This window comes from Vibrio sp. AH4, from assembly GCF_030710545.1.
GTDB lineage: Bacteria > Pseudomonadota > Gammaproteobacteria > Enterobacterales > Vibrionaceae > Vibrio > Vibrio metoecus.
This window is the reverse complement of the sequence record NZ_JALAIV010000001.1, coordinates 1227672-1343014: the sequence shown is the minus strand read 5'-3', so window position 1 is coordinate 1343014 and position 115343 is coordinate 1227672. Positions and strand designations below refer to the sequence as shown.

The window sequence follows — 115343 nt, the reverse complement described above, 5'->3', positions numbered from 1 at the left end:
TTACAATGAAGGAAGGGAAATTCATGTCATTACCTAAAATAATCAAAATGGGTGCTATTGCAGCCGCTGTTATCGGCTCAGGTATCGCCAGCGCACAAGATTTCATTACGATCGGTACCGGCTCGGTGACGGGTGTTTATTATCCAACGGGCGGCGCTATCTGTAAGTTGGTAAACAAAGACCGTAAAGATCACAATATTCGCTGTTCAGTTGAATCCACTGGCGGCTCTATCTACAACGTCAACACCATTCGTTCTGGTGAATTGGACTTTGGGATCGTACAGTCAGATTGGCAATACCACGGTTATAACGGTACCAGCGAATTTGCAGAGCAAGGCCCATACAAAAAGCTGCGTGCGGTGTTCTCACTCCACACCGAGCCATTCAACATAATCGCGCGTGCAGATTCAGGTATTGAAAATGTGAAAGACCTTGCAGGTAAGCGCGTGAACATCGGCAACCCAGGTTCTGGTGATCGTGCGACCATGCAAGTGGTAATGGATGCCTTCGGTTGGACCAACGACAGCTTCAAGCTAGCGTCGGAGCTCAAAGGTTCTGAGCGTTCTCAAGCTCTGTGTGACAACAAGATTGACGCCTTCATCTACATGGTGGGTCATCCAAATGGAGCGATCAAAGAAGCAACGACTTCTTGCGCGGCCAAACTGGTTCCCGCGACTGGCCCTGAGATCGAAAAAATTGTAGCCAACAACCCTTACTATGCTTACAGCGTCGTACCTGCAGGCATGTACAGCGGTACCGACCAAGATGTGAAAAGCTTCGGGGTGGCCGCAACGCTAGTGACTTCTGAAGATGTCTCTGAAGCGGTGGTATACAACGTCACCAAAGCAGTCTTTGAAAACTTTGATACTTTCACGCGTCTTCATCCTGCATTTGCCAACCTGAAAAAAGAGGACATGGTCACGGCAGGTAACTCAATCCCTCTCCACCCTGGTGCTGTGAAGTACTACAAAGAAGTGGGTTTGATGAAGTAAGTTTTTGTTTAAAAATCATCTCACACAGTAAAACACAAGAGGAGGCTATCGCCTCCTCATTAGTATCACGTGCTCTTTTGGTGATGCTATTTTCAGGTACAACACTCTCCGTACCGATGATAAGTCTATGGAACATCAATAATAAGGATAAGGTACATGACGCAGACAACAACACCGTCGCCCGATGTGCAAGAGATGGTGGCACAGGCGGATACCGGAGCCAGAAACCCGAAAGGTCTTCCGGGACGTATACTTTGGTTCGTGCCGCTCTGTTGGTCACTGTTCCAGCTTTGGTACGCCTCGCCGCTACCCTTTATTTTCGATTTTGGCGTACTGAACGACACGCAAGCACGCTCGATTCACTTATCTTTCGCCGTTTTCCTCGCTTTTACGGCTTACCCTGCAATGAAAGGCTCACCGCGCGATCGCATTCCCTTAATGGATTGGGTTTTAGCCCTAGCTGGCAGCTTTGCGGCAGCTTACATCTACCTGTTTTATGCAGAGCTCGCTAGCCGTTCAGGAGCCCCTACCCAAATGGATGTGATCATGTCCGTCATGGGGATGGTTCTACTTTTGGAAGCCACACGCCGCGCATTAGGTCCACCGCTGATGATGGTGGCCGCTTTATTTTTACTTTACACCTTTGCTGGCCCATACATGCCTGATGTGATTGCCCATAAAGGGGCAAGCCTGAACAAAGCCATGTCGCATCTATGGCTCACCACTGAAGGGGTGTTTGGGGTTGCACTTGGGGTATCAACCTCGTTTGTTTTCCTATTTGTGCTTTTTGGTGCGATGTTAGAACGTGCAGGAGCCGGAGCTTACTTCATTAAAGTTGCGTTCTCGATGCTTGGACACATGCGTGGGGGTCCTGCCAAAGCGGCGGTGGTGGCGTCTGGCCTTTCAGGGTTGGTATCCGGATCTTCGATTGCCAACGTTGTCACCACCGGTACCTTTACTATTCCACTCATGAAACGGGTTGGTTTCCCAGGCACCAAAGCCGGAGCCGTAGAAGTAGCCGCTTCCACCAACGGTCAGCTGACTCCGCCGATTATGGGCGCAGCCGCGTTCTTGATGGTGGAATATGTCGGCATTTCCTATGTCGAAGTCATCAAAGCGGCCATTCTGCCGGCGCTGATTTCCTATATCGCTTTGATCTACATTGTGCACCTTGAAGCTTGTAAAGCTGGGATGAGTGGTCTTCCCCGTCGTAACCAATCGACACTCGCTCAAAAGCTCCTCTCTTTTACCGCCACAATACTTGGCTTATGCGTGATCAGCGCACTGGTTTATTACGGTGTCGGCTGGACCAAAGAAGCCTTTGGCGCAGCGGCGACACCGCTACTGACGGCTATCTTGTTAGTGGCTTACGTTGGGCTTGTAAAAATTTCCGCGCCGTATGCGAAAGACGGATTAGGAATTGATGACGATTTACAATTCGTCCCTGATGTCGCTCCCACGCTGAAATCCGGCTTGCATTATTTACTGCCGATTGTGGTTTTGGTGTGGTGTTTAACGGTTGAGCGCTTCTCTCCTGGGCTCTCTGCATTTTGGGCAACGCTCTTTATGGTGTTCATTCTGCTCACCCAACGCCCACTAATGGCTTTATTTAACCGTACGGGTTCACTCAGTGATGCCACCAAACAAGGGATAACGGATCTTTTTGAAAGCTTGGTTTCTGGCGCACGTAACATGATCGGCATCGGGGTGGCAACCGCTGCGGCAGGTACGGTTGTGGGCGTGGTAACTCTCACAGGAATCGGTCTGGTGATGACTGACTTTGTCGAGTTTATCTCCGGCGGCAGCGTCATCATGATGCTGATTTTTACTGCGGTGATCAGCTTGATCCTCGGTATGGGTTTACCGACGACCGCCAACTACATTGTAGTTTCCACCTTGATGGCACCAGTCATCGTGACTTTAGGTGCTGAACATGGCTTGATCATCCCTCTCATCGCGGTGCATCTGTTCGTGTTCTACTTCGGTATTTTGGCTGATGATACGCCACCAGTGGGTCTCGCCGCTTTTGCGGCCGCGGCCATCGCCAAATCCGATCCCATTCGCACCGGTATTCAGGGCTTTGCTTACGACATACGGACGGCAATCCTGCCATTCATGTTTGTGTTTAACACCCAGCTCTTGTTGATGGGAATCGATACTTGGTGGCACTTAATGCTCACCATTCTCTCCTCGATTACCGCCATGTTGCTGTTTTCCGCAGCGACACAGGGATGGTGGCTAACCAAAACCAAATGGTGGGAAATCATCGCGCTACTGGTGCTAACCTTTACCTTCTTCCGCCCTGGTTTTTGGTGGGACATGGTCTACCCAGCTCAAGTGATGTATGCCGGTACCAAGTTAGAGCAGATTGTGGAGCAAACGCCTGTAGGCCAACCGATCCAAATGATTGTGGCTGGTGAGAACCTTAAAGGCGAATACACCTCCAAAACCGTACAGTTACCGTTTGAAGACCGCGCTGTCGGTGCTCAAGCGCGAATCGCGTCTATGGGCTTAACCCTGCTCAATGAGAAAAACCGCATGTTGGTCGAAATGGTGGAATTCGGTAGCCCAGCCGAAGCGGCAGGTATCGACTTTGATTGGGAAATTCGCTCGGTGGTGGTCGATAGCGATCGACCAATGAAAGAGTGGGTATTCCTACCGGCGATTTTGCTCACTCTGCTACTGGCTTGGAACCAAAAAAGACGGATAAAAAAGGCATAACAAGGTGCTGCGTCAATATGCCTGACATCGTTCAGGCATATACTTAACGCGTCAATGAATCATCGCCAACCCATCTTCAAGACTCATAGTGAGAAGATGGGCATAACCCTAGAGAGCGTCATGTATAAACATATTCTTGTTCCGGTTGATTTGAATGAACAAGGCTTTGCTGACAAAGCGGTCCAGCTTGCTGTCTGGCATGCCAAACATTCCAACGCCGAAATTCACTTGCTGAACGTGTTGCCAGGTATTCACATGTCCATGGTAGCGACCTATTTTCCGAAAGATGCTGCAGCACAAATGAAAAACGATGTGCGAGCTCAGCTTAAAGCATTTGCCGATCAACATATTGATGAAGAGATTGTTTACAAGCTGCACATTGCTGAAGGCAAACCTTACACCACGATTCTTGATTACGCCGAGCGTTTAGGCGCCGATCTTATCGTCATGCCAAGCCACAAACGCTCGCGCATTGATAAAGTCATGCTCGGCTCTGTGGCGAGCAAAGTGGTAGAAAACTCTCCGATCAATGTTTTGGTTGTGAAGCCTCAAGGCTAATTACCCACAATGCTTAATGTCATATCTCTATAAAGGCGCTTCATAGCGCCTTTTTTATTCACTAATTCCTATCGCATTGATTGGTTTTTCCCACTTGATGAATTGAGAATTATTATCAATAATGATTCCATCAAACAAGATCAGGTGGACTGAATCATGAAAAAGACATTAAGTTTTGCAGCAATACACTTTACCATCGCATTTACGGTAGCGTATGTCCTGACAGGTGATGTTCTTCTCGGCAGCCTGATTGCGATGCTCGAACCGATGGTGAATACCGTTGCGTTTTACTTCCATGAAAAAGCATGGGCCAACTCATCAACATTGCGCCGCTTTGCAGGCGATACCCGAATCAAAACCGCTAGCTTCGCGACCATCCACTTTAGCGTAGCGTTTAGTGTGGCTTACCTGCTGACGGGCAGTTGGTTCGTGGGGGGAGTGATGGCGATGATCGAACCGAGCATCAATACCTGTGCCTACTACTTCCATGAGAAAATATGGCAAAGCAAGCACTCAAGCCATTTCGGTTGTGCTCACTAATGTATGAAAATATTGATTGAAACGCCTTCTTAATGAAGGCGTTTTGCATTTCGATACGCAGGAAACTACAGAGGAAAATGGCTAACGCAGTGTGCTTCACTCAAACCGAGTTGGAAACGCTTAATTTGCCCATCTAATTGCACGGTGATGATATAGAGATCCTCCGCTCGTGGGCGGCGTACATCATAAATTTTAGGTGCATCAACTTGAAACAGCACGCTGGCGTGATCACTGCGCACGTCAATCGGCACTTGATACGTCCGACCATCAAATTTCACCGCAGCAGAAACCAGTCCCGGAGAATAAGTGGTGAAAAACAGGTTTACCAACAACTCACAGCCACTGTGGTGCCAAACTTGCTCGGTTGAAACATGGTTCAGGCGCAGATGGCGAATGCATTGCAGGTAAGGCGCTTTCCAGACCCCGATTCGCTGATCATAATTGGGCGTATCTTGCTGGCCTAAAAAACAGAGCTCAGTTGCCTCTTCATCCAGCAACCAATCCTCATCCGCTTCCAAAAACAAAATTTCAAATCGGTTACGCCCTGGTTTTAACAAGGGGCGGATGTCTTTACGATAAATCGCTTGTGAGCCATCACAGTCAAACAACGCGCCCCCATTCAGGCGTACTTCGGCATGGTAATCAATGCCTTCCAACACCAAATCAATCGCCGCAAAGCTCAGCAGGTCTTCATCCACTTCAATATCATGCATTAAATGCCACTCTTGCTCAGCGATTTCCGCTTCACTCAGTGTTTTGGGTAACACCGCACTTAATGGTGCTGGAAAAGTAATGTCATCTTGGGGGATAGAGAGATCCGTCAGCGGTGAAAGCTGCCAAAGACCGGCGAGTGAGAGCTGCATAGCGTTCCAATTCCTGTTGGTTTGCGCGCATTATACCTGAAGTGAACGCGATTGCAGCGTTGATGTAACACAGCAGCTACGGCTTACAATCCATTCATATAGGCAAAAAAATACCAGCCCTGCGGCTGGTATCATCGACTCAAGAATTACTGATCGTCGTCTTCATCCTCATCTTCGTCAGGGTACAAGGCATCTTCGCCTTCGTAGTAAGTACCCCAACCATCGTAGATGATGTCGAATTTTTCGGCCAGATTGACCAGTTTTTCTACTTGTTCATCAATCAGTTTGGCATCCAAAGCCGATTGCATGGTGGCATCAAAGCACAGCAGCTTATTACCATCTTCATCTTCGGTTTCTTCAGCTTCAAGCACTTCAAAGCCCATTTTGAATGCTTCTACTGCAGCTTTTTCCAGCTTTTCGAATTCTTCTGCAAACAGATGGTGCTCGATCTCATACAAGGCATCTGGATCACTGCCATCTTCGAGCAGGGCTTGAATGATGTCGCGAGTCTCTTCCTTTTGGATCTCGATTAATTCTTCTACAGATAGATAATCATCTTGGTGAGACATAATGTGCTCCAGATAGTCAATAGGATCGGAAATTTGTGCGGCGCACTATCGCATGGATTGAAAGGAATTTCTAGCCACAAAACGATCTGAGAAGATCTTTCGCTTGGCTTCAGATCCATCCCTTACACCTTATTTTTAACATTTTTTTAGCAACTCACCAATTCAGCATAATCTGTGTTCAATAAGCCTGTGAAAACGGATCCCCAAATTGCCTGTTTATGGCGCGATAATGCATAGCTAAAAAATCGCCAAAATAGGAAAAAATTTCATCCTCAACTTCAATAACGCATAGATTGTGAATAAATAGTTAAAATTTAAACTTATAACGCATAAAAGCACCCAGTTATGCTGCGCATAGCTAAGCAATTTAAGGGAGCATCCTCCCAACTCGCAAAATCAGAATACAAAATTATAAAGCCAACCAATAACGATAAAATATATCGTAAATTTATTATATACAGCCTTTTATAACAAATGGTCGACTTGCAACTTAATAAAAAGCTGTTCATAACTATATCCAGCGGCTTGGGGTTACAGGTAAGCGGGATGCTGCCTAGAAACGACAACGTGAGCGTAAGCTAAGCCTGCTGCCGCATGTGAAAGGAAGAGAGAGGAAGCTCAATGAACCGTTTGTACGTAGGATCTGAAGTGGGGCAACTGCGCCGTGTACTGTTAAATCGTCCCGAGCGAGCGTTGACTCATTTAACGCCTTCAAACTGCCATGAGCTTTTGTTTGATGATGTTCTAGCCGTGGAAGCGGCAGGCGTTGAGCACGATGCCTTTGCCAATACCTTGCGCACTCAAGATGTGGAAGTGTTACTGCTGCATGATTTACTCGAAGAGACGCTCGCCATTCCCGAAGCCAGACAATGGCTACTGGAAACGCAAATTGGGGATTTTCGCTACGGCCCGACCTTTGCCCACGATCTACGCCATTATTTGAACGCATTGGACGATCACCACTTAGCCACCGTGTTATTGGGCGGATTGGCTTATTCTGAGCTACAAATAGAATCCGATTCTATGCTGCCGAAAATGCGTCAGCCCCTCGATTTTGTGATTGAGCCACTGCCCAATCACCTATTCACTCGCGATACCTCCTGCTGGGTGTATGGGGGCGTGTCACTCAATCCGATGATGAAAGCCGCTCGTCAGCGCGAAACCAACCATTTGCGGGCCATTTACCGCTGGCACCCGACTTTTGCTCAGCAGCCCTTTATTCACTATTTTGGTCTGGATGATCTGCACTACGACAATGCCAACATTGAAGGTGGCGATGTGCTGGTGATTGGTAAAGGCGCGGTATTGATTGGAATGTCTGAACGCACCTCTCCCCAAGGCGTAGAAAATTTAGCGGCCGCCTTGTTCAAACATGGTGAAGCTCGCGAAGTGATTGCGGTCAGCCTGCCAAAACATCGATCCTGCATGCATTTGGATACGGTGATGACCCATATGGATGTCGATACCTTCTCCGTCTATCCCGAAGTAATGCGCAAAGATCTCGCGACTTGGCGACTCACCCCCAAAGGCGATGGCAGTGAAATGCGCGTGGAGCAAGTACCCAGCTATATCCACGCGATTGAATCGGCGCTGGGGCTGGATTATCTCAAAATCATTACTACGGGCGGCAACAGCTATGAAGCGGAACGCGAACAATGGAATGATGCCAACAATGTCCTGACCGTCAAACCGGGCGTGGTGATTGGCTACGAACGTAACGTCTATACCAATGAGAAGTACGATAAAGCAGGCATTAAGGTACTGACCATTCCCGGCAATGAGTTAGGGCGTGGCCGTGGTGGCGCACGTTGTATGAGTTGCCCGATTGAGCGTGACGGAATTTAAACGTCAGTTAGGCGTGCCAAGCACGCCTAAACACTTCAGTTGAGTGCCAGTTCTACATCCGACTCCGCCAACGTCGAGCAAGCCAACACATAGCCTTGCTCAATCTCCTCTTCGCTCAGCGTTTCTTGGCTTAAACGACGGACACGACCATCCAACACACGGCATTTACATGAACCACAAATACCGCTGCGACAAGCCGCAATGATCGGCAGTTTTCCGGTTTCTAACGCTTCTAACAGCACTTTTTCACTCGGCGCATCCACCTCTACCCCAAAAGCAGGCACGCGAATTTTCACCTGCTGGCGAACAGTGGGAGCGACATCCTCCTCGTTAAGTGACGTCATTTCAGGCGAAAAACTCTCTTGATGAAAATGCGCCATATTAAAGCCAAGCGCTTGTAAATAACCACTCACATCCTGCATAAACCCTGCTGGCCCACACAGATACACGCTTCTTTCCAACACATCCGGAACCTGTTCAATCAAAGTTTCCTGAGTTAAACGACCTTGTGCAAAGCCACTCTCGCCCGCGTCTTTGAGTAACAGCTTCAAGTGGAAATTCGAATGCTGCGCCGCTAACTGCTGCAACTCTTGCCAATAGATGGTTTGTTCTGGATTGCGTGCGATGTGCAGAAAATCGATCTCTCTTGCATCGTTCTGTTTACCGCACTGTTCGGTTAACCAAACTTTGGCCATCGCCATGACTGGCGTGATGCCACACCCTGCGCTGATCAGTAATACACGGGATTTGGGTGCACAATCGGTGCTATTGAAGCGGCCTTGGGGTTTCATGGCCGTCACGGTATCCCCCAACTGCAACTCATCCACCACATGTTGAGACACCAACCCCTGCGCGACTCGCTTGACCGTAAAACGTAAATACGGCTGCTGAGCCTGCGAGCAGATGGAGTAAGAGCGATACACTGTCTGCCCATTAATGGAAAAACCTAAGTTCGCGAACTGCCCCGGCTTAAAGTTGAAGTGGCGCTCACGATGCGGATCCGCCAACTCAAAGCTCACACAATCTGGGGTTTCTTGCCATTTACGCACACAAACCAAGGTTTCATTGTCTCGTTCTGCCCATGCAGACATGTTACTTCTCCTCATCGGCATCAGCCCCACATTGTGGGGCTGAGTGGCCACTTATGCCGCCAGAATGGTGCGCAGATCGTCTTCCGCCGTAGTAATACTGCGTAGATCAAACTGCTGTTGCAGGATCGCCATTAGATTTGGCGTGAGGAAAGCGGGTGCAGTAGGACCGGTGTAGATACCTTTTACACCCAGCGCAAGTAGGGTAAGCAGGATCACGATCGCTTTTTGCTCAAACCACGAGAGCACCAGAGTCAGCGGTAGATCGTTCACTCCACACTCGAAGGTTTCCGCAAGCGCAAGCGCCAGTTGAATGGCAGAATACGCATCATTGCACTGACCCACATCGAGCAAACGTGGAATACCGTTGATCGCGCCGAACTCATTTTTGTTGAAGCGGAACTTACCGCAAGCCAAGGTCAGAATCACACTGTCTTCCGGCGCTTGCGCAGTAAAATCTTGATAGTAGTTGCGCTCTGCTTTATCACCGTCACAACCACCGACCAAGAAGAAGTGCTTGATGTTGCCTAATTTGACTTGCTCAACCACCGCAGGCGCTGCTGCTATTAAGGCATTGCGTCCAAAACCTACGGTGATCAGATGCTCAATCTCATCATGCTTAAAACCTTCATGTGCCAGTGCGCATTCAATCACGGTTGAGAAATCGTCACCTTCGATATGCGCCACACCCGGCCAACCGACAATGCTACGAGTAAACAGGCGATCTGCATATTGCCCAACATTAGGGTTAAGCAGGCAGTTCGAGGTCATCACGATCGCGCCGGGGAAGTTCGCGAATTCTTTCTGCTGGTTTTGCCAAGCACTGCCGTAATTACCCACCAAGTGTGGGTATTTTTTCAGTTCTGGATAAGCATGCGCTGGCAGCATTTCGCCATTGGTGTAGACGTTGATCCCCATGCCTTGAGTCTGTTGCAGGATTTTCTCTAAATCATGCAGATCATGGCCAGACACCAGAATGCATTTGCCTTTGACGGGTTTGACGTTCACCGTAGTCGGCTCTGGATGACCAAAGGTTTCGGTTTCGCCTTTATCTAAGATCTCCATGATGCGGTAGTTCATCAGGCCAATTTGCATCGCCGTATCCAACAGCGCACTCAGCTCCACTGGATCGGTACCCAACCATGCCATGATTTGATGGTACTGTGCATACAGCTCAGCATCCGTTTGTCCTAACACACGCGCATGTTCCAGATAGGCCGCCGCTCCTTTCAAGCCATACAAACAGAGCAGACGCAAACCAATCACATCTTCATGCAAACTCTCTTTGCCACGGTTTACCGCAGCCGCAGGAGCAAATGCCAAGATGGCGGCTTTATCGGTCGGCAGAGAAAATTGCGCCGCCGGTGACAACGCAGGAAGCTCAAAACCGGTTAATACCGCAGCCGCACGGACTTGTTGCTCTAACTGCTGTTTATAGCTTTCCGCTTGCTGCGCCAGTTCAACAATCCGTTCTGGATCAAAGTTAACGTTGGTGAGCGTGGCAAAAAAGGCTTTCGGTGCCCATTGGTCAATTTCAGGAATGGCGACACCACAAGCACGACCTAGATTGGCCCAAAAAGAGACACCTTGCAGCGCGTAAACCAACACATCTTGTAAGTCCGACACCTCTGCGGTTTTACCGCACATCCCTTGGGCATAGGCGCACCCTTTCGCGATTGGGGTTTGAATGGTTTGCTCACATTGAATACAGAACATTATGCTTCTCCAGTTTCATTTATAAGCTGTGATAGCTTAGATTTACTGAAGACATCGCATATTACGTGCCAAATTATATTTATTTGTTTTTCAATGCATTTAACACAAAAAACACAACTTTTTTGTGTCAATTAGACCAAGCAATAAAAACAATATCACTCGATAAAGTCATATTGACACTTTCGATTATTCACGTTGAAAACCGTTTTTTATCGAGATAAAAACGAGACGAATAAAAGACGAGATAAAAAAAGCCGCAGCGATGTCGGCTGCGGCATACTTTTTCGGTAATGTTGTTGGAGCTGAATTACTCAGTGCCACCCACGGTCAGAGCATCCAACTTCAGAGTAGGCTGGCCAACGCCAACAGGCACGCTTTGTCCCGCTTTACCACACACGCCAACACCGCGATCCAGCGCCAGATCGTTACCGACCATAGAGACCTGCTGCATAGCTTCAATACCAGAACCAATCAAGGTAGCACCTTTGATTGGACGAGTGATTTTGCCGTTTTCAATCAAGTAAGCTTCTGAAGCTGAGAACACAAACTTACCAGAGGTTATATCCACCTGACCGCCACCAAAGTTCGGGGCGTAGATGCCTTTTTTCACCGAAGCGATGATCTCTTCTGGTGTGTGCTCACCCGGCAGCATGTAAGTATTGGTCATACGCGGCATCGGCAGATGAGCGTAAGATTCACGGCGACCGTTACCCGTCGGTGCCACGCCCATTAAACGCGCATTGAGTTTGTCTTGGATGTAGCCTTTCAAAATGCCTTTTTCGATCAGCACGTTGTATTGGCCGCTCACCCCTTCATCATCCACGTTGAGTGAGCCTCGCAGATCTTTCAGTGTGCCGTCATCGACAATCGTACACAGATCGGAAGTGACTTTTTTGCCCACTTTACCTGCAAAAACAGACGAACCTTTACGGTTGAAGTCACCTTCCAGTCCATGACCGACCGCTTCATGCAGCAGCACACCCGGCCAACCAGAGCCTAATACCACAGGCATAGTACCCGCTGGAGCCGCGACCGCTTCAAGGTTAACGAGTGCTTGACGAATCGCTTCATCAGCGAAAGAAAACGCGATTTTTTGTCCGGCTTCTTCTTGTAAGAAGTAGTCGTAACCAAAGCGGCCACCACCACCCGCGCTACCGCGCTCACGGCGATCACCTTTTTGCGCCAACACACTGATCGAAAGGCGTACCAGAGGGCGAACATCTCCGGCGTAAGTGCCATCGGTAGCCGCCACTAAAATTTGCTCATGTACACCACTGATGCTGACTGACACTTCAGTGATAAGTGGCTCTTTGGTACGAATGTACGCATCCAGCTGTTTCAGCAGTTCGGTTTTTTGCTGTTTTTCCCAACTTTCCAGTGGGTTATTTGCGCCATAAAACTGTGGATGCTGTGCACGTTTGAAGGCTTGTACCGTCAGGCTTTGGCCTTGTTGAGCAATCCCACGCGCCGCGATGGCACTTTGCTTTAAGCCTTCTAACTGAATTTGGTCGGAATAAGCAAAACCGGTTTTTTCACCACTGACCGCACGAACACCGACCCCACAATCAATATTGAATGAGCCATCTTTAATGATGCTGTCTTCCAGCACCAGAGATTCATGCCAACTGGACTGGAAATAAATATCCGCATAATCAATCTGGCGAGTCGCAATACTGGACAGGGTATCGGCAATATCTTGTTCGCTCAGTCCGGCAGGCGCTAGCAGTGCCGCTTCAATGTGGTTCATCGTCATCAGTGTGTGTTCTCTATTAATTGATGGGTAAAACGCGTGTGCTGTTCAATCGGCATCGCGCGTCTCACAGAATCGAGTGTGGTGAGGTCAAACTCTACCACTTTACTTTGTACTGTTGGGCCTAAATTCGCGATCACTTCGCCCCACGGGCTAATCACCATCGAATGCCCCCACGTTTCGCGTCCGCAAGGATGGTGTCCGGTCTGGCCGACCGCAATCACCCAACATTGAGTTTCAATGGCTCGGGCTCGCAGTAGCACTTCCCAATGCGCTTGGCCCGTCACCGCGGTAAAGGCCGCTGGAACCAACAAAATCTGTGCGCCTTGGCGACGTAATTCTGCGTATAAGTGCGGGAAGCGCACATCGTAGCAAATCGACAAGCCAAGCTCACCAAACGGCGTTTCCGCCACCACCACTTGTTGACCTGGGGTAAAGGTTTCCGACTCGCGATAACGCTGGTGACCATCGGCAACATCCACATCGAACATGTGCAGTTTATCGTAAACCGCCACTCGTTCACCTTGTGCATTCCACAACAGGCTGCTGGTGGTTACGCCATTCGCATGGCGGATCGGCATACTGCCGATGAGCAGCCACACACCATGTTGTTTGGCGAGGTTCGACAACGCATACTGAACCGGCCCGTTATCCAAGGGTTCCGCTTGCTGATGGTATTGTTCACGATTGCCCAGCAGCAGTGCATTTTCCGGTGTCACAATCCATTGTGCTCCTTGCTGAGCGAGCAGCGCCACCTGCTCTTGCAAGTAAGCCAGATTGGCACTTACCTCTGACCCAGAGGTCATTTGGATCAGTCCAACTCGTTGCATTTTCTTCCCTATTCTGCCAATTTGCGCAGTTTTTCCGGCAACTTAAATTCACCTTTGCTCCGCGAAAGCTCTTTCACCGTTGGTGAATCGAGCGGTCCTTTAACTTCATAGTTGACCTGAGTGAAAACTTCCACCACAGGAGAAATCACGGTCGTAATCGCCAACACATACAGCGCCGTTTGTGGTGTTACCGCAAAGGCGGTCAAGACTGGGATTCCCGAGGTAATATCTGGCACGAAATTCACTTCGGCATCCACAGTACGGGTATTGAGATCGGCCAAACCTTTGATGGTCATATCACCGGCCACCGCATCCATTTTGATGTTGTTGGTGACGAAAACCCCTTGCGAAATTTCACCACTGCCCGTGATTGAATCAAACGCCATCCCTTTATCAAACACATCACTGAAATCAAGTTTCATTTTACGGATGATCGAATCGAGGCTAAACAAGCCTAGCAGCCGCGCCGCGCCGCTGACATCGGAAATGACCCCTTTGCCAAGTTTAGTGTCGACCTTACCTTGCAGCGTATTGACCTGCATTGACCACGGTGCACCATCCCATTGTGTATTGGCCGTAATCTCAAAGGGAGCGCGTTGAATGCCAGAGTTAATCCCAAAGCGTGCCATCAGATCGCTGTTGTTATCGCCTTTCATGTCCAAATTCATTTGGGTATGACTCTGTGTATCGGTCAGCGTCCAGGTACCATTCACGTGCAGTTGGTTGGTCCCACTGGTGAAATCGATACTCTTCCACAGCAACGTATCGCCTTGGCGCTGAAAATCGACATTCGCTTGGCCGATTTTGTAACCCTGCAACCAGAAGTCTTTGATGGTCAAGGTCAGATTGGGCATCCATTGATGGAACTGGCGATCAAAATCGGAAATCAACGGCAACTTCTTGCGATCAATATCCACCAGCAACGCTTCTTCTCCAACCGATTCCAACTGAGGTAAAAACAGATGCAAACGGTCCAGCGCAATACTCAAATCATAAGGCTCAATATAGTTCGCTTGGCCTTTGATTTCTTGGCTATCGACACTGAGTAACCAGCCTAAATCCTTACGTCGCGCATTTAAATCCACGTCATTCCATTCTAAACCCGCGAATGTTAGCTCTTTCACTCCTACGTCAATGCGCTCCGGCATGGGTATGGTTGGGGTGTTTAAACTGGCTAATTTAGATTTCCCCGCTTTCGGCGCGGGCTTTTCACTGGCAATACTCAACCATTCATCAAGATTAAATGCTTGACTGCGCAACTGTACATGGTGCCCAACCACGGGACTGATTTTGAAACTCCCTTGCCCAAGCACCAGATTGGTTGCTTTCAGCGTAGGCACTTTCGGGGTTAAATCTATCTCGGCTTGGTATTTCGCTTGCGGCAGTTGCAATCGAGCCGAAACCATTTCTTGATTGCCTGAGGCTTGCAGCAACGCTTGACCTTTCACCTTGAGCGCTTTTTTGAGTGGGAAAGGATAGCGGCTTTCTAAAGCTCGGAGATCCGCTTTGCCATCCAACTGATAAGTAAAACCCACATCGTTGAGCTGAATATCAACCCTAGCCTGCCAAGGGGCATGGCCTTTCACACGGCTAAGCCAACGCTCACCGACGAAAGGAATCAGCGGTTTGACTTCCCAATCCCCGATAACGTCAATGCTGACTGCGTAGCCTCGTTTGGCATCTTCACCTTTAAAATCAATCGAAACCGGTTGTTTGAGCAAGCGGGCATCTAAGCCAGCAGCACTGACCCGATCATTATCAAATTCAATTTTCCCAGAAACGGATTTCAGGCTCATCGGGGGAGTATCAATATCCACCGAGTTGTTATTCAATTCAGCAAAGCCCCACGCACGCGGTTCTTGCCCGCTGTGAAACGGAATATTGAGCTGAAACTCTGAGCGCACCGGGCCTTTAACTTGAATGGTGGTAAGCGCAGCGCCCACAGAATCGACTAAAGGCGTCGCCATCATGTAGTTGCGGATTGCATTACCTTGCTTGGCACTGGCAACGGCTTCAATTTCGATGTGGCCGAATTCCGCCAATTCAGGAATGCGGCCTGTGATCCGCTCACCGGTGACATCCATCAAGGTCGCCGAGTGCGAGTCCAGATACATGGCATCATTTTCGAACAAGAGATCCAGTTGCAGATTGGTGATCGGTGGCCATGCCGTATCAAAGGCAAATTTGGCCTCTTTTAAGCCAACCCACGCTTGAAAAACACCGTTGTGCATCCGATAAGGAAACTGATCCAACGCGCCATACCACACCAGTTTGGCGGTATTAACTTGACCCGCTTGAATAGCGGTCGAGAGGTAATCGGTCAGCTCTTGCCCCAAAGCCAATGTTGGTAAATAGCGCCACGTTTCCCCCGCGTTAAACAGATCCGCCTCGGTGTAGAAAGAGAGAAATGGGCTGGCATTATTGGGAAAATCAAGACGAAACGCGCCAAGTGCTTGCAAATCGGGCGTCGCCACCGTGACTTTATCCGCCCAGAGTGACCATCCCTGCTCACCTTGCTGCCACACCATATCCACTTCGCCTTGGCGAATATTGAGTGGCGCTTGGAATACTTGACCATATGGCAGCACATCATCGACCAAGGTGGCATGAATGCGAGCTTGGTTGAGTGAACCTTGGATTTGTGCTTGCAGTGCATTCACCTGTGGCAGTAATTCCCACTGTGCAATGCCACCATCAATGAGTGAGGCCGAATAGTGTAGCGATTCCAGCGTGGCACCTTTAGCAATGCGCACATCTTCTAGCATTCCTTTGGGTTGTAATATCTCTAGCCAGTGGTTGAGTGTTTGAGACTCAGGAATCAGCTTCGTCAGTGGTAATAAGCTCTCAATATTCAGTTGGGAGAGATTAAGCCGCCATTGGTCGGGCTGCCAATCCATCGCCACATCCATCAGCGGCCAAAGTGCATCATCACTGCGTAATCGCAGTGAGTGGGCATTCACTTGCCAACCAAGTTTGGTCGGTTTTAATTCAACAATCCCTGATTCTAGCAACAGCTCATGACGCTGCTCAGCGTTTTGCCACACCAGCTCCGAAGGCTTAAGTTCGACATAACCATCAACCGGTTGATTATGCTCAAGCGTCGCCCAACCATTAAAGCTCAATTGGCCTTTTTGAATCCCAGTTTGGTCTTTCAGATAACGGGTTAACCAAGGCAACACGCGAACCTTGTCGGCACTCACATAGAAATCGCCCGAAACATCACGCAGCGAACCATGGTCGGTAAAGTTGGCACTCACTAACAAAGAGTTGATATTGGTTCCTGCAATGCTCACCACCCCTTCCGTAAAATGACGCGGTCCACGGTTTTGCCAACGTAATTTGTCGATATCGAGCTGACGCAGATCACCGGCAAAGGTGCGGTAGAGAATGGCAGAATTTTTTAAGCTGAAGTCATCCAGCTGACGCAAAAGCAAATCGTCCAGTTGCTTTACCACTCGTCCTTGGCGAGATTGCCGAGGGTTAGGGTTTTGCTCCAGAGCCAACCAATCAATCGCTCTGAGATCCAGCACCATGCCATTTACCGTTAAGTCTGCGATGACAGGCTGTCGCTGCCAAAGTGACTGCAATAAATCAAATTCAATCTCGATGCTAGCGGCATTGAGCTGAATGTCATTGCTGTCTGGCCAGTGGGCTTGCAGGGTTTGTAGAGAAAGAGAGGGATGGGTGTTGCGCCAGTAACCCTGTACATCAGCAATCGCCACTTGTACCGACGAATTTTGGTTCAGCCAATCCTGAATCTCCGCCTGAAAACGGTTCATCTGAGGCAGCAAAATACGCAGACCAGTGACGGCTAAAGCCAGCACTATCAACAGGCTGACCAGCAGCCACATAAGGATCCGCCCGAGGCGGGTTACTGTCGAAATCACCCGATGCCCTATTTACATCATGACTACATCAAACTGTTCTTGGTTGTAGAGTGGCTCCGCTTGAATGCGCACCTCTTTGCCAATGAACACTTCCAACTCGGCTAATGCGTGTGACTCTTCGCCTTGCAAAGTGTCTGCCACGGCAGGAGAGGCGTAGACCACAAATTTGTCTGCATCATACGCACGGTTAACACGAGTGATTTCACGGAGAATTTCAAAACAGACGGACTCCACTGTTTTGACACTGCCGCGACCTTCACAGGTTGGACAAGTCGAACAGAGCACATGTTCAATACTTTCACGGGTTCTTTTACGCGTCATCTCTACCAGACCGAGCTGAGTAAAACCGTTGATATTGGTTTTCACCCGATCTTTCATCAGCGCCGTTTCTAAAGAGGTTAGCACTCGCTTACGATGTTCATCCGAAGCCATATCGATAAAGTCGATGATAATGATGCCGCCCAGATTGCGTAGACGCAGCTGACGAGCAATGGCCTGAGTCGCTTCGATGTTGGTATTGAAAATGGTTTCTTCGAGATTACGACGGCCAACAAACGCCCCCGTATTGATGTCTATCGTGGTCATAGCTTCGGTTTGATCGATGATCAAATACCCACCCGATTTCAGTTCCACTTTACGCTCCAAAGAGCGCTGAATTTCGTTCTCCGTATCGTACATATCGAAAATCGGTTTATCACCGTGGTACAAATCGAGCTTAGCGGTGAGTTCAGGCACATATTCAGAGGTGAATTCTTTTAGGTTTTCGTACTCTTGTCTTGAGTCGACCAGAATTTTGGTCAGCTCGGTGCCAACAAAATCACGCAAAATTCGTTGTGCTAAACCCAATTCGCCATACAGCATGGAGCGATTTTTGTATTTGCTGCGCCGTTCGATGACTTTTGACCATAAACGCTTAAGAAAGGCGGCATCTTGAGTGAGTTCTTTCTCGTTTGCGCCTTCCGCCGCGGTACGAATAATGAATCCACCATGCTCATCACAATAGTGTGACACCACTTTTTTTAGTCGCTCACGTTCGGCTTCACTTTCAATGCGTTGTGATACACCGACATGGCTCGCTCCCGGCATAAACACCAGATAGCGAGAGGGCAGCGTGATATCCGTGGTTAGGCGCGCACCTTTGGTACCCAGCGGATCTTTCACCACCTGCACCACAATATCTTGTCCTTGGCGCACCAGCTCGGAGATATCACGAACTTGGAATTGCTGCTTCTCACTTTCCGCAACACATTCTGTGTGCGGCACAATATCAGAGGCATGTAAGAAGGCGGCTTTGTCGAGCCCAATATCCACAAACGCCGCTTGCATCCCCGGTAATACCCGGCTCACTTTGCCTTTGTAAATATTGCCAACAATGCCGCGTTTGGCTTCACGTTCAATGTGGATTTCTTGAAGGATTCCCCCTTCAATCATTGCCACCCGAGTTTCACTCGGGGTGACGTTTAACAGCAACTCTGCACTCATGAGCGCACCTCAATGATTAAAATGATTAGAATTTGTGCAGAAGCTGGTCAGTCTCGTAGAGTGGCAATCCCACTACCGCGTGGTAGCTGCCTTCAATCCTCGTAACAAATCGTCCACCCAATCCCTGAATGCCGTAACTGCCAGCTTTATCGCAGGGCTCACCACTTTGCCAATACGCTTCTATTTCTTGTTCTGACAAAGTTTTAAACCACACCTCTGTGGTCACCACCACAGAGTGCGTAATGCCACCTTGAGTCACGCTCACGGCGGTCATCACTTGGTGTTGATGCCCAGAGAGTTTAAGCAACATGCCTTTGGCATCTGCAAAATCACGTGGCTTTTCCAACACCTCTTGATCTTTGACCACAATGGTATCGGAGCCGATGACGATAGCACCGGACTCCACCAACGCTGCACCTGCTAACGCTTTATCGCGAGACAGACGCTCAACATATTGCGCGGGCGACTCTGTCGCCCCACGCGTTTCTTCGACATTCGGTACCACAACGTCAAATTGATAGCCCATTTGCGCTAACAATTCACGACGTCTTGGCGACCCCGAAGCCAGAACTAATTTTGATATCGTCATTTCACATGCCAATGGCGGCGAACTCGGCGCAGTAATAAAAACATCCACGGCCAAAGTATACAGGCAATCACGCCACTCCAGAGTGATAAAGGATTGAATGTCACGTTCTGAATGAGGTACTCACCACAGAAGATCAGGACTTCTAATGTCATCGACAGTAAGCCGATCACAATCGCCTGTTGCCATAGCGCCATATTACGCAACACCAAGAAGTTCATCGCGACAATGTAGATGACAATCGACATCATCATGCCGCGGATCCCCAAAGTGGAACCTAACAGCAGATCCCACAGCAATCCCATGACTAAGGCACTGCCTACATTCACCCGATGCGGCAATGCCAGCACCCAGTAGCAACACACCAGCAGTAACCATGGCGGCCGGAAGAGATCTAGCGTTCCCGGCCATGGAATGGTTTGGAGGACTAATGCCAATAAAAAAGAGGCCATAATGACCATACGGCCTTTGATATCACTGCTGATCATTGGCTTCTTCCTCTAAAAGCAACTGCGGATCGGCCTGCATGACTTTCTGTAAACGATCTTCGTTTGGCCAGATCAGTAGCAAATAACGCAAGCGATCAAATTCCACCACAGGATCCGCCTTGATCGAGGCAAACTCACGGCGGGTATCTTTATCGACTTGTGACACAATCGCCACTGGGTAGCCTTCAGGGTAAACGCCGCCTAAGCCAGAAGTCACCAGCATATCGCCGACTTCAATATCGGTACTGGTAGGGATATGTTCAAGTTGGATTTGATCCGTCTGCCCATTCCCCGAAGCGATCACTCGAATATCATTACGAATGTTCTGAACTGGGATCGCCGTATTAGGGTCAATCAGCAGTAAAACTCGGCTATTGTGCGCAGCCACAAAAGTGACCTGACCGACAATGCCTTTTTCGTTGATGATCGGCTGACCTTCATACACACCATCAATCCGGCCTTTATCAATCACCACTTGGTGACGATAAGGCGAGGTATCGACAGCCATCACTTCCGTCACGACCTTTTTCTCATCACGCAAAAAGGAGGAGCCGAGCAATTTACGAAACCGTTGGTTTTCTTCTTTGTACTGTTCAAGCAGTAGCAAATTACTTTTTAGCGTCAACACTTCCCGCTTGAGCAGTTGGTTATTTTCCCGTAACTGCTGGTGGGAGCTGATGCTGTCATAAAAATCGTCAAACAGTACGCGCGGTAGATCCGCTGCGTACTGAATAGGCGCAACCAGACTATTGAGCAGAAAGCGTACATGTGAGAATGCACCTAAACGACTATCAGCCAGCATAAGGCTGGCTGATAGCATAACCGCAAAAAATAGCCGCAGCTGCAGAGAAGGTCCTCGACCAAAGATAGGTTTCATCCAATAACCATCCTAGCGCTGAGCAAAATGCCATGCATGGGGCACGACACTACGGTTTATTCTTCGCTAAACAGATCGCCACCGTGCATGTCGATCATTTCTAGGGCTTTACCACCGCCACGAGCAACACAAGTTAGTGGATCATCGGCGATCACGACTGGGATTCCGGTTTCTTCCATCAGCAAACGATCCAGATCTTTCAGCAGTGCACCACCACCAGTCAACACCATACCGTTTTCAGAGATGTCAGATGCAAGCTCTGGTGGACATTGTTCCAGTGCAACCATCACCGCAGATACGATGCCGGTCAATGGCTCTTGCAGCGCTTCAAGGATCTCGTTTGAGTTGAGAGTGAAACTGCGGGGCACACCTTCCGCTAGGTTACGACCACGTACTTCGATCTCTTGCACGTCATCGCCCGGATAAGCGGAGCCGATTTCGTGTTTGATCTTTTCTGCCGTTGCTTCACCAATCAAGCTGCCGTAGTTACGGCGCACATAATTAATGATGGCTTCATCAAAGCGGTCGCCACCGATACGTACAGACGATGAGTAAACCACGCCATTGAGCGAGATCACCGCCACTTCCGTCGTACCACCACCGATATCAATCACCATTGAACCCGTTGGCTCAGAAACGCGCAGACCGGCACCAATCGCGGCCGCCATTGGCTCATCAATCAAGTAAACTTCGCGTGCACCGGCACCCAAAGCTGACTCACGAATGGCACGGCGTTCAACTTGGGTTGAACCACAAGGCACACACACCAGTACGCGTGGGCTTGGTTTCAACACGCTGTTGTCGTGTACCTGGCGAATAAAATGCTGCAGCATTTTTTCTGTGACATAGAAATCTGCGATCACACCATCTTTCATTGGGCGAATCGCAGAAATGTTACCAGGGGTTCGACCGAGCATCTGTTTTGCGGCATGGCCAACCGCTGCAACGGTTTTACCGCCACGGCCTTTGTCCTGACGAATTGCAACAACAGAAGGCTCATCGAGAACAATGCCCTGTCCTTTGACATAAATAAGTGTGTTGGCGGTACCTAAATCGATCGATAGGTCGTTAGAAAACATGCCACGAAGTTTTTTGAACATATTCTTCGTTCGTCCTGCAAGAAATGAGAAGATGAAAATTGCACTAAATGTACCAATGCCTTGCCATCACAGCAAGGCGTTGATCCATAAACATGGACTGAAACACGCAATTTCTAACAGTTATCTAACGGAATGAGAGAAATCGGGATCCATTGAGTGCTTAGTCATTAATTTGATTCGCGCCACCAGATCACCCGATCACTGCCACGGTACAAACCAAATTGCACTCGACCTTGGGTGGTTTGATCAAAGCTGCCGTCACCATCTTTGTCTTCAGCGAGCCACAGTAAGTTGTGCGCATTGAGATCCAACACCGAGTCAATCACCCCACGAGCACCCGCTCCCGGCGCACTAAAGCGAATCGCACTCTGACCTCGGCTCAACGTAGCACTAGGATGCTCAGCCAATATTTGCGGTGGAACAGGAACGCCTGAAGTCAGCACCGTATAGTCGCTTGATGGCAACGTAAAGCCCGTGATATCCGGTAACCCTGTGCAACTATCGTCTGTGGTGCGTACAAAACCATTCGTTGTGTAATGCTCAATGTAGATCGGCTGATCCAACGGTTGAGTTTCTGGTCCATACACATCTTGAATAACTAATTTGCCCCAATACAGCGGCATGGCCCCATCAATGTGTGAAAACGTATATCCCAAACAAGGGGATGCGGCATTTTGCCGATAACAAACCCCATCCTGATCCGTTAAGTTCGAGGCATTCAACGTCAAATCAAACGCAGCATTAAACACGGCTTTAGGTTGTAACGGTTTTTGATACCACACCTTTTCCCCATTTAAGACAATGCCACTGTTGTTTGATGCCTGTCGGCTGACGGGCGAAGTCTGCTGATTATCGAAACCAAGATTCACACCGTTTGCGCTATCACTGTAAGTACGACCACTCCATTGATTGTTATAACGCCACCAAAAGCCGATGAGATAGTTTTGCGTATCCGCATTATTGGCGGATTTAGGCTGTAAATAGAGTCCCGGACTATTGGAATACTCGAACGGCTGCCCTAGATAACTAAAAGCATTGCCCGTTTTACATGCCGCATCTAAGGACACTGTCATCGGCGATACCGCAAAGTAAGCGGGAATAAAGCGCCCAATGGAACCGGTAGATGAAACGGCAATCGGTAGATTGGCACTCGCTAAATCAAGACCAAGATAATGAGTTGGAGCGACCAAAGAGAAATCGAACACCCCGACTTCACTCACTTTTTGTGCCACTGTCGTCATCGCACCAATCTCATGATCATAACTTTCCGTACCGATATTGCCGGCCACACCCGTTGCTGGTTGCACGAGCGCATGTTGCAGGGTGAGATTTTGCTGCTGGTAGTTGTTAACCGTTAAATTATTAGTGAAGTCATTATCTTCAACCGGTTCGGCGGCAACCGCTTGGATATTCAGATCAAAGTTTTCATCCGCTCTCGCAAAAACATTACAACTCATATCCGCCGCAGAGCATTTGCCATCACTGTTATAAAAGCTTTTCGCACTCAAAACCAATGCTCTTGGAACACGGATAAAACTATCTTGCCCTTCGAGAAGCAGATCTTGCTCATCACCACTGCCCGTGAAACGAGCATGCAGAGCTAAATTACCCACTTCACTATAAGAGATCGGGAAACTCGCCTCACCATTTTGATTAAAGTTCAAACTTATCGAGGTCGCGTTATTTGCAGACTGACCAATTGGTGTTCCATTTACCCCCACAGTGACGGATTGGAATCCACTATTATTGGCCGTCGGATTGAGGTATTCACTCCAAAACGCCACTGATTTTTGGACATTGCCAAAACTTGGTAAGCATTGTTGTGAAGCATTATCTTTGCGCACCGCTTTTAGGGTAGCCGTGACCGTTTGGTTGGCATAAGCATTGGGTACATCGACAATAAAGCCGCTGTCGGCGAAGTCGATGTAGCAGTTACTTTTTGAAAATGAACCCGCAGCCCCTGTTCGACTACATAAATTTTCATTATAAGCCTGTGCTGTCGGGGTTGAGCCCGAAATATCGACAGTGACTCGTCCGGCGGTATTACGGCGCAGCTGTTTGGTACCCACACCGTTAGTCAGTGATGCGTTATACCCACCAACCCAGCCACCATCGGCATTCGGTGTTGAGGCTGGGACTAAATTTGCGCTGACAGGATCAGCAAATAACGAGCTACAACTGGCATCTGCACAGGCTTGAATCACCACATCACTGGCACCACATGTAAGCCCATTGCTTGGTAATATCAGTCGAAAATGGTTAATTTGTTCGCCTACGGGTCTTGAATTAAGCGCGCACACTTGGAAATTATCAATTTCATGATAGTTGGTGTAAGACCCCGTCGAGCCAGTAATGGACATGATTAACTCGTTGGGGACAGATTCCTGTCCCTGAAAGTTCATCACATTCAAAGGGCCAATCAAGTTACTCCAAGCACCAGTGCCAATTTTACGCCTTACTGTCACCATCGAGGTTGACGCTTGTGTTGAGTCAATAATGATCTGATAACGGTGCTGGGGGCTACCATTCGTCCCATCAACTGCTGGGCTCAAGCAAGTACCATTCGGATTCATCGCCGTGCCATTCGCACAGGTTCCGGCTAAATAATTGTATCCAGAATACCCAGCCCCAGAGCCACGCAAAACAACCGACTGACGTCTCGCCCCAGGGCCATTTCCTCCCCCTTCGATCGAGTAATTCCCGTACTCGTCTAAACCAATACCTAGCCAACCGCCTGCAAAACCGGGTTTTTGCTCATTATTCTTATAACCGTAACCCAGCGGCCCCCCAAAAGCCCCCACTTGTGGAGTAACTTGGGCATCAGAGAATACAATCGCAATCCCGTCCGCACCATTTCCCCCATACGCAAAATAATCGAACTCAAGCTCGACGCGGTTTCCTGCAGCAGGAAAGATACGTTGGAATGTCGAAGCCGTCGCTTGATTCACTCTCGCCTCGGTGAGACGTAAACGTTGACTCACAATAGAAGGGGTAAAGGTTCCACTACTTTTAAAGACTCGCCATTGATCGCTAAGGCTAGGTGAAGAAAAGTCGTCTGAAAAACACTGCAAACCAGATTGCTGACAAGAATGCCGGAGTTGAGCAAGCTGTGCGATTTTTGAATTAGATAAGCCAGAACCGTATATCGACAGCTCATCAATATATCCATTAAACGCCCGTGAAGCAGAACTTAAATCCGTTCCTATTTGCAACGGAAGGTTATTGTTCAACAGCACATAATTCGTGTTAGCGGATTTATTCAGTTGGCCGTTAATAAAAATAGCTTGCCGCTCACTGCCGCGATAACGGTCATAACGAATCGCAATATGTGACCACTGATTGCGAGGGATGGATGCCGTGGAGGTGAGCGTTAAAGCCGCTCCGGTATCTCTTTCCCAATACCAATACACGCGACCTTGGCTATCTAAGTGAAATTCATAGTTACCATCTTTAGAAATGATGGTCATGATATCTGAGTTCGGGTAACTCTTGGGGTAAACCCAAACTGAAATCGTAAACGCATCTTTAAAATTCAATGCCGAGTCATTCGGAATATTCACGTACTGCGCTTGGGACTGATTAAAAACACCGTAACCACATGTACCGTTTGAATCGATATCAGCCGGTAAGGCTGGTGTTTGATTGGCCGTATTTGCCCCGTTAACCGCCACACCGTGTAAAGCATTCGCTACCGTATTCTTCACTTCTCCCGTATTACCGGCCCATGCCGACTCATCGAGATGATAGCGCGCCACTAACTTATCGCCTTGACACATACCATTGAAGTCGGCAAGCTCCACCGCCTCAAGATCCACTACGGTGCTTCCTGAATTGGCTAGTCCGCCTCCCGTCGCAATGGCGCCCGTAATAGTGGAATTGGCAGAAATCGTTACCGAACCCGCTACATACAAAATTCCGTTGATATGTAAATTGCCATTCAGCACTAATGATCCAGCAACATAAATAATCAGATTTTCTGCGTCACCAGAGGTATTAAGGTAGGTGTTATCATTGATCGTGAGTGTATTGAAATATAAGCGCGCGGTTTTGCCGGAAGCCACCGAAACTGCGTAGCCTGACAGCGTGCCTGAGTTGTATTGGTAGTCCCCGGGAGCCCAGACGCCACAGTTGCTTCCATTGCAGTTCAGATCTCCCAGGCTCGGCAAATTAGAAGGGGGAACTAGCCCATAAGGAGAGTGATTTTGGCTCGGCGGGTCGGTAAAAATATCGGAACACAAAGGTACGGCAAACGCAGGCATTGAGTAAGCGAACAAGAGTAACAACAACGTGTATAGTTTAATTTTCACTTCTTACTCCTACTTCAACAACGCGTTGTAGTGTCCAGTCTCCTATTTGGCAGCGACCTGACGCTTTTAACTGATAAACCTGTTCACCACTGTCTAACATACCTAAATTATTGCATATAACGCTGGCTTCGCACTGAGATAATCCTTGCCCATCAAAGCCCATATTTTGTTGGGCATTAGTATGGCAACTGCCTTCTGTCGTGGTTTGATAAAAACGGCTCAGTTCAATATTGAGCGCTGAACGTGCTGCCATTTCTGCGCGAGTACCGAGCACCATAGACACCAGATGTTGGCTATTACGCTCTTGATTTCGGTTAGCCACTAGCGCGACAAACCCGACAACAACGATAAGAAAAACCACCAGAATCAAGGCATTGCCCTGCTGCTTACGGCGTATTGTAGACCAAGGCATCATGATCAAACCTTACTGTTTCACCTTGAGCGGCAAAGGTGAGTTCTATTTTAATGAGTCCATTGCGCTGCAACTGGGCAGGCAGCACCGCAAAATTTGCCGCACTTAAATTCTCTGCCATTAACACCCGTTCGTTACCTAAATAAGCAGGAGCCAATAACGTTCGGTTTAACGCATAATTGGCATAACGGTATATGCGGCTGCCTTCCTCATAACAATAGGCGACCGGTGATTGATAAAAATATGCGCGATTAGCTGGGGATTGGCGAGTAAACAAGGTGGATTGCACTAAAGGAACGTCCACCATCTTCAAAGGTTCTGAAAAATCCACTGCACTCGCCACTTCAGCAATTTGCCCAGCCGCCGGTAACAATTCTTCTCGCAGATCTTGTGCTGATAGAGGAGAAATCACCAAACGCTCTCCCGCATTAATTTGTTTATTCACGGGCAATACCCGAAATTGATTAATACTGGTTGTAGGAAAGGATTGATAGATCGCACTATTCACAATCGGCAGAAACTCAATACAGCCGTTGGCAACCATCACACTATTGGGAACGGCTTCACGCAATTCTCGGCTCATACGCTCTGTGATAAATCGACCTTGTTGAATAAGTGCTTCACGCGCAGAGGTATCAGCGTAAATCCCCATCGCTTGCCCCAGAATATTGCCCAAGAACAGACCAACGATGCCGAGTAGAATAATGGTGATCACCATTTCAATCAGGGTAAAACCACGACTCATTAGTAGTTCCCTTTTATGGCAGCAAATGGATAGGCATTACCTTGCGGATCATAAATCACAATCGCAATCCGCTTATAGTGGGTAGCCACTGAAGCCGGCGTTGCGGAAAACTGCCCGCTATTATCCGTCTCATAAAACACTTGGATAGCGACAGAAAAGCGATGATATTCGCTCGAAAGATCATTCCCCAATACATCGGTGACAGAAATGGGAGTCGATGTAATGTAATCATCGACATCGTTGTATTCGGTATTACTCAGTATGCCCTCTTTGCCAAGTGCGGAGGGAGCGGTGCAATCTTGACGACCAGACACAGCAACAATCACGCACTCCGGTAATCCACCGTTAGGCCCTGATTGTTCATCAAACTGCCGACCAAGAATCTCATCCAACACCGCTCGGCCTAACTCTGCGGCTTTAACCGCCATCACTTGTTCTGCCGTTTGTTTGGATCGCGGGTACAGTGCCGTCGTCACGCCAACCAAAGCAATCCCAAGCACCACAATAACGATCACCATTTCAATCAGCGTAAAACCACGTGATAGGTTGGGAGAGTTAACAGGCATAGATATACCCTTCGGTGTTCACACAGACTTGGCGGGCGTCGTTATTCGTCACACTACCGATGCGCACAACACAACCCGTAGCAACACATTGAGTGGCGCGACCTAAACGGTCAAAATCCAGAAAAGATTGGCCACCACTCCCACTCAAAGAGAGGCTGACTCCGCTGGCGGCGGCATCCACCATCGAAGGATCTGAGGTATTACTAGGAAAAGCAGTGAGGCAATTTTCTTGCATAACTTGCGGAGAAACTTGAATGGCGGCTGTGCTCGTCAGTAACCAGCGATTGCAGTAGCCTGTTCGCTGCATTGCACGGCTTTGAGTTAAACGCAATGATGCCAATACTTCACTTTGTGTCGTAATGACCGCAAAAGAAGACGGACCAAGAAAACGGCTTGCCGCATAAGCAGAAACTATCCCTAGTAGGATAATCACCACTACCAGTTCGATAAGGGTAAAACCTTGTGTTTTACCCTGAGACAACTCAATACTGCTTTGCCGCATGGCGAACAAATCTAGCTCAAGCCGTTAGAGAACAAAGGCCAGACAAGCTGGCCTTTAAAATCAGTCACATTCGCTAACTGAGATTGTAGGTTGAGCATTACTCACTGTTGTAAACAGTGAGTATGTTACAGAGCATTTAGTTGCATTAGCACCAGTAACACCATTTTTAAAGCTATATGATATCGACTCAGAACCTGCTGTAGCACTTGATGCAACAACAGACCAATCTGAATTTAATCCTGAAACAGCCAAGCCAATACCATTAGCATTGGCAGCTGGGTAACCCCAAACAAGAGCCACATCATCACTGCCGATTGTTACTTCCTGCCCAGTTGCAAATCCTTCTTTTCCATCTAATGCAGCTCGGCCGTAAACGATACCTGCTGCACCTTGCATTGCTCCTTTTAAGCCTTGCAGTGACGCTTCTCGCGCATCCCCTTGCAGGTTTAAGAAACGTGGAGCAGCCGTCACTGCCAAAATACCGAGAATGACAATCACCACTACCAATTCAATCAGGGTAAAACCGCCTTGTCTTTTCATTATTACTTTCTCTCTTTCAATGTGAATACGCAGAATTACTGCAAGGTAACGGTCACGCGACCAGTTTTGACTTCGTAAACAAACTCATGTTGGCTGCCTTTTTCATTCTGCACATAAGTACAGGTGGCAGCGCCCGCATCCGCTTTCGCCGAATACTTATAATCTGAACTGCTAGCAGCTTGTGTCACCGTGCCGACTTGCGGTGGGTTTTGTAGTAAATTCTCCATCAAATCAATACAAGCTTGATCAGAAAGACTTGAAGGATAAGTCGTGTTATCCGTGTTCAGTCCTAGAGGGTAACCATCGCGATACCCGCTGGTATCTGAGGTCGTTAACCAGAAATCCACACCATCATAGTTGATTGACGGGTACTGATTGGCGGTGGGTCTAGCTTGCGCTTCCCACTGTGCTCGTGCTGAAAGTACCCCAGTGGCAAAACCCCCAGCAACGCCTTCGATGCTGGCTTTTTTCGCTTCATCAGTCACATCGAGAAAACGGGGCAACGCGGCAACCGCAAGTAGCCCAACGACTACGATGACAATCACTAATTCGACCAACGAAAAGCCTTGCTGCATTTTCTTCATATATTTGACTCACTTACCTAACGTATGGCGTGCATTATACGCCGTTTTGGGGCTTTGATGTCGCTAAAGTGTCAGAAAATTCTCACATTAAAAATCTGACATTCACCGCAAAAAAACGGTCTTTCAATTCCACTTCAATCTGAGCTATCTCGCTATACTGATAGTCGCAACGATAACCATTAGCCAAATTGATACTCGTCACTTTAGGCAACCAGTCGAGCACCTTACGATCAGGATAGAGCAAAACTAGCACTTTTTCACAGTCAACTCCTTGATCGACCTTGGGAAAAACCCACCCGTTCTGCATAAAAACCCGATCCTGTTCAAATCGTAGTTGTTCCGGACGCCCTTGCAACACCCATTCTTGCTTGTAAGTGTTGGCGCGCTCTGCCATGCGTTGCTTAGTGACCTCGATGGCGGTCTGCATCGTTTCTCGCGACATGGAACGCCAAACCGAAAAAAGAGCGCTGATCAAAACCAACACTAACAACACCCAAACCGCAAAACGAGCTCGCTCAAAACCGCTTTTCATTAGCGACCTTTAAGGGCATCCATCATGCCCCACATCGGCAAGAAGATACCCAGAGCCAGCACCAATACCATTGCCGCAACAAATACCAACAAAACAGGTTCAATACGTGCAGTGAGCGTTTTTAAATCATAATCCACTTCACGATCATAGAAATCTGAGACCTCTAATAAAAGCTCATCAATTCGCCCCGTCTCTTCCCCTACGCTCACCATTTGAATGACTAAAGGGGTGAAAATTTTTGCATTCACTGCCGTGGTTGAAATGGAGACCCCCGATTCAATCTGGCTTTTCATTTCCAAAATGCGCTGCTCAAGAAACTTATTATCAATCGCCTCCGCAGACAGCGCTAAAGATTGGTTAAGCGGGACACCCGCTGAAAGCATCAGTGAAAACGTCCGAGAAAAACGAGATAACTGAGCACGGTTCACAATGCCGCCAACAATCGGCATACGCAGTCGTAAATGATCCCACTTGATCCGCCCATCAGTGGTGTTTATCCACGCCCGAAAGGCAAAAAACAGGCCCACCATCACCCCGAGCAGCAAGCCCCAGTAATTAACAAAAAAATCGGAAGTGGCGATCAAAATTCGGGTGGGTAATGGCAAGTCGACCCCAAAACGACTGAACATGCTGGTAAATTGTGGGATCACTTTGACGTTGAGAATAAACATCGCCATCACCACAAAGCTAATGACAAAGGTGGGGTAACGCATCGCCGTTTTGATCCGCTTGCGCGTTTCAACTTCTTGTTCGTAATAATTAGCCAGTTGTAATAAGGCCTGATCTAAACGCCCCGTGTTCTCACCAACCTGAATCATGGAAACGAATAATGGGCTAAATACCCCAGGATGCATCTGCATCGAAGCGGAAAGGTTGCGCCCATTGGTTAACTCATTACACACTGACTCTAACGCCGCTTTCAGTTGTTTATTATGACAATTTTGGGTTAAACCACGCATTGAACGCAGCAAAGGAACCCCGGCTTTGGTCAAACTAAACATCTGCCGACAAAATATCACTAAAACCTCTAGGGGAACGGACGGTGTCAGCCAAGCTTGCCAATTGACATTCCAACTACTTTTCGAGGAACCGCCCTGCGCAATAGAGGTCGGCACGATACCTTTATTGAGTAACATATCAGCGGCTAACTCTTCGCTCGCGGCCTCAACCAATCCGGAGGCTTTACTTCCATCCGCATTACGCCCTTGATAATAAAAAGTCGCCATGCTTACTCCTACAGATAAATCGGCTCAACAAGACCGGAAGAGTCTCCTTCACCCAACGACATGACTTCATCAAGGCTCACAACCCCTTGCAACGCCAGCTCCATCGCAGAGGCAAGCAACGGTTTATAATCCGAATTACGACGTGCTGCTTGCGAAAAGGCGACGGCATCATTGGCGCGTAAACAATCCATCATCGGCTGATCCAACTCAAGCATTTCAAATACCCCAATTCGACCGCGATAACCGGTCAAATTGCAGTTTTGGCAACCGCGCCCGCGCATGAAAGTGGCAGAAACTTGGTTTGGGAAACGAGTGACAAGCCACTGTCGGCGTGCTTCATCAACGGCATCATGACTACTGCAATCAGGGCACACTTTACGCACGAGTCGTTGTGCCACCACAGCACGTACCGCACTCGCCACCAGATACCCCGGCGCCCCCATATCGATCAAACGCAGTGCGCTGTCCACGGCATCATTGGTGTGTAAGGTGCTCAGAACTAAGTGGCCAGTTAATGCCGCCCGCAAGCCGATTTCCACCGTTTCCTGATCGCGCATCTCCCCCACCAGAATGATGTCGGGGTCTTGCCGTAAGAAAGTTCGTAGTAAGGTGGAAAAATCGAGATTAATTTTAGGATTCACCTGAACTTGGTTAACCCGAGAAATACGATATTCGACCGGGTCTTCGGCGGTGATGATTTTTTTGCCGGAGGTATTGAGCTCACTCAATGCCCCATACAAGGTGGTGGTTTTTCCCGAGCCTGTTGGACCGGTAACCAAAATCATGCCATGTGGACGCTTAAGTTGCTGACGAAGACGTACTAATAAGTGTGGCGGGATCCCGGATTCTTCTAATTTACGAACGCCTGTGGATTGGTTAAGCAAACGCATCACCACCGATTCGCCATGTTGGATCGGCATCGTTGACATCCGGATATCAACCGACTGGCCTTTGACTCGAATGTTAAATCGACCATCTTGCGGCATCCGTTTTTCCGAAATATCCAGATTCGCCATCAGTTTTAAACGCAGCACTAATGCTGAAGCAATATTCACTTCATGCAGTAAGGTTTCATGCAACACACCATCAATCCGCTGGCGCAAACGCAATACGTTGGCATCGGGTTCGATATGAATATCAGACGCTCCGACCTGAATCGCATCTTCAAACAACGAGTTAATCAGCTTAACTACCGTCACTTCATCACTGTCTGAATCCGTGATCTCAAAGTCGAAGCTGTCGTTGGTTTTGTGTTCGGCATGCAACTGCTCAGCAAACGAGACGATCTCTTTGGTGCGGCGATAGTAGCGATCAAAACCATCCACTAGCTGCTTTTCGGGCGCAATCACAAACTCAAAACCATACTCGGGCAGTTGGTTAAGCAGCGCTTCTTGTGCGAAAAGATCCGCAGGATCGCTCATCGCGATACGCAAAATATCGCCACTGCGTCCAATCACCAAGGCTCGTAAGCGGCGGGCGTGAACTTCAGGCAACAGCGGGACTGCATCGATATCCACATTCGCTCTGCTCAAGTCAATCACCGGTAAACCGAGCTGTTGCGCCAAAAAGTTCAGTAGCTGGTTTTCACTAAGAAAGCCCAGTGAAATCAAGGTATCCCCTAAGCGACGCCCTGTATTTTTCTGGGTATTCAGAGCTTGTTCAAGTTGCGCTTCACTGACGATGCCTTCTTCAACCAACAAATCACCCAGACGCTTACGCAGTTTATTAATTGGCACTTTGTGTCTCCTGTAAACTGGTCAGTAATTGCAGGCGCTGTTGGATAAAGGCTTGGGATTGGCTGGAAAGTCCAACGTTGTTCAAGGCTTGCTGATACGCCTGCTGTGCGGCCGGCCATTGCAGAGCGCGCTCTTGTTGAATGGCCAATCCGAGCCACCAACGGCCGTTATTGGGTTCTTGTTCAGTCAACAACTGATAGCTTTGTAAAGCCATTGCATCTTGCTTCGTTTTTTGTGCCAGTGCTGCACGTAGCGATAAGTATTCGACGGTGGGCTGGTGAGGCAAATAGGCTAATGGCACTAATGCGGCAGCATCTTGTTTTTCTCTAGCCAGTAACTTGGCAAGCGCAAGGCGCAGCACTTCCCCATCCGGATTACGTTCAATCCCCGCCTGCATCAAATCAAACGCTTTTCGCCCATCCCCCTTGCCATAATAAAGTGCCGCCAGTTTTTGTCGGGTTAATTCGTCTTCTGGGGTATAGCGTAGCGCTTCACCATAAGCATTCACAGCAGCTTGGAAATCGTTACTTTCCATGGCTTTTTGTGCTCGTTGTAATGCCTTTTGTGCCAACTGTTCCGGCGTGAGTGCCACCTGTTCCACAATCATCACAGGCTGAGTTGCCGGGAGGACTTCCTCTTCATCGGCTGATAGCGGCGCTTGAACATTTGTCGCTAAGGTCAGCTCAGGCTCCGGTTTAGCTACCGTCAACGTCGTTTCAAGCTGAGCGATCGGTTGCGGTTTGGCTTGCACCTGTGCGATGGGCTCACTTTTGATAGGCGCGGTATATAAGGCAACGGCTTGCTGCGTGGTTTTTTGCGTTGGAGATGGAAGATCCTCCTGCACCACCATAGTGGTTGCCGTTTGAGATACGGCAGGGGCTTGTAAAGAGACTGACCAACCACCAACGGCTAAACTGATACCGAAGCCCAACACCGCCCATAGCCAAGCGGGACGTGCTTTAGAAGGAGCAACCTCAATCCGTTCAATGCTCGATAGACGAGAGTGATTGGGTTTGGCGCTTTTGGCCAATGCTTGATTCACCGCACTCATGGCTTACTCCATCCCCACAATACTGGGGTTTTAAATCTGGGTTTGCAGCTGTCATAGGTATCATGAATCGCGGCAAACAGGTGATGCTGATTAATCAACGGGCTTTGTTCGTGCCAAGCCAGTAACAGAGCCTTATGACATATTTGGTTGATCAAACGCGGGATCCCTTGTGATGCCCGCCATACGGCTTTCTTCAGCGCCGGATTAAACAGGGGATAAGGCGCTTTCGCTTTGTTTAAACGGCTCTCAATGTACACTTCCGTTTCAGCTTGGCTCAGTGGGCGTAAATGCGCATTGAAGGTGATCCGCTGCCGAAACTGGCGTAGATGATGTTGTGCTAACCTTGCATCTAATTCAGGCTGGCCAATCAGAACGATCTGTAACAACTTAGTCTGCTCGGTTTCCAAGTTACCAAATAGTCTCAGCGTTTCTAACGCCTCATCAGAAAGTGCCTGCGCTTCATCCACCAAAGCCACAATTCGTTTACCTTGCTGATGCAGCTCAATCAATCGTGTTTGGATCTGCTCAACAATTCGCACCGCTGAAACCACTTCAAGCTGCAATTCGGCTGCCACCGCCTGCCGTAACTCTTCGCCACTGAGCATGGGATTGGGCAAATAAATCAGTGCCACCTCATCACCGAGGTGAGTGAGCAACATCCGACACACCATGGTCTTCCCCGTCCCCACTTCACCGGTCAGCTTTGTCACTCCCTCTCCCATTTCTATCGCCGCACTTAAGGTTTGAATGGCCTCAAAATGTGGGGCTAACCCCAGAAACAGTTCGGTATCTGGGGTTAAGTGAAAAGGAAGTTGCTCCAGACCAAAGTGCGATAAATACATACATTTACTTGCTTTCTGGGAACCAGTCTTGCAACAAGCTGCGCGAACGCTCCAACTCTTTTTGCCACGTATTCACACCAACCACCGTCGGTTTAAGCAAAATCACTAACTCTGTTTTTTGAGTCTGTTTAGAGGTGTTACGAAACAGATGACCTAGCCCAGGAACATCGCCAAGAAATGGCACTTTGGCAACCCGATCCACCGTGTTGGACTTCATCAAACCACCAATCACCACCACATCACCATCTTTCGCTCGGATCACTGAGTCTGACTCCCGGATCGAACTTCTCGCTAACGGCAGCTCTATTTGCTGGCTGTTGTAGGTGATGCGCTTGGTCTGTTGCTCCACTTCGATAACCGCAGGGTGAACATGCAGTAACACATTACCTTTATCGTCAATTTGCGGGGTCACATCTAATGAAATACCAGAGAAGAAAGGGGTCAGAGTAATGTCGGGGGAGGCTTGCGCGTTATCGCCAGTCCCCACGACACTCGATAAATCCGTTACATAATATTCATCGGTACCGACTTTAATCACCGCTTTCTGGTTATTAGATGCAGTGACGCGTGGGCTTGAGAGCACATTTAAGTCGCCCTGTGTCGACATAAAGCTCAGTACGGCCTCAAAACTGCCGCTAGAAACCACCACATTCGATTGGCCTCCCAATAGCGTCCCTATCGCATCGAGTCCCGGTAAAATAGAGCTGATTGGATTGCCATTGGTGTCTTGAGCGATCGTTCCGGTACCGATCTGGTAATTAGTTCCATTTGCGGAGAAAGCTTTGCTCCAATTAATCCCTTGCTCATAGCCATCACTGAGTGTGACTTCAAGAATTTTGGCTTCTAAAATCACTTGGCGCTGCATACGCTGCTGAGAAATACCTAAAAACTCGGTAACCTGACGAATTTCATCAGGATAAGCGCGTAGGGTCAGCACCCCAGCTTGCGGGTTAGCCACGACCGTTTGGCCACCACTGCTGCCAAGCAACTGAGCCACGGCTTTTTCCAGTTGAGGCCAGAAATCACTTTCGTTGGTCGTTTCAATCTCTGTACCACCGCGAGCATCGCTTCTTTTGGAATTAGAATTGCTCGAAGATCCATCCGAAGAGCTATTACTACTACTGGATGAAGAGCTACTACTTGAATTTGAGTTATTGGTGTCCGTATTGGTGATCGTCCCGGTCGTAATCGCGGTTAAAGAGCGCCCAGTACGCTTAAATTGCAAGTAGTCGACCGGAATCGTTACCGTGCGAAGCCCCGCTGGATACACTTGAATGACTTTGCCTTCTTTAACGATATCAAAGCCATACAAATCACGCACAACGCCAAGTGCTTCATCCAAAGTGACATCCGTAAGGTTAAGTGTAATGCGTCCAGTCACCGCGGGATGAAGCGCGGCGCTGTATTCAGTTCCCTGTACCAAGCTAGTAAAAAAGGCTTTGGCTTCAACCTCTTTGGCTTGAATGCGAAAACGCTGCAAGGTTTTGGGTTCACTGGCGGTAAGCGTGTCCATATCGGGCATCAAATCCGCTTCCACTGACGGCGGTAATTGGTCAATCTGGCGACTGCTCTTCTCGTTAATGGCTTGGTTGAGAGCTTGTTTAGCCTCCACCGGATCACGGTGTCCCATTGAGCATCCCACTAAAGAGGCGACCACTGACGCGAGTACGATTTTACGCATAAGACTTTGTTACCTTATTGTTTTATATCGAGCGCAAAGAGTGCCAACTGCCACTCTTTCCCTGCTCGGGTGAGTTTCACCTGATCGGGATGGATGGCTGTAACATGATAACCATTCACCACATCCCCTTGCGCTACCACGGTTTGTTCGATAATCGCATAACAGCGATTACCCTCCGCACACACAATACTTTGTAGAGCAGGCACAGGGTAAGTTGGTGTTCTTTTTTGCTCGGTTTTTGTTGGACTTTCCCACCCTAAAGGGGCGGTTGGGTCGACATTGGCGTAACTGTGCGTTGCGATGATTAGCGCCAACAGCGCTGCATGTTTAACCACCGATAAACTCCTCTCGACTGCCCAAAGTATAGACTTCTAGGATCACCCGAGCCTGTGGGTAGTTTTCCACTTGATACTGAAAACGGCGCCAATAATATTTCACAGGTAACGCTTCTAAGGTTTGCAAATAGTCACGAATGGCGAAGTAAGATCCCGTGAACTCCATACGTACCGGATGCAAATAATATTCCGATTCCATATTGGTGTCTTTCGAACGCACAATAGGTTCCGCAGGCAAGGATTCTAGCGATACCAATTTCAGTTGTTGACCCTGTCTGAGCACATTTTCCAATAAATTCGGCATCTCTGAAGGTGCCACCATCGCCGTGATCTGCTCTGCCAATTGCAGTGAGATCTCCTGACTGTGTAGCGTCAGCTGTGATAACTCAACATCCAATTCCTGATCTGGGTTTCTTGCGAGCTTTGCTTGCAACGCCATGATTTCGCCTTGCAACAACTGATTACTAGAAGTCAGAGTTTGAACTTGCAATTGGCGCGCTTCACTTTGCTTCAATGCTGGCTCAATCAAGCCCATCCACAATGACAGCACCACCACCACGACACCACAAAGTGCGATCAACCCTTTTTCACGCTGTGAAAGCGCGGAAAACTGTTTTTCCATCGTTTGCCAACGTGATCTCATTTCAGATTCCCTCGCTGGGTATTCAATTCAAAGGTGATCATATCCTGATCATTACGACCAATTTTCAGTTGTTCGAAGCTTCTGCCCATCAAATGCAGTTCTTGTTTAAACTGATTTATCCAGTTTGGAATTGCGGCGGGATCACGAGCTAACCCTTGTACGTTCAGTTGAAGCGCATCTAAGGTAATACTGCTTAAAGAGATATCACTGCGCGCTAACTGCGCCAATGAATTTAAAACACCGGAATACCCAGTTTGCTGCGCGGCATCAAACTGACCAATCGCCTGTTTGGCTTCCTGTTTAGCTACGATTTCTTTTTTCAAACGCTCAATCGCCGCTAATTTTCCAGCTGATGGCAGATGATTGGCCGCTTGCTGACGCAGGCTCGTGGCTTGCGTCGTCAACGTTTGGTTCTCATCCTGCTGCTGTTGCAGTTGTTGATGGCTCACCATATTTTGATAGCCAACGCCAGCATACCCTAGCAACAGCACGGCACTTAACGCTAGCCAGACCAGTAATAGGTTGGTTAATGTGAATTTTTCTTGTTTTGGCTTTAAATGGTCTGGATAAAAGTTGATCGTGTCTTGCGATACATTACGAGCATAACGTGCCAGTTGTTCACCGCAGGAAATGGCCGCTTCCCCATCCAACCCTGAAGCTCGGACACTTAGCCGAGCATTCAACCCTTCAATCAGCGCTTCTCGATCTTCCCCATCACAACACACTTTAAGTTGTTGTAAAGAGCCGCCTTTTAACTGAGCAGAGAGATAATCAATCGATCGCTGTAACTCCAACGCCAAACTATCCAACTGCAGAGCACTCACCGCATTATCCGTCACCGGAGCCGTAATCCCACGCAGTGTTCGCTGAAAGCTGCATTGGCGCTCCACAAAGGCATCTAACTTAAAGCTGCCACCCATACTACGGTGCAGCAATAAGAAATGGCTCAGTTCTCCCCCTGTCAGTCCCCATATCGCTTGCTCTGGAATAATTCGGCCAAGCGTTAACCCCGCCGCTAACGCCATGCTTTGCAGTTCCAAAATGGTGCGCTTGCTGATCACATAGGCTTGAACTTTGCCACTGCCCGGTAGTGGGTGAGCATCTGCTACCACATCGGTCACTTTCTCACTGAGCATATCTTTAAGTAAAAAAGGCAAAGCGGCTGACCACTCTTCACGTGGTACGCTAGGTTGCTCAATTTGATAAGCTTGATAAAGCTGAGAATGGAGTACGAGGTGGATTTGTACATCATGAATCGCGTGTTTTTGCAGCGTTTGTACTAACACGGATTGCCAGTTTTGTTGGTTTAAAGCTTGAGGTGGGATCGGGGGCAGATCGTCTGTCGTAAAGTACAAACTTTCAGGCTGCACAACAACATAGAGCTGCTGAGAGGCAACCTTAGGGGCAAACAATTTTTCTATCCAACTCGTTTTTTTCATGTTCTAACCACGGCTATTTGGTTCTCCATCGATTGCGTTTACCGACGGGTATCAAAGACATACGCTGGGATAGCTTCGTTTGTTCGCGAGGTTGTGGCGGCAGCATTTGTTGTTCATCATCAAACAACCGCCCTTGCACTCCCTTAACACCAAGCATCTGTAAGGTTTGCCACTCTTGTTCGGTCTCAACCCCTACCGCAATCACTTCGGTTTGTGTACCTCCGCACACGCCCACCAAGCTGCGTACAAACAACTGGTTCTCGTGGCGTTGGTCGATTTTTTTAATCAAACTCCGATGAAGTTTAAGATAGTTGATTTTTAAGTCTTTGATATAGTGAGTGCTAACAATTGTTCGTCCCGCCTGCCCGACCACGACTTTGCAGCCCAATCCGGCTAACATACGAATAATTGGGCGCATATAATCCAAATGCTTGATCAAATGCGCTTCGGCGAACTCAAAAGATAATGCACTTCTAAGATAAAAAGGCATCTGCATCAATTCGTTACGAATAAAGCGAGCATACCGTTTATCACTAAACGGGACAACGTGTAAGTTAACCGAGACAGGTTCAATCCGCTCGGCCTGCTTAAGAAAACTGACAACAGAACCAAACACCGCACGATCTAACATCGCTTCATAGCCGACCGTTTCTAATGCCGAACTAAAACGCGACGCTTTCAAAATGCCCTGTTGCGGATCTTGGATTCGTGCAAACAATTCATAATGCACAAATTCTCGCTCACCATTGGCACTAAGAAGATAGCAAGCCTGTCGATACAACAAAATCGCATCCGGACGTAAAGCTTGCTCAAATAGAGTCCGCCAGCGCACGCTGCCACGGTCCTCCTGTAACTGCTTTGGCTTTTGGAAACGACTCCACGCATTCACACCTTGGAGTTGTGCACTTTTTAGTGCGGTTTCCATTTCATCGATAATGCGCCCACGCCGCTCCCCCTCTTGATACATGGTGACACCAATATGGAACCAATTTTCTTCCGAAAGCGGCTCCGGGGGCACAATTCGCTCAAGTAGCTTAATCGCTTGTGTTGCCACTTGCGCCACATCTTTACTGCCCTGATGAGGGATGAACAGCGCAAATACATCATCGTAGTAACGAGAAAGAATGGCGTCTGGATAACGTTGGACGATATTAGAAAGACACTCACCAACTTCGATAATAAACTCGTCCACCAAACGCTTGGGGCTCTCTTCACGCGTGGATTCGAGATCATCCAAACGCAGCATCATAACGCCACCATGAGCACCACTTTCCAACAATGCCGATTCTAGTTTGCTGTCGTACAACACGCGATTTGCAGTACCAGTCAATTGGTCTAAAAAGGTTTGGCTGCGAATAAAGGTGTCAAAACGGCTACGCTCTTGGCGCGCATCCTGCAACTCTTCAATCAGGCGATCCAACGCTTCACTAGCCGTATACGGCCACTCTCTAGGATCGCCTTTCGCATGTTGCTCAACGCGGCCAGCTAAGATCATCCGTCCACGTTCTTCCAGCAATTCCGAGCCTAAAAGCTGCTCTTTCAGCCACTTCAAGCCCCGCAATAAGAAAAAGATGATCAGCAAGACCGCTAACGTGGTCGACCACATGGCTTGCAACGAATAGTTGTAACTGAGGTATGGCGGTATGGCTTTAAAATGCATCACGTAATCAGGATTACGTTTGAGGGGTAAGGCGACTTGATATAAGCGTGCCGATTCAATGGTGTTGGCCGTATCTTTGAAACGGTAGACGGTTCCAGCCTCCGACGAAAGCTGCATTTCAATGATCCCACCGGCCTGTAACATTTTCGGCATCCAACGCTGCATCGAATATGCCGCATCGGGATCTTCCATCTCTTTGTCGACAACGTCGACGATTCCCTGCAGATAATGATTAAGGTATTCCTGCCCAAGACGCTGAAAAGACAACGTACCACCGAGGAACAGAATAAACATGGCACTGATCACCGTCATGGTCACAAACGCAACAAGCCGAGTGCTCAGTTTTAACGTCGGTGTATACCTCATTTGTGCCACGTTCCTTATGTGCGCCGCTATCTATTTCTCAGAGGCGAGAAGTTTACATTAAACAATTGAGATAACTATATAAAAAAGCCGCGGAATCCGCGGCTTTTTTCATCAATAGCTGTTCTAAAAAGGTTAACTAAGACAATTAAAAAACACAACAGGGTCAGTACAGTAAAAAATAACATTAAAAATCAAAAACATAACCAAACTGACCCAGTTTTAAAAATCAACCTTTCTCGTACCGAATGTGTAAAAAAGTCCGCATTTGTTACTCAATTCAGCTCCATTAAAGCATTTTTCAACATTTCTGACAAAGCTGTTTTGCGTGTATCCAAAGCACTGCACTTGTTAATGCCATGCTGCAAGTCATATTCCTTACCGATGATATGTACCATACTTTCGGCTCGTGTTATGGCTGTATAAAGCCAACTTCGATCGAGCAATAAGCTTCGCTCCAGTAGTATGATTACATTCTCAGCTTGCGAGCCTTGCAACTTATGTAGCGTTAGCGCATAAGCTAGCTCTATGTATTCGAATAACTGCCAATCGACCTTTAAAGATCTTTTACTTCCATCCTCGCCAATATCCTCTAGCTCAATAACACAAGCATACTCGTCGGTTGCTTCAGCATTTGTTATCACGCCCAAAGTGCCATTTTGAACGCCATACTTATAACTCGTCAGGGTTATAACTATCGGGTCACCTTCTCTGAACTCATAACTTCCTTTAGTGATCGGCATATTTGTTAAATCAAGTACACGACCATTAGGGTTCACTTCTGCTTGTAACTTGAGGTTAGCATTTCTTACGGTGGCATTCGTCGATGCTACAATCATCGCCCTGTCGTATTTCAAATAAACCGACACAGCGTCCTGAAGTAGGTCATCACTTGATTCATGGAACGTAATATCAGACGTCGTTAAAGAAGATGGCTTATTGCCATTACGTATGTCATTCGAATACGCAGGAATAGAACTGATAGCGCCTTGTCGCTTAACCACATCTAGTTCGACATGATTGATTACCCCGCTCTTAATAACATCATGCAAAATTAACCCTGCATTGATCGGAGGTAACTGATTAGGATCTCCCACGAGTACGACCCTTGACCTGTCGGAGAACAAAGTAACCAAACGCCACATAGTGTAAGCGTCTAGCATCGACGCTTCGTCAATCAGTAAAACACTGTTATCTGGGATACTATCTTGACGTAATAATCGCGCTATCGTCATACAATTAATGCCAATAGACTGCTGAAGGCGTCTAGCTGCTTTTCCTGAAAGCGCTACTGGGTAAATACTAAAACCTAATTTTTGATAGGCATCAACGATAAGCTTCGTGGTTGTCGTTTTACCTGTGCCAGCACCTCCAGTGAGAGCGAAAATATGGCTGACTAATGCTGTCCTTACCGCTCTTGCTTGAGCTTCCTCAAGTTTCCAACCTTCAGGGATAGAAGTAGTGAACGCAACCTCTAGTTCACTTCGCCAAAGGCTTCCCATCTTGCTGAGTTTGCTGAATCGTTTCGCTATTGTTTTTTCAAAAATATAGTTGCCTGAGACGTAGTATTTGTCATCGTGTTTTACAAAACCGATGATGTCGCCAGTTAACTGTTTAGCCCTTTCAATAAGTAACTTGTCGTTATTTAAGTAGGTGCGAATCGTATGTTCTATATCACGCCAAAGTGCAACCGTATGCCCTTTGTCATTCCATAGACGCAAAGATTGTTCAATTATAGCTGCAAGCCTTATTTCATCACTTGGTTCAACTTTGAAGTGCTTTTGTGCGATCTCGTCAACCTTGCTAAATCTCATACCCAAAGAGAACAAGCGGTACGGATTCGTTTTCAAAAATCCAATTGCATCCTTACCTGACAATCTAAAAAGTTGACGTTGAATAGGTTCTTCTACCTCCCACTCAACTAACTGGCTCGCATACTTGAGATTGGTATATTTTCTAAAACCTTGATAAAGCGCATTTACCGTCCCATCACTCCTCAAAACATCCTTGATCGCTTGAAAGTTACTTATTGATTTATCATGTTTATATGGTTCATCTTTTTCGCATTCGAGCATGGTGAAAATGTCACTACGGAATTCAGCCCAGAGTAATTGTGCTTTCACCCTGCCAATACCGACAAACTCTTTCTCAGAGCTTAAAAAGTTAACGAAACCAATACCATTGTCGGGCATCACACACTTAAGTTTGGGTTGCATGAAACGCCACACGTCCACATAACCACCCACACTAACTAGCTGTTGTCGCACACTATAATTATTCTCTTTTAATATCTCCCATTGCTGCCCTACTTGCGGCTTCATATTTAGCTGGTTTTGAGTAGTTAGCAATACGATTCGGTGTGCTCCAGCGTTTTGGTTAACAAACACAGCACCTAACTGAACATTATCAGGATGATATTGATATATCTGGGTAATCCGAACCAAGAAAGTACCGTTACTCATTTCCAAAGCCCCATTTCAATGAGAACTTCTTTAAATTCAGATAGCCTAGCGACTTCGGCGGTAAGTTTTGCATTCTCAGCTTGTAACCGAGCATTGAACCGCTTTAAGTCAAGAACCTTGATGCTATCTGTTATACCCTCGTCCATATTGTCCTGGAACAATCCCCTGACTTCAGCGCTCTGTTCTTCCAGTGGCAGATTCTCTTTCCGTTTTTGATACACCCCCTCTGTTGCAAGCTCTTTCTTAAGCTCATCGAATAGTTCGAAGAGTTTTTTGTTTCTAGATGCTTTGAATGCAGACGAATCAAAACCAAGTTCATCTGCGATCTTTTTGGGACTTAAAGTATCACCATGCCAGTAATCCAGCCAATTCGGAGGGTTCTTGGCCTTCATTTCATCAACCCACGCAATGAAGAGATTTCTATTTCTTTGTCCTTTCTCTTTGCTCAACTGGTCTTCTCCTAGATTTTATTTGCACCAATTCCCAAATTCCGACATTTCAAATTAAAGACGCTATTTAAACAGACTCTCTTGTTCCAAATCTGGTGCCGCATCTAGATATCTGTTGAGCGTTGGCCTAGAAATATTGAAGTGCTTAGCCACATCAGATTTTTGTACTGAGGGATCTTGTAGCATCGATTTCGCTAGCTTAATTTGCTTATCTGTGAGTTTTTGCTTCCTGCCACCTTTTCTGCCTCGCGCTCTTGCAGCTTTAAGTCCAGCCTTGGTTCTTTCCACGATAATATCTCGCTCAAACTCAGCTATAGCTCCAATCACGTTAAACACTAGCTTCCCTGTAGATGTTGTTGTATCAATGTTTTCGGACAATGATTTAAACTGAACTCCGTTGCTCTTAAACATCTCAAGCAAAGTAATAAGATCCTTAAGGCTGCGTCCAAGCCTATCGAGTTTATAAACGACAACTATGTCATCCTGACGCAGGGAATCTAGTAATCTCGTGAGTTCAGGGCGCTCTTTGGTCTTAGCTGAAGCCTTTTCTATAAAGATTTTTTCACAGCCAGATTTGGTTAGTTCATCAATCTGATAATCACAGTTTTGATCTGTAGTGCTTACTCTCGCATATCCAATTATCATGAAACACTTCCATACGTTTATGTTACATAGTTTAGTTTACGAGTTTTGTTACAAAAAATGGAAGGATATTCATTAAAAAAAGATGAGAAAGGAGATGTAACACAAACCTTCGTTTTGTTTACGTTACAATTAGAAAGCGCCGCTCTCAAGAAAAAGGCTCTTCAAAGGGTAATAGAGCGGCACATAATGAATCAGAATGTCGTAAATGACGCAGTAATTCGATCTAGATCACCTTTTAGTGAGCCACTTGGTTTAATTCAATGAACCAAATCGAACTTCCTCAACTAAGCCAGTATCAATAGAGTAAGTCACTTCCACGTTGCCTTCGAATTTATCAAAAGGTGGAACCATTCCTAAAACAGGTAGTTTTCGCGCTTGAACTATTTCAATGGGGTTCCCAAGAATACTACGAACTTCATCAGCATCCATATGACTATTCAATGACTTGGGGAAACTCCCATCAACACTTTTCTTAAAGATAATAACTTCAAGTACCTGAGTATGCTTATTGAAGATCAATTCAGCTTTACTACTATCCGAAACGATATAGAAACTATCTAAGCTTTCATCAACAATTTCAGGCACATTCCCTCCTATAAGTGAAAGAAAGGATGCATCTTTTAATAAAGTTTGATACGTATTCCCCACAAAGTATTCATAAGAGCAATTCATTTAATACCATCCATTTTGTTTATTGAGTCTGTGTATTTCTTGACGAGCCTGCTCAAGTTCATTTTGAGAATATCCCTCAGCCTTGAGACAAGCTTCTATAGCATCAAAGTTATTATCAACAGCTTTTTCTAAGTTTTCTGCGTCCAATTGTTGCTTCTCTGTTCTATTTCTTCCGCCATAAGTTTCGCTGCATTTTTGATGGACTTGAGATGGAATTGCTATACCTACAGATGTTTTCTTTATCTCTGCAATTTGGTTTTTACTCAATTTACGACGATAGAGCATTTCTGTAGCTTTAACCAGTGCCGCAAGAGAAGGAATATGGTCAATATCCATACCATCTTTTTTACTTCTGGGCGCTAGCTCACCATAAGTTCCGACCTCCAATGGTTTTACTTTAGGTTTACTGAAAACTAAATACAGTGGAGATAACCCTGCATCAGCAGGAAAGGTGACAATATATTCAGCTAGCTCTTCTTCTGGGTAGAGAGCCGTGCCAATTTCTTGCTCATGCTCTTCAATTGGACGAACCCAGATGTTATGAACATCCAGTTGGTCATTCTCGGGTAATACGGTATCGGGGGTGAGGACATCAGTTGAACCGTCAGGTGTCCAGGTGATTGTGATGCCGTTATCCAGCTCAGCAATAAAGTGTTGACCTTGCTGCACAGCCTCACGCTTCGCCACGCGATCACCGTATGCGCTTCCTTCGCCCGTTTTAATGCCCACAATTTGCTGCTTGCCATTTTCATCGGTGTACATATTGAAACGGACACGCATCGTAGTGGTATCACTCGTAGCAAACTCAGGATTGCCATCAAGTGTCCCATCCCCAAGCTGAGAAGGCCATAATGCAGTAATCAAACCTCCGCCAACTCTGGCAAAGCTGCGTAGCGCTTCACCTGAAATGCTCCATTTCCCTAACGTAGAGGTGGTATTGGTACTGACAATCCCAAGATTAGAGCCTGCTTCACTCGCATGCAACGCCAAAAATGCCAGCTTGCCATAATCCGTTGCTTTCGATTTCGTAGACAATATTTTTAAGTTAACTACAGGGATGTCTTTTTCGACCAACCTTTCGTTACTAATTGAGACTATTGACGTATCAGCTAAACAGTGTCCTGTATAGCCATAAAATGTATTCAACGGTTGGTTAAATCGCTTAGGAGTCTCTGGTGGTATCTCATAAACGGATTCCTTTTCAATGTGTTGAGGTCGCGGCTTCTGCACATTCAGAGAATCACCTACCGATAAAGACATCGGGTCTGCGTCATATTGCGGATTAAGATCCAACAAAGCTTTCGGGGCTAGTCCATACTGGTTGGCAATCTTCGTCCACGTTTCTCGTGTTCCTGTTTCGGGATCGGTTTGAACAATATGATTAACTGGCTCTGGTTGCTTTTGTTCGGCTGGTTTCGCTGCTTCAGTTCGTTTAATTATGGGGTGTTTGGTCGCCTCAAGTAGCTGAGGGATATCTAACTTTACCCCATGCTCGTTCAACCAATCATCGGTCAAATTATCTAACTCATCACGAGTAATTTGTCTTTCTAGGTAAACGAGATACTGATTTTCGACAACTTTACCGCCAAGCTTCCAAAAGACCAGAATCGCTGTTTGATCTGTGTTGTAACCTCTTTCTGGATCAAGACGCTGATGCCTGCTTAGGGTGGCATAAAAACTCCAACGTTTATCGCCCTGTAAACGGTACTCTTGTACCAACTGGTTGTCGTGGAAGTGATAATAAAAGCCTTCGGTAGGGAACCCCAATCGTTCACCCAACTGCACTGTAGGTGTCACGGGAATAAACCCTTCATTAGCAACTTGTGCGCCGATATTCCTGACTTTGACGGAATGTGTAGGAGAAATTCCCATAGGACGAGAAGCAACTTGAGCGACAAGTCGTTTAGGCTCATCAAATGCTGTCTGTATAGTGTAGCGGGTGCCATGTTCTGTCTTTGTTTCAGTCCATCGCCCTAGCTCCACTTCATTCTCTGTTTTGGTCAAAATAAAGTGGCAATTACCCGCTTTACGTACCGAATCTTGAGAGCACGCAATTTCAAAGCTGTATTCATACTTTAACTTAGGTGGTTCATCTGAGTAATCTGGTCTCGGAGGCTCTGGAATATATGTTGGCATCGGCAACGGAGGATGTAAGCTTTTACTTCGACTGTAGCCAGCGCTACTTCCACTCATTCGAGTTCTAGCAAGCAATGCGTTTTGAGCAGCAGGCTCAAGGTTATCTGTAGCTTGAGAGTTCAAAGCCCACGTTCTGGCTTCGCCCATAGTACCTGACTCAGAGATCAGCATCGGTGTTGAAGGTGAGTCCGTCAGTAAAACAAGGTGTCCTTGCTTTAGCTGCTCCATGAAAGCTTTAAACCCCATTCCTGATGGAATTGCCGTCTTCAACTCGCTTTCATTGAGTTCATTAAAGCCACCTTCAACCTGTCCAAACTCATAAGCCATTAACTCTGTAATACGAACTGTTCTGTAACTCACCAATATCACCTAAGCTCAAGTGCATTATTGCTTTGTGGTTATGTTAACCAAGCAACAATATTTATCGCACTGTTTCATAAGGAAAATAGTTGAACTAGAATCACATTAATCTGTAATAAACGCTATATCGTGTGAAAATAAGCTAACAATTATCAACCTATAGTAATCTCGAAAGTCGTAAACAACGCTATTGGTCGAGATTCCACTCCCCTCACATCCAGGCAAGCAAAGCCCTTAGATGAAAGAGCAGCGAAAGTATCAGTAACATCCTTGATACTGCGCCCACTCATTTCAGCAAGTTCATCAAGACTGTTTGGCTTTTCGCGAGCAATCAAATTCAACAGTTCAACATTTTCGTTAGACAACAGTTGTGAAAGCGCAGCCAGTGACTCAAACAAAAATTTTGGGTGAGGTTCTTCAGACGTCACTTTTCCTTCTGCAATGCGAATCATGCGCTTACGAGCAAGCTCTTCTGATAGAATGCCGATTTTTGCTTTCATATACCAGTGATCATTGAAGATGCTTGATTTCTCATAAAATCAGGATCATGCTACGCTCCATGAAAATAACACTGACTCCCCAACAGAAACTACAACTCGAAGAGATGCACGATTCCACTCGTGATGGTCGAGTACGTGACCGCATCAAAGCGGTCTTACTTGCGTCTGAAGGTTGGAGTCAGGCGATGATTTCTCAAGCTCTTCGCATTCACGAATCGACTGTTGCACGTCACCTCAGCGACTACGTGCTTTCTGAAAAACTCAAGCCTGAAAATGGTGGAAGCCAAAGTAAGCTTTCTGCTACCCAAACCATGCATCTAATCGAGCATTTGACTGAAAAAACTTATTTCCATACCCATCAAATCGTTGCTTACGTCGAGGCTGAATTCGCCGTTCGCTACACAGTTGCAGGCATGAATAAGTGGTTACATCACCACGGTTTTTCATACAAAAAGCCCAAAGGTGTACCGCACAAGCTAAAACCTGAAGAGCAGCAAGCATTTATCGTGTATTACAACGAGGTGCTTAAGTCCAATGATGCGCCAGTGCTTTTCATGGATGCTGTTCATCCGACTCAATCAACAAAGCTCAGCTATGGCTGGATCCGTAAGGGGCAGGATAAGCTTATTGAAACGACAGGTAGTCGTACTCGAGTGAATTTAATCGGTGCTCTACCCCAGAAAGAGATTAGCGACACGATCACCGATACTTATGAGACGATAGATAGCGAGAGTATTGTTCGCTTCTTTTGGAAGCTCAAGAAAGAGTGTTATCCACTAGAGCAAACCGTGCATATTGTGCTTGATGGCGCAGCCTATCATCGGTCAGAAATGGTGAAGAATGCGGCAAAAGTGCTCAATATAGAGCTTCATTACTTGCCACCATACAGTCCAAACTTAAATCCGATAGAGCGGCTTTGGAAATTAATGAATGAGCATGTGAGGAACAATGTCTATTTTCCCTCCAAAGCAGCATTCACCTCTGCTATCAAAAAGTTTTTTGATGTGACGCTAGCAGAAGTTGCAGGCTCACTCGCATCCAGAATTACGGACAATTTTCAGATATTGAAACCTGCATCTTCAAGTTGAACGGGTATATATTGGCATCGTTGCGCTTTACTGCATCAATATATTTTTCAACATACTTCTGAAATTGACTGGTTATATGTTCTTCTTTGCCGATGAGTTTTTTACCAGACTTCTTATTTCGTAAGACAAATACATCATCAGTAACATGGCTATCATCTCTGATTAAGAGTGCCTTTGAGTAATCCAGCCCGATGCCTTTGATGGTTCGATCTTGGCGGTTCACCTCTAAGATATATGAGGTATTGTGCTTGATATATGATCTTACAGGAATGGCGAATGTTAATCCGTTAATGGTGATTTTAACAATGCCATGACCTCTGGTTTTACTGCTATTCCATGTGCCTAACTGACTATCAAAATCCAAATCTTGTTCTACTTTGGGGTTGTCTACATAGAAAGATTGATCTAATTTTTTTAGTTCCATATCCGATCCCATCTACAAAAAAACCCTGACTTGAGTCAGGGTTTTTTTGTAGATAATACAAGGAATTTAGGTTTTTTACGTGGGGATGTTCCTACCGCCACAATCTACACTTATGCTTTAGTACTCGTAGCCACTGCTGTCAAGCACTTTTAAGCCATATCTATCAGAGAGTTACTTTGATCAAATAGTCGTCGTATAACCCAACCAACTGATATGAATACTATACCAATATTTGATGTAGCCCAAGCTTTCTTTCACATCATTGTGATAAATGATTTTTTCTATAGAAACTGCGCCTTTTGCTATACCTAATCTCATAGCTGGCGTTTTTCCATCTTTCTCCTAAGGACAAAGTTGTAAAATAATCTATACAAATCAGCAAGTTTAATATACATGTCGGTCTTATATGGACTGTATCCATACCATACCCTCCTGCTATTAGTGCCACTGGAAAATGGTCGTTCAAACACGCTTACTCTACGTCTAGCCTGCATGAAGAATCTATCAATACCATGCAGGCTGGCATTGGAAACCAATGCTGCCAACCTTATATCATCGGATTTGAGAATAATGGCTGTGCAGCGAAGTTACTGCAAAAAGGGTTCTTGCAGAAATTGACCTGATGCCACCACTTGGTGCAGGGAGTATTAAAGTGTCTGAGAAAGATTTTTTACTCACAAAAAAGCCCCCATATACAACCATAACATACTGTATATATACCCTTCCTACTTAAAGCTGCAGCGGTGTTGGATGCATTCGTTCACCCCAATCACATAGCTTTATCTATGCTCATGGGGATTCACTCATTTGCCGCCCACCTGCAACTTCAAGTTGTTTGGGTATACCATCCTCACTCCTAATAGTCGCCATCTAAATCGAACTGAATAATCACCGACGATCACATCTAGTTCTTTTTTCATTTATTGAGAAGGAGCAATCAACAGAAGTGGTTCTTACACGAAGTTTCTGTTAGACCACGGATCTTTTCTTTTTCGCGCTTCATTGCTGGATACTCCCATTTTTTATTGACGCAATCACTTTTAATAAATCGGCCGTGATTGCTGAACATTTGTCATTCATAAAAAACGTTACTTCATCTCCAAATTTCATCGTTACGATACCGCTTTTATCGACACTTAACAGCGCGAAAGACTGCTTCAAGTCGAGAGTCGTGTTACTTCCATTGGTCGTGGTTTCAGCCATATTTCCCCTCACTGCTAACGAGTATGTTTACAACACGGGCAACCATTGTTACCCCAGATGTTTACTTAATTGTTCTGTTTAACTTTTCAACGACTTCAGTGGCATGTTGAAATATTGCATCCTTTACCAACGCAAACTCCTGTCCAGGGAATCTTTTGTCTATAGAACTCAGTGCGCTACTAAATTGAGCGAGAAAGGCATAGACGATTTCATGGCATTCAGCATTGCTGATACCAAACTGACTCGCTGTCTGCTCTATATGCCGTAAGCAAATCTTGCTGATATGGTATTTGTATCCTCGTGATGCTTGCAGTCCCATTGCTAGTTTTAGCTTGCGCTTATTTAAGCCCCTATTACCGACAGCGGGGTAAGCTGATAGCAAATCGTAGAAAGGTGTTAGTTGATAGTGCCCGCCAGGATCAATATGCACGGAAAAATTCTTGAGATGACCGTCTGTAGCACCAAGAAGGCACTGTAAAATCATGAACTTAAAAAAGTTATGATTGTTCGTCTTGCTTTGCGCAGAGAGACTTAAAACATCAACAATTTTGGAGACACCGAGGTTGTTCTCCGATTGATATTTTTGATGTTCAGGTACACCCAAAATCTGGCAGAAATCTTCTTGGTGTCTACGAGTCACAACTCCATCACCAAAACATCGGTCGAACCGTTTTACTGCAAGGGCTTTAGCTCCTGATTCTGCGGTTATTATCTCAATGTCGGGGACTTTAAAACCAAGTTCCTTCGCTATTTGCGTACAGATGAATTCATTCTCAATGCTGCTACTCATATCTAGCACGGAGTTACTTTGGGTAATCACATCCATCGGATACTTAACTATGTGACTACTGAACGCGGTTCCCTGTGGGACATACCACCTTCCATTTGTTTTCATCAGCGTGGTTTTTCTTTGTGTACCAGATACACATGGCCTGTAGTCACCAAAACATGGAAGAAATGACTTACGCTGGGTAACGAGTTCATTTAATTCACTTGCCGAGATCTCTCGATATTTCCACCCTATATTTGGCGGCTCCCTACTCTCAGTAAATGAAATGCCGCCCGTGCAATCGTGACCAACTTTTGAGAGTAAGGTGAATACATCGTTGGATTGCACTCCCATTGAGTGAGCAAGGCTTAATCGTTCTTCCATTAAATCAGGAAGAATATTATTCATGAAATTCAATATATTAAATGATGAATTTTCTCCCATTCTTAACGGTAGGCTCAACGAGATCGGAAAGGATGAATGATATGCTAACCATTGTTCAGAATATGAAAATGACAAGTTGTTCTTCGATCGTTGAACAAACTGCCCCACGAGCATGTTGTTATTTGTGGCATGTGCGTAAAGTATAGGATTGTGCAAACTAACTCCCACTTTCTTCTAGTTGGGCTGTGTTCTTGTAGAGGTTAATTGCATTTTCTACTGCCAGCATTTCGGCTTTGATATCCAATCTGCGATTGTCATGTTCTGAGATGTATTGTTCTATGCATGGCCTAAGCTCGGAGTATTGCGCACACAACCGATTGAAATGCTTCCATGCCCTTTGATGAAGAGAATTGGACTCTGACAGCTCTGACTGTTTATCTTGCAAAATCGCCAAGAGACTTTCTTTTTTGAGGGAAAGGTAATTGGAATCCTCACTGTAATTATCGTAATCAACAACCTCCCAATCGGTATGGTTGAACATAAACCCTTTGGAAAACTTCTCATCGCCGCGTTTATCGAAGCCGCATGAGAGGATTGCGCCGATAAGCGACATTTCCTTCAATTTTTTTTCGACGTATTCATCTGATAAGTATTCTTTCTCATCACAGTCTATTGGAAAGGACTTTAAGTCATTGGCAGAGAAATGTTCATTGTAATAAATGGCGAGAAATAACTCTTTTCTGATCTTTACCTTCATGTGTTCAAAAAATGGCCTTTATTGATGATTTTGAGGATTATAATCCGTGGAGTTATATGCCGCAACTGTGCAATTGTTCAACAAATTAATTTCATAAATAAAAAACATGAACAAGAAGCTTGCAGCACTGGTGGGCAAACGCATTGCAAAAATGAGGAAATCCAAAGGGTTAACTCAAGATAAACTCGCGTTGTTCGCAGAGATAGATAGAAGTTATGTAGGACGCATTGAGCGCGGTGAAGTCAATATCACGATTGAGAAGTTGTATGAAATTGCGGAGACTTTGGGCTGTGATGCTAAGGAGCTTCTCCCCTAAAACACGGTTAATTTTCATCAACCACGACAAACAATGTACATCTACTAGGCAGCACGCTAGGAGTATGTTGCATATTACGGTAAAATTTCCCCACTAAATATCGCATGGCAAACAAGAACATGGCTAAGAAACCAGCAGAAAAGAAAAACGAAAAATCATTTGAAGAAACACTCTGGGATGCAGCCAACAAACTACGTGGTAGTGTTGAATCATCCGAATACAAACACATCGTTTTAAGCCTGATATTCCTCAAGTTCATCAGCGATACCTTTGAGAAACAGCGTCAAAAGCTAATTGATGCAGGGCTAGAAAAACACATTGATATGGTTCCAGCTTACACCAAGGACAATGTGTTTTATCTACCTGAAGAGAGCCGTTGGAGCTTTATTCAGAAAAACGCTAAACAAGAAGATATTTCCCTAAAGATTGATACCGCTTTAAGTACCATCGAAAAAACCAACAAAGCACTACAAGGCGCATTGCCTGACAATTACTTCTCCCGTCTTGGTTTGGATGTCAGTAAGCTAGCTGCATTGATTGATGTCATTAACAACATCGATACCTTAGCGAATCCACACGAAGATGTGGTGGGTCGAGTCTACGAATATTTCTTGTCTAAATTTGCGATTGCAGAGGGTAAGGGTAAAGGCGAGTTCTACACACCAAAGAGCATCGTTAACCTAATCGCGGAATTGATTGAGCCATACAAAGGTAAAATCTATGACCCTTGTTGTGGTTCGGGCGGTATGTTTGTTCAGTCAATGAAGTTCATTGAGAACCACAAAGGCAACAAGAAAGACATTTCTGTGTATGGTCAAGAGTATACAGGTGCAACCTACAAACTAGCGAAAATGAACCTCGCTATTCGTGGTATCTCAGCCAACCTTGGCGCAGCCGCCAAAGATACCTTTGCCAATGATCAGCACGAAACCCTGAAAGCTGATTTTATTATGGCAAACCCACCATTTAACCAAAAAGATTGGCGAGCTTCCGATGAGCTGGTTGATGATCACCGCTGGGACGGCTACGAAACACCACCAATCAGTAATGCCAACTATGCTTGGATTTTGCATATGGTTTCAAAGTTATCTGAAAATGGCATCGCTGGATTTGTTCTTTCTAATGGAGCACTTTCAGGTGGAGCGACTGAGAGGGCTATAAGAGCAAAATTAGTAGAAAATAACTTGGTAGAAGCCATCATTATATTGCCAGGTAGTATGTTCTACACGACTGATATCAGCGTATCCATATGGATAATTAATAAAAACAAAAGAGCGCATACAGTTGCTCACGAAGATGTGACTAAGAACTACAGAGATCGTGAAGAAGAAGTTCTGTTTATGGATCTACGTCAACGTGGCGAACCGTTTGAGAAGAAGTTCATTCAGTTCTCTGAGCAAGATATTACAGACTTTGCTAATACACTTCACACTTGGCAGCAAGTAGGGGCTGAGAGCGATTACTCTGACATCCCCGAATACTGCTATTCGGCTAAAAAAGCTGAAATTGCCGCCAAGGACTACTCTCTTGTTCCTAGTAAATACATTCATTTTTTCAATAGAGACGAGAACATCGATTTTGATGAAAAAATGACGGAGCTTCAATCTGATATGACTGAGCTTTTAGTTAAGGAATCAGAATCTAAACTTGAGTTGTTAAACGTATTTAAAGAGTTAGGTTATGAAATCAAATTATAAGAAGCTTGGTGACTACATAGTCCAAAAAGGCTTACCTAACAAAGAGTTAAAATATAATAATTTACTGGGCATAAACAACGCTAAGTACTTTGTAAAAGCTAAGACAAACTTAAATGGTATCGACCTGTCCAAATATAGGATTGTGGAGAAAAACCAGTTTGCTTTTAATCGAGCCACGACACGAAATGGAGATAAGATCTCTATAGCGCTTAGGGATGGTGATACGTGTATTGTATCTCCGTCATACCGAATTTTTGAGGTCAAGGATGCGAATAAACTAGATCCTCAGTACTTAATGATGTGGTTTAGACGACCTGAGTTTGACCGTTATGCACGTTTTAAGAGTCACGGCAGCGCTCACGAATTTTTTGATTATGATGAGATGTGTGAAGTTGAGCTACCAGTCCCATCTATCGAAAAGCAGCGTGAAATTGTACGTGAATACAATGTGGTGAATGACCGTATTGTACTTAACGAACAACTAACCAAAAAGCTAGAAGACACCGCTAAAGCTATTTATAAAGAATGGTTTGTGGATTTTTCTCTACCTGATGAATCAATCGTCTTGGCTGAAACAAAAAACCTAGACTTTCCAAAAATACCAGAAGGTTGGGAGATCAAGCGTATTGATGAGTTGGCAAACAAAATAGGTAGCGGTTCAACACCAAGAGGTGGTAAAGGAGCATATAATTCCCAAGGTATTTCTCTTATCCGTAGTATGAATGTACACGACTATCAGTTTGTATTCGAAGACCTTGCATTTATTGATGATGCTCAAGCTAAAAAGTTGGCGAATGTAGAAATTGAATCTAGAGATGTGCTTATCAATATTACGGGGGTTTCTGTTGCACGCTGTTGCGTTGTGCCAGATTCAGTTCTACCCGCCAGAGTAAACCAACACGTGATGATAATTCGACCAAACCTAGAGATGTCCTATTACTTGCAGTGTAGCTTAGCTAGTTCGAACTATAAGTCTAGATTGTTAGGGACCAGTGAAGGTGCTTCTACTCGACAAGCTCTTACGAAGGCAGATATTGAAGAGTTCTTGGTTTTAGTTCCATCTGAAGGTGTGCTTGCCAAGTTTGAGGCTATCGCTGAAGTAATCTTTTCAAATATTGAAGCCCTAGCTCAAACTTCGCAAAAACTGAAAGAGCTTAGATCAATTATTTTAAGTAAATTAGCAACGAGTTGAACGCAATGAAATTCACAGAAGAACGGCTAGAACAAGCCATCATTGAACTGCTAGGGAAAGAAGGCTATCCACATACTCGTGGCGAGTCGATTGAGCGAGCACCTGAAGATGTGCTGATTAAGTCCGATCTTCGTGAATTTCTAGCCAAACGTTACCAAGCGGAAGGTATTACAGCTTATGAGATAGAGCAAATTATCCATAAGCTTGAGTATCTTCCAGCTTCAGATCTCTACGATACCAACAAAGCCATCATGAAGTTTGTCTCTGATGGTTTTTTGCTTAAACGTGAAGATGCAAGCCAGAAAGACTTATACATTCAGCTTATCGACTATGTTGATCTCGATAACAACTGCTACCGAATCGTTAACCAAATGGAGATACAAGGCTATGAGCAGCGTATCCCTGACGGCATTCTGTACATCAATGGTTTACCATTGGTGGTGTTTGAGTTTAAGAGCGCTATTCGTGAAGACGCGACTATCTATGATGCGTATAAGCAGCTAACCACTCGTTATGATCGAGATATCCCTGAACTATTCAAATACAACGCTCTATGCGTGATTAGTGATGGTGTGAATAACAAAATGGGGTCTTACTTTGCCCCATACGAGTTCTATTACTCTTGGCGTAAAATTACGGGTGCAGAGAAGCTAGATAAAGATGGAATCGATTCCCTCTTTACGATGATCAGCGGCTTGTTTAACAAAAAACGACTCACTGATGTGATACGTCACTTTATCTACTTTCCTGATACTACAAGCAAACAAGAAAAGATCGTTTGTCGTTACCCTCAGTATTACGCAGCAACCAAGCTTTTTGCCAATATCAAACAGCATATGAAGTGCTTTGATGAGCACGGTAAGCTAGTGAGTAGTGACCCTCTTCGTGACGGTAAGGGTGGTACGTATTTTGGAGCAACTGGTTGTGGTAAGAGCTACACAATGCTGTTCTTATCTCGCCTACTGATGAAAGATGTCGAATTAGGTAGCCCAACCATTATTCTTATCACTGACCGTACTGATCTGGATGACCAGCTTTCAGGTCAATTCACCAATGCAAAAGGTTATGTAGGTGATCAAAACATCATTAGTGTAGAGAGCCGTGCTGAACTTCGTGAACACTTGAAAGGGCGTAAAAGTGGTGGTGTATTCCTGACTACCATCCATAAATTTACTGAAGATTTGGAGTTGCTGACTGAGCGAACCAACGTCATTTGCATCTCGGATGAAGCGCACCGCAGCCAAACCAATTTAGAACAGAAAATTACCGTTACTGAAGACGGGGTGAAAAAGACTTACGGCTTTGCTAAGTACCTGCACGACTCTTTACCTAACGCTACTTACGTTGGCTTTACAGGTACGCCGATTGACGCAACGTTGGACGTGTTTGGTGCGATTGTGGATCGCTACACAATGACCGAATCGGTCTACGATGAAATAACTGTTCGAATTGTCTATGAAGGTCGAGCGGCAAAAGTTCTGATTGATAGCCGACAGCTCGAAGAGGTCGAAAAATACTATAAAGCCTGTGAAGAAGCTGGAGCAAACGAATATCAAATAGATAAAAGCAAAACGACTATGGCAAGTATGTCTACCATACTGGGCGATCCAGATCGCATTAAGGCCATAGCAAAAGACTTTGTTGAGCATTATGAGAAACGTGTTGAAGAAGGTACGACTCAAAAAGGCAAAGCAATGTTCGTTTGTAGCAGTCGTGAAATCGCTTATCAGTTCTACAAAGAACTGATTGCGCTTCGTCCTGAGTGGGATGAGGTAAAAGTCTGTGAGGACGGTGCGACTTTATCGGAAAATGATAAGAAAAAAGTGAAGCCGATGGAACGAGTCAAGATGATTATGACTCGTGACAAAGATGATGATAAAACGTTGTGGGATAAGCTCGGTAGCAAAGAGTATCGTAAAGAGCTAGATCGTCAGTTCAAAAATGGCAAGTCGAACTTCAAAATCGCGATTGTAGTGGATATGTGGTTAACAGGCTTTGATGTACCGTTCCTCGATACCATCTACATTGATAAGCCATTGCAAAAACACAATCTGATCCAAACCATTTCGAGAGTAAACCGTAAATTCGAAGGTAAAGAGAATGGTCTGGTTGTCGATTACATCGGCATTAAAAAACAGATGAACCTTGCCCTTTCCCAATACACCTCGGGGCAAGAACAGAACTTAGAAGACATCAAACAATCGGTCATTATCGTTAAAGATCACCTGAGTTTGTTGGATGCTCTATTCCATAAATTCGACTCTAAGCCGTACTTTAACGGCACTCCATTAGAGCAGCTACATTGTTTAAATGCCTCGGCTGACTTTGCACTCAGAACCAAGAAGTTTGAAAAGACGTTTATGGATCTGACTAAGCGTCTTAAATCGGCTTATGACATTTGTGTTGGAAGCAGTGAACTGACCCAAGCCCATAAAGACAAAATTCATTACTATCTAGCCGTTCGAACCATAGTATTTAAAATCACCACTGGCGGTGCGCCAGATGTAGAGCAAATGAACCGCAGAGTAAGGGATTTGGTCAAAGATGCTCTGATCAGTGATGGAGTCGAAGAGATCTTTAAGCTGGGTGAGAAAGACGGTAGTGAAATTGATATTTTCGATGATGATTACCTTGCCAAGCTGGAAATGGTGAAACAGCCAAATACGAAACTGCAACTGCTTCAGCAAATGCTTGCCAAAGCGATTGGTGAGTTTAAAAAGACCAACAAAGTGAAAGGTATCGATTTCACTAAGAAAATGAATATGTTGGTTGAAAAGTATAATGAGCGTGACGAAAAGAATGTACTTCGCTCGGAAGTCATCAATGATTTTTCAGATGAAATTATCAATCTTTACAATGAACTACGTGCTGAAATGGCTTCGTTTGGTGAAATGGGGATAGATTTTGAAGAAAAAGCGTTTTACGACATTCTCATTTCACTGGCTCATAAGTACGACTTTACCTACCCAGAAGATAAGCTGCTTGAACTGTCAAAAGAGGTAAAAAAGGTCATTGATGATAAAGCCAAATATACCGATTGGAACAAGCGAGACGATATCAAAGCTGAACTGCATTTCGACTTGATTATCTTGCTTGATGAATGGGGATACCCACCAATCGACCGTGATGAAGTGTACAAAGAGATTTTCGAGCAGGCTGAAAACTTTAAGAGAAACAATCCTAACCGCATCAGTAACGATGAGCGACCATCAGAACCAATTCCGATGCTACTAGGAGATAAAAAACTCTATCGCGCATCTCAAGTTTCTCGACTCGCTAATGCTCAAGAACTAGCCACGATCACATTCAAGGCAGAATTACCCTATGAGAGGGATTTTGGTGAGCTTTTCACTACGGGATATTACAGTGAGCTTAAAGAGTTAGGTATTGTTTCTTCATTGGTGCTAGATACCACAATGACCGCTTTGTCAGAGCTTGAACAAGCTACAAAGGAGCTAGAACTACCTTTGTATGATGGAGAGCGTAGTGGCATTGTCTGGGCGTTACAGTCTGCTAGAGATGGAAGTATATATGATGAGTTTATCGCTTATGCTGTCGAAGTCGCGGGAGACGAGAATTTTCGTACATACATTGAAAGTGCTATTTATGATGCCGCAAAAACTTCATTTTGGGCATCATTCGTTTTGATACCTAACGTCATACGCAAAAAGTACCAAAAACGTTGTGAAGAAAAAAATACTCAGGCAGAGATCGATGAGGCAATCGCCAATAGCCCGAATGTCGTTGATTTTAGGAAACATAGTAAATGGAAGAATAACTCGAATAATTCCATTCATTAACTGGCAATGGTAAAAACTTTATGACTATCCCCAAGCACAATGAAACTTAATGCCTTGGAACTTGATTAAAGATTAAATTGTTTGAGTTGAGTTGGTTGATACAAAAAAGCCTTTGACACTGTCGAAGGCTTTTCTAACTAAATCTGATTATGAGCGACATAGTATCTTCGTTGTAATATGTTTTATTGTGATACTTTATCCAGCTACTATTGGAAGCGTAATCGCTTTGTACGTGACCAGCACTGTAAAAACAAGCAATACGATAGCGAAAACCATAGTCGCTAATAGCTTGAGCCACACTCTCAGTTTTCTTGTATCTAAGCCCTGCTCTAATGTTCCAAGCTCATCCTTTTGGCCTGCTTCAAGCTCATCACCTAGACGCTTGAACAGATCTTTATATTCATTCTCAGTAGCACTTAATGTCGCAAACTGACCTAACAGATTCCAACAGACCACGACAACCAGGAAAAACACCATCAAGCAGTACGAGATATTCTTAAAAAATTGAAGGCTTTCTATCGAGTCTGTTGCTTGCATTTGCGAAGTAGCAAACCATACACCCAATGGAATCGAAAATGTTTTGGTGGCAACTTCATCAAACACTTTATTTACTTTGTCTATGTACTCTGTTGCTTTCTCTCGATACTCTTTACGTACTTTATCAAATGAATAGTTTCGAACATATTGCTCATAACTAACTAATAATTTACTTGTAAATGCATTAAAATTGTTAACTAGATGAGACAATCTCGACTTAGGGTCAAGATCACTTAATAGGTTGTAAAGAGCCTCGCGAACTAAACTGTTCATCGCCTCTTTGTGCTGGTCTTTACCTAGCAACTCATCATAAAAACCAATATCAATATCTGCACTAAGCACGGAGTGATCAACAGACAAAGTTATATCTAGTGGTTGACCACATAAAATAGTATATATGTTGCCTTTGTTTACATGGGCAACATCCTTAATTAAGTTACACACTTTTGAAATATTTAGATAAGTTGTGAACTTAGCATTTTTAGAATCTTTCGTGAGAATTTCGTTGAGGTCGCTGATATAGACTGCTTCAACAGGATTGAGCAGATAATCTGTATAGTTTGTTAAATCAGCCCAAGTAGAGCATATAAAGTAATCTTTGTTTTGAGCTGATTGTTTGCTTAATTCGATCTTAGCTCGATTACACGCATTGTAGTGCTTATCAGTAATCTCATCGTTTACTGTTAAATCAGGCTTTCTAGTATCGTCTTTATAAATACTAAATGAAGCCGAGCACAGCCCGACTTCATTCAACCGCTTAAGCTTGTCAACAATATCTGCGTTAAAGTCTACAAAACCATACACGTCGTTGCCGTCAACAACCACATCGGTCATCAACTCTCTTATCGACTTGTATAGCTTTAACGTCTCAATATTCATAGCTAGTCATTGTCTTTAGCTTCTCGCTGAAGGTCTATAATGCTCTGTTTCAATGTCTCTGGGATATCAGTAAAAATCAACTGTTCATTTTCAAATGTAACGGTTTTACCAAGCAACTCGTTGTCAAAGCTAATTGATACACCTTTACCACGGCCACTTAAGCGAACATAACGTTTCAACTCTGCTGAACTAATCGCTATTTGCTCGCTTAGTTGATGTTCGTCATTACGAGCAATAGCTAAGAAATCGTCAGTTGAATCAGGGAAAACTGCATTAGCGACATGTGTTAGGAGCACTTCTTTACCCGCTTTCTGTTGCTCTTGGATAAAGCTATGAGCACTATCTAATTTTGATTGTGTCTCATCACTACCTAAGCCTAGCTCAGAAGAATAAGTTTTGATCGCTGTTTTTAAAGCACTCGTTTCACGAGTTGCGGCTTGTTTATCACGCTGACACCCAATAAAAGACTCAAAGTAATCGCGCATTTCAACAGAACGACCTGTTTTGAACTTGATATAGCGAGTACTCAAGCCCTCGTCCCAGTCAGTTAAGTTGATAGATGCGCCTAAGTGTAAGCGGTTAAGGTCTATGATTGTAGCTGAACTTAAATCAAGATCTTTACTTGCGTTAATACCGTCAATTCGATTTAGTACGGTAATCGCTAACAATGTGTTCTCACGATACTCATACATGTAAAATGCCAGTATACCACCTTTGACACTTTGGAGCTTAGGCTCACGGATAATATCAGCAAATCGCTCAGCCATGTCCTTGGTAGTTTCAACGAAGGTTTTCTCTTTGTTTTGTAGGCGCTTTAACTGTTGCTCGAAAGCTGGTTCAAGCGTCGAATCACCATCTACGCCAAACTCACCAATATTAAGCGTTGATTGAGAAAACAAGTCAATTAGTTGTTCAGTTAGCTTGCTTCCTAAGCCTTCAATCGAGTTTTCTTCATCACGCAGATTTGTTACTACTGGATCACCATCGTTCTTACGTGTAACTTCATGAAGAATTACGTTCTTTATTGCCATGCTCTAGCCTTCATATAAAAACATTATGCATAGAGTACAGTAACCTAGTATTTTCAATGAAGAATTTTGTTTGATGAAAGCAGCTTAGATCTCAATAATTTAATCAACATAGTGCAACAGATCATATCATCACTTTACATCGGATAACTCTGTCCAAACCTTTTTATGGACTAATTGCAATATTAGTATTTAACTCATAATTCGCTTAGGCTACTCCTTCACAATACAGCGTCTTAAATTTGCGTTTTTTGCTCTGATGAACCGATAGGCTATGATGACTTTCTCAAAATTTTCTTCTTGGTATAACTTTCGATGCTGGACTGTTTTTCAGGTAGAGAATGCAACTCAAACACCATATGGTCAGTATGTAAATGTTTGCTCATAGAAAGTATCATGCTTTTTGTCGGGAAATAATCACAAGCAATTTATTGCCTGTGAGCAAGTTTTTGCCTCATCAATTTTCGCGTTATCATGCGCTTAAAGCATAATATGCGAGGATGTTATAACCATGATCAAATATATCAGTCAGTACAATATGCATTAGATTGAACTGAACACTTTACCTGAAGCTCCCAAACCTAGACTTTCCCCGAAATAAAGATACTTAAAAGAACGTCAAGAGAATCATCGACAATCTGAAGAAACGTGGGCTTATGTCCAAGCAAACGAAGACCGTTATGCGTTACAAAGAGCGGATGTCCTTACTCGCCAAAATGCCTCACAAATGCTTGATGACTCTCTTCGTGACTCACTAAACTCGCAGTGTTCACTTGAAGAAGAAATGGCAAAGAATCATCAACATGTTCTTATTGCTATGGGGGTGTTATTGTGTATCTTGATCATGTCTCCTAAAGCTCTTTTTCGGGGGAAGAAGATAAATGAAGTTTATTCCCCTAGGGCAATGCAATTAGCGAACAAAGTGTGTGTTTATTTTGCATTGGCTGGGATAGCTTTTGCTGCTGGTTGGACATATCACACGTTGGAGCTACTGGAGCAATATAGTTATGTCTACAGCAAAGATTTAACTAAGATAACTCCAACAGGTTTCATCTAATGTATGTTCGAACAAATTGAATAGAACTACTTTAGGCACAAACATAACAAACGCATGAAGTGGGACTATCAACGCGCTGCGTTTCCAGTCCCATTGAGCCGTATTGTTGGCTATGTTTCATCATTTAGTCCAATGATGCTCTCTTAGAAGCCAATACTCACCTGAATGATCAAGCATTGAACTTGATGATTTTTGGGGATGATTTTCAAAAGTGATCACAAATAAGTTATTAAATATTAGAGTTTTTAAGCATAACACGTACTAACTAAATTAAATAACAAAGCCCCCCTCCTCTATGAAGAAGATGATACAAATGTCAGCATAGACTGAATTAGTACATCTTATATAGACTTGGCAGGCAAACCATCATCAATTGTAGAAGCTAACTTATTGAGATCGACGCCATCCATCTTCTGAAGGTTGTATTGCCATCTCGCAAATCTTTCAAGCAACATATCGTTTTGAGAATTAAGCCTTTTATTTTCTGAACTAAGCCTTTCATTCTCTTTTTCAAGTTTTTCTATTTGCTTGATTAATTCTGCAATCGCTACGTCATCATTCCCTAGGTTAGAGATAAGATCACTTAATTTATCAGAACTTTCGAACAACGACTTGGCATCTTGGATAGCTTCTGATTTCTTTTGCCTTAGCTGCTCTTTCTTCAAATCAAAAGCATGCTTAATTTCATCATACTTGGTGAATGTGAAACGTGATGGCGGCTTTTTTAGGCCAAGCTCTAACTGTAATTTCTCAGCTAAAAGCTCATAACTAAGTTTGCCAGTCCACCCATCGATGATAGCCAGTATCGTTTCTTTGTTGTCTGGAACAAAAGCCATTATGTCTCCCTCATATCAGATAGTGCTAAAGCCATAAGATCAAACCCTTGGATAGCGCTTTGTTCATTTATGTTCAGTGAGCGCTTCACAGGAGAGGGTGATAGCTCATCAGGTATTCTAACGTGTGCGCCATCCGCTTTTTTTGGATCTTCAAGAAGAAAAATGAGTGTTTTTATCTTAGATAAGCGAAAGCCCAGAGCTGTAACCCATCTATCCGCTCCAAAAACCTGATCTTCTGCGGCGGCTTTCGCATGCCTCAATTGCTCTTCATATAGCGCTTCAAGAGTTTTTAACTCTTTAAGAGAGTGAGGTATACCTTTAAGGCAAACATGTTCATTACAGACCTCACAGTCACCATTTTTAACACATGGACTCTCGGCATAATTGTGAACACAGAAGCCTAACCCTGTGAACTGAGCAACACCATCCCTATCAACCCCAAGAGCTTTCAGTGAGATGGGAAGTCCAAGGTCATGTAAAACCATTGGCGGTGGCGGCGCTTCGGCAGTGTAAGGTTCTAACAACTGGTTAGCTTGAGCAACAGTCATGACACCAGATCCAATCGTAACATGCCCAATACGCTGAGTTAGACGTGACTTTTGCTTTTCAGTTCGTCCGTCGTAAGCTTTGTTTTGCTTGATATCAGCTCGCCCTGACCATTTGGCGATAAGCCAATCAGCTTCACCTGCTAACTTTAATTTCGTGTTTAACCAGTGACGAAATTGGTGACTATTTAGCTTGAGAGGTGTCCCATCTTCATCTGTGATATCTAGCTCATCAAAAATTGATTCTATGCCTCTGTCAGAGCCGATAGCATCACTCAGAGAGCCATGTCCAAGATGAACCCATGAGAAGGGCTTAACAGCGAATTCCTTGTGAAATTCATGATCTCTGACTAATGTGATGCAATCCCATACTTCCATGTCGCCATACTTTGGGAAATCCCGCGTCTTATATTGTTCATCAATAATAGAACGGAGATCCCTGTAACTAGGAAATCGAATGACGATTCCTGTTGGCTTACCCGTGTATCTATTTACGATCTCATTGTTCGGGAGAACGATGTGTCCTTGACACAAATCCTTTTTCCAATCGTTCACATTGTTCAAGTCGCTAATTAAACGATTTAACCACTTGACGTTGCTACCATACGTCGTCCAAGTGATGTCAGTTCCTCTTTCTGATTTACCTGTTTTAAATCCCATTACTTTCGCGAACTGATTATATGTCAAAGGCTTGTCTTGGGAGCTTTCTGAGTCACTAGCCAACATGAACAGTTCAGGATTGTCGTACGCAAATTTTGCAGCAGATCTGGCTGGAGCAGAAATCTCAACAAGTCTTTCAAAAGCTTGTTTAACAACGTCTTCTAGCAAAGCTGGCACCCACTTTCGCACGGGATCTCCCCCTTTGGCAGGATGCCACATCAAGTACCAACGACCTTTATCACTTCGCTGTAATGAATTGACAGCCAAACCATTCAATTCGATATTTCGGCTGGGCTGGCACATCAACATAACGCAAACACTACTAAAATACTTCTGGCGTGGTGTCTTAGCTTTATGAAAAGCGTCTGCTACCTGCAACATCTGATAATCTGACGGACATTTATCTTCCATTTCCTTGCGACTTTTTTCGTCTAGTTTTATGCTCGCGTCAGATTGACGAGGAAACGGGTTCGACCAATCTTGTAGATCTAGTTTAAATCGTTTTTCTTTGATGAATTTCAATACCTTTTCGAACGAAAGGCCGATATTGCGCTTGCCGCCAGCGCCTAGATCACTACTCCGTATCTTCTGCTCTACGCGATCAATCACATTATTGTTGATGTTCATTATATCAACTGAAGATTTATCATTGTGAGTAGCGTGCTCTTCTAATGCTTGATAGAGGAATACAAGTGATGAAGCCCAAGTAGTTGAATCTTTCTTGTTAAGCGATTGCTGGTAGCGAACATATGCTTTCGCAAAGTCAGAAAAAGGAGGCTGGAAAGGTGTATATTTTGAATGATTCTGACTTGCCCCAAAAACAATCGTCAGCTTTTTTCCTTTTTCAGTCTTCCACGACCACTTATCACATTCCCAGCCATTCTGAATAATGCCTTCAGGGGTTTTGAACTGAGTGTTTTCAAACAGACTCAGATCATTTTTCGCAAAAGCGATAAAATCATCATAATTCTTTTGAAAATCAATTTGATGCTTAGGAGTAAACAGCAAAATATTAGACATTTAAGGCTCCTTCATTTTCTAACTCTTGCTTTCTTGCGTTGCACCTTAGAATGACCGCCTTAATAGCATTGATACTGCGGTTATGTCCTTGCAAAACAAACTCACTAGCTCCCATTTCACGCTTTCGATCTCGTTTCAAAACGACGCTTTTCAGCATTTTTTCATGAGGAGCATTTAACCAAGGTTGAAATTTATTGCATGTGTAGCAATGCACAGAGTCATTAGCACAAAAGCCAAATGTTCCACAGTTTCCTAAAGGGTTGCCTTCGTCATTATTAATTCTGCTTCGAGGATCGTTAGCTCGAATTGCATCTTTTTCACTGTCTATTAACGTGCCAGAAAAAGCTTGAGCTAATGGGGTAAGATCGGTAGCTAGCGCCTCGTCGATTCTATCCGCCATCTCTTCATTAAACTCGGTATACACGGTGACATGTTGAGTATCTTCATGCCCTAACTCCTCAGCTATCGTATGCTCGCTGGCTCCAAGCATAGCCATGTTCGTCGCATGAGTGTAACGAAATCGACGTGGATTAATATGCAAATCTCCATAATCGCCATTCACTTTAATTCGCGTTGTTTTTAAGGGACAAAGCCGAGCTAACCTTCTTACTATTTCTGCAACTGATGGGTTTGCCCCATTAGTCCGTAGGCACAATAAATCAGGCGTTTTCTGTTGTATTTCTTCAAATTCACTAAAGTCTGCGAGATTCGATATCTGTCGCTCATTAATAAAAATGGGGATCTGCTTTTTCTGCTGACTAGTGAGGCTGACGTTGAAATGCTCTTCAACCATTTTTATTGATTGTTTTGCCTGTGCAGTCAGCACCAATATCAGGTCTTCACTAACATCTTTTTTGATTTGGTAAGACCCTCTAAACGTTTCATGACGTTTTTTGGCGTTAGGTATCCGTAAATCAAAGTGTTCAATGCCAGCCTCTGTTCTGATGAGTAGATCCTCATAATACATATGGGTTAATTGGATAGACCGAGCACCTGTGTATTGCAATGCCATGATGAACGCATAGTCATATAATGAAATGAGCTGCTCTGTAAATGCATCTACGTACCACGTAATGAATGCGGATTGCTCTTCCAGTGTATAAGCACCACTGTATGGGCAGCCTAGTGCAACCGCTTTCCCTTTTTTATTTCCTGAAATTTTGAGCGCTGAGAGCAAGCCAACAACTTTCTTATCAACACCGTAGATTTCCTTGTCATGCCAATCAAGCAAAAAAGCACGGATGTATCCGTGCTTGTATTCAGTCTCTTTGGTCAAACTACTTTGAAAATTAATGATATGCTGTTCTGCTATTTTATCAGTTACACCCGTTTCAAATAGCAATCGAGTGAAAGAAAAAATATTGCGTGTATAGTTAGATGAAAATTCAGCAGCGTAGTCCGCCAAAGCAAGTCTGAAACACTCAGAAAACTTAGGAGTAAGACTTAATGGTTCTAAAAGAGCCAAATTCAAACGCACATTGGTATCCAACTGCCAATTATCAGAATAAACGTCAAATTCATAGTTAGCTTTACTTAGTCGCTTGTCTGTCTTTGACTTTATATCTCTATAAGCACTGTTTTTTTTCGTATTAACAGCCATAAACACCTACTTCAGCCTTATGTTTTAAATTTTCATGCATCTTTCTCCGCATCTTATTGGCTTGTTCTATAACTGTTCGTTTCAAGTAAGGTCTGCCAGAGTTTGGATCGGAATGTCCATTCTTCTCAGCTCTAATCTCTAGCTCGCGTGCTTTGGTGATTTTATTGTTATCTGCATATAGCTTGGCTGTTTGGGGTTTCCCTTCGGCTTCTAATCGCTCCACTTCTTCCTCAACCGCTTTTTTTTCTTGGTCAATACTTTTGGATAGCATATGGTTGAAATAATGCCTAAAGCTGTGTGGTGTGATCCCCCAAAAACGTTCAAAATTAACCTTGCGAATACGATTAAAGATATCGTTTATCGTTTGTTTTACCAGCGGTTGACCTGATTCATGGCTTCCACTTTTGGCTTTGTGAGAGACAAATATAAATGGATGTTTTTTTGCCGCCTTTGTCTGAAAACGATAGGTTCTAACGTAGATGTTTAGTAAATCTCTCAGTTCTTTCGAGATTGGAATACTTCTACCAAGCGTCTTCGCTGTAGGCTCATCTAAACGAGGGTCTTCTTTACTATTATGTCTACGTACAACTGATAAGGTGGGGTTGTCAGTGTCAGTACCGATGTCACCAATTCTTAGAGCTGCTAGTTCACTGCGTCTAAATCCCGTTTCATACAAGATTTGAACGATGAGGTAATTTCGAAACCGAATGACAGAGTTACGAAAGGGATTATGTTCAGAGTTGGGTTTAGCCACAGCAACAAAATCTTCAAATACATCATCTGGTATCCCTGATTTATCTGAAGCCATTTGTTTGCTTTTTAAACGATCCTTTGGCATGTCGCTTTTTAGCTGCGTCTTCATTAAATCAAGCGCATCAGATAACTGCGAAGCAGACGGTTTCTTCTTAACTCGCTCTTTACCACAAAAGTGGAGATATTCAGTAATATGAGCCATGCGAGAGATATACTGAGACTTTGTGACGGTGGGCTTATCTTTTGATTTAGAAAGATGAAATTTGCCCATATCGGTAACATTTGTTTTAATCTGATTTTTGAAGACGCTAGCTCGATAGCTACAATGCTCTTTCAGAGCATTGATATCATCAAGGGTTGGAATGGCCCCGTTGTAAATTTCTTCAAGCAGATCTCTGCCATTTATACTTTCCCAAAGTTTTAAGTGTTTGATGGACTTTAGATACTGTTGAATTGAAGATGTTGTTAATTTCTCCCTGAGTTTATTAGTGACAAAGTGCGTTACCCAAAAATCAGGCATGCCGTCATCGTCTAGTAAAAAGACATAACGCTCACCGCTCATAAACTTCTTTATCTCAATCTTCATACCCAACCCAAAAAATCAACATAAAAACTTGTAAGTTAATAATTTACACACTCACCCTAAAAAATAAACACTTTTTTTTCAGCCAATAAAAGAAAAGGCCGCTATTAGCGGCCTTTAGTGTATTTTTCAACATTTTTTATTTTGTCTTTCGTTAGAATGGGATGTCGTCATCAAAATCCATCGGTGGCTCGTTGTATTGCGGCTGAGCATACTGTTGAGGTGCCGATTGTTGCATTGGCTGATGCTGCTTCGCTGGCTGCTGAGGTTGTCCCCAACCACCTTGCTGTGGTGCATTCATACCGCCTTGCTGAGCAGGCATTCCACCTTGTTGAGTGCGGCCACCCAGCATCTGCATGATGCCATTGTAACCTTGTACAACCACTTCAGTTGAATAACGATCTTGACCGCTTTGATCTTGCCACTTACGTGTTTGCAGTTGACCTTCAATATAGACTTGAGAACCTTTACGTAGGTACTCACCCGCCACTTCGGCTAATTTTCCATACAGCGTCACACGGTGCCACTCGGTTTTTTCCTTCTGCTCACCCGTGGTTTTGTCACGCCAAGTTTCGGAGGTCGCGATGGTGATATTCGCTACTGCGCCGCCGCTTGGCATATAACGCACTTCAGGATCTTGGCCTAAGTTACCAATCAAAATTACTTTGTTCACGCCACGGCTTGCCATGTTTTGCTCCGTAATCAAGTCATGTCTATCAATTTCAAGTAGTCGGCAAGGATAACACCGTTTTACCCACTGAACCAATCGAATTCCCAGATTCTCATTGCAGCGTGAGCGATTTCACTCTCCTTGTTTATCCGTTTTTAAGAGCATCTCACCGAAATAACCTGCTGATAAACCTATCGGTTACCTTGCCTATTGAGGTGCTCCGCAAACTGCTTTTATCCCATAGCGCGTAAACGTATTTTTCGCCATATTAGGTGCATTATTTCATATCAATTAGGTATGCAATCCATCATGCAACGAGCCAACTACGCACGCACTATTTACTTACTCACAATTCAACCCGAGACTTTACATCCCAATATTCAGGCGGCGATAACCAAACTCAATCTTCCAGTTCCGATCATTGAACCAGAACGCCTACTGCGCGAATACCAGTCTGATAAACACAAAATTTTACTGCTCGACCATAGTGAAAGTAACGCCATTCGCCAGAAATTAGGCCCTCTAAAACTCACCAGCCCATACTTCGAAACGATTTTATTCAATGTGGAAAAACGCTTAAAAACGGAAGATTTACTCACCTACGGGAATTTAAAAGGCTTGTTCTATGCCAATGAAGAAACCGGTTTTATGGCACATGGATTAGGTGAAATCATTAATGGACAAAACTGGTTACCACGCCATGTAAGTAACCAATTGCTGCATTATTATCGCTATGCGTTTCAAACTCATCAAACACAAGTAACCATTGACCTCACCGCTCGTGAAATCCAAATTTTACGCTGCTTACAAACGGGGGCTTCCAATATGCAAATCGCAGAGAGCTTGTTTATCAGTGAGTTCACAGTGAAATCGCACCTTTATCAGATATTTAAAAAGTTAAATGTAAAAAACAGAGTCAAAGCCATTGCTTGGGTAAATCAGAATTTATTGTGAAAAAACGCAAGATTATCGAGGTATTACTCTGGATATTTCGTGCTGAAAAATGTAGTAACAATGCGACTGCACACACATTTTTTTGGTCGATAACACCAACGTAATGCAGTCGCGAATCAGAAATGGTAGAGTCGGCAAAAATTTCTCCCTAGCACACCATAGAGCAAGATTATGATTAAGAAGTGTCTATTTCCGGCAGCTGGCTACGGAACGCGATTCCTACCAGCAACGAAATCAATGCCTAAAGAGATGATGCCTGTCGTTAACAAGCCACTGATCGAATACGGCGTTGACGAAGCGATTCAAGCGGGTATTACAGGTATGTGTATTGTGACGGGTCGTGGTAAGCACTCGATCATGGATCACTTTGACATGAACTACGAGTTAGAGCATCAGATCCGCGGTACCAACAAAGAAGAGTTATTGGTTGATATTCGTAAAATCATTGAAACCGCTAACTTTACTTTTATTCGCCAACGCGAAATGAAAGGCTTGGGTCACGCGATTTTAACGGGTAAAGAGTTGGTAGGAGATGAACCATTTGCCGTGGTTCTAGCGGATGACTTGTGTGTCAATGAACAGCAAGGTGTATTGGCGCAAATGGTCGCGCTGTACAAACAGTTCCGCTGCTCTATCGTTGCGGTACAAGAAGTTCCTGAAAATGAAACCCACAAATACGGCGTGATTGCGGGTGAGATGATCAAAGATGATCTATTCCGTGTCGATAACATGGTAGAAAAACCAGAGCCAGGTACCGCGCCAAGTAATCTCGCGATTATCGGCCGCTACATCCTGACTCCGGATATTTTCGATCTCATTGAACAAACGGAACCGGGCAAAGGTGGTGAAATTCAAATCACCGACGCTCTACTGAAACAAGCTAAAGCGGGTTGTGTCTTAGCGTACAAATTCAAAGGTAAGCGCTTTGACTGCGGTAGCGTAGAAGGCTATATCGAAGCCACCAACTTCTGCTACGAAAATATGTACAAGAAGAATGACCAAAAAGTGGAACTTGCCAAGCAATCCACTCACAAAGGTCAGTAATTCTTAGCTAAACCGTCCTATTTAAAGCCAGTGGATTCCCCTATCCGTTGGCTTTTTCACTTTCAATAAAGACTGTTTTTTTATCCAGTATTTGCTTGCACTTTGTTCACTCTATGTAATACTTGCTGCACTTCGTTTAGCAAAGAGCAAATCAGATGGACAAAATCGAAGTACGCGGCGCTCGTACCCACAACCTCAAAAATATCAACCTGACCATTCCACGTGACAAGTTAATTGTCATCACTGGGCTTTCTGGTTCAGGTAAGTCATCACTCGCTTTTGATACGTTATATGCAGAAGGCCAACGACGTTATGTCGAATCCCTTTCGGCTTATGCTCGTCAATTCCTTTCTCTGATGGAAAAGCCCGATGTCGACCACATTGAGGGGTTATCACCCGCGATTTCGATTGAGCAAAAATCCACTTCCCATAACCCACGCTCCACCGTGGGTACCATTACCGAAGTGTATGACTATTTGCGTTTGCTCTATGCAAGAGTCGGAGAGCCGCGCTGCCCAGAGCACCAAGTGCCACTCAAAGCACAAACCATAAGCCAAATGGTCGATAAAGTTCTGGAGTTACCTGAAGGTAGCAAAATGATGCTGCTCGCCACCATAGTCAAAGAGCGTAAAGGTGAGCACGTTAAGACACTCGAAAACTTAGCGGCACAAGGATTTATTCGCGCACGGATCGATGGTGAAACCTGCGATCTTACCGATCCGCCCAAGCTTGAACTGCACAAAAAGCACACCATTGAGGTGATTGTCGACCGTTTCAAAGTGCGCAGTGATCTACAGCAACGCTTGGCAGAATCCTTTGAAACGGCCCTAGAACTTTCCGGCGGTATCGTCGTCGTAGCTCCGATGGAGGGAGAAGGTGAAGAGCAGATTTTCTCGGCTAACTTTGCTTGTCCGCATTGTGGTTACAGCATGCGTGAGCTTGAACCACGTCTGTTCTCTTTCAACAACCCAGCCGGTGCTTGCCCGACCTGTGACGGCTTGGGGGTACAGCAGTATTTCGACCCAGACCGCGTGCTGCAAGATGCCAACTTAAGTTTGGCGCAAGGCGCAATTCGAGGTTGGGATCAAAAGAACTTTTACTATTTCCAGATGCTGACTGCGCTGGCGGAACATTATGATTTCGATGTACACACACCATTCAACAAACTGAGCAAGAAAATTCAGGAAATTATCCTGCACGGCTCCGGTCGCTCAGAAATTGAATTTAAGTACATCAATGATCGCGGTGATATCCGCCTCAAAAAGCACCCTTTTGAAGGCATTTTGCATAATCTGGAACGTCGCTATCGCGATACCGAATCCAACTCAGTGCGTGAAGAACTAGCGAAATACATCTCCAACAAACCTTGTGGCAGCTGTGATGGCACACGCTTGAAAGTCGAAGCACGCAATGTATTCATAAATGATACGGCGCTGCCAACCATTGTTGAGCTGAGCATCGCCGATGCGCTGACGTTTTTCCAAGAGCTGAAACTCGATGGTCAACGTGCACAAATTGCCGAAAAGGTGATGAAAGAGATCAATGATCGTCTGCAATTTTTGGTCAACGTGGGCCTCAACTACTTAAACTTATCACGCAGCGCCGAAACTCTCTCTGGTGGCGAAGCACAGCGAATTCGTTTAGCTAGTCAGATCGGAGCTGGCTTAGTGGGGGTCATGTATGTACTCGATGAACCCTCGATCGGCCTCCACCAACGAGACAATGAACGCTTACTGCAAACCCTGACCCACTTACGCAATCTCGGTAATACCGTTTTAGTGGTTGAGCATGATGAAGATGCGATTCGCATGGCGGATCATGTGATCGACATCGGTCCAGGCGCAGGGGTACACGGTGGTATGGTGGTGGCAGAAGGCAATGTCGATGAAATCATTGCTAACCCGAATTCATTGACTGGCCAATACCTCAGTGGCGTGAAAAAAATTGCCGTGCCGACTGAACGAACGCCACGCGATGCAAGCAAAACCGTTGAACTCAAAGGCGCGGTAGGGAACAACCTCAAGAATGTCGACTTATCGATCCCTGTCGGTCTGTTTACTTGTGTAACGGGTGTTTCAGGCTCCGGTAAATCAACTCTAATCAACGACACCTTTTTTAAAATCGCGCATACCGCGCTCAATGGTGCCACGACCGCCACACCTGCGCCTTATCGAGCGATCCAAGGTTTAGAGCACTTTGACAAAGTGATCGATATTGATCAGAGCCCAATAGGGCGCACTCCACGTTCCAACCCTGCCACTTACACGGGCATCTTTACCCCGATCCGGGAACTGTTTGCCGGAACGCAGGAATCACGCTCTCGCGGTTATCAACCGGGGCGCTTTAGTTTCAACGTGCGTGGTGGTCGTTGTGAAGCATGCCAAGGTGATGGTGTGATCAAAGTTGAAATGCACTTTTTACCGGATGTGTATGTCCCTTGTGATGTCTGTAAAGGCAAACGCTATAACCGTGAAACGTTGGAAGTACGCTACAAAGGTCGCACCATTGATGAAGTGCTTGAGATGACGGTAGAAGATGCGCGCGAATTCTTTGACCCTGTCCCTGTGATTGCACGTAAGCTGCAAACACTGATGGATGTTGGGCTTTCTTATGTTCGCCTCGGTCAATCGGCAACTACCCTCTCTGGCGGTGAAGCACAGCGGGTGAAGCTAGCACGCGAGCTTTCCAAACGTGATACTGGAAAAACCTTGTATATTCTGGACGAGCCTACCACAGGGCTACACTTCCACGATATTCAACAACTGCTTACCGTGTTACATCGCCTACGCGATCACGGCAACACGGTCGTAGTGATCGAACATAACTTAGATGTGATCAAAACAGCGGACTGGATTGTCGACCTAGGCCCAGAAGGTGGCCAAGGTGGCGGCCTTATTATTGCAGAAGGGACACCGGAAGATGTGGCGCAGATCGAAGCTTCACACACCGCACGCTTCCTCAAGCCTTTGTTGAATTAGAAAAAAAGGCTAAAGTATCGAAACCAGCGAACTCTGCGCTGGTTTCGTTTTTTTAAGGTGAGCTGCATGGCAACGTTGCTATTAAGTGGAACCCGGTTAGAGCCTCACGCGCCGAGCATTCCTCTCAATAAACCCTTTCTTTTTTCATTGGCAGTGTTGTATCTGCTGGCCATGCATTTCTTCATGCCCAATCCCGGGGGGGCGGGGTTAGCACTCTCCTTTAATAACACCACTTGGATAGCTCTAAGCATCTCACTCGCAGTGGGTCTGTATCAGCTTGCCAACAATCAAGCCCTACGTTACTCAAAGCTCACCATCGGCCTTTGGATCAGTTGTACTTTGCTAACCCTGCCACTGGTGTATGTGAATGCAGATTGGCTCAGTGCCACAAGTCGACTGATTGGCTTATGGGCAGGATTCTGCTTGTTTGTGATGTTGCAACAATTTCGGTTTAGCAATAAACATAAACAACGTTTACTGTGGTTTATTCTGCTGGCTACAGTAATCGAAGCCATCATGGGTCTTATCCAATATTTTTGGTTAGATCTGGGAAACCCGTTTGGGTATGACACCCTAGCCAACCGTCCTTATGGTATTTTTCAACAACCGAATGTCATGGCAAGTTTTCTTGCAACCGGATTAGTGCTTTCTGGTTATTTACTGGCAAGACAACCAGAAAAATATGATTCGCCCTTAAGTAAAATTGGCATTCTTTATCTGACTCCACTACTTACCGCCCCTCTTTTGGTGGTGCTTGCGTCACGCACAGGATGGATAGCCAGCTTACTTAGCATTATTCTCGTTGCGCCATATCTTCGTCGATTTGCATCTCGCCAACGTTTTAGCCTCTGGGTGTTAGCCATTGTGGTTGGTGTCTGTGCCGGAGTTGCAGCGATGTATAGTCAAGAAACCTCTGGGTTTGTGGCGAATAAAGCTGATCTCGAAAGCCCACGCCGCTACACCTTTCCACAAGCGGTTGACATGATCATCGAAAAACCCTTTACCGGTTATGGCTACGGTAAATTTGAAGCGCAATATTTACTTTATACCGCTCGTCAACATCAGTTGAACAACACCTATCCCGCAGGGCTTGCAGCGATGGATCATCCGCATAATGAGATCTTGTACTGGGGGGTTGAGGGCGGTTTGCTGCCCGTGTTGGGAATATTACTTGCCGCTTGCTTCTGCACTTTGCGCATTTATGCCGCCAAACGAGGCACCCGTTTAGCCATGCTGGCGCTGTTCGTTCCTATCACGTTGCATGCTCAATTGGAGTATCCGTTTTACCACTCCGCCATTCACTGGATCACGTTTATTATTTTGATCTACTGGGTCGATCAGCGAGTTGCACGTTATCGTATCGTCCGTTTCAGTGGGCTGAGTAAATCCCTACTACGTATTACTAGCTTGGTATTACCGATTGTGACCATTTTGTATATGGGCACAGCTTTACACACCAATTATGTACTCACTCAGTTTGAAAAATCGAAGCCGAGAGATCCCGAATTACTTAAACAAGTCACCAATCCCTTAGTGTGGCAAGATCGATTCGATTGGGACATCTACAGCACCTACCTAGAACTCGGACTGTATGAACAAAAAGCAGAACTGATCCAACCGTATGTGGATTGGTCATTACAGGTGATTCAACACAAGCCACGTCCAGCCTTCTATACCAACCTGATTTTGGCCTACCAAGGCTTGGGTGATACGAGTCGCGCCCAGCAAATTCGTACTGAAGCGGAATTTCTGTTCCCCAATCAGGATTTCAGCACCATCCAATACCAAGCGCCCGCAAAGGCAACAAGCACCGCATCCGGCGCAGAACAAGCCCCCTCAGCGGCAACACCTTAATCTCAGATCGAATCAGGGTGGCCTAAGCCACCCTGATTTCTATTTCACACCGCTTTGCATTAACGCAGTGACTCTTCCAGTGCCCGCAAACATAACGCAATGTTTTCCGAGCGCGCACCGTAGCCCATTACGCCAATCCGCCATGCTTTGCCAGCTAATACCCCAAGCCCAGCACCAATTTCTAAATTGTATTCATTGAGCAGATGGCTGCGCACTTTCGCTTCATCAATGCCTTCCGGCACATAAATCGCGTTCAACTGCGGCAAACGATACGACTCAGCTACCACAAACTTAAAGCCCAGTTGCTCTAAACCTTGTTTGAGCTTGTCGTGCATCACACGATGGCGCTGCCACGCTTGCTCTAACCCTTCCTGTTGTAAAATCAGCAGAGCTTCGTGCAAAGCATACAAACTATTAACGGGTGCTGTGTGGTGATAACTACGCTTACCCGCTCCACTCCAATAACCCAACACCAAGCTTTGATCCAAGAACCAGCTTTGAATCGGCGTTTTACGTGATTGAATCTTCTCAATTGCACGAGGTGAGAATGTCAAAGGAGCCAAACCCGGCACACAAGAGAGACATTTTTGGCTACCAGAATACACCGCATCAAGCTGCCACTCATCCACCAACAGTGGTACACCACCTAAAGACGTTACGGCATCAACAATCGTCAGCATGCCATGTTGCTTAGCGAGAGCAGCCAAAGCTTGCGCATCACTTAAGGCTCCGGTTGAAGTTTCTGCTTGTACAAAAGCCAGTATTTTCGCATCCGGATGCTCATCTATCGCGGCTTGCACTTTTTCAACGCTGACTGGGCAACCCCATTCATCATCAACCACCACAACGTCTGCCCCACAACGCACAGCGTTATCGCGCATCCGCTCACCAAACACCCCATTGCGGCACACAATCACTTTATCGCCCGGCTCGACGAGGTTAACAAAACAGGCTTCCATACCCGCACTACCCGGCGCAGAAACAGCAATCGTGAATTCGTTTTCAGTTTGGAAGGCATATTTCAACAGCTGTTTCAGCTCATCCATCATACCGATAAACAGAGGATCAAGATGACCAACGGTGGGGCGGCTGAGCGCTTGCAGAACTTGTGGCGGAATATCAGAAGGCCCCGGCCCCATCAAAATCCGATGCGGGGGGATAAAGCTACGAATAGTCATAACGACTCCTTGTTGTGGCGACCAGAACCACTAGCCTAATGCAATTCAGTAGCAGCAACAATTCGACCTATGTCCAGAGTGTTAATCCTTGTCACACTAATGTCATTTTTATTTGCACTTTTAGAACATTTTGTCGTTGACAAGATTTCGCCAACACCGTTCAATGTGTGAGCTATCTAGCAGAAGAGGAGCACTGCCCAGGCAGATGTTTTGTGGAGCCTCAACTCCAAAACAGAACATTCAGGGGGAGTAGTGCCGAGGTGAATTAAAGTTGCGGCTTTGGTTTATCGGTTGAATGGGCTGAATCCCTTCAACTGTCATCAGCTCGAATCTGATGAAGAGCTTCTGAGGGAAATCTTTCTATAGTCACTCCTCTATTTTGCTCTATTAAAAAACACTCTCTTCACAACATTGGACGTTGGGTTACCAACAACTCGTTTTTCAGGAAGTCTGGGAGAATTGCCGTGAGCACATTTAACGTCGCCAAATTTGGTGGTACTAGTGTCGCCAACTTTGAAGCCATGAGCCGTTGTTCGGCCATTATCGAAAACAATCCACAAACACGCTTAGTCGTGAGCAGCGCCTGCTCTGGCGTGACCAATTTATTGGTCGAACTCGCCAATGGCGTTGCATCTGCTGAACGCCGCCAAGCGATTTTGCAACAACTGGCTGATATCCATTATGTGATTATCGACCAGCTCGCGGATCCAACCCGCGTCGAGAAAGAAGTCAAAGCGGTATTGGACTCCGTCGCCAGTGCAGCGGAAGCCGCCTCATTTCAATCGAGCAAGAAACTTACCGACCACTTAGTGGCGTGCGGTGAGCTCATTTCTACTTATATTCTGACGCAACTAATGCGTGAACGTGGCGTCGATGCCGTACGTTTTGATATCCGCGAAGTGCTACGCACTGACGATCATTATGGTCGCGCCGAACCACAACTGGCTGAAATCACTCAGTTGGCCAAAGAAAAACTGGCTCCATTGTGTGAACAGTATGTGGTAGTGACTCAAGGCTTTATCGGTTCTGATGCACAAGGTAATACCACCACTTTAGGTCGTGGTGGCAGTGATTATTCAGCCGCTTTGATTGCCGAAGCAGTACAAGCAAGTGGCTTAGAGATTTGGACTGACGTACCGGGGATCTACAGTACCGATCCACGTATCGCGCCAAAAGCAGCGCCGATTCCTGAGATAAGCTTTAGCGAAGCCTCAGAAATGGCCAATTTTGGTGCCAAGATTTTGCATCCATCCACCTTGCTTCCAGCGGTACGCCATGGCATCCCCGTGTTTGTTGGCTCATCAAAAGAACCGGAAAAAGGCGGCACTTGGATCCGTAAACAAGTCGAAAGCGCGCCACTGTATCGCGCACTTGCTCTACGCTGTAATCAAACCATGGTGACACTGCGTAGCGCGCAGATGTTCCATGCTTACGGTTTCCTCGCCAAAGTGTTCGAAATTCTCGCCAAGCATAAAATTTCGGTCGATCTCATCACTACCTCAGAAATCAGCGTGTCACTGACACTGGATAAAACCGATACCTCAGGCGGTGCACCAGAATTGCCTGAAGCGGTGCGCGCCGAGTTGGAAGAGCTATGTACGGTCGAAGTCGAATACAACCTGTGTTTGATTGCTCTGATCGGCAACAAGATGAAAGAGAGCCGTGGCTACGCGAAGCAAGTGTTCAGTGTATTGGAAGATTACAACCTCCGTATGATTTGCTATGGCGCCAGCGCGCATAATCTCTGTTTCTTGCTGCATGAATCTGTCTCTAAACAAGCAGTGCAGAAGCTGCATAAAGAGCTGTTTGAGCAAGAGTAAAATCAAACTCGCGAGATAAAAACCAGGGGCCACATGACGTGGCCTCTTTGATTGTGGATGGTGGTCTTACGGATTAAGCATCAAGGTTAGGCGCCAGCCATTTTTCGGCTTCTTGCAAACTCCAACCTTTACGCTCAGCGTAGCTGTGCAGCTGATCTTGTTGGATCTGCGCGACCGCAAAATAGCGAGAATCAGGATGCGAGAAATACCAACCGGATACCGAAGCGCCCGGCCACATCGCATAGCTAGTGGTCAGTGACATGCCTATGCTCTCTTCGACATTCAGCATCTGCCACAAAGTCGCTTTCTCGGTATGCTCAGGACACGCGGGATACCCCGGCGCTGGTCGAATGCCCTGATAACGCTCACGGATCAGCTCATCATTAGAGAGATTTTCATCGCTCGCATAACCCCAAATCTCTTTACGCACTTTTTCATGCAGATATTCCGCAAAGGCTTCCGCCAAACGATCAGCCACCGCTTGGATCATGATCGCATTGTAATCATCGCCTTGTGCTTTATAAGCATCGGCCAGCGCTCGCTCACCAATGCCACCAGTTACTGCAAACGCGCCAATCCAATCACGTTTACCGCTCTCTTTCGGAGCAACATAGTCCGACAAACAATAGTTGGCTCCTTTCGGCTTTTCGGTCTGCTGACGCAAGTTGTACAGCACATGCGCTACTTGTGTGCGAGACTCATCACTGTACACCTCAATGTCATCGCCCACGCTCGCGGCAGGGAACAACGCGCACATACCACTGGCTTTCAGCAGCCCTTCTCGTTCCACCTTATCAAGTAAAGCATTAGCATCGTGGAACAAACGTTTGGCTTCTTCACCGACTTCTTCATGCTCCAAAATGGCAGGGTATTTACCCATGAGCGACCAAGTCATAAAGAAAGGCGTCCAGTCGATATAAGGACGCAGCGTGGCTAACACAATGTTTTCAAACAAATGCACACCCGGTTTCGCAGGCATGGGCGGCGTATAACTCGCCCAATCGATCGTGGCTTTATTGGCTCGCGCCTGCTCTAAGGTCACAGGGCGAGATTTGGGCGTTTTACGCGCATGCTGATCGCGCGTGCGCTCATAATCGAGGTCCAACCGCTCGATAAATCCAGGACGCAGCTCATCAGACAACAGCGAAGTACATACCCCCACTGCACGCGATGCGTTATTCACGTACACCACAGGCGCATGATAATTCTGTTCGATTTTCACTGCGGTATGCGCTTTAGAGGTCGTTGCCCCACCAATCAAGAGTGGCAGTTCAAACCCTTGTCGCTCCATCTCTTTCGCCACGTGCACCATCTCATCCAAAGACGGTGTGATAAGCCCAGAGAGACCGATGATATCGACATTTTGCTCGCGCGCGACTTTGAGGATCTGCTCACAAGGCACCATCACACCAAGGTCAATAATCTCGAAGTTATTACACTGCAGCACCACACCAACAATGTTCTTACCAATGTCATGCACATCGCCTTTTACGGTCGCCAACAAAATCTTACCGTTTGAAGTGCTACCACTTTTTTGCGCATTAATGAAAGGCTCAAGATACGCAACGGCTTGTTTCATGACGCGCGCTGATTTTACGACTTGCGGTAGGAACATTTTCCCTTCGCCAAACAGGTCGCCGACGACGTTCATGCCATCCATCAGCGGCCCTTCAATCACTTCCAGCGGTTTACTGGCTTGCTGACGTGCTTCTTCAGTGTCTTGGACGATAAATTCGGTGATGCCTTTGACTAAAGCGTGCTCTAGGCGCTTAGCCACAGGCCATGCGCGCCACTCTAACGCAGAAGCATCCTCTTCTTTACCGACACTGTTTTCGCGATACGCTTCGGCGATCTCAAGCAGTCTTTCCGTGCCATCGTTACGTCGATTGAGGATCACATCTTCCACTGCCTCACGCAGTTTCAGCGGAACGTTATCGTAGATTTCAAGCTGCCCTGCGTTGACAATCCCCATGTCCATGCCGTGTTTGAAGCAGTGATAAAGGAAAACAGCATGGATCGCTTCACGCACATAGTTGTTGCCGCGGAAAGAGAAAGAAACGTTAGACACACCGCCAGAAATCATCGCATGCGGCAACTCACGCTTAATGTCTGCAACTGCATTAATGAAATCCAACGCGTAGTTATTGTGCTCATCAATTCCGGTCGCAACGGCAAAGATGTTAGGGTCGAAAATAATATCTTCCGGTGGAAAGCCCACTTCATCGACCAAAATATGGTAAGCCCGACGACAGATCTCTAATTTGCGCTCACGGGTATCCGCTTGGCCCACTTCGTCAAACGCCATCACAATCACGGCGGCACCGTAGCGGCGTACCAATTTGGCTTGGGCTATAAACTTCTCTTTCCCTTCTTTTAGAGAGATAGAGTTGACGATGCCTTTACCCTGAATGCATTTCAGACCCGCTTCAATGACTTCCCATTTAGAGGAGTCGACCATCACCGGAACTTTGGATATTTCTGGTTCAGAGGCGCATAGATTCAAAAAGCGCACCATGCACGCCTCGGCGTCCAACATGCCTTCATCCATGTTGATATCAATGATCTGCGCGCCATTTTCTACCTGCTCACGCGCGACATCCAACGCCTCATCGTATTGCTCTTCTTTAATTAAACGCTTAAAACGCGCTGAACCGGTGACGTTAGTACGTTCTCCCACGTTAACAAACAGTGTTTCAGGGCCAATATTCAGCGGCTCTAACCCCGAGAGACGACATTCCACTTTCAGCTCGGGTAAAGCCCTTGGTTTCACACCCTCGACGGCCTTGGCCATCGCCGCGATATGCTCAGGTGTCGTACCACAGCAACCACCAACTAAGTTAAGAAAGCCTGCTTGTGCCCATTCCGCAATATGTTCTGCCATTTCCTCGGCAGAGAGATCGTATTCACCAAACGCATTGGGCAGTCCGGCATTTGGGTGCGCGGAAACATAGCATTCTGAAATGCGTGAAAGCTCTTCCACGTACTGGCGCAGCTCATCAGGGCCTAACGCACAGTTCAAGCCAAACGAAATCGGCCGTACATGACGCAAGGCGTTGTAGAAAGCTTCCGTCGTCTGTCCAGACAGAGTACGCCCAGAGGCATCAGTAATCGTACCGGAAATCATCACCGGTAAGTTGATGCCCAGTTCTTCAAACACACTATCGACCGCAAACGCACACGCTTTGGCGTTAAGCGTATCGAAGATGGTTTCAATGAGGATCAGATCGCTTCCGCCGTTGATCAAAGCGCGGGTGGATTCGGAATACGCCTGAACAAGCTGGTCAAAAGAAACATTACGAAAGCCCGGATCATTCACATCAGGAGAAATCGAACAAGTGCGGTTGGTTGGACCAAGCACACCAGCCACATAGCGTGGCTTATTAGGATTTTTAGCTGTCCATTCATCCGCAACTTCACGTGCAAGCTTAGCGGCGGCAAAGTTAATTTCGGCACTGAGCGATTGCATGTCATAGTCTGCCATAGCAATCGTGGTTGAGTTAAAGGTGTTGGTCTCAAGAATATCCGCCCCAGCTTCAAGGTAAGCGGAGTGAATCTCTTTAATAATTTGCGGCTGAGTAAGCACTAAGAGGTCGTTATTTCCTTTCAAATCACAGTGCCAATCGACAAATCGTGCACCGCGATAGTCTTCCTCTTGTAACTTATAACTCTGAATCATCGTTCCCATACCACCATCAATCAGTAGGATACGCTGTTTCAGTTGTTGTTCGAGTTGCTGTCTCACTTCCATTCTCACTATACCGCCTCATTCCTTTTGCTTTGATGACATCCTATCACACAAATTTCAGAAATCTAGACGTCTAAAAAACGATTAAACCAACCAAAATATTTTGTGTGTGAGCTCACCCTCGTATGATTAAAAAGTATTTGCTATTTACTCAACAGAGAAAGACAATTTCGTTCACAAATTGTTACACACACTGAGAAGAGAATGTCCGTCTATTACACTTTGTGCTTCCTCTCTGCGGCAGCCATGTTGATTGCTTTTTTAAACAGCAAGATCAGCAAAATGCAAACAACCATCGCCATTACTGCAGGTTCGATGATGTTGTCGTTATTAATCCTCATCGCAGGTCAAAACAACTGGTTCCATCTCTCCCAAATTGCGACAGAAACCGTCACCAGTATTAACTTTGAAAATTTCCTGCTCAAAGGGATCTTAGGCTTCCTACTTTTTGCAGGTGGTTTGGGGATTAAATTACCCAATCTAAAAGATCAAAAGTGGGAAATTACCGTTCTAGCACTTGGCGCTACTTTATTCTCCACTTTCTTTATCGGATTTGCGTTGTACGGCTTCTGTCAGTTGATCGGCATTCAGTTTGATCTAGTCTACTGCTTACTGTTCGGTGCTCTTATTTCCCCCACCGACCCGATTGCCGTTTTAGCGATTGTGAAGAAGCTAAAAGCGCCAAAACGAATTTCTACCCAGATTGAAGGTGAATCACTCTTCAACGATGGTTTTGGTCTGGTTATCTTTGTCACGATCTTTACGATTGCTTTTGGTCATGAAACTCCCACCATCGGCAGTGTTACCTTGCTCTTCATGCAAGAAGCTATCGGAGGCATTGTTTACGGTTTCCTTCTCGGGCTACTGTTTCACTACCTTATTTCGGCAACCGATGACCACTCGATGGAGCTGTTGTTAACCATAGGTATTCCAACGGCAGGTTATGCCTTTGCTGATGTAATTCACGTTTCAGGCCCACTCGCGATGGTGGTCTCTGGCATCATGATTGGTAACTGGACTCGATTTATTGGCTTCTCAAAAGAGAGTGAAGAACATCTCGATCACTTCTGGGAACTGGTCGATGAATTCCTCAACGGCGTCTTGTTCCTATTGATCGGTATGTCGATGCTGTTGTTCGAATTCCACCAAGAAGATTGGATCTTGATGGCATTTGCAATTCCGGTTGTTCTGTGTGGACGTTACCTGAGTGTGTTTGTCTCTTACATTGGCTTTAAGCGCTACCGCACTTACAATCCTTGGTCAATCCGCATTTTGACTTGGGGTGGCTTACGCGGTGGTTTAGCACTCGCGATGGCACTCTCTATCCCTTCTGGAATCATGGTCATCCCAGAGAAATTGATTGATGTAAAAGAACTGATCCTCGTCATGACCTACGCTGTGGTTGTTTTTTCAATTCTAGTACAAGGATCTACTATTACTCCGATGATTGAGAAAGCGAAAAAAACCGAAAAAGCAATGCAAGCAGAGCTCAATCCAGAGAGTGAGCAGCCACTCACTCAACAAGAGAACCACAACTAACCATTATCTTTCTTTACCAAAAAGCCGCAGTGAACTCCTCACCACTGCGGCTTTTTTATTACCTACTGTTTATCATGATGTTAGCGTTCAGCGATGGTTCAAGCAGAATACAAAAGCATAAACATGTTTGTCATATGGAGATGATGAGCAGGTCGAACTCCGCTCTAGCGCATCAGACTCGCACTTAATAACTTGCAGATCTTGTAAGCCTAGACTCTAGAAGCCGAGTATATCTCCTTGAGCCGATGCCCAGTGCGTCGGCTTTTTCTTATCGCTCTACGACCAATTCGCATGAGAGCCAGCACTCATATTCACTTCTCACTGTGCAGCCCTGCTGCAGAGAGTTAAATACGGTACGCGCTCAACTGCGAATAGCAACAGAGCCCCATTCGCTTGAGGTTTGAGTCACGATACAGCGCCAAGGCGAAGATAACCAAGGTAGGAATCAGCCCAAAATCAGTAAATAAGAAGTCAGAAGCTTAGACGTTAGAGCTTAAGAGAAGGGTCATGCTAGGAAGCAGAGATAGGGATTGCCCAAAAGCAAAAAACCCAGTCGTAAGACTGGGTTTCTCAAATAAGTGGCGGAGCGGACGGGACTCGAACCCGCGACCCCCGGCGTGACAGGCCGGTATTCTAACCAACTGAACTACCGCTCCGCATTGGTTAGCGCTTGGTGCTAAATTAAAAGCCTGGCGATGTTCTACTCTCACATGGGGAGACCCCACACTACCATCGACGCTGTTTCGTTTCACTTCTGAGTTCGGGATGGAATCAGGTGGGTCCAAAACGCTATGGTCGCCAAGCAAAATTTTAAAATCTGGAAAGCTGTTTTCGTTCTCACACACATTCTTATGCGCTTAGCTTTGAGTCCACTACAAAACCCCTTGGGTGTTGTATGGTTAAGCCTCACGGGCAATTAGTACAGGTTAGCTCAACGCCTCACAACGCTTACACACCCTGCCTATCAACGTTCTAGTCTCGAACAACCCTTTAGGACGGTTAAACCGTCAGGGAAGACTCATCTCAGGGCTCGCTTCCCGCTTAGATGCTTTCAGCGGTTATCGATTCCGAACTTAGCTACCGGGCAATGCGTCTGGCGACACAACCCGAACACCAGAGGTTCGTCCACTCCGGTCCTCTCGTACTAGGAGCAGCCCCCTTCAATCTTCCAACGCCCACGGCAGATAGGGACCGAACTGTCTCACGACGTTCTAAACCCAGCTCGCGTACCACTTTAAATGGCGAACAGCCATACCCTTGGGACCGACTTCAGCCCCAGGATGTGATGAGCCGACATCGAGGTGCCAAACACCGCCGTCGATATGAACTCTTGGGCGGTATCAGCCTGTTATCCCCGGAGTACCTTTTATCCGTTGAGCGATGGCCCTTCCATACAGAACCACCGGATCACTATGACCTGCTTTCGCACCTGCTCGAACCGTCATTCTCGCAGTTAAGCGGGCTTATGCCATTGCACTAACCTCACGATGTCCAACCGTGATTAGCCCACCTTCGTGCTCCTCCGTTACTCTTTGGGAGGAGACCGCCCCAGTCAAACTACCCACCAGGCACTGTCCTCAACCCAGATAATGGGTCTAAGTTAGAACATCAAACATACAAGGGTGGTATTTCAAGGACGGCTCCAACGCAACTGGCGTCACGTCTTCATAGCCTCCCACCTATCCTACACATGTAGGTTCAATGTTCAGTGCCAAGCTGTAGTAAAGGTTCACGGGGTCTTTCCGTCTAGCCGCGGGTACACTGCATCTTCACAGCGATTTCAATTTCACTGAGTCTCGGGTGGAGACAGCGTGGCCATCATTACGCCATTCGTGCAGGTCGGAACTTACCCGACAAGGAATTTCGCTACCTTAGGACCGTTATAGTTACGGCCGCCGTTTACCGGGGCTTCGATCAAGAGCTTCGCTTACGCTAACCCCATCAATTAACCTTCCGGCACCGGGCAGGCGTCACACCGTATACGTCATCTTGCGATTTTGCACAGTGCTGTGTTTTTAATAAACAGTTGCAGCCACCTGGTATCTGCGACTCTCGTCAGCTCCATCCGCGAGGGACTTCACCATCAAGAGCGTACCTTCTCCCGAAGTTACGGTACCATTTTGCCTAGTTCCTTCACCCGAGTTCTCTCAAGCGCCTTGGTATTCTCTACCCGACCACCTGTGTCGGTTTGGGGTACGATTCCTGACTATCTGAAGCTTAGAGGCTTTTCCTGGAAGCATGGCATCAATGACTTCACTGCCGTAGCAGCTCGACGTCGTGTCTCAGCCTTAAAGAGAGCCGGATTTACCTAACTCTCAAGCCTACGCACTTGAACCAGGACAACCGTCGCCTGGCCCACCTAGCCTTCTCCGTCCCCCCATCGCAATAGTCAGAAGTACGGGAATATTAACCCGTTTCCCATCGATTACGCCTTTCGGCCTCACCTTAGGGGTCGACTCACCCTGCCCCGATTAACGTTGGACAGGAACCCTTGGTCTTCCGGCGAGGAGGTTTTTCACCCCCTTTGTCGTTACTCATGTCAGCATTCGCACTTCTGATACCTCCAGCAAACCTTACGATTCACCTTCAACGGCTTACAGAACGCTCCCCTACCCAATGTCTAAAAGACATTGCCGCAGCTTCGGTGTATTGCTTAGCCCCGTTACATCTTCCGCGCAGGCCGACTCGACTAGTGAGCTATTACGCTTTCTTTAAATGATGGCTGCTTCTAAGCCAACATCCTAGCTGTCTGAGCCTTCCCACATCGTTTCCCACTTAGCAATACTTTGGGACCTTAGCTGGCGGTCTGGGTTGTTTCCCTCTCCACGACGGACGTTAGCACCCGCCGTGTGTCTCCCGGATAGTACTTACTGGTATTCGGAGTTTGCAAAGGGTTGGTAAGTCGGGATGACCCCCTAGCCTTAACAGTGCTCTACCCCCAGTAGTATTCGTCCGAGGCGCTACCTAAATAGCTTTCGGGGAGAACCAGCTATCTCCGAGTTTGATTGGCCTTTCACCCCTAGCCACAAGTCATCCGCTAATTTTTCAACATTAGTCGGTTCGGTCCTCCAGTTGATGTTACTCAACCTTCAACCTGCCCATGGCTAGATCACCCGGTTTCGGGTCTATATCCAGAGACTGAACGCCCAGTTAAGACTCGCTTTCGCTACGGCTCCCCTATACGGTTAACCTTGCCACTGAATATAAGTCGCTGACCCATTATACAAAAGGTACGCAGTCACACCACGAAGGTGCTCCTACTGCTTGTACGTACACGGTTTCAGGTTCTATTTCACTCCCCTCACAGGGGTTCTTTTCGCCTTTCCCTCACGGTACTGGTTCACTATCGGTCAGTCAGGAGTATTTAGCCTTGGAGGATGGTCCCCCCATATTCAGACAGGATATCACGTGTCCCGCCCTACTCGATTTCACGCTCGATGAAGCGTCGGTTACGGGGCTATCACCCTGTATCGCCAAGCTTTCCAGCTTGTTCACCTACTTCACCGAGTGCTTAAGGGCTAATCCAGGTTCGCTCGCCGCTACTACCGGAATCTCGGTTGATTTCTTCTCCTCGGGGTACTTAGATGTTTCAGTTCCCCCGGTTTGCTCTGTTAACCTATGTATTCAATTAACAGTAACTGCTTATGCAGTTGGGTTTCCCCATTCGGAAATCGCAGACTCAAACGGCTCTTACTGCCTTATCTGCGCTTATCGCAAGTTAGTACGTCCTTCATCGCCTCTGACTGCCCAGGCATCCACCGTGTACGCTTAGTCACTTAACCATACAACCCGAAGGAGTTTCGGGTTGTTGTTTAAACAACCTAAGTTGTCTCGCGTTTAATTTACATGAGTGCGAGACAGATTTTGCCGGACTCAAATTTTGAACAAGACCGAAGTCTTATTCGATACCAAGCACACTTGAATGTGTTGTTGGTGTTTATCTTTCGATAAACATTGAGAACTTTACAAACAACAATACATTGTTGTTTTGTCAGCTTTCCAAATTGTTAAAGAGCAAAGTACTTCTTATTACTAAGAGCCACTTTCTAAAGACTTTCGGCGTCAAAAATCCGAACCACGCAGTTTTTGGTGGTTTGGAAGTTCATTCCAAAAATACTTAAAGAGTGGTGGGCGATACCGGGTTCGAACCAGTGACCCCCTGCTTGTAAGGCAGGTGCTCTCCCAACTGAGCTAATCGCCCACATGTTTTACTTCCTGTGGAGGAAGGAAATGGTGGGTCGTGCAGGATTCGAACCTGCGACCAATTGATTAAAAGTCAACTGCTCTACCGACTGAGCTAACGACCCCCTAACTTCGCAACGGAAGTGGTATCCCGTAGGGGAGTCGAACCCCTGTTACCGCCGTGAAAGGGCGGTGTCCTAGGCCTCTAGACGAACGGGACACTAAGATACTCTTCTCTAATCTAAACCGAATCAATCTGTGTGGACACTCATCACGATAATCATCGTGTAAGGAGGTGATCCAGCGCCAGGTTCCCCTAGCGCTACCTTGTTACGACTTCACCCCAGTCATGAACCACAAAGTGGCAAGCGTCCTCCCGAAGGTTAAACTACCTGCTTCTTTTGCAGCCCACTCCCATGGTGTGACGGGCGGTGTGTACAAGGCCCGGGAACGTATTCACCGCAACATTCTGATTTGCGATTACTAGCGATTCCGACTTCATGGAGTCGAGTTGCAGACTCCAATCCGGACTACGACGTACTTTGTGAGATTCGCTCCACCTCGCGGTATCGCTGCCCTCTGTATACGCCATTGTAGCACGTGTGTAGCCCTACTCGTAAGGGCCATGATGACTTGACGTCGTCCCCACCTTCCTCCGGTTTATCACCGGCAGTCTCCCTGGAGTTCCCACCATTACGTGCTGGCAAACAAGGATAAGGGTTGCGCTCGTTGCGGGACTTAACCCAACATTTCACAACACGAGCTGACGACAGCCATGCAGCACCTGTCTCAGAGCTCCCGAAGGCACTCCAGCGTCTCCGCTAGATTCTCTGGATGTCAAGAGTAGGTAAGGTTCTTCGCGTTGCATCGAATTAAACCACATGCTCCACCGCTTGTGCGGGCCCCCGTCAATTCATTTGAGTTTTAATCTTGCGACCGTACTCCCCAGGCGGTCTACTTAACGCGTTAGCTCCGAAAGCCACGCCTCTAGGGCACAACCTCCAAGTAGACATCATTTACGGCGTGGACTACCAGGGTATCTAATCCTGTTTGCTCCCCACGCTTTCGCATCTGAGTGTCAGTATCTGTCCAGGGGGCCGCCTTCGCCACCGGTATTCCTTCAGATCTCTACGCATTTCACCGCTACACCTGAAATTCTACCCCCCTCTACAGTACTCTAGCTTGTCAGTTTCAAATGCGATTCCTAGGTTGAGCCCAGGGCTTTCACATCTGACTTAACAAACCACCTGCATGCGCTTTACGCCCAGTAATTCCGATTAACGCTTGCACCCTCCGTATTACCGCGGCTGCTGGCACGGAGTTAGCCGGTGCTTCTTCTGTAGGTAACGTCAAATGATTAAGGTATTAGCTTAACCACCTTCCTCCCTACTGAAAGTACTTTACAACCCGAAGGCCTTCTTCATACACGCGGCATGGCTGCATCAGGCTTGCGCCCATTGTGCAATATTCCCCACTGCTGCCTCCCGTAGGAGTCTGGACCGTGTCTCAGTTCCAGTGTGGCTGATCATCCTCTCAGACCAGCTAGGGATCGTCGCCTTGGTGAGCCCTTACCTCACCAACTAGCTAATCCCACCTGGGCATATCCGGTAGCGCAAGGCCCGAAGGTCCCCTGCTTTGCTCTTACGAGGTTATGCGGTATTAGCCATCGTTTCCAATGGTTATCCCCCTCTACCGGGCAATTTCCCAGGCATTACTCACCCGTCCGCCGCTCGCCACCCAAGGAACAAGTTCCTCTGTGCTGCCGCTCGACTTGCATGTGTTAGGCCTGCCGCCAGCGTTCAATCTGAGCCATGATCAAACTCTTCAATTAAAAGTTTTTTGAAGCTTTCGCTTCGGCTCAATGAATACTGATTACATTCTTTGCTTAATAAAAAGCGAAGTAATGTTGAATTGACTGTGCTGAATGATTGCTCATTCAAATGGTCACTCAGTTCATTGATAAATCTTTTTTGATTATCATCAACGAGTGCCCACACAGATTGATTGGTTTATATTGTTAAAGAGCTTGGCTTTCAGTGCTTTAGCACGTCAGCGAGGTGCGTATAATACGCTTCCCACTTTGAAAGTCAACATAAAACTCTAAAATTTTTAGAACTTTATGGTGACTCGTCTATTACTAGACCAGTCGGACCTTTTGTCTTCACTTTTAAAAAGTGAAAATAAATAGGAGCCTGGCGATGTTCTACTCTCACATGGGGAAACCCCACACTACCATCGACGCTGTTTCGTTTCACTTCTGAGTTCGGGATGGAGTCAGGTGGGTCCAAAACGCTATGGTCGCCAAGCAAAATTTTAAAATTCGGAAAGCTGTTTTCGTTCTCACACACATTCTTATGCGCTTAGCTTTGAGTCCACTACAAAACCCCTTGGGTGTTGTATGGTTAAGCCTCACGGGCAATTAGTACAGGTTAGCTCAACGCCTCACAACGCTTACACACCCTGCCTATCAACGTTCTAGTCTCGAACAACCCTTTAGGACAGTTAAACTGTCAGGGAAGACTCATCTCAGGGCTCGCTTCCCGCTTAGATGCTTTCAGCGGTTATCGATTCCGAACTTAGCTACCGGGCAATGCGTCTGGCGACACAACCCGAACACCAGAGGTTCGTCCACTCCGGTCCTCTCGTACTAGGAGCAGCCCCCTTCAATCTTCCAACGCCCACGGCAGATAGGGACCGAACTGTCTCACGACGTTCTAAACCCAGCTCGCGTACCACTTTAAATGGCGAACAGCCATACCCTTGGGACCGACTTCAGCCCCAGGATGTGATGAGCCGACATCGAGGTGCCAAACACCGCCGTCGATATGAACTCTTGGGCGGTATCAGCCTGTTATCCCCGGAGTACCTTTTATCCGTTGAGCGATGGCCCTTCCATACAGAACCACCGGATCACTATGACCTGCTTTCGCACCTGCTCGAACCGTCATTCTCGCAGTTAAGCGGGCTTATGCCATTGCACTAACCTCACGATGTCCAACCGTGATTAGCCCACCTTCGTGCTCCTCCGTTACTCTTTGGGAGGAGACCGCCCCAGTCAAACTACCCACCAGGCACTGTCCTCAACCCAGATAATGGGTCTAAGTTAGAACATCAAACATACAAGGGTGGTATTTCAAGGACGGCTCCAACGCAACTGGCGTCACGTCTTCATAGCCTCCCACCTATCCTACACATGTAGGTTCAATGTTCAGTGCCAAGCTGTAGTAAAGGTTCACGGGGTCTTTCCGTCTAGCCGCGGGTACACTGCATCTTCACAGCGATTTCAATTTCACTGAGTCTCGGGTGGAGACAGCGTGGCCATCATTACGCCATTCGTGCAGGTCGGAACTTACCCGACAAGGAATTTCGCTACCTTAGGACCGTTATAGTTACGGCCGCCGTTTACCGGGGCTTCGATCAAGAGCTTCGCTTACGCTAACCCCATCAATTAACCTTCCGGCACCGGGCAGGCGTCACACCGTATACGTCATCTTGCGATTTTGCACAGTGCTGTGTTTTTAATAAACAGTTGCAGCCACCTGGTATCTGCGACTCTCGTCAGCTCCATCCGCGAGGGACTTCACCATCAAGAGCGTACCTTCTCCCGAAGTTACGGTACCATTTTGCCTAGTTCCTTCACCCGAGTTCTCTCAAGCGCCTTGGTATTCTCTACCCGACCACCTGTGTCGGTTTGGGGTACGATTCCTGACTATCTGAAGCTTAGAGGCTTTTCCTGGAAGCATGGCATCAATGACTTCACTGCCGTAGCAGCTCGACGTCGTGTCTCAGCCTTAAAGAGAGCCGGATTTACCTAACTCTCAAGCCTACGCACTTGAACCAGGACAACCGTCGCCTGGCCCACCTAGCCTTCTCCGTCCCCCCATCGCAATAGTCAGAAGTACGGGAATATTAACCCGTTTCCCATCGATTACGCCTTTCGGCCTCACCTTAGGGGTCGACTCACCCTGCCCCGATTAACGTTGGACAGGAACCCTTGGTCTTCCGGCGAGGAGGTTTTTCACCCCCTTTGTCGTTACTCATGTCAGCATTCGCACTTCTGATACCTCCAGCAAACCTTACGATTCACCTTCAACGGCTTACAGAACGCTCCCCTACCCAATGTCTAAAAGACATTGCCGCAGCTTCGGTGTATTGCTTAGCCCCGTTACATCTTCCGCGCAGGCCGACTCGACTAGTGAGCTATTACGCTTTCTTTAAATGATGGCTGCTTCTAAGCCAACATCCTAGCTGTCTGAGCCTTCCCACATCGTTTCCCACTTAGCAATACTTTGGGACCTTAGCTGGCGGTCTGGGTTGTTTCCCTCTCCACGACGGACGTTAGCACCCGCCGTGTGTCTCCCGGATAGTACTTACTGGTATTCGGAGTTTGCAAAGGGTTGGTAAGTCGGGATGACCCCCTAGCCTTAACAGTGCTCTACCCCCAGTAGTATTCGTCCGAGGCGCTACCTAAATAGCTTTCGGGGAGAACCAGCTATCTCCGAGTTTGATTGGCCTTTCACCCCTAGCCACAAGTCATCCGCTAATTTTTCAACATTAGTCGGTTCGGTCCTCCAGTTGATGTTACTCAACCTTCAACCTGCCCATGGCTAGATCACCCGGTTTCGGGTCTATATCCAGAGACTGAACGCCCAGTTAAGACTCGCTTTCGCTACGGCTCCCCTATACGGTTAACCTTGCCACTGAATATAAGTCGCTGACCCATTATACAAAAGGTACGCAGTCACACCACGAAGGTGCTCCTACTGCTTGTACGTACACGGTTTCAGGTTCTATTTCACTCCCCTCACAGGGGTTCTTTTCGCCTTTCCCTCACGGTACTGGTTCACTATCGGTCAGTCAGGAGTATTTAGCCTTGGAGGATGGTCCCCCCATATTCAGACAGGATATCACGTGTCCCGCCCTACTCGATTTCACGCTCGATGAAGCGTCGGTTACGGGGCTATCACCCTGTATCGCCAAGCTTTCCAGCTTGTTCACCTACTTCACCGAGTGCTTAAGGGCTAATCCAGGTTCGCTCGCCGCTACTACCGGAATCTCGGTTGATTTCTTCTCCTCGGGGTACTTAGATGTTTCAGTTCCCCCGGTTTGCTCTGTTAACCTATGTATTCAGTTAACAGTAACTGCTTATGCAGTTGGGTTTCCCCATTCGGAAATCGCAGACTCAAACGGCTCTTACTGCCTTATCTGCGCTTATCGCAAGTTAGTACGTCCTTCATCGCCTCTGACTGCCCAGGCATCCACCGTGTACGCTTAGTCACTTAACCATACAACCCGAAGGAGTTTCGGGTTGTTGTTTAAACAACCTAAGTTGTCTCGCGTTTAATTTACATGAGTGCGAGACAGATTTTGCCGGACTCAAATTTGAACAAGACCGAAGTCTTATTCGATACCAAGCACACTTGAATGTGTTGTTGGTGTTTATCTTTCGATAAACATTGAGAACTTTACAAACAACAATAAATTGTTGTTTTGTCAGCTTTCCAAATTGTTAAAGAGCAAGATTTTCTGATGAAAACCATTTTTAAACATTCTCAGCGAAAACGCTTAAAGATGGTGGAGCTATGCGGGATCGAACCGCAGACCTCCTGCGTGCAAGGCAGGCGCTCTCCCAGCTGAGCTATAACCCCATCGTTAGTGGTGGGTCTGAGTGGACTCGAACCACCGACCTTACGCTTATCAGGCGTACGCTCTAACCACCTGAGCTACAGACCCACTTAATGCTCAAATCTAAACCGAATCAATCTGTGTGGACACTCATCACGACAATCATCGTGTAAGGAGGTGATCCAGCGCCAGGTTCCCCTAGCGCTACCTTGTTACGACTTCACCCCAGTCATGAACCACAAAGTGGCAAGCGTCCTCCCGAAGGTTAAACTACCTGCTTCTTTTGCAGCCCACTCCCATGGTGTGACGGGCGGTGTGTACAAGGCCCGGGAACGTATTCACCGCAACATTCTGATTTGCGATTACTAGCGATTCCGACTTCATGGAGTCGAGTTGCAGACTCCAATCCGGACTACGACGTACTTTGTGAGATTCGCTCCACCTCGCGGTATCGCTGCCCTCTGTATACGCCATTGTAGCACGTGTGTAGCCCTACTCGTAAGGGCCATGATGACTTGACGTCGTCCCCACCTTCCTCCGGTTTATCACCGGCAGTCTCCCTGGAGTTCCCACCATTACGTGCTGGCAAACAAGGATAAGGGTTGCGCTCGTTGCGGGACTTAACCCAACATTTCACAACACGAGCTGACGACAGCCATGCAGCACCTGTCTCAGAGCTCCCGAAGGCACTCCAGCGTCTCCGCTAGATTCTCTGGATGTCAAGAGTAGGTAAGGTTCTTCGCGTTGCATCGAATTAAACCACATGCTCCACCGCTTGTGCGGGCCCCCGTCAATTCATTTGAGTTTTAATCTTGCGACCGTACTCCCCAGGCGGTCTACTTAACGCGTTAGCTCCGAAAGCCACGCCTCTAGGGCACAACCTCCAAGTAGACATCGTTTACGGCGTGGACTACCAGGGTATCTAATCCTGTTTGCTCCCCACGCTTTCGCATCTGAGTGTCAGTATCTGTCCAGGGGGCCGCCTTCGCCACCGGTATTCCTTCAGATCTCTACGCATTTCACCGCTACACCTGAAATTCTACCCCCCTCTACAGTACTCTAGCTTGTCAGTTTCAAATGCGATTCCTAGGTTGAGCCCAGGGCTTTCACATCTGACTTAACAAACCACCTGCATGCGCTTTACGCCCAGTAATTCCGATTAACGCTTGCACCCTCCGTATTACCGCGGCTGCTGGCACGGAGTTAGCCGGTGCTTCTTCTGTAGGTAACGTCAAATGATTAAGGTATTAGCTTAACCACCTTCCTCCCTACTGAAAGTACTTTACAACCCGAAGGCCTTCTTCATACACGCGGCATGGCTGCATCAGGCTTGCGCCCATTGTGCAATATTCCCCACTGCTGCCTCCCGTAGGAGTCTGGACCGTGTCTCAGTTCCAGTGTGGCTGATCATCCTCTCAGACCAGCTAGGGATCGTCGCCTTGGTGAGCCCTTACCTCACCAACTAGCTAATCCCACCTGGGCATATCCGGTAGCGCAAGGCCCTAAGGTCCCCTGCTTTGCTCTTGCGAGGTTATGCGGTATTAGCCATCGTTTCCAATGGTTATCCCCCTCTACCGGGCAATTTCCCAGGCATTACTCACCCGTCCGCCGCTCGCCACCCAAGGAACAAGTTCCTCTGTGCTGCCGCTCGACTTGCATGTGTTAGGCCTGCCGCCAGCGTTCAATCTGAGCCATGATCAAACTCTTCAATTAAAAGTTTTTTGAAGCTTTCGCTTCGGCTCAATGAATACTGATTACATTCTTTGCTTAATAAAAAGCGAAGTAATGTTGAATTGACTGTGCTGAATGATTGCTCATTCAAATGGTCACTCAGTTCATTGATAAATCTTTTTTGATTATCATCAACGAGTGCCCACACAGATTGATTGGTTTATATTGTTAAAGAGCGTTCTTCTTGGCGGTCTGCTTCAGAAGAGGCGGCCATTTTAGCGAGAATCAATTTCGTGTCAAACACTTTTTCAATTTTCTTTTCTGGCCTGTTGAGGCATCGATTTGGCTGTGAGCCCTTGCTGCGTCAACGAGGGCGCATTATAGAGATCCGCTTCACACTGGCAAGTGTTTTTTGAGAAAATTTATAGAAATAGCGCTTAACCGCTGCATTTACGCACAATGGCTTATTTATCCCACTTTACTCAGACCTTGATGACAACTTATCCACAGAGTTATTCTTTTAGAGGCTGAGATAAAGCGAGAGGCTGCATCACGGCCGCCTCTCTTTGTATATGTGTATAGAGAAAACGAACGCGGCTTACTGATGCTCGTGGTTATCTTCGTGTAACCCACATTCACGCTTTAAGCCAAAGAAACGAGTTTGTTCTTCACTCATCCCCGGTTGCCATTTCTGAGTGGTGTGTGTATCACCTACCGAAAGATAACCTTGTTCCCAAAGTGGGTGGTAAGGCAGATCATTATCCTTGAGATAATAGTGCACCTCTTTATTGGTCCAATCGATCACTGGCAGGAATTTAAACACGCCATTTTGTACCGACAGAATCGGTAGGCTTGCTCGTGACTGTGACTGCTCACGTCGTAAGCCCGAGAACCAAGTGCCAATGTTGAGTTCATCTAATGCTCTACGCATCGGTTCTACTTTATTGATCTGGTTGTAGCGTTCAATCCCCTCAACACCTTGCTCCCATAGTTTTCCATAGCGAGCTTCTTGCCAAGCCGCTGATACAGGCGCTGAGTAAACTTTTAAGTTCAGATTGAGGCGCTCAGTAATCTCATCAATAAACTGATAGGTTTCGGGGAACAGATAGCCGGTATCGGTTAAAACGATGGGAATGTCACTCTTCACTGAAGTGAGTAGGTGAAGCATCACAGCGGCTTGGATACCAAAACTCGATGACAGTGCATGATTGCCTTGCAGATTTTCTAGAGCCCATACGACGCGCTCTTGCGCAGTGAGGGATTCCAGATGCTGATTGACTTCCGTTAGGCGCAGCGTTTGCTGCACCTTATTTAACGTTAGTAACTCTTCTAGTGTTGGAACGGTATGGTTAGGCATAGAAATCCCTCTTCGAGATAATGACCTCTTCGATAATGCCTGCACGAATAGTGAAATCACCAAATCCTTCACCGTCCAGACGCTCGCTAGCCCAACGTCCCACCAACTCATCAATTTCTTGAAGGATTTGCGTATCGGTAATGTTCTCTTTATACATCTTAGGAATGCGCATTCCATTTCGATTGCCGCCTAAATGGAGGTTGTAGCGACCCGGTGCTTTGCCAACCAAGCCGATCTCAGCCAACATGGCACGACCACACCCATTCGGACAGCCCGTTACACGCAGAATTATGTTCTCTTCTTTTGGTAACGCATGTTTTGCCAAAATACCTTCCACTTGCGTAACAAAAGAAGGTAGAAAACGCTCGGCCTCCGCCATGGCCAGTGGACAGGTTGGGAAGGCCACACACGCCATAGAATTGATGCGCTGCTCACTCACACCATCATCGATCAAACCATGACTACGCGCGAGCTGTTCAATATGCTGTTTCTGATCCGCTGGCACACCAGCCACAATCAAGTTTTGGTTAGCCGTCATGCGGAAATCGCCTTGATGAACCTTAGCAATCTCTGCCACACCCGTTTTCAGTGGTTTACCCGGGAAATCCAACAAACGACCATTTTCAATGAAGAGGGTTAAATGATGTTTTCCATCAATACCTTCAACCCAACCAATCCGATCACCACGACTGGTAAACTCATAAGCCCGACTTGGCGCAAATGCAATTCCCGCGCGTTTTTCAACTTCGGCTTTAAATACCTCAACCCCGACACGATCTAAGGTGTACTTGGTTTTGGCATTTTTACGGTTAGAACGGTTACCCCAATCGCGTTGCGTACTCACCACCGCAGCCGCAACCTCCAAGGTTTTCTCCAGAGGAATAAAACCAAAGTCATCGGCACGACGAGGATAGGTTGAAGTATCGCCGTGCGTCATCGCAAGGCCACCACCCACCAACACGTTAAAACCGATCAACTGGCCATTTTCACCAATCGCGACAAAGTTCAAGTCGTTGGCGTGCACATCCACATCATTATGTGGCGGGATCACAACGGTCGTTTTGAACTTACGCGGCAAATAGTTTGAACCTAAAATGGGCTCTTCATCGGGTCCTTCGATCTTTTCGCCATCCAACCAAATTTCGGCATAAGCGCGTGTTTTCGGTAGTAGGTGTTCACTGATCTTTTTCGCCCACTCGTAGGCTTGCAGATGCAGTTCAGATTCTACGGGGTTAGAGGTGCACAAAACGTTACGGTTCACATCCCCCGCGGTCGCAATCGAATCGATACCAATACTGTTCAGAGTTTGGTGCATCAGTTTGATATTCGGCTTGAGTACCCCGTGAAACTGGAAAGTTTGTCGTGTGGTTAAACGGATACTGCCGTACAGAGTATGTTCGGTTGCAAACTTATCGATCGCGAGCCACTGGTGAGGAGTGATGATCCCTCCCGGCATACGCGCACGGAGCATGACATTGTGCAAAGGCTCAAGTTTTTGCTTGTTACGCTCAGCACGGATATCACGATCATCTTGCTGATACATGCCATGAAAGCGGATGAGTTGGAAGTTGTCCGCGGTAAAGCCACCCGTAATGCGATCTTGCAGATCTTGCTCGATCGTCCCGCGTAGAAAATGACTCTCACGCTTTAGGCGTTCATTATCCGACCATGGGCCGAGCACTTCGCCAAGCACCTCTTGTACTGATGGGTTTTGATTTGCGCTCATTAGTAGACATCCCTTTGATAACGTTTTGCTTTACGCAGTTCACTCACATACTCTTCAGCTTGCTCACGATTCAAGCCACCTTGTTGCTCGACGACAGTAATTAATGCTTGGTGCACATCCTTCGCCATGTGTGATGCATCACCACATACGTAGAAGTAAGCGCCTTCTTGTAACCATTGCCATACCAACTCTGCTTGCTCTAAAAGGCGATGCTGCACATACACCTTTTCGTGCTGATCGCGACTAAAAGCCACATCTAAGCGATTTAACACGCCAGACTTGAGGTACTTTTGCCACTCGACTTGGTAGAGGAAATCTTGGGTAAAGGTGCGGTCACCAAACAACAACCAGTTTTTTCCTGCTGCACCACGGTTTTCGCGCTCTTGGATGAAGCTACGGAAAGGGGCAATTCCGGTTCCTGGGCCAACCATGATCAGCGGCGCATTATCATCACTCGGCAATTTGAAGTTGTTATTGTGTTCGACGAAGACTTTAACCGGAGCGCCCTCTTCTAATTGATGAGCTAAGAAGCTGGATGCACCACCCAAGCGTTGCTCTCCCTCATACTCATACTCGACCACCCCAACCGTCAGATGCACCTCTTCCCCCACCTCGCTTTGACTAGAGGCAATCGAATAAAGACGCGGTGTTAAACGACGTAGGAGCAATAAAAGCTGAGTAGCAGAAAGGGGGATTTTTTCTTCGCGTAATACATCAATCACTTGAGTGCGAGTGGCATACGCACGCAGCGCCTCTTTATCTTGGGCTAAAGAGGTGAGCTTTTCGCTTTGTGCAAGCTCAGCAAATTGCGCCACCAACTGCGGATTGGCTGCAGTAATTTCATAATGATGAGTCAGTGCCGAATGCAGAGAAAGCGTTTCACCATCCACTTGAACTTGTTCATTACCAGAGAGGCCAACGCTATCGAGCAATGCATCAACCAGCTGTGGGCGGTTTTCATACCACACACCTAACGCATCACCCGGTTGATATGTGATGCCAGAATCCGCCAAATCAATTTCGATATGGCGTACATCTTTGCCTGAATCACGGCCAGTAATTTTTTGGCTCGTCGATAAGCTCGCCGTGTAAGGTTGCTCTTTACTGTAGTGACTCTCAGCTGTCTGGCTCACGGCGAAAGTAGCCACGCTCGTCACTACCGCGGCTCCTGTCAGCTCATCTTTCAAAATAGACAGCACTTGCTTGCGCCACTCAGTCGCTGCAGCCTGATAATCGACATCCGCATCTAAGCGATCAATCAGACGTTGCGCCCCAAGGTTTTCTAAAAACTGGTCAAAATCTTTACCCGTTTGGCAAAAAAACTCATAACTCGAATCGCCAAGACCTAACACACCGTATTTGAGATTTGGCAGCTTAGGCGCTTTTTTCGATTTGAGAAACTCATGCAGCACTAGCGCATTATCGGGAGCTTCACCTTCACCATTGGTTGAAGCCACAAAGATCACATGCGTTTCTTTAGCTAGATCTTTACCTTTGTAATCACTTGCATCAAACAGTTGAGCATTAATGCCTTCTGCTTGTGCCTCTTTTAATAGCGCTTGAGCAACACCTTTCGCATTACCCGTTTGCGAAGCGAAAATAATGCTGAGTTTGCCCACGGCAGCTAGCGGTAAAGTTTGCACAGAAGATAATTGAGGTGCGTTAGTTTGGCTGAGTCCCCAAAAATAACCACTCACCCAAGCTAATTGTTGGGGATTGAGTTGAGTCACCGCTTGTTGAAGTTGATTGAGTTGTTGATCATTTAACGGGCTAGCCAATCCTGCTAGCGCCGGGGGTAAGGTGTTTCCTAAAGACATCGTCACGACTTCCCTATTCATTGCATGACGATAGATTAATCACTCTTTTTAATAACAAGAAAGAATAGATGTGAATGTTTTATAACTTTTAGACTTAAACCTTTACTTAGTGTTGCTCGACACGCACTTGACGAAATCCCACGGCCATTGCCGATTGTGAAGCGCTATCCAAATCAACATAGCGGCACTCTTCACCTTTTTCATCCGTGAGTAATACAAAGCCCCCCATCTGATGACGAAATTCAACAATCCATTCCCCTGATCTGCTCCAGCCAGACTGGACACTTCATTAAGCGACATTTTGTTGTTCAAAGTTAACTGGGCTTAGATACCCAAGAGCACTGTGCCTTCTCATCCGATTATAATCAACCTCTATATACTCGAAGATCGTTTGGCGCATCTGGTCTCTCGTCATAATCGGCTCATATTGGATCGCTTCCACTTTCATAGAATGGAAGAAGCTCTCAACACAAGCATTGTCCCAGCAATTTCCTTTCCTACTCATACTTTGTTCTAGATTATAAGCAGTTATGAGATCTCGATAATCTTTTGAGCAGTACTGACTACCTCGATCACTATGAACGATAACCTGCTCGGGGAATCCGCGACGGAACATCGCCATTGATAGCGCATCACAGACCAGCGTAGCCGTCATTCTGGTATCCATAGACCATCCAATTACTTGTCTTGAGTAAAGGTCAATAATTACCGCCAAGTACAGCCAGCCTTCGCTTGTCGCTATATAGGTGATGTCTCCAGCCCATTTTTCATTCGGAGCAGATGCGCTAAAGTTCTGAGCCAACAGGTTTGGAGCAACAGGCATTTGATGCTTGCTGTCCGTAGTGCACTTAAACTTGCGTGCCGCTTTCGGCGTTAAATCTTGACGCTTCATACTGGCAGCAATGGTTTTAACATTGTAGCTATCACCGCTCTCAGACAGTTCTTTTTGGATACGCCTTGAGCCATCTCGGCCTTTGCTGTTGGCGAAAGCTTCTTTAACTTTTGTATCAAGCTGTTGGCGAATAGCCTCACGTTGGATGGCGTTGTGTCGATGCTTAATCCAGTAATAAAACCCACTTCGGGATATCCCGAACACCTTAGCCATACGCACTATACTGAAGCACAGCAGGTGTTCGAGCATAAACTCGTAGCAATCTACTTTAGATTCTTCGCGAAGTAGGTGGCGGCCTTTTTTACAATTTCTAGCTCTTCTGCTTGCTCAGCCAACTGCCTTTTGAGCTTGGCAACCTCTGCGGCTAGCTCTTGCTCTCGCTGACTAGTACTGGTGTCTTTCTTCGAGTTCTTCCGCCACCCGTAGATTTGAGATTCGTGTAAAGAAAGCTGTCTTGCTGTCGCAGCTACTCCCACTTTATCTGCTAACTTCAGGGCTTCTGCTTTAAATTCAGGGGAATGTTTAATTCTAGTTTTCTTAGTTGTCATTGTTCACCTCGTTAGTGATTGTACTCACTTAACTCAGTGTCCAAAACTGCTGGGGCGGATCACCCCTCTTGGAAAGAGGGCTCTATAATCGCTTCCACCAATTGTTGGGTCTGGTATAGCTCTCTTAACTCAGAAATTGTCATGATTGACCATCCTTGGCTTAATCAATAAAGCTAAGCATGGTCCAAATAGCAAAAATGAGCCAACTTGTGGCCCATTTAAAACGTATTGATTTGCAACAAACGCAATATTGAGAATATCAATTAAAAGCTAAATTGCGCGCCAAGAAACCAACCATCAGCAAACACGAAAGACTGTTTTACGTCCGCCGACTGCTTGGCAAGTTCAGTAAATTCGAGATCCACGACACGATAACCGGCTTTAAAGGCTAATTCACCAGCACGAATCGGTAAGTGATATTGCAATCCGGCAACCACATCTGACGACTTCAGATCGCTGTTATTGCCAAAATCAAATTGGCCAATCACATCAAATGGAGTATGAGGAATAGCAATTTCTGCACTCGCGTACCAGTTAAACGTCGTTTGATCAAAATCGTAGCGACGAGCATCAGGCGCTCGATAGTTACTATTCGCGTACTGAGTCAGCGTGATACCCGCATCAAACTTCATCAATTCACGATCCAACACTTGGTAGTAAAAGGTGTAATCGTATTTATCGAACGAGGCAAAATCCGCTTCTAAATTGGTATAGCGCAAGCTTGCATTCGGCAAATAGGGAAAATCATGTTCAAACGCTATATAGAGTGTTGGGGCATTGGCATCATCACGACGAGTGTTGTCAATTTTCGTGCTCGCCAACCACATATCTGCACCCACTGATGCAGTATAGAATGACCCAGCGGCAAAAGCGGATAAAGGTGAGATCATCAATGCAGTGACCAACGCCACCGATGCAGTTCGGTTCATGAGCTATGCTCCGTTATATTGGGATTCAATGATTTTAAGGTGGATGATGGTAACACAAACCGAAAAACGACGAAGGGTTTTGTCATTACCGACGTGAAGGGCTCACTTTATCACGCATCAGCCAGACCACCAGCAAGACAATCAATAGCCATGGCAGCAATTTCAATACGATACCCAGCATGCCAAACAGCGCCATGATCAAGAAGGCCAACGCCATGGCACCGAATACGCTAAGTAAGGTGATCCCCGTGACCAATAGTGTAGCGGCAAATACCAAAATAAAGATCAATTCAAACATCGTGAGCACTCCTCTTGTCGATTCATGATTAATAAGCAGTTTTCGCGCCAACCATATAAAATAACTAACCAAATGATTATTCACATAAAAATAAAGCCAATCGGTTCAATACCCATTGGCTCACAAGAGAACAGTGTGAATTTCGCTAAAATGCGGTGTTTTTTACACCCCAAGCTCTTGATACGGAATTTTGGCCAAAGCTTGCTCGACCACTTCCAACCCTGCACCTTGTTTATGCGCATTTTCACTAATATGACGTCGCCATTGACGTGCACCCGGCATATTTTGGAACAGTCCTAATATATGTCGAGTCATATGACCAAGATGCGTACCTTGAGACAACTCGCGCTCAATATACGGCAGCATTTCATGGATCACTTGCGAACGTTTTTTCACAGGCATCTCTAAACCGAAAATCTGCTGATCGACTTCCGCAAGCAAATAAGGGTTTTGATATGCCTCACGCCCAATCATCACACCATCAAGATATTGCAGATGCAGTTTCGCTTCTTCCAAGCTCTTCACCCCACCGTTAACTGCAATGGTTAAGTGCGGAAAATCACGTTTGATTTGGTATGCTCTTGAATAATCCAAAGGCGGAATTTCACGGTTTTCTTTTGGGCTCAGACCACTTAACCAAGCTTTACGCGCATGAATGGTAAATTGATCACAGCCACCTTTCTCAGCCACTGTCGCAATAAACTGAGTTAAAAATTCATAGGAATCTTGATCATCAATGCCGATACGCGTTTTTACTGTCACCGGAATATCGACGACCGAGCGCATAGTCGCCACACATTCTGCCACTAAGTCAGGCTCAGCCATTAAACAAGCACCAAAACGACCATTCTGCACACGATCTGAAGGGCAGCCCACATTCAGGTTAATTTCATCATAGCCACGCTCTTGCGCTAATTTTGCACAATGCGCCAAATCCTTAGGATTAGAACCACCAAATTGCAACGCGACAGGGTGCTCTTCTTGGTTATAAGCCAGAAAATCACCACGACCATGAATGATTGCCCCTGTCGTGACCATTTCGGTATACAAAAGAGTTTGCGAAGAGAGCAAACGGTGAAAGTAACGGCAGTGGCGGTCGGTCCAATCGAGCATCGGAGCAACTGAGAGTCTGCATGAGTGAGTCATAGGTGAACGTCCCCATTTCAGTCAAAAACAACCACCGCACGGTGGCGAAAAATCAAAGTCCGGCATTTTAATCGTATCTGTGCTTGAGCGCTAATCTTTGTTCGATAATCTGATATAGAGCGAATGATCACCCCATCGCAGCATACGTAATATGTTCAACAGTGTTACGGATGACACACTCGCTTCAAGTAACCAGGCTTAGCGGTATCGTTTTTGCACCAGATAAGGTAATTTACGCCTATTCAACGGGATGACTTTATCAACCACCCAGTTTCATGTGGATTTTATTTAGCGTCTCAACGATATTCATCTCTACATAGTATATTATTACTAAAGTCCAACAGTGATGGTGATAGTTTTGGACAACAAGCTAACAAAGCAAATAGAAGAAATATGTGCAGCCAGAGGGGTTCGGCTCACCTCACAGCGTAAAACTGTATTTGAGTTGATTTGTGCAAGTAAGCGCTCATCGAGTGCCTACGAGCTGTTGGAAGATCTTAAAAAAAGTGAACCACAAGCAAAACCTCCGACTGTATATCGAGCACTGGATTTTTTGCTAGAGCAAGGCTTTATTCACCGAGTGGAGTCAACGAACAGTTTTATATCTTGCTGTTCATGTAACGCCCATAAACACTTTTCACATCTATTGATTTGTGACCAGTGCGGTAACGTCATTGAATCTCGGGATGATAGTCTGGTAGCCTTGCTGGCAAGTAACGCGGAGAAACACGGTTTTACGATAAGCAATCATGTCATTGAATCACATGGGGTTTGTCAAACCTGTCTCTCAAAAGAGAAGAAGCAACAATAGAAGAAGGTTATGCGCGCTGAATTTGTAAACCCGTTTTTAGCGTCTTTAATGAACGTGTTGAAAACCATGGCTTCCCTTGAGTTGAAGCCTCAAAAACCACGGATCAAAAAAGACGAAATTGCTCGCGGCGATGTTTCCGGCCTGATTGGTATGATCGGCCCAACAACACGTGGCTCAATGTCAATCACCTTTGATGAAAGCCTAGCTCTGGAAATTATGCAGAATATGCTTGGCGAACGCCCGAATGGTCTTAACGAAGAAGTTACGGATATGGTGGGTGAAATTACCAACATGGTAACGGGTGGAGCTAAGCGAATTTTGGCTGAAAGCGGCTTCGATTTTGATATGGCAACCCCAGTGGTCGTATCCGGCCGAGGACACACCATTCGCCACAAGTGTGAAGGCGCGATCATCATCATGCCATTCTCATCGCCTTGGGGAAATGCGTTCATCGAAATCTGCTTCGAGTAATTCGGTGTCTCAAATTCGCTTTATCACAGCGTTTATAAGCAAAGTTCTCTGATTTATCGACGTTGATAAAACAAAACCGGACCTATCATGTCCGGTTTTGTTTTATCTGACCTACACCACCATTAATAGCAGTAATAGCGAACAAGCAAACCCCAGCTCCCAATGCAGACTCATATCCTCTTGCAGAGTCTTTAATCCTTGCCACCAACGATCGGTAGTCGTGACCTGAGCGATAGTGAGAGTTTCTCCAACCATGGGGGTTAATAATTCAATCTCTTCAGCTTCACAATGCTTGAGAAGATCCTCCATCGGTTCATCCCACCGATGGGTAAACAGTTCGTAGGTTGCCCAATGGATCGGCATCAACTTTCTAGCTTTTAAATCGTGAAAAGCTTGTACAGTCTGTGACGCTTGCATGTGCCCCCAATTTTCTACTGGGTAACCTTTTTGCCCTTTTACATCGGCCGCGACTTCTAAACAGGCCAAATCAATCGGTCCATATCGCGCAGCTATCTGCGCAAAGTGCTCGTCATAAGCCGTATCACCACTGAAAAACAGGTTTGTCTCACTACTTTTGATCAGCCATGAACACCATAAGGTGGCATTGCGGTCTAAGTAGTAACGACCTGAATTATGATTAGCTGGCGTACAGATAAACGCTATACCGCGAAATTGAAAGCTCTCCCACCAATCAAACTCAATGATCTTTTCAGGTGTCACTCCCCAGCGAATTAAATGACCACCAACACCTAAGGGTACATAAAATGTCACTGGCTGAGTGGCATAATATTCGATACTCGTTTGCTCAAGATGATCATAGTGATCATGGGAAATCAAAATGATATCGGGTAGAGGCAGTTGTTCACGTGTATCACCATTCCGCATATTACGCTTAAACCATGCTTTCGCGAGCCACGGAGAGGCGTAGTCAAAGACTGGATCGGTCATAACTCTTACGCCATCCAACTCAATAAACAAGCTGGAATGGCCAAGCCAAGTCACTCGTAAGTCATCACTACAGGTTTGCAATAGGTGGGAATTGATTGGTAAGAAAGGCAGCTCACTGCAAGGTTTAAGCTGTGATCTCCCGCCTAAATAGCTCCATGTCACTTCCCACCATGATTGATGGCTAGCGATACTGGGCATGGCATTCATCACTCTACCCGACCGAAATTGAGCCGACCTTCTGATGCGTTGATCGAGTTGTGAACGATAATGCTGAACAGCATTCTGTTGAGACACCTTACGTTGAGATGTTCGCGTTTTAGTCTGAATAGTCGTTTCTGGCATACAGAAGAAGCCCTATCACCCTAGCGATAACACCAGTTAAACGCGGCCACGTGTCTGTTTTATGACCAAGTACCGTGAAAAAATGAACTTTCGATTGCAGTGAAACAAACAGAAGCCCAGTTTAGAAATAACAAAAAGGCCCTACGTAAAAGTAAGGCCTTAGTATCCAACGTTTTAGGTCAATGCATTAAGCGCGAAAGGCTTTAAATGCATTGATCAAACCGTTGGTAGAACTGTCATGCGAATTCACATCGGCATTATCCGCCAATTCAGGTAGGATCTTGTTCGCCAGCTGCTTGCCTAGCTCAACACCCCATTGGTCGAAACTGAAGATATTCCAAATCACACCTTGTACGAAGATTTTGTGTTCGTACATCGCAATCAAGTTACCCAGTGTGCGTGGTGTAATTTGCTTGACCAGAATCGAGTTGGTTGGACGATTGCCTTCAAACACTTTGAATGGCACTAACGCTGCGATTTCTGCCGCCGACTTACCCGCTTTTTCTAATTCAGCTTGTACCGCTTGCGCTGATTTACCAAAGGCTAGAGCTTCCGTCTGGGCAAAGAAGTTAGACATCAGTTTTTGGTGGTGATCGCTCACTACGTTATGACTGAGCGCTGGAGCAATGAAATCGCACGGGATCAGTTTAGTACCTTGGTGAATCAGCTGGTAGAACGCGTGCTGGCCGTTAGTACCTGGTTCACCCCAAATAATCGGACCCGTTTGGTAAGTTACTGGGTTGCCATCACGGTCAACGTACTTACCATTCGATTCCATGTTGCCTTGTTGGAAGTAAGCAGCAAAGCGATGCAGGTATTGATCGTAAGGCAGGATCGCTTCAGATTCTGCACCGTGGAAGTTGTTATACCAAATACCAATCAGCGCCAAAATCACCGGAATATTGCTTTCAAACGGTGTATTCACAAAATGCTGATCCATTTCATGCGCACCCGCCAACAGTTCAACAAAGTTGTCGTAACCGATAGACAGAATGATAGAAAGACCGATCGCAGACCACAGTGAATAGCGACCACCAACCCAATCCCAAAATTCGAACATGTTCTCAGTGTCGATGCCAAACTCAGCGACCGCTTTACCGTTGGTTGATAGCGCAGCAAAATGCTTGGCAACATGAGCTTCATCACCCGCCGCTTTCAAGAACCAATCACGTGCCGTGTGCGCGTTAGTCATGGTCTCTTGGGTGGTGAAAGTTTTGGAAGCCACAAGGAATAGCGTGGTTTCAGGATCCACTTTTTTCAGTGTCTCCGCCATGTGTGTACCATCAACGTTGGACACAAAATGCATGGTCAGATGGTTCTTATAAGGTACCAACGCTTCGGTCACCATGTATGGACCAAGGTCAGAACCACCGATACCGATATTCACGACATCCGTAATCGCTTTGCCGGTGAAACCTTTCCACTCACCGCCAATCACACGCTCAGAGAAGGCTTTCATTTTAGCCAGTACAGCGTTCACAGCTGGCATCACATCTTCACCGTTCACCAGCACAGGTGAATTGCTACGATTACGTAACGCGGTGTGCAGTACCGCACGATCTTCGGTTTGGTTGATCGCATCACCTTTAAACATCGCGGTGATGGCAGATTGCAGATCCGTTTCTTTGGCCAACGCAAACAGGTGTTGCATGGTTTCCGCATTCACAAGGTTTTTCGAATAATCGACCAGAATGTCCAGACCAAAGCGTGCAGAGTATTTGGCAAAACGCTCGCTGTCTTGCGCAAAAAGTGCTTTGAGGTCCATATCCTGAGCGGATTCAAAATGCGCAGTCAGCGCTTTCCAAGCTTGAGTTTGTGTTGGATTGATATTTTTCAACATGGCATCTATCCCGATGTTACTGTGGTTTTATTTCATCTCGATGCAGACATAACGCTGCGGATGAAATCCCCGATTTAAGCAAAAAGAATAGGTTAAAAATGAGTTTTCCGCGTGGGAAATACATGTAATTAATTTTCAGTGCATCATTATGAGCGAACTCATTTGCACCCACTTTGCGATAGGTCACGTAAACACCGACCACAACTCATTTTTGTCTGGTAATCTAAGTCGCTCACCTTACCCTTAAACATTCACTTTGCCAATATACTTAAGGAGCTAGCGCAATGTGGCAGCAGCAACCCATCCAATTAAGACCGCGTTTGCGCGGGTTCCATCTCATTACTGATGAAATTGAACAACAATTACCGCAGATAAAAGCGTTAAATGTCGGTTTGCTACATTTATTTGTGCAACATACTTCCGCTAGCCTCACCATCAACGAAAATGCCGATCCCACGGTTCGTCAGGATATGGAAGCCCATTTCAATCACATGGTTCCTGAAGGTGCATCTTATTACCGACATATTTACGAAGGCGATGATGATATGCCCGCACACATTAAAGCGTCATTATTAGGGTGCAGTGTGTGCATACCGATTTGCAATGGTCGACTGGCGTTAGGAACTTGGCAGGGAATCTATCTGGGTGAGCATAGGGATCATGGCGGAGCAAGGAGGATAATCGCCACGATTCAGGGTGAATGAATAACCAAGAGGTTCACTCACCGCCATTTGAGTAGACGGTGAGTGAGGCCATAAATAAGCAGGTTAAATGCCTGCTCCTGAATAGGACATTTCCACTCGCGACGTGAGTTTAGTGACTAACTCATACCCAAGCGTGCCGATATGAGCGGCCACTTCTTCTACGGGGAGCTCTCCTCCCCACAGCATGGCTTCATCGCCAACACAGTCGCTCGCCTCTGGCCCTAAATCGACGGTCAGCATATCCATCGACACGCGTCCCGCAATCGGCACACGGCGACCATTGACCACCACTGGCGTTCCATTCGGCGCGGTACGTGGATAGCCATCACCATAACCAATCGCAATCACGCCAATTTTGGTATCACGTTGACTGGTCCAAGTACCACCATAGCCAACGCTCTCTCCCGCTTTCACATCACGCACTGCAATCAAGTGTGATTTCAATGTCATGACCGGCTGGTAACCCAATTGGGCGGCACTCTTTTCCGCAAACGGTGAAACGCCGTACATGATAATACCCGGCCTCACCCATTCCAGCTGGCTTTGCGGCCAAGCTAGCAACCCAGCTGACGCAGCCAGAGAACGCTCACCCTGACAGCCTTGAGTCAATGATAAGAACAGCTCAGTTTGTGCTGCTGTGGTCGATTTATCTAACTCATCAGCACAGCCAAAGTGGCTCATGTAACGCAGCGGTTTCGCCACGTTATCACACTGGTGTAAACGCGTGACGAAGTCTTGATATTGTTCTGGACGAACCCCTAAGCGATGCATTCCGCTATCAATTTTCAACCATACCATCACGGGTGTTTCAAGCTGAGTTTGTTCGAGCGCTTGCAGCTGCTCCTCACAATGCACAACGGTTTGAATGTTATTGGTCACCAGAACCGGTAGATCTCCCGGTGAATAGAAGCCTTCTAACAACAAAATAGGTTTAACGACACCACTGGCACGCAGTTGCAATGCTTCTTCAATTCGTGCGACACCGAAAGCATCGGCACCCATCGCATAACGCGCGATATGGCGCAGGCCATGACCATAACCATTGGCTTTGACCACGGCCATAATTTTACTGTCTGGAGCTTGTTGCTTAACGCGCTGCAAGTTGTGCTGCAACGCATCCAAATTAATGTAGGCGGTAGCCGCCTTCATATAGTTCATCGAATTACTCATCGTCAAATGCAGGTCCCGCATAGTTGTCGAAACGAGAATATTGTCCCTGGAAAGTTAAACGTACCGAACCTATCGGACCGTTACGCTGTTTACCGATAATGATTTCTGCCGTACCTTTCAGTGCACTGTCTGGGTGATAAACCTCATCACGATAGATAAACATGATCAAGTCCGCGTCCTGCTCGATAGAGCCCGATTCACGCAAATCCGAGTTAACTGGGCGTTTATCCGCACGCTGCTCCAAAGAACGGTTCAACTGCGACAATGCCACCACTGGCACATTCAACTCTTTGGCCAAGGCTTTCAATGAACGAGAAATCTCAGCAATTTCTAGGGTACGGTTATCGGTTAGCGCTGGAACGCGCATTAACTGTAAATAGTCGACCATGATAAGAGACAAGCCGCCGTGTTCACGCGCAATGCGTCGTGCACGCGAGCGAACTTCGGTGGGAGTTAGGCCAGAGCTGTCGTCGATATACATATTCTTTTTCTCCATGAGGATCCCCATGGTGGAAGAGATACGCGCCCAATCCTCATCATCCAGCTGGCCGGTACGAATTTTGGTTTGATCAACGCGTGATAACGAGGCGAGCATACGCATCATGATCTGTTCGGCGGGCATCTCCAGAGAGAAGATCAGCACTGGCTTCTCTTGCTCCATTGCCGCATTTTCACACAGGTTCATTGCGAACGTGGTTTTACCCATAGAAGGACGCGCCGCAACAATGATCAAATCGGAACCTTGTAAACCTGCGGTTTTCTTATTGAGATCAGTAAAGCCAGTATTCACCCCTGTCACCCCATCTTGTGGCGTTTTGTACAGCAGCTCAATCCGCTCTAAGGTACGCTCCAAAATGCTATCGACGTTTTTCGGGCCCTCGTTTTCACTGGTACGCGCTTCCGCAATCGCAAACACTTTACTTTCCGCCAGATCAAGCAGGTCTTCGGCATTACGCCCCTGCGGATCGTATCCCGCATCCGCAATCTCGTTTGCTACACCGATCAGGTTACGTACCAACGCACGCTCTGCCACAATCTCTGCATAAGCATTGATATTCGCAGCACTCGGGGTGTTCTTGGCTAAATCGGCCAAATAGGCAAAGCCACCAACATCTTCCAGTTGTTCACGCTGCTCAAGGTATTCCGACAGTGTGATTAAATCGAGCGGCTTACTCGCTTCCAAAATCGATTTCACACCATCGAAAATCAATCGATGCGGTCGGCTGTAGAAGTCCTGCGTCACCACGTGTTCTGAAACCGTATCCCAGCGTTCATTATCCAGCAGCAAGCCGCCAATAACAGATTGCTCAGCTTCTAACGAGTGCGGTGGGAGTTTAATTGCATCAACTTGTGCGTCGGAAGTTTTACGGTTTCGATTATCAGTACGTGGATCTGCCATGACTTCGCTTTAAGTAACTTTTGAATGTCCGCCATTATAACGAGAATCCGTGATTTGTAATTAAAGCAACGAAAGTTTGTGCGCAGCCTAACCAGAATTGACCTAGGGTTGACCCAAGCAAGGTAGAGAGTTTTTACTATGCCGCCACCCTAAAAATGAATGAGGTGGTTGTGTTTCGCAAATGCTTAACTTGGGCTGGCCTATTGCTCTGCGTTCCTGCACTCGCCGATGAACAGATGGAACAAAAGGATGACATTTCATTACCTTCACCTTGGAGTCATCAGGTCGAGTTTGGCTATCAAGCACATACGGGAAATAGTGACTCACAGTCCCTCAATTCCAGAGTCAAATCCGAATATACCTTAGGGCGTCACCGTACCTATGGTGAATGGAAGTTCTATAAGCTCGATAAAAACAACAAAGAAGATAAGCGCCAATCGACTTACGCCTTACAAAGTGACTATAAACTTGGCCCGAAAACCTATTTGTATGGCAGTTTCTATGGTACCGATTCTCGTTATAGCGCCTACTTTAAAGATTACACACTTTCTGCAGGTCTCGGCTACCAGTTTGCCTACACTGAGGATTGGGTGCTCGAACTCGAATTAGGTCCTGGTTTTCGCTACCAAAAGCCGAATCAGGATGAAATCGATGATGATGATATCGTGTTCCCCGACCAAGTCGATGAACCGATCTTCCGTGGTAATTTGAAAAGTGAATGGCAAGCGTTAACCAACTTACGTTTCGCCGCCGAACTAACGTTAGTCTCAGGGGAAAGTAATACCAGCGTTGATAGCGACATCAGTCTAACAAACAAAATCACAGAAAATATCGCATTAAAAATTCGCCAGTCTCGTCAGTATCACAACCGTGTACCTGAAGGCTTAAGCAAAGCAGACAGCGTTTTATCGGTCAATCTATCCTTCCAGTTTTAACCCATAAAAAAACACCAGCCGAAGCTGGTGTTTTCATATTCGTCAGTAACTGAAATTACTCAGCAACAACTTGTACTTTCGCAGTTGCGAAAACTTCAGAGTGAAGTTGAACGCTAACTTCGAATTCACCAACGTTGCGCAGAGCGCCTTCAGGCAGGCGAACTTCGCTCTTAGATACTTTAACGCCAGCTGCAGTGATTGCATCAGCGATATCACGAGTACCGATAGAACCGAACAGTTTACCTTCGTCACCAGCTTTAGAAGCAATAACAACTGCTTCCAGAGCGTTAACTTGGTCAGCACGAGTTTGAGCAGCAGTCAGTTGCTCAGCAACTTTTGCTTCCAGCTCTGCACGACGGCTTTCAAACATTGCAACGTTAGCTTTAGTTGCCATTACTGCCTTACCTTGTGGGATAAGGAAGTTACGAGCGTAACCAGATTTAACGTTTACTGTATCGCCAAGGCTGCCTAGGTTACCGATTTTATCAAGTAGAATAACTTGCATTGCTTAATCCTCTTTCTTAATAAACGGTGCCGATTACTGATGCTTGTCAGTGTACGGCAGTAGAGCTAGGTAGCGAGCGCGTTTGATTGCACGAGCTAGCTGACGCTGATATTTAGCGCTTGTACCAGTGATACGGCTAGGAACGATTTTACCAGCTTCAGTGATGTAGTTCTTGAGAGTTGCTACGTCTTTGTAATCAATCTCTTGTACGCCTTCTGCAGTAAAACGGCAGAATTTACGACGACGGAAGAAACGAGCCATGGGCTATCTCCTGATCTATATTTGAGAAATTTTGTCGGCATGCAGCACTAATTTACCTACGCCATTTCGGCTGGTTTGGTAAGCCACAAAACCGCTTACCAAAATGCTACTGCCTTGTACTAAATTTTGAGTTAATGCCTCTGACCTAGCCCCACTCACCACCACCGGTAACCGACAAAAAACTTGTCGCGGAAGGTCAGCTTCTACCATCGTAGAGCGATGCTCTAGCCAAAAATGGCAATGTTTAACACCCGATGGACTTTGGCTTCGAACCGGAGCTTTTGCGACAATGCCGCTCAACTCGATTCGATTGGTCATCAAACCATTACTCAACGTCTGCGTCGAATTTCACTTCGTCACGCTTTACACGCTCTTCACGAGCTTTCAGCATGATTGAAGGTTCAGTGATAGCAGCTTTAGTACGCATGATCATGTTACGTAGAACTGCATCGTTGAAACGGAAAGCAGTTTCTAGCTCATCAACGACTGCTTGGTCAGCTTCAACGTTCATCAGAACGTAGTGAGCTTTGTGCAGCTTGTTGATTGGGTAAGCCAGTTGACGGCGACCCCAATCTT

The 115343-nt window shown here is 46.2% G+C and carries 85 protein-coding genes, 6 tRNA genes, 6 rRNA genes, 1 pseudogene and 1 riboswitch (1 of these 99 only partly in view); of the genes and pseudogenes, 21 read left to right on the top strand and 77 right to left on the bottom strand.

The genetic code is table 11. The features are described 5' to 3' along the window. Positions 1-23 precede the first annotated feature (23 nt). From MKA69_RS06345 to MKA69_RS06330, 4 genes are all read left to right on the top strand, one after another. Positions 24-992, top strand: a complete 969-nt coding sequence (locus MKA69_RS06345; RefSeq protein ID WP_009355179.1) for a TAXI family TRAP transporter solute-binding subunit — start codon at positions 24-26, stop codon at positions 990-992. A gap of 156 nt (positions 993-1148) precedes the next feature. Next, the gene (locus MKA69_RS06340) at positions 1149-3713 is read left to right on the top strand and encodes a TRAP transporter permease (protein ID WP_095468446.1); all 2565 of its coding nucleotides are present in this window, start codon (positions 1149-1151) and stop codon (positions 3711-3713) included. Positions 3714-3833: 120 nt separating this feature from the next. Beyond that, on the top strand, positions 3834-4271 hold the full coding sequence (locus MKA69_RS06335; RefSeq protein ID WP_000276485.1) for a universal stress protein: 438 nt from the start codon (positions 3834-3836) through the stop codon (positions 4269-4271). A gap of 156 nt (positions 4272-4427) precedes the next feature. Next, positions 4428-4811 (top strand): DUF2061 domain-containing protein, encoded by a 384-nt coding sequence (locus MKA69_RS06330; RefSeq protein WP_154138602.1) that lies wholly within the window; start codon positions 4428-4430, stop codon positions 4809-4811. A 65-nt stretch (positions 4812-4876) separates the two neighbouring features. Here MKA69_RS06330 and MKA69_RS06325 read toward each other — a convergent pair whose 3' ends face one another. Both MKA69_RS06325 and rraB read right to left on the bottom strand, forming a co-directional pair. Next, positions 4877-5674, bottom strand: coding sequence for a hypothetical protein (locus MKA69_RS06325; protein WP_305847702.1), 798 nt, complete (start codon positions 5672-5674; stop codon positions 4877-4879). Between the two features lie 146 nt (positions 5675-5820). Continuing rightward, entirely contained in the window at positions 5821-6243 is a 423-nt protein-coding gene (gene rraB, locus MKA69_RS06320) for a ribonuclease E inhibitor RraB (protein ID WP_000019335.1), read from the bottom strand. A 621-nt stretch (positions 6244-6864) separates the two neighbouring features. Here rraB and arcA point away from each other — a divergent pair. Next, positions 6865-8088 (top strand): arginine deiminase, encoded by a 1224-nt coding sequence (gene arcA / locus MKA69_RS06315; protein WP_001081176.1) that lies wholly within the window; start codon positions 6865-6867, stop codon positions 8086-8088. A gap of 35 nt (positions 8089-8123) precedes the next feature. On the opposite strand, the gene MKA69_RS06310 is transcribed toward arcA, so the two are convergent. From MKA69_RS06310 to MKA69_RS06150, 33 genes are all read right to left on the bottom strand, one after another. Then, positions 8124-9179, bottom strand: a complete 1056-nt coding sequence (locus MKA69_RS06310; RefSeq protein WP_305847701.1) for a hybrid-cluster NAD(P)-dependent oxidoreductase — start codon at positions 9177-9179, stop codon at positions 8124-8126. Between the two features lie 51 nt (positions 9180-9230). Beyond that, complete coding sequence (hcp, locus tag MKA69_RS06305; RefSeq protein ID WP_305847700.1) at positions 9231-10892, bottom strand: hydroxylamine reductase; 1662 nt, start codon at positions 10890-10892, stop codon at positions 9231-9233. Positions 10893-11199: 307 nt separating this feature from the next. Beyond that, positions 11200-12645, bottom strand: coding sequence for a metalloprotease TldD (gene tldD / locus MKA69_RS06300; RefSeq protein WP_000178435.1), 1446 nt, complete (start codon positions 12643-12645; stop codon positions 11200-11202). Further along, the gene (locus tag MKA69_RS06295) at positions 12645-13472 is read right to left on the bottom strand and encodes a carbon-nitrogen hydrolase family protein (RefSeq protein WP_305847699.1); all 828 of its coding nucleotides are present in this window, start codon (positions 13470-13472) and stop codon (positions 12645-12647) included. Before MKA69_RS06295 ends, tldD begins: the two co-directional genes overlap by 1 nt. Positions 13473-13480: 8 nt before the next feature. Beyond that, positions 13481-17359, bottom strand: coding sequence for a YhdP family protein (locus tag MKA69_RS06290; RefSeq protein ID WP_305847698.1), 3879 nt, complete (start codon positions 17357-17359; stop codon positions 13481-13483). Positions 17360-17371: 12 nt separating this feature from the next. Continuing rightward, positions 17372-18841, bottom strand: a complete 1470-nt coding sequence (gene rng / locus MKA69_RS06285) for a ribonuclease G (RefSeq protein ID WP_001271883.1) — start codon at positions 18839-18841, stop codon at positions 17372-17374. Positions 18842-18866: 25 nt separating this feature from the next. Then, on the bottom strand, positions 18867-19430 hold the full coding sequence (locus tag MKA69_RS06280; RefSeq protein WP_162174317.1) for a nucleoside triphosphate pyrophosphatase: 564 nt from the start codon (positions 19428-19430) through the stop codon (positions 18867-18869). Further along, positions 19427-19915, bottom strand: coding sequence for a rod shape-determining protein MreD (gene mreD / locus MKA69_RS06275; RefSeq protein ID WP_000625722.1), 489 nt, complete (start codon positions 19913-19915; stop codon positions 19427-19429). The genes MKA69_RS06280 and mreD overlap by 4 nt, the downstream gene beginning before the upstream one ends. Beyond that, on the bottom strand, positions 19902-20792 hold the full coding sequence (gene mreC, locus MKA69_RS06270; protein ID WP_000802446.1) for a rod shape-determining protein MreC: 891 nt from the start codon (positions 20790-20792) through the stop codon (positions 19902-19904). Before mreC ends, mreD begins: the two co-directional genes overlap by 14 nt. 56 nt (positions 20793-20848) lie before the next feature. Then, positions 20849-21892, bottom strand: a complete 1044-nt coding sequence (locus tag MKA69_RS06265; protein WP_000473772.1) for a rod shape-determining protein — start codon at positions 21890-21892, stop codon at positions 20849-20851. A 167-nt stretch (positions 21893-22059) separates the two neighbouring features. Then, positions 22060-26199 carry a DUF6701 domain-containing protein gene (locus MKA69_RS06260; RefSeq protein WP_305847697.1) on the bottom strand — a complete coding sequence of 1380 codons (4140 nt, stop codon included), beginning with the start codon at positions 26197-26199 and terminating at the stop codon, positions 22060-22062. After that, positions 26189-26614 carry an MSHA biogenesis protein MshP gene (locus tag MKA69_RS06255; protein ID WP_162232753.1) on the bottom strand — a complete coding sequence of 142 codons (426 nt, stop codon included), beginning with the start codon at positions 26612-26614 and terminating at the stop codon, positions 26189-26191. Before MKA69_RS06255 ends, MKA69_RS06260 begins: the two co-directional genes overlap by 11 nt. Continuing rightward, positions 26586-27356, bottom strand: coding sequence for a PilW family protein (locus MKA69_RS06250; protein WP_000086318.1), 771 nt, complete (start codon positions 27354-27356; stop codon positions 26586-26588). Before MKA69_RS06250 ends, MKA69_RS06255 begins: the two co-directional genes overlap by 29 nt. Then, a complete protein-coding gene (locus MKA69_RS06245) occupies positions 27356-27922 on the bottom strand; it encodes a prepilin-type N-terminal cleavage/methylation domain-containing protein (protein WP_001145021.1) in 567 nt (188 codons plus the stop codon). Before MKA69_RS06245 ends, MKA69_RS06250 begins: the two co-directional genes overlap by 1 nt. Beyond that, positions 27912-28424, bottom strand: coding sequence for a Tfp pilus assembly protein FimT/FimU (locus MKA69_RS06240; protein ID WP_095475906.1), 513 nt, complete (start codon positions 28422-28424; stop codon positions 27912-27914). Before MKA69_RS06240 ends, MKA69_RS06245 begins: the two co-directional genes overlap by 11 nt. Before the next feature lie 60 nt (positions 28425-28484). Further along, positions 28485-28964, bottom strand: a complete 480-nt coding sequence (locus MKA69_RS06235; RefSeq protein WP_095475905.1) for a type II secretion system protein — start codon at positions 28962-28964, stop codon at positions 28485-28487. Positions 28965-28999: 35 nt separating this feature from the next. After that, positions 29000-29548, bottom strand: a complete 549-nt coding sequence (locus MKA69_RS06230) for a prepilin-type N-terminal cleavage/methylation domain-containing protein (RefSeq protein ID WP_000738705.1) — start codon at positions 29546-29548, stop codon at positions 29000-29002. 82 nt (positions 29549-29630) lie between these two features. After that, the gene (locus tag MKA69_RS06225) at positions 29631-30080 is read right to left on the bottom strand and encodes a hypothetical protein (protein ID WP_000834930.1); all 450 of its coding nucleotides are present in this window, start codon (positions 30078-30080) and stop codon (positions 29631-29633) included. Beyond that, a complete protein-coding gene (locus MKA69_RS06220) occupies positions 30080-31306 on the bottom strand; it encodes a type II secretion system F family protein (protein WP_000190440.1) in 1227 nt (408 codons plus the stop codon). Before MKA69_RS06220 ends, MKA69_RS06225 begins: the two co-directional genes overlap by 1 nt. An 8-nt stretch (positions 31307-31314) precedes the next feature. Then, positions 31315-33042 carry a GspE/PulE family protein gene (locus tag MKA69_RS06215; RefSeq protein ID WP_055028221.1) on the bottom strand — a complete coding sequence of 576 codons (1728 nt, stop codon included), beginning with the start codon at positions 33040-33042 and terminating at the stop codon, positions 31315-31317. Next, complete coding sequence (locus MKA69_RS06210; protein WP_305847696.1) at positions 33032-34093, bottom strand: M48 family metallopeptidase; 1062 nt, start codon at positions 34091-34093, stop codon at positions 33032-33034. Before MKA69_RS06210 ends, MKA69_RS06215 begins: the two co-directional genes overlap by 11 nt. Next, positions 34090-34935 (bottom strand): ExeA family protein, encoded by an 846-nt coding sequence (locus MKA69_RS06205; RefSeq protein ID WP_000281365.1) that lies wholly within the window; start codon positions 34933-34935, stop codon positions 34090-34092. Before MKA69_RS06205 ends, MKA69_RS06210 begins: the two co-directional genes overlap by 4 nt. A 4-nt stretch (positions 34936-34939) precedes the next feature. Further along, entirely contained in the window at positions 34940-36616 is a 1677-nt protein-coding gene (gene mshL / locus MKA69_RS06200) for a pilus (MSHA type) biogenesis protein MshL (protein ID WP_305847695.1), read from the bottom strand. Positions 36617-36630: 14 nt separating this feature from the next. After that, entirely contained in the window at positions 36631-36930 is a 300-nt protein-coding gene (locus tag MKA69_RS06195) for an MSHA biogenesis protein MshK (protein ID WP_081018414.1), read from the bottom strand. A gap of 13 nt (positions 36931-36943) precedes the next feature. Next, complete coding sequence (gene gspM / locus MKA69_RS06190; RefSeq protein ID WP_095475902.1) at positions 36944-37594, bottom strand: type II secretion system protein GspM; 651 nt, start codon at positions 37592-37594, stop codon at positions 36944-36946. After that, a complete protein-coding gene (locus MKA69_RS06185) occupies positions 37591-39033 on the bottom strand; it encodes a PilN domain-containing protein (protein ID WP_055043592.1) in 1443 nt (480 codons plus the stop codon). Before MKA69_RS06185 ends, gspM begins: the two co-directional genes overlap by 4 nt. A 13-nt stretch (positions 39034-39046) precedes the next feature. After that, on the bottom strand, positions 39047-41059 hold the full coding sequence (csrD, locus tag MKA69_RS06180) for an RNase E specificity factor CsrD (RefSeq protein ID WP_055028971.1): 2013 nt from the start codon (positions 41057-41059) through the stop codon (positions 39047-39049). Positions 41060-41331: 272 nt separating this feature from the next. Continuing rightward, on the bottom strand, positions 41332-43518 hold the full coding sequence (locus MKA69_RS06175) for an ATP-dependent RecD-like DNA helicase (protein ID WP_305847694.1): 2187 nt from the start codon (positions 43516-43518) through the stop codon (positions 41332-41334). Then, positions 43515-43967, bottom strand: a complete 453-nt coding sequence (locus tag MKA69_RS06170; RefSeq protein WP_305847693.1) for a hypothetical protein — start codon at positions 43965-43967, stop codon at positions 43515-43517. Before MKA69_RS06170 ends, MKA69_RS06175 begins: the two co-directional genes overlap by 4 nt. A 63-nt stretch (positions 43968-44030) precedes the next feature. After that, a complete protein-coding gene (locus tag MKA69_RS06165) occupies positions 44031-44612 on the bottom strand; it encodes a recombinase family protein (RefSeq protein WP_017043092.1) in 582 nt (193 codons plus the stop codon). Positions 44613-44864: 252 nt separating this feature from the next. After that, the gene (locus MKA69_RS06160; RefSeq protein WP_051848344.1) at positions 44865-45284 is read right to left on the bottom strand and encodes a hypothetical protein; all 420 of its coding nucleotides are present in this window, start codon (positions 45282-45284) and stop codon (positions 44865-44867) included. After that, on the bottom strand, positions 45285-47747 hold the full coding sequence (locus MKA69_RS06155; RefSeq protein WP_305848230.1) for an S-type pyocin domain-containing protein: 2463 nt from the start codon (positions 47745-47747) through the stop codon (positions 45285-45287). It lies immediately after the preceding gene. A gap of 185 nt (positions 47748-47932) precedes the next feature. Beyond that, positions 47933-48280 carry a transcriptional regulator gene (locus MKA69_RS06150; protein WP_305847692.1) on the bottom strand — a complete coding sequence of 116 codons (348 nt, stop codon included), beginning with the start codon at positions 48278-48280 and terminating at the stop codon, positions 47933-47935. A gap of 59 nt (positions 48281-48339) precedes the next feature. Here MKA69_RS06150 and MKA69_RS06145 point away from each other — a divergent pair, with 59 nt between their 5' ends. Continuing rightward, complete coding sequence (locus MKA69_RS06145) at positions 48340-49368, top strand: IS630-like element ISVch6 family transposase (RefSeq protein WP_305847691.1); 1029 nt, start codon at positions 48340-48342, stop codon at positions 49366-49368. Here MKA69_RS06145 and tenpIN read toward each other — a convergent pair. From tenpIN to MKA69_RS06125, 4 genes are all read right to left on the bottom strand, one after another. Further along, positions 49325-49792, bottom strand: coding sequence for a type III toxin-antitoxin system TenpIN family toxin (gene tenpIN / locus MKA69_RS06140; protein ID WP_305847690.1), 468 nt, complete (start codon positions 49790-49792; stop codon positions 49325-49327). The two genes, MKA69_RS06145 and tenpIN, sit on opposite strands and share 44 nt — an antisense overlap. Before the next feature lie 999 nt (positions 49793-50791). Beyond that, positions 50792-50995: a hypothetical protein gene (locus MKA69_RS06135; RefSeq protein ID WP_000852434.1), complete on the bottom strand. Its 204-nt coding sequence runs from the start codon at positions 50993-50995 to the stop codon at positions 50792-50794. 61 nt (positions 50996-51056) lie between these two features. Then, a complete protein-coding gene (locus MKA69_RS06130) occupies positions 51057-52376 on the bottom strand; it encodes a HipA domain-containing protein (RefSeq protein WP_305847689.1) in 1320 nt (439 codons plus the stop codon). After that, entirely contained in the window at positions 52366-52905 is a 540-nt protein-coding gene (locus MKA69_RS06125; RefSeq protein WP_305847688.1) for a hypothetical protein, read from the bottom strand. Before MKA69_RS06125 ends, MKA69_RS06130 begins: the two co-directional genes overlap by 11 nt. A 106-nt stretch (positions 52906-53011) precedes the next feature. Here MKA69_RS06125 and MKA69_RS06120 point away from each other — a divergent pair, with 106 nt between their 5' ends. The 4 genes from MKA69_RS06120 to MKA69_RS06105 all read left to right on the top strand — a co-directional run bounded on the left by MKA69_RS06120 (position 53012) and on the right by MKA69_RS06105 (position 59910). Continuing rightward, positions 53012-53221, top strand: coding sequence for a helix-turn-helix domain-containing protein (locus tag MKA69_RS06120; protein WP_001035409.1), 210 nt, complete (start codon positions 53012-53014; stop codon positions 53219-53221). A gap of 119 nt (positions 53222-53340) precedes the next feature. Next, positions 53341-54918, top strand: a complete 1578-nt coding sequence (locus MKA69_RS06115) for a class I SAM-dependent DNA methyltransferase (protein ID WP_305847687.1) — start codon at positions 53341-53343, stop codon at positions 54916-54918. After that, positions 54902-56110: a restriction endonuclease subunit S gene (locus MKA69_RS06110; protein ID WP_071186918.1), complete on the top strand. Its 1209-nt coding sequence runs from the start codon at positions 54902-54904 to the stop codon at positions 56108-56110. The genes MKA69_RS06115 and MKA69_RS06110 overlap by 17 nt, the downstream gene beginning before the upstream one ends. Positions 56111-56115: 5 nt before the next feature. Then, positions 56116-59910, top strand: coding sequence for a type I restriction endonuclease subunit R (locus tag MKA69_RS06105; RefSeq protein ID WP_305847686.1), 3795 nt, complete (start codon positions 56116-56118; stop codon positions 59908-59910). A 195-nt stretch (positions 59911-60105) separates the two neighbouring features. Here the strand turns inward: MKA69_RS06105 and MKA69_RS06100 are convergent, their stop codons facing one another. Together MKA69_RS06100 and MKA69_RS06095 are read right to left on the bottom strand one after the other, a co-directional pair. Beyond that, entirely contained in the window at positions 60106-61281 is a 1176-nt protein-coding gene (locus tag MKA69_RS06100; protein WP_126936781.1) for a hypothetical protein, read from the bottom strand. 47 nt (positions 61282-61328) lie between these two features. Next, positions 61329-62357 (bottom strand): nucleoid-associated protein, encoded by a 1029-nt coding sequence (locus MKA69_RS06095; protein ID WP_047929083.1) that lies wholly within the window; start codon positions 62355-62357, stop codon positions 61329-61331. Between the two features lie 724 nt (positions 62358-63081). On the opposite strand from MKA69_RS06095, the gene MKA69_RS06090 reads away from it, so the two are divergent. Then, entirely contained in the window at positions 63082-63411 is a 330-nt protein-coding gene (locus MKA69_RS06090) for a hypothetical protein (protein WP_305847685.1), read from the top strand. Positions 63412-63752: 341 nt separating this feature from the next. Here the strand turns inward: MKA69_RS06090 and MKA69_RS06085 are convergent, their stop codons facing one another. From MKA69_RS06085 to MKA69_RS06065, 5 genes are all read right to left on the bottom strand, one after another. After that, positions 63753-64247, bottom strand: a complete 495-nt coding sequence (locus MKA69_RS06085) for a hypothetical protein (RefSeq protein ID WP_305847684.1) — start codon at positions 64245-64247, stop codon at positions 63753-63755. Continuing rightward, on the bottom strand, positions 64247-66472 hold the full coding sequence (locus MKA69_RS06080) for a hypothetical protein (RefSeq protein ID WP_305847683.1): 2226 nt from the start codon (positions 66470-66472) through the stop codon (positions 64247-64249). The genes MKA69_RS06085 and MKA69_RS06080 overlap by 1 nt, the downstream gene beginning before the upstream one ends. Next, positions 66465-68072, bottom strand: coding sequence for a site-specific integrase (locus MKA69_RS06075; RefSeq protein WP_305847682.1), 1608 nt, complete (start codon positions 68070-68072; stop codon positions 66465-66467). The genes MKA69_RS06080 and MKA69_RS06075 overlap by 8 nt, the downstream gene beginning before the upstream one ends. Beyond that, the gene (locus tag MKA69_RS06070; protein WP_305847681.1) at positions 68062-69411 is read right to left on the bottom strand and encodes a site-specific integrase; all 1350 of its coding nucleotides are present in this window, start codon (positions 69409-69411) and stop codon (positions 68062-68064) included. Before MKA69_RS06070 ends, MKA69_RS06075 begins: the two co-directional genes overlap by 11 nt. 151 nt (positions 69412-69562) lie before the next feature. Then, entirely contained in the window at positions 69563-70096 is a 534-nt protein-coding gene (locus tag MKA69_RS06065; RefSeq protein WP_000168293.1) for a single-stranded DNA-binding protein, read from the bottom strand. 291 nt (positions 70097-70387) lie between these two features. Here MKA69_RS06065 and MKA69_RS06060 point away from each other — a divergent pair, with 291 nt between their 5' ends. The 4 genes from MKA69_RS06060 to MKA69_RS06045 all read left to right on the top strand — a co-directional run bounded on the left by MKA69_RS06060 (position 70388) and on the right by MKA69_RS06045 (position 76908). After that, positions 70388-71032: a LuxR C-terminal-related transcriptional regulator gene (locus MKA69_RS06060; protein ID WP_258463999.1), complete on the top strand. Its 645-nt coding sequence runs from the start codon at positions 70388-70390 to the stop codon at positions 71030-71032. A 171-nt stretch (positions 71033-71203) separates the two neighbouring features. Further along, positions 71204-72076: a UTP--glucose-1-phosphate uridylyltransferase GalU gene (gene galU, locus MKA69_RS06055; protein WP_032469645.1), complete on the top strand. Its 873-nt coding sequence runs from the start codon at positions 71204-71206 to the stop codon at positions 72074-72076. A gap of 155 nt (positions 72077-72231) precedes the next feature. Beyond that, complete coding sequence (gene uvrA, locus MKA69_RS06050; RefSeq protein WP_055028970.1) at positions 72232-75054, top strand: excinuclease ABC subunit UvrA; 2823 nt, start codon at positions 72232-72234, stop codon at positions 75052-75054. Positions 75055-75120: 66 nt separating this feature from the next. Next, complete coding sequence (locus MKA69_RS06045; protein ID WP_305847680.1) at positions 75121-76908, top strand: PglL family O-oligosaccharyltransferase; 1788 nt, start codon at positions 75121-75123, stop codon at positions 76906-76908. Between the two features lie 59 nt (positions 76909-76967). On the opposite strand, the gene MKA69_RS06040 is transcribed toward MKA69_RS06045, so the two are convergent. After that, positions 76968-78086 carry an alanine--glyoxylate aminotransferase family protein gene (locus MKA69_RS06040; protein WP_305847679.1) on the bottom strand — a complete coding sequence of 373 codons (1119 nt, stop codon included), beginning with the start codon at positions 78084-78086 and terminating at the stop codon, positions 76968-76970. Positions 78087-78261: 175 nt separating this feature from the next. After that, positions 78262-78439: riboswitch (Lysine riboswitch) on the top strand. Positions 78440-78550: 111 nt separating this feature from the next. Here MKA69_RS06040 and lysC point away from each other — a divergent pair. Next, positions 78551-79906, top strand: coding sequence for a lysine-sensitive aspartokinase 3 (gene lysC, locus MKA69_RS06035; protein ID WP_305847678.1), 1356 nt, complete (start codon positions 78551-78553; stop codon positions 79904-79906). A 73-nt stretch (positions 79907-79979) separates the two neighbouring features. On the opposite strand, the gene metH is transcribed toward lysC, so the two are convergent. Continuing rightward, positions 79980-83660 (bottom strand): methionine synthase, encoded by a 3681-nt coding sequence (gene metH, locus MKA69_RS06030; protein WP_305847677.1) that lies wholly within the window; start codon positions 83658-83660, stop codon positions 79980-79982. Positions 83661-83855: 195 nt separating this feature from the next. Here metH and MKA69_RS06025 point away from each other — a divergent pair, with 195 nt between their 5' ends. Then, positions 83856-85190: a sodium:proton antiporter gene (locus tag MKA69_RS06025; protein ID WP_000118243.1), complete on the top strand. Its 1335-nt coding sequence runs from the start codon at positions 83856-83858 to the stop codon at positions 85188-85190. Positions 85191-85769: 579 nt separating this feature from the next. On the opposite strand, the gene MKA69_RS06020 is transcribed toward MKA69_RS06025, so the two are convergent. From MKA69_RS06020 to dusA, 21 genes and pseudogenes are all read right to left on the bottom strand, one after another. Further along, positions 85770-85846, bottom strand: a tRNA-Asp gene (locus MKA69_RS06020). 31 nt (positions 85847-85877) lie between these two features. Then, positions 85878-85993: ribosomal RNA gene (gene rrf / locus MKA69_RS06015) — 5S ribosomal RNA — on the bottom strand. Positions 85994-86085: 92 nt separating this feature from the next. Further along, positions 86086-88972, bottom strand: a 23S ribosomal RNA gene (locus MKA69_RS06010). Positions 88973-89315: 343 nt separating this feature from the next. Further along, a tRNA-Val gene (locus MKA69_RS06005) sits at positions 89316-89391 on the bottom strand. Positions 89392-89421: 30 nt separating this feature from the next. Then, a tRNA-Lys gene (locus MKA69_RS06000) sits at positions 89422-89497 on the bottom strand. A 19-nt stretch (positions 89498-89516) separates the two neighbouring features. Beyond that, positions 89517-89592: transfer RNA gene (locus MKA69_RS05995), tRNA-Glu, on the bottom strand. A 68-nt stretch (positions 89593-89660) separates the two neighbouring features. Continuing rightward, positions 89661-91203 (bottom strand): 16S ribosomal RNA (locus MKA69_RS05990). A 359-nt stretch (positions 91204-91562) separates the two neighbouring features. Continuing rightward, positions 91563-91678, bottom strand: a 5S ribosomal RNA gene (rrf, locus tag MKA69_RS05985). Positions 91679-91770: 92 nt separating this feature from the next. Continuing rightward, positions 91771-94657, bottom strand: a 23S ribosomal RNA gene (locus tag MKA69_RS05980). Positions 94658-94944: 287 nt separating this feature from the next. Further along, positions 94945-95020: transfer RNA gene (locus MKA69_RS05975), tRNA-Ala, on the bottom strand. 8 nt (positions 95021-95028) lie between these two features. Continuing rightward, positions 95029-95105, bottom strand: a tRNA-Ile gene (locus MKA69_RS05970). Between the two features lie 62 nt (positions 95106-95167). After that, positions 95168-96710, bottom strand: a 16S ribosomal RNA gene (locus MKA69_RS05965). The 16S, 23S and 5S rRNA genes sit together here with 6 tRNA genes alongside, the layout of an rRNA operon. Before the next feature lie 556 nt (positions 96711-97266). After that, positions 97267-98025 carry a phosphoadenylyl-sulfate reductase gene (locus MKA69_RS05960; RefSeq protein WP_305847676.1) on the bottom strand — a complete coding sequence of 253 codons (759 nt, stop codon included), beginning with the start codon at positions 98023-98025 and terminating at the stop codon, positions 97267-97269. Next, a complete protein-coding gene (cysI, locus tag MKA69_RS05955; protein WP_305847675.1) occupies positions 98018-99751 on the bottom strand; it encodes an assimilatory sulfite reductase (NADPH) hemoprotein subunit in 1734 nt (577 codons plus the stop codon). The genes MKA69_RS05960 and cysI overlap by 8 nt, the downstream gene beginning before the upstream one ends. Next, the gene (locus MKA69_RS05950; protein WP_371131825.1) at positions 99751-101589 is read right to left on the bottom strand and encodes an assimilatory sulfite reductase (NADPH) flavoprotein subunit; all 1839 of its coding nucleotides are present in this window, start codon (positions 101587-101589) and stop codon (positions 99751-99753) included. Before MKA69_RS05950 ends, cysI begins: the two co-directional genes overlap by 1 nt. An 85-nt stretch (positions 101590-101674) precedes the next feature. Continuing rightward, entirely contained in the window at positions 101675-101818 is a 144-nt protein-coding gene (locus MKA69_RS05945; protein ID WP_305848229.1) for a thymidylate kinase, read from the bottom strand. Between the two features lie 39 nt (positions 101819-101857). Further along, positions 101858-103008, bottom strand: a protein-coding gene (locus tag MKA69_RS05940; RefSeq protein ID WP_305847673.1) for an IS3 family transposase whose coding sequence is annotated in 2 segments (ribosomal slippage) — positions 101858-102765 and positions 102765-103008 — 1152 coding nt in all. Because the reading frame shifts where the segments join, the coding sequence is not laid out codon by codon here. A 149-nt stretch (positions 103009-103157) separates the two neighbouring features. Then, a pseudogene (locus tag MKA69_RS05935) lies at positions 103158-103306 on the bottom strand (Fe3+ hydroxamate ABC transporter substrate-binding protein); the annotation flags it as partial. Continuing rightward, positions 103272-103937: a TIGR04219 family outer membrane beta-barrel protein gene (locus tag MKA69_RS05930; protein WP_055030530.1), complete on the bottom strand. Its 666-nt coding sequence runs from the start codon at positions 103935-103937 to the stop codon at positions 103272-103274. The pseudogene MKA69_RS05935 and the gene MKA69_RS05930, both read right to left, overlap by 35 nt. Positions 103938-104022: 85 nt before the next feature. Beyond that, on the bottom strand, positions 104023-104235 hold the full coding sequence (gene pspG / locus MKA69_RS05925; RefSeq protein WP_000462390.1) for an envelope stress response protein PspG: 213 nt from the start codon (positions 104233-104235) through the stop codon (positions 104023-104025). 162 nt (positions 104236-104397) lie between these two features. Beyond that, positions 104398-105381 (bottom strand): tRNA dihydrouridine(20/20a) synthase DusA, encoded by a 984-nt coding sequence (gene dusA, locus MKA69_RS05920; protein WP_305847672.1) that lies wholly within the window; start codon positions 105379-105381, stop codon positions 104398-104400. 346 nt (positions 105382-105727) lie between these two features. On the opposite strand from dusA, the gene zur reads away from it, so the two are divergent. Next, entirely contained in the window at positions 105728-106192 is a 465-nt protein-coding gene (gene zur, locus MKA69_RS05915) for a zinc uptake transcriptional repressor Zur (RefSeq protein WP_032469759.1), read from the top strand. 9 nt (positions 106193-106201) lie between these two features. Beyond that, the gene (locus MKA69_RS05910) at positions 106202-106663 is read left to right on the top strand and encodes a chemotaxis protein CheX (RefSeq protein WP_001200950.1); all 462 of its coding nucleotides are present in this window, start codon (positions 106202-106204) and stop codon (positions 106661-106663) included. A 111-nt stretch (positions 106664-106774) separates the two neighbouring features. Here the strand turns inward: MKA69_RS05910 and MKA69_RS05905 are convergent, their stop codons facing one another. Both MKA69_RS05905 and pgi read right to left on the bottom strand, forming a co-directional pair. Further along, positions 106775-107953: an MBL fold metallo-hydrolase gene (locus MKA69_RS05905; RefSeq protein ID WP_305847671.1), complete on the bottom strand. Its 1179-nt coding sequence runs from the start codon at positions 107951-107953 to the stop codon at positions 106775-106777. Positions 107954-108140: 187 nt separating this feature from the next. Further along, complete coding sequence (pgi, locus tag MKA69_RS05900; protein WP_305847670.1) at positions 108141-109793, bottom strand: glucose-6-phosphate isomerase; 1653 nt, start codon at positions 109791-109793, stop codon at positions 108141-108143. 284 nt (positions 109794-110077) lie between these two features. Between pgi and MKA69_RS05895 the strand changes: the two genes are divergently transcribed. After that, a complete protein-coding gene (locus MKA69_RS05895; protein WP_305847669.1) occupies positions 110078-110497 on the top strand; it encodes a secondary thiamine-phosphate synthase enzyme YjbQ in 420 nt (139 codons plus the stop codon). A gap of 63 nt (positions 110498-110560) precedes the next feature. Here the strand turns inward: MKA69_RS05895 and alr are convergent, their stop codons facing one another. Together alr and MKA69_RS05885 are read right to left on the bottom strand one after the other, a co-directional pair. Then, positions 110561-111646 carry an alanine racemase gene (alr, locus tag MKA69_RS05890; RefSeq protein ID WP_055028391.1) on the bottom strand — a complete coding sequence of 362 codons (1086 nt, stop codon included), beginning with the start codon at positions 111644-111646 and terminating at the stop codon, positions 110561-110563. A 13-nt stretch (positions 111647-111659) separates the two neighbouring features. Further along, positions 111660-113066, bottom strand: coding sequence for a replicative DNA helicase (locus tag MKA69_RS05885; RefSeq protein WP_000774913.1), 1407 nt, complete (start codon positions 113064-113066; stop codon positions 111660-111662). A 170-nt stretch (positions 113067-113236) separates the two neighbouring features. Between MKA69_RS05885 and MKA69_RS05880 the strand changes: the two genes are divergently transcribed. After that, positions 113237-114001 carry a DUF481 domain-containing protein gene (locus MKA69_RS05880; protein WP_170938062.1) on the top strand — a complete coding sequence of 255 codons (765 nt, stop codon included), beginning with the start codon at positions 113237-113239 and terminating at the stop codon, positions 113999-114001. Positions 114002-114056: 55 nt separating this feature from the next. On the opposite strand, the gene rplI is transcribed toward MKA69_RS05880, so the two are convergent. The 4 genes in view from rplI to rpsF are tightly spaced (at most 33 nt apart) and all read right to left on the bottom strand, a layout consistent with a single transcriptional unit that may run on beyond the window. Then, the gene (gene rplI, locus MKA69_RS05875; protein WP_001196056.1) at positions 114057-114506 is read right to left on the bottom strand and encodes a 50S ribosomal protein L9; all 450 of its coding nucleotides are present in this window, start codon (positions 114504-114506) and stop codon (positions 114057-114059) included. A 33-nt stretch (positions 114507-114539) separates the two neighbouring features. After that, positions 114540-114767: a 30S ribosomal protein S18 gene (gene rpsR, locus MKA69_RS05870; protein ID WP_000090471.1), complete on the bottom strand. Its 228-nt coding sequence runs from the start codon at positions 114765-114767 to the stop codon at positions 114540-114542. A gap of 15 nt (positions 114768-114782) precedes the next feature. Then, positions 114783-115085: a primosomal replication protein N gene (gene priB / locus MKA69_RS05865; RefSeq protein ID WP_000184779.1), complete on the bottom strand. Its 303-nt coding sequence runs from the start codon at positions 115083-115085 to the stop codon at positions 114783-114785. Between the two features lie 7 nt (positions 115086-115092). After that, positions 115093-115343, bottom strand: the 3' portion of a protein-coding gene (rpsF, locus tag MKA69_RS05860) for a 30S ribosomal protein S6 (RefSeq protein WP_001216670.1). 118 nt of this gene lie beyond the right edge of the window; only the last 251 of its 369 coding nucleotides appear in the window; the start codon falls outside the window, past its right edge; its stop codon occupies positions 115093-115095.

Coding starts and splice junctions, on each gene's coding strand:
- dusA (WP_305847672.1), bottom strand. CDS start 105,381: ATGACTCACTCATGCAGACTCTCAGTTGCTCCGATGCTCGATTGGACC.
- MKA69_RS06155 (WP_305848230.1), bottom strand. CDS start 47,747: ATGGCTTATGAGTTTGGACAGGTTGAAGGTGGCTTTAATGAACTCAAT.
- MKA69_RS06070 (WP_305847681.1), bottom strand. CDS start 69,411: ATGAAGATTGAGATAAAGAAGTTTATGAGCGGTGAGCGTTATGTCTTT.
- MKA69_RS06045 (WP_305847680.1), top strand. CDS start 75,121: ATGGCAACGTTGCTATTAAGTGGAACCCGGTTAGAGCCTCACGCGCCG.
- MKA69_RS06310 (WP_305847701.1), bottom strand. CDS start 9,179: ATGTCTGCATGGGCAGAACGAGACAATGAAACCTTGGTTTGTGTGCGT.
- hcp (WP_305847700.1), bottom strand. CDS start 10,892: ATGTTCTGTATTCAATGTGAGCAAACCATTCAAACCCCAATCGCGAAA.
- MKA69_RS06175 (WP_305847694.1), bottom strand. CDS start 43,518: ATGAGTAACGGTACTTTCTTGGTTCGGATTACCCAGATATATCAATAT.
- MKA69_RS06150 (WP_305847692.1), bottom strand. CDS start 48,280: ATGAAAGCAAAAATCGGCATTCTATCAGAAGAGCTTGCTCGTAAGCGC.
- mshL (WP_305847695.1), bottom strand. CDS start 36,616: ATGCGTAAAATCGTACTCGCGTCAGTGGTCGCCTCTTTAGTGGGATGC.
- MKA69_RS05895 (WP_305847669.1), top strand. CDS start 110,078: ATGTGGCAGCAGCAACCCATCCAATTAAGACCGCGTTTGCGCGGGTTC.
- MKA69_RS06085 (WP_305847684.1), bottom strand. CDS start 64,247: ATGGCTTTTGTTCCAGACAACAAAGAAACGATACTGGCTATCATCGAT.
- uvrA (WP_055028970.1), top strand. CDS start 72,232: ATGGACAAAATCGAAGTACGCGGCGCTCGTACCCACAACCTCAAAAAT.
- MKA69_RS06185 (WP_055043592.1), bottom strand. CDS start 39,033: ATGAAAAAAACGAGTTGGATAGAAAAATTGTTTGCCCCTAAGGTTGCC.
- MKA69_RS05960 (WP_305847676.1), bottom strand. CDS start 98,025: ATGCCTAACCATACCGTTCCAACACTAGAAGAGTTACTAACGTTAAAT.
- zur (WP_032469759.1), top strand. CDS start 105,728: ATGGTGATAGTTTTGGACAACAAGCTAACAAAGCAAATAGAAGAAATA.
- MKA69_RS06100 (WP_126936781.1), bottom strand. CDS start 61,281: ATGACCGATGTGGTTGTTGACGGCAACGACGTGTATGGTTTTGTAGAC.
- alr (WP_055028391.1), bottom strand. CDS start 111,646: ATGAAGGCGGCTACCGCCTACATTAATTTGGATGCGTTGCAGCACAAC.
- MKA69_RS06040 (WP_305847679.1), bottom strand. CDS start 78,086: ATGACTATTCGTAGCTTTATCCCCCCGCATCGGATTTTGATGGGGCCG.
- mreD (WP_000625722.1), bottom strand. CDS start 19,915: ATGATCAGCAGTGATATCAAAGGCCGTATGGTCATTATGGCCTCTTTT.
- MKA69_RS06340 (WP_095468446.1), top strand. CDS start 1,149: ATGACGCAGACAACAACACCGTCGCCCGATGTGCAAGAGATGGTGGCA.
- MKA69_RS06205 (WP_000281365.1), bottom strand. CDS start 34,935: ATGTATTTATCGCACTTTGGTCTGGAGCAACTTCCTTTTCACTTAACC.
- MKA69_RS06220 (WP_000190440.1), bottom strand. CDS start 31,306: ATGGCGACTTTTTATTATCAAGGGCGTAATGCGGATGGAAGTAAAGCC.
- rraB (WP_000019335.1), bottom strand. CDS start 6,243: ATGTCTCACCAAGATGATTATCTATCTGTAGAAGAATTAATCGAGATC.
- MKA69_RS06095 (WP_047929083.1), bottom strand. CDS start 62,357: ATGGCAATAAAGAACGTAATTCTTCATGAAGTTACACGTAAGAACGAT.
- MKA69_RS06075 (WP_305847682.1), bottom strand. CDS start 68,072: ATGGCTGTTAATACGAAAAAAAACAGTGCTTATAGAGATATAAAGTCA.
- MKA69_RS05910 (WP_001200950.1), top strand. CDS start 106,202: ATGCGCGCTGAATTTGTAAACCCGTTTTTAGCGTCTTTAATGAACGTG.
- MKA69_RS06240 (WP_095475906.1), bottom strand. CDS start 28,424: ATGCGGCAAAGCAGTATTGAGTTGTCTCAGGGTAAAACACAAGGTTTT.
- MKA69_RS06135 (WP_000852434.1), bottom strand. CDS start 50,995: ATGGCTGAAACCACGACCAATGGAAGTAACACGACTCTCGACTTGAAG.
- csrD (WP_055028971.1), bottom strand. CDS start 41,059: ATGAGGTATACACCGACGTTAAAACTGAGCACTCGGCTTGTTGCGTTT.
- MKA69_RS06250 (WP_000086318.1), bottom strand. CDS start 27,356: ATGAGTCGTGGTTTTACCCTGATTGAAATGGTGATCACCATTATTCTA.
- MKA69_RS06330 (WP_154138602.1), top strand. CDS start 4,428: ATGAAAAAGACATTAAGTTTTGCAGCAATACACTTTACCATCGCATTT.
- MKA69_RS06295 (WP_305847699.1), bottom strand. CDS start 13,472: ATGCAACGAGTTGGACTGATCCAAATGACCTCTGGGTCAGAGGTAAGT.
- MKA69_RS06060 (WP_258463999.1), top strand. CDS start 70,388: ATGCAACGAGCCAACTACGCACGCACTATTTACTTACTCACAATTCAA.
- cysI (WP_305847675.1), bottom strand. CDS start 99,751: ATGAGCGCAAATCAAAACCCATCAGTACAAGAGGTGCTTGGCGAAGTG.
- MKA69_RS06110 (WP_071186918.1), top strand. CDS start 54,902: ATGAAATCAAATTATAAGAAGCTTGGTGACTACATAGTCCAAAAAGGC.
- MKA69_RS05950 (WP_371131825.1), bottom strand. CDS start 101,589: ATGAATAGGGAAGTCGTGACGATGTCTTTAGGAAACACCTTACCCCCG.
- arcA (WP_001081176.1), top strand. CDS start 6,865: ATGAACCGTTTGTACGTAGGATCTGAAGTGGGGCAACTGCGCCGTGTA.
- tenpIN (WP_305847690.1), bottom strand. CDS start 49,792: ATGGAACTAAAAAAATTAGATCAATCTTTCTATGTAGACAACCCCAAA.
- MKA69_RS06325 (WP_305847702.1), bottom strand. CDS start 5,674: ATGCAGCTCTCACTCGCCGGTCTTTGGCAGCTTTCACCGCTGACGGAT.
- MKA69_RS05930 (WP_055030530.1), bottom strand. CDS start 103,937: ATGAACCGAACTGCATCGGTGGCGTTGGTCACTGCATTGATGATCTCA.
- MKA69_RS05885 (WP_000774913.1), bottom strand. CDS start 113,066: ATGGCAGATCCACGTACTGATAATCGAAACCGTAAAACTTCCGACGCA.
- MKA69_RS06105 (WP_305847686.1), top strand. CDS start 56,116: ATGAAATTCACAGAAGAACGGCTAGAACAAGCCATCATTGAACTGCTA.
- MKA69_RS05905 (WP_305847671.1), bottom strand. CDS start 107,953: ATGCCAGAAACGACTATTCAGACTAAAACGCGAACATCTCAACGTAAG.
- priB (WP_000184779.1), bottom strand. CDS start 115,085: ATGACCAATCGAATCGAGTTGAGCGGCATTGTCGCAAAAGCTCCGGTT.
- MKA69_RS06125 (WP_305847688.1), bottom strand. CDS start 52,905: ATGAAGGTAAAGATCAGAAAAGAGTTATTTCTCGCCATTTATTACAAT.
- MKA69_RS06245 (WP_001145021.1), bottom strand. CDS start 27,922: ATGCCTGTTAACTCTCCCAACCTATCACGTGGTTTTACGCTGATTGAA.
- MKA69_RS06090 (WP_305847685.1), top strand. CDS start 63,082: ATGCTTGATGACTCTCTTCGTGACTCACTAAACTCGCAGTGTTCACTT.
- rng (WP_001271883.1), bottom strand. CDS start 18,841: ATGAGTGCAGAGTTGCTGTTAAACGTCACCCCGAGTGAAACTCGGGTG.
- MKA69_RS06160 (WP_051848344.1), bottom strand. CDS start 45,284: ATGAATTGCTCTTATGAATACTTTGTGGGGAATACGTATCAAACTTTA.
- MKA69_RS06280 (WP_162174317.1), bottom strand. CDS start 19,430: ATGACGATATCAAAATTAGTTCTGGCTTCGGGGTCGCCAAGACGTCGT.
- mreC (WP_000802446.1), bottom strand. CDS start 20,792: ATGAAACCTATCTTTGGTCGAGGACCTTCTCTGCAGCTGCGGCTATTT.
- pgi (WP_305847670.1), bottom strand. CDS start 109,793: ATGTTGAAAAATATCAATCCAACACAAACTCAAGCTTGGAAAGCGCTG.
- MKA69_RS06145 (WP_305847691.1), top strand. CDS start 48,340: ATGAAAATAACACTGACTCCCCAACAGAAACTACAACTCGAAGAGATG.
- rplI (WP_001196056.1), bottom strand. CDS start 114,506: ATGCAAGTTATTCTACTTGATAAAATCGGTAACCTAGGCAGCCTTGGC.
- MKA69_RS06120 (WP_001035409.1), top strand. CDS start 53,012: ATGAACAAGAAGCTTGCAGCACTGGTGGGCAAACGCATTGCAAAAATG.
- gspM (WP_095475902.1), bottom strand. CDS start 37,594: ATGAGATCACGTTGGCAAACGATGGAAAAACAGTTTTCCGCGCTTTCA.
- MKA69_RS06210 (WP_305847696.1), bottom strand. CDS start 34,093: ATGAGTGCGGTGAATCAAGCATTGGCCAAAAGCGCCAAACCCAATCAC.
- pspG (WP_000462390.1), bottom strand. CDS start 104,235: ATGTTTGAATTGATCTTTATTTTGGTATTTGCCGCTACACTATTGGTC.
- MKA69_RS06065 (WP_000168293.1), bottom strand. CDS start 70,096: ATGGCAAGCCGTGGCGTGAACAAAGTAATTTTGATTGGTAACTTAGGC.
- MKA69_RS06255 (WP_162232753.1), bottom strand. CDS start 26,614: ATGATGCCTTGGTCTACAATACGCCGTAAGCAGCAGGGCAATGCCTTG.
- MKA69_RS06230 (WP_000738705.1), bottom strand. CDS start 29,548: ATGAAGAAAATGCAGCAAGGCTTTTCGTTGGTCGAATTAGTGATTGTC.
- MKA69_RS06235 (WP_095475905.1), bottom strand. CDS start 28,964: ATGAAAAGACAAGGCGGTTTTACCCTGATTGAATTGGTAGTGGTGATT.
- MKA69_RS06115 (WP_305847687.1), top strand. CDS start 53,341: ATGGCTAAGAAACCAGCAGAAAAGAAAAACGAAAAATCATTTGAAGAA.
- MKA69_RS06335 (WP_000276485.1), top strand. CDS start 3,834: ATGTATAAACATATTCTTGTTCCGGTTGATTTGAATGAACAAGGCTTT.
- MKA69_RS06225 (WP_000834930.1), bottom strand. CDS start 30,080: ATGAAAAGCGGTTTTGAGCGAGCTCGTTTTGCGGTTTGGGTGTTGTTA.
- MKA69_RS06025 (WP_000118243.1), top strand. CDS start 83,856: ATGTCCGTCTATTACACTTTGTGCTTCCTCTCTGCGGCAGCCATGTTG.
- MKA69_RS06080 (WP_305847683.1), bottom strand. CDS start 66,472: ATGTCTAATATTTTGCTGTTTACTCCTAAGCATCAAATTGATTTTCAA.
- MKA69_RS06265 (WP_000473772.1), bottom strand. CDS start 21,892: ATGTTCAAAAAACTTCGTGGCATGTTTTCTAACGACCTATCGATCGAT.
- rpsR (WP_000090471.1), bottom strand. CDS start 114,767: ATGGCTCGTTTCTTCCGTCGTCGTAAATTCTGCCGTTTTACTGCAGAA.
- galU (WP_032469645.1), top strand. CDS start 71,204: ATGATTAAGAAGTGTCTATTTCCGGCAGCTGGCTACGGAACGCGATTC.
- MKA69_RS06165 (WP_017043092.1), bottom strand. CDS start 44,612: ATGATAATTGGATATGCGAGAGTAAGCACTACAGATCAAAACTGTGAT.
- tldD (WP_000178435.1), bottom strand. CDS start 12,645: ATGACGATGAACCACATTGAAGCGGCACTGCTAGCGCCTGCCGGACTG.
- MKA69_RS06345 (WP_009355179.1), top strand. CDS start 24: ATGTCATTACCTAAAATAATCAAAATGGGTGCTATTGCAGCCGCTGTT.